At 62.1% G+C, this 83,340-nt stretch carries 80 protein-coding genes, 1 tRNA gene and 5 pseudogenes; 45 read left to right on the plus strand and 41 right to left on the minus strand.

Features of this window, described 5'->3' with window-relative positions:
- Positions 1-268 precede the first annotated feature (268 nt).
- On the plus strand, positions 269-1,336 hold the full coding sequence (locus NMG70_RS22470) for an alpha/beta hydrolase (protein ID WP_254026561.1): 1,068 nt from the start codon (positions 269-271) through the stop codon (positions 1,334-1,336).
- A gap of 152 nt (positions 1,337-1,488) precedes the next feature.
- A pseudogene (locus tag NMG70_RS22475) lies at positions 1,489-2,647 on the plus strand (alpha/beta hydrolase).
- A gap of 39 nt (positions 2,648-2,686) precedes the next feature.
- On the opposite strand, the gene NMG70_RS22480 reads toward NMG70_RS22475, so the two are convergent.
- The 3 genes from NMG70_RS22480 to NMG70_RS22490 all read right to left on the minus strand — a co-directional run bounded on the left by NMG70_RS22480 (position 2,687) and on the right by NMG70_RS22490 (position 7,918).
- Positions 2,687-3,778 carry an alpha/beta hydrolase gene (locus tag NMG70_RS22480; RefSeq protein ID WP_254026625.1) on the minus strand — a complete coding sequence of 364 codons (1,092 nt, stop codon included), beginning with the start codon at positions 3,776-3,778 and terminating at the stop codon, positions 2,687-2,689.
- Positions 3,779-3,920: 142 nt separating this feature from the next.
- On the minus strand, positions 3,921-6,971 hold the full coding sequence (locus NMG70_RS22485; RefSeq protein ID WP_301555175.1) for an efflux RND transporter permease subunit: 3,051 nt from the start codon (positions 6,969-6,971) through the stop codon (positions 3,921-3,923).
- Positions 6,968-7,918 (minus strand): efflux RND transporter periplasmic adaptor subunit, encoded by a 951-nt coding sequence (locus NMG70_RS22490; protein ID WP_254026627.1) that lies wholly within the window; start codon positions 7,916-7,918, stop codon positions 6,968-6,970. Before NMG70_RS22490 ends, NMG70_RS22485 begins: the two co-directional genes overlap by 4 nt.
- Between NMG70_RS22490 and NMG70_RS22495 the strand changes: the two genes are divergently transcribed.
- Entirely contained in the window at positions 7,814-8,074 is a 261-nt protein-coding gene (locus NMG70_RS22495) for a hypothetical protein (protein ID WP_254026631.1), read from the plus strand. The genes NMG70_RS22490 and NMG70_RS22495 overlap by 105 nt on opposite strands.
- A 25-nt stretch (positions 8,075-8,099) precedes the next feature.
- Here NMG70_RS22495 and NMG70_RS22500 read toward each other — a convergent pair whose 3' ends face one another.
- On the minus strand, positions 8,100-9,164 hold the full coding sequence (locus tag NMG70_RS22500) for an efflux RND transporter periplasmic adaptor subunit (RefSeq protein ID WP_254026562.1): 1,065 nt from the start codon (positions 9,162-9,164) through the stop codon (positions 8,100-8,102).
- An 89-nt stretch (positions 9,165-9,253) separates the two neighbouring features.
- Here NMG70_RS22500 and NMG70_RS22505 point away from each other — a divergent pair, with 89 nt between their 5' ends.
- Positions 9,254-9,886: a TetR/AcrR family transcriptional regulator gene (locus NMG70_RS22505; protein ID WP_254026628.1), complete on the plus strand. Its 633-nt coding sequence runs from the start codon at positions 9,254-9,256 to the stop codon at positions 9,884-9,886.
- Between the two features lie 31 nt (positions 9,887-9,917).
- On the opposite strand, the gene ade is transcribed toward NMG70_RS22505, so the two are convergent.
- The 3 genes from ade to NMG70_RS22520 form a co-directional block, all read right to left on the minus strand.
- Positions 9,918-11,729, minus strand: coding sequence for an adenine deaminase (gene ade / locus NMG70_RS22510; protein WP_254026563.1), 1,812 nt, complete (start codon positions 11,727-11,729; stop codon positions 9,918-9,920).
- Positions 11,730-12,268: 539 nt separating this feature from the next.
- Positions 12,269-12,448 (minus strand): hypothetical protein, encoded by a 180-nt coding sequence (locus NMG70_RS22515; protein ID WP_254026564.1) that lies wholly within the window; start codon positions 12,446-12,448, stop codon positions 12,269-12,271.
- Positions 12,449-12,498: 50 nt separating this feature from the next.
- A complete protein-coding gene (locus NMG70_RS22520) occupies positions 12,499-12,702 on the minus strand; it encodes a hypothetical protein (protein WP_254026565.1) in 204 nt (67 codons plus the stop codon).
- A 262-nt stretch (positions 12,703-12,964) separates the two neighbouring features.
- On the opposite strand from NMG70_RS22520, the gene NMG70_RS22525 reads away from it, so the two are divergent.
- A tRNA-Leu gene (locus NMG70_RS22525) sits at positions 12,965-13,050 on the plus strand.
- 194 nt (positions 13,051-13,244) lie between these two features.
- Here NMG70_RS22525 and NMG70_RS22530 read toward each other — a convergent pair.
- Both NMG70_RS22530 and NMG70_RS22535 read right to left on the minus strand, forming a co-directional pair.
- Complete coding sequence (locus NMG70_RS22530) at positions 13,245-13,487, minus strand: hypothetical protein (protein ID WP_254026566.1); 243 nt, start codon at positions 13,485-13,487, stop codon at positions 13,245-13,247.
- Positions 13,488-13,778: 291 nt separating this feature from the next.
- On the minus strand, positions 13,779-14,357 hold the full coding sequence (locus NMG70_RS22535) for an NUDIX domain-containing protein (protein ID WP_254026567.1): 579 nt from the start codon (positions 14,355-14,357) through the stop codon (positions 13,779-13,781).
- Between the two features lie 311 nt (positions 14,358-14,668).
- On the opposite strand from NMG70_RS22535, the gene NMG70_RS22540 reads away from it, so the two are divergent.
- From NMG70_RS22540 to NMG70_RS22610, 15 genes are all read left to right on the plus strand, one after another.
- Positions 14,669-15,772, plus strand: a complete 1,104-nt coding sequence (locus NMG70_RS22540; RefSeq protein WP_254026568.1) for an NADH:flavin oxidoreductase/NADH oxidase — start codon at positions 14,669-14,671, stop codon at positions 15,770-15,772.
- Between the two features lie 102 nt (positions 15,773-15,874).
- Positions 15,875-16,183 carry a DUF982 domain-containing protein gene (locus NMG70_RS22545; RefSeq protein ID WP_254026569.1) on the plus strand — a complete coding sequence of 103 codons (309 nt, stop codon included), beginning with the start codon at positions 15,875-15,877 and terminating at the stop codon, positions 16,181-16,183.
- Positions 16,184-16,214: 31 nt separating this feature from the next.
- Positions 16,215-16,454, plus strand: coding sequence for a DUF2188 domain-containing protein (locus NMG70_RS22550; RefSeq protein WP_077371423.1), 240 nt, complete (start codon positions 16,215-16,217; stop codon positions 16,452-16,454).
- 291 nt (positions 16,455-16,745) lie between these two features.
- Complete coding sequence (locus tag NMG70_RS22555; protein WP_254026570.1) at positions 16,746-17,834, plus strand: ABC transporter ATP-binding protein; 1,089 nt, start codon at positions 16,746-16,748, stop codon at positions 17,832-17,834.
- 38 nt (positions 17,835-17,872) lie between these two features.
- Complete coding sequence (locus tag NMG70_RS22560; protein ID WP_254026571.1) at positions 17,873-19,198, plus strand: ABC transporter substrate-binding protein; 1,326 nt, start codon at positions 17,873-17,875, stop codon at positions 19,196-19,198.
- A gap of 205 nt (positions 19,199-19,403) precedes the next feature.
- Entirely contained in the window at positions 19,404-20,255 is an 852-nt protein-coding gene (locus NMG70_RS22565; RefSeq protein WP_370463494.1) for a carbohydrate ABC transporter permease, read from the plus strand.
- A gap of 1 nt (position 20,256) precedes the next feature.
- Positions 20,257-21,165 carry a carbohydrate ABC transporter permease gene (locus NMG70_RS22570; RefSeq protein WP_254026572.1) on the plus strand — a complete coding sequence of 303 codons (909 nt, stop codon included), beginning with the start codon at positions 20,257-20,259 and terminating at the stop codon, positions 21,163-21,165.
- A 345-nt stretch (positions 21,166-21,510) separates the two neighbouring features.
- On the plus strand, positions 21,511-22,254 hold the full coding sequence (locus NMG70_RS22575) for a competence/damage-inducible protein A (RefSeq protein ID WP_254026573.1): 744 nt from the start codon (positions 21,511-21,513) through the stop codon (positions 22,252-22,254).
- Positions 22,255-22,455: 201 nt separating this feature from the next.
- The gene (locus NMG70_RS22580; RefSeq protein WP_254026574.1) at positions 22,456-23,289 is read left to right on the plus strand and encodes a universal stress protein; all 834 of its coding nucleotides are present in this window, start codon (positions 22,456-22,458) and stop codon (positions 23,287-23,289) included.
- A 144-nt stretch (positions 23,290-23,433) separates the two neighbouring features.
- On the plus strand, positions 23,434-23,934 hold the full coding sequence (gpt, locus tag NMG70_RS22585; RefSeq protein ID WP_254018014.1) for a xanthine phosphoribosyltransferase: 501 nt from the start codon (positions 23,434-23,436) through the stop codon (positions 23,932-23,934).
- 234 nt (positions 23,935-24,168) lie between these two features.
- Positions 24,169-24,657, plus strand: a complete 489-nt coding sequence (locus NMG70_RS22590; RefSeq protein ID WP_254026575.1) for an NUDIX hydrolase — start codon at positions 24,169-24,171, stop codon at positions 24,655-24,657.
- A gap of 816 nt (positions 24,658-25,473) precedes the next feature.
- The gene (locus tag NMG70_RS22595; protein WP_254026576.1) at positions 25,474-29,256 is read left to right on the plus strand and encodes a vitamin B12-dependent ribonucleotide reductase; all 3,783 of its coding nucleotides are present in this window, start codon (positions 25,474-25,476) and stop codon (positions 29,254-29,256) included.
- 184 nt (positions 29,257-29,440) lie between these two features.
- A complete protein-coding gene (locus NMG70_RS22600) occupies positions 29,441-30,082 on the plus strand; it encodes a Cap15 family cyclic dinucleotide receptor domain-containing protein (protein ID WP_254026577.1) in 642 nt (213 codons plus the stop codon).
- Complete coding sequence (locus NMG70_RS22605; RefSeq protein WP_254026578.1) at positions 30,066-30,413, plus strand: hypothetical protein; 348 nt, start codon at positions 30,066-30,068, stop codon at positions 30,411-30,413. The genes NMG70_RS22600 and NMG70_RS22605 overlap by 17 nt, the downstream gene beginning before the upstream one ends.
- Positions 30,365-31,207, plus strand: coding sequence for a nucleotidyltransferase-like protein (locus tag NMG70_RS22610; protein ID WP_436798443.1), 843 nt, complete (start codon positions 30,365-30,367; stop codon positions 31,205-31,207). Before NMG70_RS22605 ends, NMG70_RS22610 begins: the two co-directional genes overlap by 49 nt.
- A gap of 116 nt (positions 31,208-31,323) precedes the next feature.
- On the opposite strand, the gene NMG70_RS22615 is transcribed toward NMG70_RS22610, so the two are convergent.
- From NMG70_RS22615 to NMG70_RS22655, 9 genes and pseudogenes are all read right to left on the minus strand, one after another.
- Complete coding sequence (locus tag NMG70_RS22615; RefSeq protein ID WP_254026580.1) at positions 31,324-31,740, minus strand: DarT ssDNA thymidine ADP-ribosyltransferase family protein; 417 nt, start codon at positions 31,738-31,740, stop codon at positions 31,324-31,326.
- A complete protein-coding gene (locus NMG70_RS22620) occupies positions 31,667-32,017 on the minus strand; it encodes a hypothetical protein (protein ID WP_254026632.1) in 351 nt (116 codons plus the stop codon). Before NMG70_RS22620 ends, NMG70_RS22615 begins: the two co-directional genes overlap by 74 nt.
- A 434-nt stretch (positions 32,018-32,451) precedes the next feature.
- The gene (locus NMG70_RS22625; RefSeq protein ID WP_254026581.1) at positions 32,452-34,650 is read right to left on the minus strand and encodes an esterase-like activity of phytase family protein; all 2,199 of its coding nucleotides are present in this window, start codon (positions 34,648-34,650) and stop codon (positions 32,452-32,454) included.
- A 206-nt stretch (positions 34,651-34,856) separates the two neighbouring features.
- On the minus strand, positions 34,857-35,873 hold the full coding sequence (locus NMG70_RS22630; protein ID WP_254026582.1) for a glycoside hydrolase family 25 protein: 1,017 nt from the start codon (positions 35,871-35,873) through the stop codon (positions 34,857-34,859).
- Positions 35,874-36,099: 226 nt separating this feature from the next.
- A complete protein-coding gene (locus NMG70_RS22635; RefSeq protein WP_254026583.1) occupies positions 36,100-36,348 on the minus strand; it encodes a hypothetical protein in 249 nt (82 codons plus the stop codon).
- A gap of 168 nt (positions 36,349-36,516) precedes the next feature.
- A pseudogene (locus tag NMG70_RS22640) lies at positions 36,517-36,905 on the minus strand (GFA family protein).
- A 220-nt stretch (positions 36,906-37,125) separates the two neighbouring features.
- On the minus strand, positions 37,126-38,082 hold the full coding sequence (locus NMG70_RS22645; protein ID WP_254026585.1) for an alpha/beta fold hydrolase: 957 nt from the start codon (positions 38,080-38,082) through the stop codon (positions 37,126-37,128).
- 26 nt (positions 38,083-38,108) lie between these two features.
- Positions 38,109-38,594 carry an SRPBCC family protein gene (locus tag NMG70_RS22650; RefSeq protein WP_254026586.1) on the minus strand — a complete coding sequence of 162 codons (486 nt, stop codon included), beginning with the start codon at positions 38,592-38,594 and terminating at the stop codon, positions 38,109-38,111.
- Positions 38,595-39,507: 913 nt separating this feature from the next.
- Positions 39,508-39,756, minus strand: coding sequence for a ParB N-terminal domain-containing protein (locus tag NMG70_RS22655; protein WP_254026587.1), 249 nt, complete (start codon positions 39,754-39,756; stop codon positions 39,508-39,510).
- A 156-nt stretch (positions 39,757-39,912) separates the two neighbouring features.
- On the opposite strand from NMG70_RS22655, the gene NMG70_RS22660 reads away from it, so the two are divergent.
- The 5 genes and pseudogenes from NMG70_RS22660 (at position 39,913) to NMG70_RS22680 (ending at position 45,633) form a co-directional block, all read left to right on the plus strand.
- Positions 39,913-41,553, plus strand: a complete 1,641-nt coding sequence (locus NMG70_RS22660) for a N,N-dimethylformamidase beta subunit family domain-containing protein (protein ID WP_254026588.1) — start codon at positions 39,913-39,915, stop codon at positions 41,551-41,553.
- 1 nt (position 41,554) lies between these two features.
- Complete coding sequence (locus tag NMG70_RS22665) at positions 41,555-42,934, plus strand: aminotransferase family protein (RefSeq protein WP_254026589.1); 1,380 nt, start codon at positions 41,555-41,557, stop codon at positions 42,932-42,934.
- 4 nt (positions 42,935-42,938) lie between these two features.
- Positions 42,939-43,867: pseudogene (kce, locus tag NMG70_RS22670) on the plus strand (3,5-dioxohexanoate:acetyl-CoA acetone transferase).
- Between the two features lie 223 nt (positions 43,868-44,090).
- Positions 44,091-44,594, plus strand: coding sequence for a GNAT family N-acetyltransferase (locus tag NMG70_RS22675; protein WP_254026590.1), 504 nt, complete (start codon positions 44,091-44,093; stop codon positions 44,592-44,594).
- Between the two features lie 7 nt (positions 44,595-44,601).
- Positions 44,602-45,633: a histone deacetylase family protein gene (locus tag NMG70_RS22680; protein WP_254026591.1), complete on the plus strand. Its 1,032-nt coding sequence runs from the start codon at positions 44,602-44,604 to the stop codon at positions 45,631-45,633.
- An 18-nt stretch (positions 45,634-45,651) separates the two neighbouring features.
- Here the strand turns inward: NMG70_RS22680 and NMG70_RS22685 are convergent.
- A pseudogene (locus tag NMG70_RS22685) lies at positions 45,652-46,915 on the minus strand (cysteine desulfurase-like protein).
- A 61-nt stretch (positions 46,916-46,976) separates the two neighbouring features.
- Positions 46,977-48,044: an aldo/keto reductase gene (locus NMG70_RS22690; RefSeq protein ID WP_254026592.1), complete on the minus strand. Its 1,068-nt coding sequence runs from the start codon at positions 48,042-48,044 to the stop codon at positions 46,977-46,979.
- Positions 48,045-48,425: 381 nt separating this feature from the next.
- On the opposite strand from NMG70_RS22690, the gene NMG70_RS22695 reads away from it, so the two are divergent.
- The gene (locus NMG70_RS22695) at positions 48,426-48,590 is read left to right on the plus strand and encodes a hypothetical protein (protein WP_254026593.1); all 165 of its coding nucleotides are present in this window, start codon (positions 48,426-48,428) and stop codon (positions 48,588-48,590) included.
- Positions 48,591-48,641: 51 nt separating this feature from the next.
- Here NMG70_RS22695 and NMG70_RS22700 read toward each other — a convergent pair whose 3' ends face one another.
- Complete coding sequence (locus NMG70_RS22700) at positions 48,642-49,148, minus strand: DUF1993 domain-containing protein (protein WP_254026594.1); 507 nt, start codon at positions 49,146-49,148, stop codon at positions 48,642-48,644.
- A gap of 126 nt (positions 49,149-49,274) precedes the next feature.
- Here NMG70_RS22700 and NMG70_RS22705 point away from each other — a divergent pair, with 126 nt between their 5' ends.
- Positions 49,275-50,324 carry a DUF1176 domain-containing protein gene (locus tag NMG70_RS22705; RefSeq protein WP_254026595.1) on the plus strand — a complete coding sequence of 350 codons (1,050 nt, stop codon included), beginning with the start codon at positions 49,275-49,277 and terminating at the stop codon, positions 50,322-50,324.
- Here the strand turns inward: NMG70_RS22705 and NMG70_RS22710 are convergent.
- The 7 genes from NMG70_RS22710 to NMG70_RS22740 all read right to left on the minus strand — a co-directional run bounded on the left by NMG70_RS22710 (position 50,321) and on the right by NMG70_RS22740 (position 56,712).
- A complete protein-coding gene (locus NMG70_RS22710; RefSeq protein WP_254026596.1) occupies positions 50,321-51,205 on the minus strand; it encodes an alpha/beta hydrolase in 885 nt (294 codons plus the stop codon). The two genes, NMG70_RS22705 and NMG70_RS22710, sit on opposite strands and share 4 nt — an antisense overlap.
- Positions 51,206-51,237: 32 nt before the next feature.
- Positions 51,238-52,860: an NTP transferase domain-containing protein gene (locus NMG70_RS22715; protein ID WP_254026597.1), complete on the minus strand. Its 1,623-nt coding sequence runs from the start codon at positions 52,858-52,860 to the stop codon at positions 51,238-51,240.
- Complete coding sequence (locus tag NMG70_RS22720; protein WP_254026598.1) at positions 52,857-53,561, minus strand: XdhC family protein; 705 nt, start codon at positions 53,559-53,561, stop codon at positions 52,857-52,859. The genes NMG70_RS22715 and NMG70_RS22720 overlap by 4 nt, the downstream gene beginning before the upstream one ends.
- A gap of 68 nt (positions 53,562-53,629) precedes the next feature.
- Positions 53,630-53,968, minus strand: a complete 339-nt coding sequence (locus NMG70_RS22725) for an XdhC family protein (RefSeq protein ID WP_254026599.1) — start codon at positions 53,966-53,968, stop codon at positions 53,630-53,632.
- A 28-nt stretch (positions 53,969-53,996) separates the two neighbouring features.
- A complete protein-coding gene (locus tag NMG70_RS22730; protein ID WP_254026600.1) occupies positions 53,997-55,247 on the minus strand; it encodes a vWA domain-containing protein in 1,251 nt (416 codons plus the stop codon).
- 4 nt (positions 55,248-55,251) lie between these two features.
- A complete protein-coding gene (locus NMG70_RS22735) occupies positions 55,252-56,181 on the minus strand; it encodes an AAA family ATPase (RefSeq protein ID WP_254026601.1) in 930 nt (309 codons plus the stop codon).
- Positions 56,182-56,217: 36 nt separating this feature from the next.
- Positions 56,218-56,712, minus strand: coding sequence for a flavin reductase (locus NMG70_RS22740; protein WP_254026602.1), 495 nt, complete (start codon positions 56,710-56,712; stop codon positions 56,218-56,220).
- Positions 56,713-56,903: 191 nt separating this feature from the next.
- Here NMG70_RS22740 and NMG70_RS22745 point away from each other — a divergent pair, with 191 nt between their 5' ends.
- Together NMG70_RS22745 and NMG70_RS22750 are read left to right on the plus strand one after the other, a co-directional pair.
- Entirely contained in the window at positions 56,904-57,989 is a 1,086-nt protein-coding gene (locus tag NMG70_RS22745) for an ABC transporter substrate-binding protein (protein WP_254026603.1), read from the plus strand.
- Entirely contained in the window at positions 57,989-59,008 is a 1,020-nt protein-coding gene (locus tag NMG70_RS22750) for a P1 family peptidase (protein WP_254026629.1), read from the plus strand. The genes NMG70_RS22745 and NMG70_RS22750 overlap by 1 nt, the downstream gene beginning before the upstream one ends.
- 48 nt (positions 59,009-59,056) lie before the next feature.
- Here NMG70_RS22750 and NMG70_RS22755 read toward each other — a convergent pair whose 3' ends face one another.
- Complete coding sequence (locus tag NMG70_RS22755; RefSeq protein ID WP_254026604.1) at positions 59,057-59,311, minus strand: DUF2171 domain-containing protein; 255 nt, start codon at positions 59,309-59,311, stop codon at positions 59,057-59,059.
- A 142-nt stretch (positions 59,312-59,453) separates the two neighbouring features.
- On the opposite strand from NMG70_RS22755, the gene NMG70_RS22760 reads away from it, so the two are divergent.
- The 3 genes and pseudogenes from NMG70_RS22760 to purB all read left to right on the plus strand — a co-directional run bounded on the left by NMG70_RS22760 (position 59,454) and on the right by purB (position 62,060).
- The gene (locus NMG70_RS22760; protein WP_254026605.1) at positions 59,454-60,179 is read left to right on the plus strand and encodes a DUF2259 domain-containing protein; all 726 of its coding nucleotides are present in this window, start codon (positions 59,454-59,456) and stop codon (positions 60,177-60,179) included.
- Positions 60,176-60,693, plus strand: a pseudogene (locus tag NMG70_RS22765) (hypothetical protein). The gene NMG70_RS22760 and the pseudogene NMG70_RS22765 overlap by 4 nt, the downstream one beginning before the upstream one ends.
- Before the next feature lie 59 nt (positions 60,694-60,752).
- On the plus strand, positions 60,753-62,060 hold the full coding sequence (gene purB, locus NMG70_RS22770; RefSeq protein WP_254026606.1) for an adenylosuccinate lyase: 1,308 nt from the start codon (positions 60,753-60,755) through the stop codon (positions 62,058-62,060).
- A gap of 227 nt (positions 62,061-62,287) precedes the next feature.
- Here purB and NMG70_RS22775 read toward each other — a convergent pair whose 3' ends face one another.
- The gene (locus tag NMG70_RS22775) at positions 62,288-63,100 is read right to left on the minus strand and encodes a VOC family protein (protein ID WP_254026607.1); all 813 of its coding nucleotides are present in this window, start codon (positions 63,098-63,100) and stop codon (positions 62,288-62,290) included.
- Positions 63,101-63,404: 304 nt separating this feature from the next.
- On the opposite strand from NMG70_RS22775, the gene NMG70_RS22780 reads away from it, so the two are divergent.
- Complete coding sequence (locus NMG70_RS22780) at positions 63,405-63,953, plus strand: RBBP9/YdeN family alpha/beta hydrolase (protein WP_254026608.1); 549 nt, start codon at positions 63,405-63,407, stop codon at positions 63,951-63,953.
- Between the two features lie 85 nt (positions 63,954-64,038).
- On the opposite strand, the gene NMG70_RS22785 is transcribed toward NMG70_RS22780, so the two are convergent.
- On the minus strand, positions 64,039-64,812 hold the full coding sequence (locus tag NMG70_RS22785) for an HpcH/HpaI aldolase family protein (protein WP_254026609.1): 774 nt from the start codon (positions 64,810-64,812) through the stop codon (positions 64,039-64,041).
- 202 nt (positions 64,813-65,014) lie between these two features.
- Positions 65,015-65,335: a DUF1476 domain-containing protein gene (locus NMG70_RS22790; protein WP_091591813.1), complete on the minus strand. Its 321-nt coding sequence runs from the start codon at positions 65,333-65,335 to the stop codon at positions 65,015-65,017.
- A 277-nt stretch (positions 65,336-65,612) separates the two neighbouring features.
- Between NMG70_RS22790 and purC the strand changes: the two genes are divergently transcribed.
- The 5 genes from purC to NMG70_RS22815 are packed head-to-tail and all read left to right on the plus strand — an operon-like array spanning position 65,613 to position 68,090.
- Positions 65,613-66,407 carry a phosphoribosylaminoimidazolesuccinocarboxamide synthase gene (gene purC / locus NMG70_RS22795; RefSeq protein WP_023674725.1) on the plus strand — a complete coding sequence of 265 codons (795 nt, stop codon included), beginning with the start codon at positions 65,613-65,615 and terminating at the stop codon, positions 66,405-66,407.
- Between the two features lie 40 nt (positions 66,408-66,447).
- Positions 66,448-66,690, plus strand: coding sequence for a phosphoribosylformylglycinamidine synthase subunit PurS (gene purS, locus NMG70_RS22800; RefSeq protein ID WP_023798246.1), 243 nt, complete (start codon positions 66,448-66,450; stop codon positions 66,688-66,690).
- An 18-nt stretch (positions 66,691-66,708) separates the two neighbouring features.
- Positions 66,709-66,963 (plus strand): hypothetical protein, encoded by a 255-nt coding sequence (locus tag NMG70_RS22805; RefSeq protein ID WP_254026610.1) that lies wholly within the window; start codon positions 66,709-66,711, stop codon positions 66,961-66,963.
- Entirely contained in the window at positions 66,960-67,628 is a 669-nt protein-coding gene (purQ, locus tag NMG70_RS22810; RefSeq protein ID WP_254026611.1) for a phosphoribosylformylglycinamidine synthase subunit PurQ, read from the plus strand. The genes NMG70_RS22805 and purQ overlap by 4 nt, the downstream gene beginning before the upstream one ends.
- 45 nt (positions 67,629-67,673) lie before the next feature.
- Positions 67,674-68,090, plus strand: a complete 417-nt coding sequence (locus NMG70_RS22815; protein WP_254026612.1) for a hypothetical protein — start codon at positions 67,674-67,676, stop codon at positions 68,088-68,090.
- A gap of 120 nt (positions 68,091-68,210) precedes the next feature.
- Here NMG70_RS22815 and NMG70_RS22820 read toward each other — a convergent pair whose 3' ends face one another.
- Positions 68,211-68,456, minus strand: coding sequence for a DUF1127 domain-containing protein (locus tag NMG70_RS22820; protein WP_254026613.1), 246 nt, complete (start codon positions 68,454-68,456; stop codon positions 68,211-68,213).
- A 92-nt stretch (positions 68,457-68,548) separates the two neighbouring features.
- Here NMG70_RS22820 and NMG70_RS22825 point away from each other — a divergent pair, with 92 nt between their 5' ends.
- The 5 genes from NMG70_RS22825 (at position 68,549) to NMG70_RS22845 (ending at position 74,495) form a co-directional block, all read left to right on the plus strand.
- A complete protein-coding gene (locus tag NMG70_RS22825) occupies positions 68,549-69,961 on the plus strand; it encodes an aminotransferase-like domain-containing protein (protein ID WP_254026614.1) in 1,413 nt (470 codons plus the stop codon).
- Positions 69,962-70,104: 143 nt separating this feature from the next.
- Positions 70,105-72,345, plus strand: coding sequence for a phosphoribosylformylglycinamidine synthase subunit PurL (purL, locus tag NMG70_RS22830; RefSeq protein WP_254026615.1), 2,241 nt, complete (start codon positions 70,105-70,107; stop codon positions 72,343-72,345).
- An 86-nt stretch (positions 72,346-72,431) separates the two neighbouring features.
- Positions 72,432-72,665 carry a BolA/IbaG family iron-sulfur metabolism protein gene (locus NMG70_RS22835; RefSeq protein WP_023798252.1) on the plus strand — a complete coding sequence of 78 codons (234 nt, stop codon included), beginning with the start codon at positions 72,432-72,434 and terminating at the stop codon, positions 72,663-72,665.
- A 142-nt stretch (positions 72,666-72,807) separates the two neighbouring features.
- On the plus strand, positions 72,808-73,143 hold the full coding sequence (grxD, locus tag NMG70_RS22840; protein WP_254026616.1) for a Grx4 family monothiol glutaredoxin: 336 nt from the start codon (positions 72,808-72,810) through the stop codon (positions 73,141-73,143).
- Positions 73,144-73,334: 191 nt separating this feature from the next.
- Positions 73,335-74,495 (plus strand): multidrug effflux MFS transporter, encoded by a 1,161-nt coding sequence (locus tag NMG70_RS22845; RefSeq protein ID WP_254026630.1) that lies wholly within the window; start codon positions 73,335-73,337, stop codon positions 74,493-74,495.
- A 13-nt stretch (positions 74,496-74,508) separates the two neighbouring features.
- Here the strand turns inward: NMG70_RS22845 and NMG70_RS22850 are convergent, their stop codons facing one another.
- From NMG70_RS22850 to NMG70_RS22890, 8 genes are all read right to left on the minus strand, one after another.
- Positions 74,509-74,910 carry a TonB C-terminal domain-containing protein gene (locus NMG70_RS22850; protein ID WP_254026617.1) on the minus strand — a complete coding sequence of 134 codons (402 nt, stop codon included), beginning with the start codon at positions 74,908-74,910 and terminating at the stop codon, positions 74,509-74,511.
- 90 nt (positions 74,911-75,000) lie between these two features.
- Positions 75,001-76,179 (minus strand): pyridoxamine--pyruvate transaminase, encoded by a 1,179-nt coding sequence (gene ppaT, locus NMG70_RS22855; protein WP_254026618.1) that lies wholly within the window; start codon positions 76,177-76,179, stop codon positions 75,001-75,003.
- Between the two features lie 130 nt (positions 76,180-76,309).
- On the minus strand, positions 76,310-77,137 hold the full coding sequence (locus tag NMG70_RS22865; RefSeq protein WP_254026619.1) for an inositol monophosphatase family protein: 828 nt from the start codon (positions 77,135-77,137) through the stop codon (positions 76,310-76,312).
- Positions 77,127-78,014 (minus strand): tRNA 2-thiocytidine(32) synthetase TtcA, encoded by an 888-nt coding sequence (gene ttcA / locus NMG70_RS22870; protein WP_254026620.1) that lies wholly within the window; start codon positions 78,012-78,014, stop codon positions 77,127-77,129. The genes NMG70_RS22865 and ttcA overlap by 11 nt, the downstream gene beginning before the upstream one ends.
- Positions 78,015-78,149: 135 nt before the next feature.
- On the minus strand, positions 78,150-78,767 hold the full coding sequence (gene rpsD, locus NMG70_RS22875) for a 30S ribosomal protein S4 (RefSeq protein WP_127317332.1): 618 nt from the start codon (positions 78,765-78,767) through the stop codon (positions 78,150-78,152).
- A gap of 358 nt (positions 78,768-79,125) precedes the next feature.
- Positions 79,126-79,314 carry a DUF3008 family protein gene (locus NMG70_RS22880; protein ID WP_023717374.1) on the minus strand — a complete coding sequence of 63 codons (189 nt, stop codon included), beginning with the start codon at positions 79,312-79,314 and terminating at the stop codon, positions 79,126-79,128.
- Positions 79,315-79,376: 62 nt separating this feature from the next.
- Positions 79,377-80,189 (minus strand): glutamate racemase, encoded by an 813-nt coding sequence (gene murI, locus NMG70_RS22885; RefSeq protein ID WP_254026621.1) that lies wholly within the window; start codon positions 80,187-80,189, stop codon positions 79,377-79,379.
- Between the two features lie 125 nt (positions 80,190-80,314).
- On the minus strand, positions 80,315-81,166 hold the full coding sequence (locus tag NMG70_RS22890; RefSeq protein WP_254026622.1) for an RNA methyltransferase: 852 nt from the start codon (positions 81,164-81,166) through the stop codon (positions 80,315-80,317).
- 217 nt (positions 81,167-81,383) lie between these two features.
- Here NMG70_RS22890 and NMG70_RS22895 point away from each other — a divergent pair, with 217 nt between their 5' ends.
- Both NMG70_RS22895 and NMG70_RS22900 read left to right on the plus strand, forming a co-directional pair.
- Positions 81,384-82,595, plus strand: coding sequence for an NADP-dependent isocitrate dehydrogenase (locus NMG70_RS22895; protein WP_254026623.1), 1,212 nt, complete (start codon positions 81,384-81,386; stop codon positions 82,593-82,595).
- 13 nt (positions 82,596-82,608) lie between these two features.
- A complete protein-coding gene (locus tag NMG70_RS22900) occupies positions 82,609-83,277 on the plus strand; it encodes a glutathione S-transferase family protein (protein ID WP_254026624.1) in 669 nt (222 codons plus the stop codon).
- Positions 83,278-83,340: the final 63 nt, after the last annotated feature.

Genomic DNA, 83,340 nt, shown 5'->3' on the forward strand with positions numbered 1-83,340 from the left:
ATGATGTGTGAATCCGATAGGTCACTATACGGGGAGAAATGCCCGGCAGGGCAATGAGGGGCAGCGCAAACCTGAATTGGTTGCTTGCACGTTTCAAGGCGCTTCGTGGCGCCTGCCGCCATTTTGGCTTTCGCGCAACAGTGCGATGACTGTCGCGCGGTGCTGAGCGCATTTCGGCGGGAAACGACTTACTTCTGCCGCACTTCGGCTGTCCGGGAGGGTTCGCGGAGGTTGGATCAAGCCTTTCGGCCGGAGTGGAATTCTAGAGTTGAAGAAGATTTGCATCCTTGTCCTTGCCTTGCTCGTTGCCGGCTGTGGCGGCCGGCAGACCGAGGAACTGCTCGGCAGCGCCATGGTGTCCGCGCCGGTGACCGAAATCGCCGGCAACCACAGCATCTTCATCGCCACGACGCGCAAGCGCTCCGACGATCCCAGCAAGGTTTTCGACCGCGAGCGCTCGGCCACGCTGAACTATGCCCGCGTCAACGTCACCGTGCCGGGAACCCACGAAGCCGGTCGGATCGAGCGGCGCTCGCGCGGCAAGTCGAACGATCCGGCCAAATACTTCATGGCCTCCGACGTCGTTGGCTACGACACCGCGCCGAAATTCTCCAGCGCGCTCAGTGCCGACATCGCCGCGCGCGGCGGCCGCGTGATGGTCTTCGTCCATGGCTACAACACCGGCTTCGACGCCGCCGTCTACCGCGTCACCCAGATCGCCCATGATTCCGGCTACCCGGGCACGCCGGTGCTGTTTTCCTGGGCGTCGGGCGCCAAAACCAGGGACTATGTCTACGACAGGGAAAGCGCCAGTGCTGCCCGCGACCAGCTGGAAGTGACGCTGAGAATGCTCGCGCAGACCGGCGCGCGACGCATCGACATCGTCGCCCATTCGCTAGGAACCTGGGTTACCATGGAAGCGCTGCGCCAGCTCGCCATCAATGGCGACCGCGATCTCGGCGGCAAGCTCGGCGACGTCGTGCTGGCCTCGCCCGACATCGATGTCGATGTGTTCAAGAGCCAGATGCGCCGCTACGGCAAGCCGAACAAGCCCTTCATCCTGCTTTTGTCCGACGACGACCGGGCGCTGCGGCTCTCCGGCCTGATCGCCGGCTCGCGGCCGCGCGTCGGCGATTACAAGGACGCCGCCGACCTCGCCGACTATGGCGTGAGGGTCGTCGATCTCTCCAGCGTCAAGGGATCGGACCGCTTCAACCACACCAAATTCGCCGACAACCCCGAGCTGGTGAAGATGATCGGCCAGCGGCTGCGCGAGGATGACGGATTTGCCAGCGACCTCGAGGTGACGGACCGCATCAGCCTGCTCGGGCAGTGAGGTGCGTTCCACGCCCTGTTGCGCAGGCTTTCGTCGTGCGTGTTCATGGTTGCGGCACCTTCATATCACTTCAACTGGACCACGCTGGCCGCTGGCTTTATCGAAATGGCGAGCGACGTCACCAGCTTGACGTCCCTCCTGCGGGAGCCTGCGTGACCGTGCGTTCGAAGATTTTCTCGTCGTAGCGCTTGCGCTCGCCGTCACCGGCTGCGCCGGCCGCAAGACACACGACCTTCTCAACATGACGACCGTGACGGTGCCTGCCTCCGACATCGCCGCCACGCATGCGATCTTCGTCGCCACCACCCGGAAAAGAGCACGAAAGATCCGCGGCAGGTGTTCGACGGTGACCGTTCACCGACCACCAGTTTTGCCAGTGTCGAGGTCACCGTTCCATCAGGTCGGCGCCATCGAACGGGTCAGGGGCTCCGCCAACAGCAATCCGGCCAAGGATTTCACGGCAACCGAGGTCGAATTCTACGAAGGCGCCCCGCAATTCGCCAAGGCGGTCGGCGCCGACATCGCCACGCGCGGCGACCGCGCGCTGGTTTTCGTGCACGGCTTCAACAACGGTTTCGACGACGGCATCTACCGGCTGACGCAGATCGCGCACGACACAAAATACTCCGGCACGCCGGTGCTGTTCTCATGGGCGTCGAGCGGCAAGACCACCGGCTATATCTACGACAAGGAAAGCGCCAACGCGGCGCGCGACGATCTCGAAGAGACGTTGCGGATGCTGGCCAAGACGAAGGCCAAGAGCATCGACATCGTCGCCCATTCGATTGGCACCTGGGTGACGATGGAGGCGCTGCGCCAGCTTGCCATCACCGGCGACCGTGATCTCAGCGACAAGCTCGGCTATGTCATCCTGGCCTCGCCCGACATCGATGTCGATGTGTTCAAGAAGCAGATGATCCGTTACGGCAAGCCCGACAAGCCCTTCGCCATCCTGCTTTCGGGCGACGATCGCGCCCTGAGACTCTCCTCCCTGATCTCCGGCGACAAGCCGCGCGTCGGCGACTATGGCGACGCGGCTGACCTCGCCAGCTATGGCGCGTTTCGGTGGTCGACCTGAGCAAGACCAAAGGCGGCGACCGCCTGAACCACGCCAAATTCGCCGACAATCCGTTCCTGGTGCAGTTGCTCGGCGACCGGCTGCGTGCGCCTGCCGGCCTGGCATCGGAGGAAGCCGATCCGGCGCAGCCGATCGACAATCTCGGCCAGGGCATCGGCAAGGCGGTCGGCTCCGTCGCCGAGATCGTCATCACCACGCCATTCAAGGTGCTGACCATCGCCACCGGCGGATGAAGAGCGGACAACAGGACCAAGCTGTGCCGCCTTGCCGGCTCAGTAGGATATCTCGCCATCGACAATCTCTGCTTCACGGTAAGGGTCCGGTTTGAAAACCCGTTCGCCGCCAACTACAGACATTGGAGCCACAACTGCCGCTCGCGCTGCGGAACCGGCGAGACTGGCCGTCCTGGTCGCCGCCATCCTCACTCGACCTGCGAAGGTGGCCTGCCCCCCTTCCAAAGACTGGCCGGCCAAGCCCCGCCCGAGAAAGCGAATCATTTCGGGGCTGTCCGCGAACGCATTGTGACCGAGCGGATCATGTTGATCGACGGCGCTGGCGTCGATCACGGTTATCCCGAGCCGCTTGATATCAGCGGAGTAAGGAGCGAGACCGACGTCGCCGACAGCTCCGACGCGATTGACGCCGCCCGATATCATTCTCGAAACCTCCAGCGCCTTGTCCTCAGTCGAGGTGAAGATCGTGAAATGCGGCAGCTTTGGCCCCATCTCAATAACTTGGCGACGAAATACGTCCACATCGATGTCCGGTGAGGCCAGGATGACATTGTTGATTTTGGCTGGAATTGTCCCATTGCGCATGCCGACGCCACGCAGCGCCTCCGCTGTAAGCCAGGCTCCCATGGAATGGGCGAGTATCGTGACTTCGCCTATGTCGGGGCTTCCGGCGGCTTGAAGGATCATGTCTTCCAAAGCCCGACGCGAATAGTTGGTGCTTTCCTTGTCGTAGAGATAGCCGGACACGCTGGCGCGCGAAGGCCAGGTGAAGAGTATCGGCGCTGCATCCGTTCCGGAATCATGAACGATCTGGGCAAAGCGGAAGACCGCATCAGAATAGCTGCTGTTGAAACCGTGGACGAAGATGACGGCCTGCCGTTTGGCGTTCCGGTTCTTGCGAAACCACCGCAGGACATTCTGTTCCGATGCGACTTTGCCGACCTTCAGGACCGCAAAGTCCTTCTCGGGATTGGCCGGCACGTGCGAGGGCCACTGGACCTCGCCTATTTTGCGATTTCGATCTGGGGGAATGGAGACAACGATGCTGTTGAATGAGATCGCCGTTCCTCTGTCGCCAGAATAGAGCCGCCCGGGATCCTCGATCGGCTTGCGGGTCGTCGCGATAAGCATGTCCACCTGAGCGGCATCGCCGCCGGGGGCGAGCGCAAGCGGCTTGAGCACGCTCTCCGGCCGCGTCGCGCAGGCAGCCAGGACGCACAGGATAATCGGCGGCAAAAGGAATGCACGGCACCAGGAGCGAAATGCCGTCACTTCATTGCTCCCCGGCTTCGGGGCGAATCCGGAACCATACGACGTAGAGCGAAGGCAGAAAGAGCAGGGTCAGCACTGTTCCGACGATGATGCCGCCCATCATTGAATAAGCCATCGGACCCCAGAAGATCTGCCGCGATATCGGGATCAGGGCAAGCGTGGCGGCTGCGGCCGTCAGCATGATCGGCCTCATACGGTGTTCCGTTGCCTCCACGACTGCTTGCCATGGAGACATTCCAGACCCACGCAATTCCTCGATTTGCACGACAAGAATAACCGAATTGCGGATGAGAATGCCGATCAGGGCCAGCACACCCAGCAGCGCGACGAAGCCGAGCGGCGCGTTGCTGAGCAGCAACGCTGCGACAACGCCGATCAAGGCAAGCGGCGCGACGGAAAAGACGAGGAACAGCCGATGGAAGCTCTGGAGTTGGATCATCAGGAGCGTTGCCATGGCAAACAGCATGACCGGCGCCACTGCCAGGATTGGACCTTGGGACTTGGCGCTTTCCTCCACAGACCCGCCGACCTCGACGGCGTATCCGACGGGCAATGTCGTCTTGAAGGCCTCGACCTTTTCGGCAAGCGCCGCCACAATGGTTGCTGCCTGCGTCGCATCCTTGATGCCGGCCTTGATCGTGATGGTCGGGATCCGGTCGCGCCGCCAGATCGTCGGCTGTTCGAGTTCGTAGCGGAACGTCGCCACGGATGACAGCGGGATGACCTTGCCACTGCTGCTCGATAGTTGAAGATCGAGCAACGTGTCGACGGATCCGCGCTCCTCTGCTTCGGCACGGCCGGTCACGTTCACGAGATAGATGTCATCCCTGACCTGCGTCGCGGTTGCTCCCTCGACGATGCTGTTCAGCGCCGTGGCGATATCCTCCGAGGAAACGCCCAACTGTCGCGCCTTGTCCTGCAAGACAGCGATCTTCACCACGCGCGCCGGTTCGTTCCAGTCGAAGGCAAGATTGGTCAGCGATGATTGGGTATCGACGATGGAGCCCAGCTTGCCCGCGAGATCGCGAACCGTCTGGATATCAGGGCCCGATACCCGATATTGAACCGGCTTGCCGACTGGAGGACCGATATCGAGCAGTTTCACGTAGGCGTCGGTGCCCGGAAACGTCTGATGCAGGTAATCCTGCAGGTCCTTTCTAAGCTTGTCGCGGACGTCCAGTCCCTTGGTCACAATGATGGTCTGCCCGAAGGTGATGTCGTTCGGCTGCGGATCGAAGGAGAGGATGAAGCGCGGTGCGCCCCTTCCGACATAGGTCGACCAATGATCGATATCGGGATTGCGGGCGAGCTTCTCCTGTTCGAACCGTGCCATCTGCCGGCTGGTTTCGCTGATCGAGCTGTTGTGCGGAAGGTTCCAGTCGACAATCAGTTCCGGCCGATCGGAACTGGGGAAGAACTGCTGCTGGACCAGCGACATGCCTGCAACGGACAAGGCGAAGACAGCGACCGTCACGGCGATCGTCACCCATCGCCAGCGCAGGCAAAGATGAAGAATGCGGGCAAAGGCGGCTGCAAACCAGCCCTTGTGATCCGCATGTTTTTTCATGGTTTTCGGCAGAATCGTCACTCCGAGCAACGGCGTGAACAGAACCGCGACCACCCAGGAAACGATGAGCGACACGGCAATAACGACAAAAAGCGAGAAGACAAACTCGCCCGCGCTGCTGCTGTTGAAGCCGACCGGGATGAAGCTCGCGACAGTGACAAGCGTACCGGTCAGCATCGGGAAGGCGGTCGAGGTGTAGACGTGGGTAGCGGCTTTTTCGAGACTGTCGCCGACCTCGAGCCGGGCTACCATCATCTCCACGGCGATCATGGCGTCGTCGACGAGAAGACCAAGGGCGATGATCAGCGCCCCAAGCGAGATTCGCTGCAGCGAGATGCCTGTGTATTGCATCACCAGGAACGTAATGGCGAGAACCAGCGGAATTGAAATCGCCACCACCAGTCCAGCCCTCATCCCGAGGCTGACGAAGCTTATGGCAAGCACGATGGCAATCGCTTCGAACAAGGCATGCGTGAAGCTCGATACCGCTTCATCGACGACTGCCGGCTGATCGGACACGCGCTCTACCGCGGCGCCGACCGGAAGATCCTGGGTAATTTCGGCGATCATCTTTTCCAGCGCCTTGCCGAAGTCGACGAGATTGCCGCCGGCCTTCATCCCGACAGTCAGAGCGATCGCCGGCTTGCCGTTGAAACGAAACAGGGAGGTCGGCGGATCGACATAGCCGCGGGTGATGGTTGCGACGTCGGTCAGCGGAAAGAACCTGTCATTGACCCGCAGATTGATCGCTCGCAGGCTCTCCTCGGAGATGAAGCGGCCGCCGACACGCAGGGCGATACGTTCCGGTCCCGCCTCTATGAATCCTGATTGGGCGACGGCGTTCTGCGCCTGAAGAGTGGAAATGATCGAGGATCGGTCGATGCCGAGGGCAGCCATTTTGCGGGTCGAGAATTCGAGAAAGATCGCTTCATTCTGCGCCCCTACGATCTCGACCTTGCCGACATCTGGAACCGTCAGAATCTTCGTGCGGGCGCCCTCGACGAGATCGCGCAATTGCCTCTGGCTCAGCCCATCACCGGTGAAGGCGAAGATGTTGCCGTAGACGTCGCCGAAGCGGTCGTTGAAGAAAGGTCCGACGACACCCGAAGGAAAATCAGCCTGGATATCGGCGATCATGTTGCGGACGCGCAGCCAGGTTGGCGCGACATCCTTTGCCTTCGTCGATGGCAGGAGATCGACGAAGACAATCGTCTGGCCGGCGGTGGTCAGGCTGCGGGTATGCTCGACAGATTCGAGTTCTTGCAGCTTCTTTTCGATACGGTCGCTAACCTGCTGCGTTACTTCCTGGGCCGATGCACCCGGCCATTGCGCCTGGATCACCATGGTCTTGATGGTGAAGGATGGATCTTCCTCGCGGCCGAGCCCGACATAGGCAAGGATGCCCGCCAACGCAAAGGCAATCATAAAATACCAGACAAGGGAGCGATGCTCGAGCGCCCAGTCAGAAAGGTTGAACTTGTTCACTGGGGTAGCTCCTGTGCGGGTCTTATCCTTTGGCCGTCCGCGAGTTCATTGGCGCCGGCGACGGCAACTTCTTCTCCGTTTTGCAGTCCCGACAGGACCCGGACACGAGCGGCCCCGGCGGGCCGGGCTTCGAGCCGGACCGGTCTCACGGAGATTGTGAGTTTGGCCCGGTCGATCACCCAGACATGGTCGGCGCCATCCCGCTCAAGGATCGCGGAGGCCGGTAGCGCGATCGCGCTGGTCGACGCTTGGCTTGCCGCCGTAGCCGTGACGACGGTACCGAGACGGAAAACCTCGGGTGCCTCGTTCAAGGCGATCTTCAACCTGTGGGTGCGGGTATTGGCGTCGGCTTCCGGGCCGATCTCTCGCAGAACGCCCGCCGTCCGAAGCGTGTCGTCAAGCTGAAGAGCGATGTCGAAGCGCATCCCAAGGCGTAATGAACCGACCTGGGCTTCGGGCACATCGATCACTACATCACGACGATCGAGGCCGGCGAGTCTCAGAACCGTCTGACCGGCCGTGACCGTTTGTCCGACCTGGACCGAAGTGGCGGTCACCACGCCATCGAATTCGGCTTTCAACCGCGTGTATCCAAGCTGCTCGCGTGCCTTGTCGAGACGAGCCTGCGCCTGTCCCACATCGGCCTCGGCCGACTTGAGGCCCTGCTCCGCGACTTCGGAATCGGCAACGCTGCCGGTATTTGCAGACGCGAGGTTGCGCTTGCGCTTTTCAGTGGCTGTGGCGTTCTCGTGCTGCGCCTGGGCATTGCGCAGATCAGCCTCGGCGCTCGTCACAGCAAGCTGCAGCGCCAGAGGATCGAGCTCGGCCACAACATCGCCCCTGTGCACCAGATCGCCGACATCGACGCTGCGCGATATGACGCGGCCCAATGCCCGGAATGCCAGATCTGTTTCAACCCGCGCCTGGACGACGCCGGCGAAACTCAAAACAGGGGGCTGCTCCGGTTTTGCCGTGATGACGTTGACCGGCCGTGGTGGAGCCGCTTTCGCGGCTGGGCTTTGGTCGCAGCCCGAAACAAGCAACAGCACCAGAACGGCCTGAAGCAAGATAAGAATCGTTATCACCTGAACGAACCGACTTGAGATGCGTGAACGGAAGTTGGTCATGTCACTTCTCCTGCCAGGCCACAGGCTGGCCTTGCTTGAGGAATTTTCCGCCGTCGGTGACGATCAGCTCCTGTGGCGCGATCCCACCGGTCACGATGAAATCGGCCGTTCGATAGCGGGCGACCGCGACCTTCCGCAGCGAGACAGATTTGCTTGCCGCGTCGATGACCCATACGGCCGGCTCACCCCCGGCGGAGGCCATGGCGCTCCACGGCAGGATCACACCTTCACGAGACGGCGAATGGAATTCACCCACCACCGACGTTCCGAGCGACCATTGCGCCTCTTGCGGAAGCGCCACCTTGACGCTGATGGTCCCGGTGCTCGTATCGATGACTGGAGAGACTTCCCGGATGTTCCCCCGTGCCGTGCGCGCCCGATCACCCACCGGAGCAACCTCGACCTCACTCGTCGGTGAGCCTGGGAGGAAGAAGGCTTCGAACACGTCGAATGAGGCGTCCCGCGGGCCATCGCGAGCAAGCGTCAGCGCCGGCTGCGCCGCAGAGACCACTTGGCCTGCTTCGACGCTGCGCGAGGTGATGACGCCATCTGCGTCGGCTTTCAGCTCGGTATGGGAAAGAGTATCCAGCGCCGTTTCTAAACTCGCCTGGGCGACTTCCAGAAAGCCCTGTGCTGTCGTCAATGCCTCTCGCGCCCCATCATAGGTCGACTGAGCGATTGCCCGCGATTTCAGCAATGTCTTGTAGCGTTCGAAGGCAAGCGCCTTCTGCTTGACGGTGGCTTGTGCCGACCTCAGGCCCGCCCGGGCGGAATCGACATCGGCGCGTTGCTCCGTGTCGTCGATGCGCATCAGGACGTCGCCCGCATGGACCCGTGATCCGACATCCACGCGCCGTTCTCTCACCCTGCCGCCGGTTCGGAAAGACAACTCGGATTGAACCCGGGCCTTCACTTCCCCCGTGACCTCGGCGCCTGGTTGGTATTGAGCCAGCGAGGCGGGAATTGCTCGCACCGGCTGCGGTGCCGTATGGCTCGAGGTATGATCTTCGCAGCCGACCAGGGCGGCACAGGCGAAACCCAGAATGATCAGGCGAAATGTGTTCATTGCTCCAGGCACCGTTGCATCAGAGGAAACGGTGGGCTAGATATTGCTGACTGACGAGTTAGTCAATGGATTTTTTAGTTCAACGAAGGATGTCAGCTATGGAAAAGAAACTTTCTCGAGCAGAACAGAAAGCGAGGCGCCCGCACGAGATCCTCGATGCGGCCTTCGAGGAGTTTGTCGAAAAGGGATACGCAGCCACGCGCGTGGAAGACGTCGCCGCACGGCTTGGCGTCACAAAGGGCACCGTCTACCTGTATTTTCCGACGAAGGAGGCTTTGTTCGAGGCAACGATCGGACATGTCTCGGCGCCGTTCGAAGACGTTCGAGCTTCTATCGATGCTCTGCTAGGCCCTGATTCCGACCGGTTGCGCCAATTGCTTCTCCTGGGATACGACAAGCTCGCCGGCGACAGGAAGACGAGAGAATTGTTGCGCCTCCAATTGGCTGAAGGTTCGCGCTTCCCCAACATCATCGACCGGCATTACGGCGAGTTTATCGTACCCCTGCTCGACGCAGTTCGCGCGCTTGTCGAGCAAGGCGTGGCTTCGGGGGAGTTTCACCAGGGCGCCGCTGCAAGTATCCCGGAAGTGGTGATCAGCTCGGCCATTCACCTCACAATCTGGAAACTGATCTTCGCAGACAGAAACCCTATCGATGAGGCGGCCTTCATCGAGGCACATATCGATCTCGTCCTCAACGGCTTGCTGGCACGCCCCCGGTGAGGCGAGCTAGCGGCGCTGGCCCGCTCTTGGACTAAACGAACAGGTCGACTTTCTGGAACGTCGTCACGTCGATCAGGCCGACATCGGAAATCCTCAGTTCCGGGATGACGACCAGCGCCAGCAGCGAGTGCTGCATGTAGGCGTTGTTCAGCGAACAGCCCATCTGGCGCATCGCCTCGGTCATCTTGTCGGCCTTGGCCGCGACGATTTCGGCGCGCTCGTCGGACATCAGGCCGGCAATCGGCATTTCGACCAGCGCCAGTTCCTTGCCCTTTGAGAACAGCACGACACCACCGCCGACCTCGCCCAGCCGGTTGACCGCCAATGCCATGTCCGGCTTGCTGGTGCCGACGACGATGATGTGGTGCGCATCATGCGCCACGCTGGAGGCCATGGCGCAGTCGCTCATATAGCCAAAGCCGGAGACGAAGGCGTTGGTGACGCCGCCCGTGCCGCGGTGGCGCTCGACCAGCGCGATCTGGCAGACGTCATTGCGACGGTCCATGGCGACCAGCCCGTCCTCCACCGGAAGGTCGGCCTCGAGCGCCCGCGTCGGCGCTTGGTTCTCGATCACGCCGATGACCCGCACCCGAATTTCGTTGGCGCCGGTAGGCGCCACGATGTCGAAATCCCCCGGTTTGAGCTTCTTGCCGAGCTTGACGGTGTTCTTTGCCGTCTTCGGATAGTCATAGGGCGGAATGTCGATGTCGAGCTTGCCGCCCTTGGCCAGCCTGACGCCGCGGCCATAGACCTCGTCGATGGTCATTGCGGCCAGATCGGAAACGATCAGCAGATCGGCGAGCCGCCCCGGCGCGATCGACCCTAGCTCGCGCTCCAGCCTGAAATGCTGGGCGGTGTTGAGCGTCGCCATCTGGATCGCGGTTACCGGCTTCAACCCCTGGCTGATGGCGTGGCGGACCACCCGGTCCATATGGCCTTCATGGACGAGCGTCCCGGAATGGCTGTCGTCGGTGCACAGGATGAAGTTGCGCGGATCGAGCCCGCTCTCCGTCACCGCCTTGATCTGCGAGGCTACGTCGTACCAGGCCGAGCCCAGCCTCAGCATTGCCTTCATGCCCTGGCGGACGCGCGCGATGGCGTCCTCGGCGCGCGTGCCCTCGTGGTCGTCCTCGGGACCGCCGGCGACGTAGCCGTGGAACGGCAGGCCGAGATCGCGCGAGGCATAATGGCCGCCGACGGTCTTGCCCGCCCTCACCGTCGCGGCGATCTCGCCGGCCATCACCTGATCGTTGGCAGCCACACCGGGAAAGTTCATCACCTCGCCAAGTCCGATGATGTTTTCCCACGCCATCGCCTCGGCCACATCGGCGACCGTCAGCTCGGCGCCGGCATGCTCCAGCCCCGGCGCCGAAGGCACGCAGGACGGCATCTGCACAAGCACGTTGATCGGCATGGCGACGGCCTCGTCATGCATCAACCGCACACCCGGCAGGCCGAGCACATTGGCGATCTCGTGCGGGTCGATGAACATCGAGGTGGTGCCATGCGGGATGACTGCGCGGCAAAACTCCGTCACCGTCACCATGCCGCTCTCGACATGCATGTGCGCGTCGCAAAGGCCCGGCACCAGATAGCGCCCGCCGGCGTCGACCACCTTGGTGCCCTGGCCGATGGCGTGACCGGCATTCGGCCCGCAATAGGCAAAACGGCCGCCGGCAATGGCAATGTCGGTGCCGGCGATGATCTCGCCGGAATGAACGTTGACCCAGCGCCCGTTGCGGATGACGAGATCGGCGGGCCTCCTGCCCATGGCAACGTCGACCAGATACGTCGCCGCCTCGGCCCAGGGTTTTGGTTTCGTCGCACGCGCGGTCTTCGCCATGAGGAGGACTCCTGTTTTCCCGACTGTGCCAAGCCGATGGCGTTTTGACCAGCGAGGAACTGTGGGTCGTGTGCGGCTACGTCGTGTGCTGCTCTCGGTCTTCACCTCTCGTTGCCGGAGTCTCCGAAGTAGGCGCCGTCGGCGAAGCTGCCGATCTCCCCCCTTGCGGGGGAGATGCCTGGCAAGGCAGAGGGGGGTGCTGTCCCTCCGACTTCTCAAGACCTGAGCTTCCTCGCCCACCACTTTCGTGGGGATAGGAACCCAAGCTGGAATGAGCCTGCGATCCTTCCCACCCCCCTCTGTCCTGCCCCTCTTGCCAAAACTTGGCATCTCCCCCCGCAAGGGGGGAGATCGGATGTCGCGTCGGCTTTCGCCAACCGCCAGCGCTGGAACGCAGACGATGAGGGGCGGCCCAAACGACCCGCCGCCGAGGCGGGTTTCTGATTCAGGTGCCATCCACGACAAAATGCCTGAACCGGAAGGCGAGTCCGTTTGCGGCAAATCAGCTTGTTCGGGAGTTTCGATCAGGGAAGCGGCCGTCAAGTATCCTGCCGCTGTTCCCTGTCGCGGCAGTTGAGAAGGTCGACCAGATCGTCGGCCTCTTCGATGGGCATGTCGATCAACGGGACTCCGACCTCGACAACCGGCTGCCCCGTGAACACATCGATGATGTCCCACGTGCCTTCAGGTGTCTTCTCAATGTCGTAGCGTTGCGTCATGGGGTGTAGGAGAAGATGCGGGTGCAGGAGAAGATTAGCGCGTTTCCCGGTTATCGCTCGTTTGGGCTCCGCGGAAACGGTTCCCGCCCGGCCTGATCAAGCGCCTCAACCAACGACGCAAGGGGGCTGGGCAGGCGCAGGTCGACGGCAAGATCCAGCGCGTCGTGTAAATACCGGCGATTGTCTTCGGAACGGATCAGTTGCCGTATGGCGTTGGCAACAGCCTTCCCTTGTCCTGTGTCAAACTCTGCCATGTTCGGGATTCCAGTAGCTTCCGTCCGAAACTCAGCCGTTGCGAAATGGTTCCGGCGATCTTGATCAAGTTTGAATCAGTGGATTGCCCCTCGCTGGCGAGGGTTGCCGCTGGTTCGACGACGGCAGCCACGCCGTCGATTTGGGCACTGTGCCGATTTTGCGCCCGACGACCCGCCGCCAAGGCGGGTTTTGGGTCCAGGTTTAGCGCCATCAAGAAGATGGCTTGACGGCCTTTGGTTGGCGTCTGAAAAGGACTGGCCTGCGGACGTGGCGGAATTGGTAGACGCAAGGGACTTAAAATCCCTCGATCTCTGATCGTACGGGTTCGATTCCCGTCGTCCGCACCATATTGAAATTAAACATCAAATTGGCTTTCTTGCCGGGAATCGGAGCTCTGCTGCAATGGGGTGGCAAACAATTCAATGACCATATGTGTTAGCGTCAAAACAAACGAGTGCATGGTCTTTGCTGCCGACAGCGCATCCTGGCGGCGGCGCCTTGGGGCTAAGGTTGCGAAAGATTGCGTCTAGCGCCGTTCCGCCTACCAGCTCAAAGCGATTATCTGGGATAGCTCGGCGACGTCGCCATAGATCATCGAACCTTTGACGAGAAAACACTTGTCACCGAGGACTTCGAACAGTGAGCTTGACCCGGTGCAAACCGGCAGGTTCTTCGAATTGGCGTAGGTCCCGAGGGTCGCGGTTTCGACCTTACGGTCCTTGGCTTCCGCATAGCCGACGGTGATCGCGAGGATGGCGATAGCAATGAGAGTCGTCTTGCTCATATCTAGCCCCTAGAGCCAACGGGCTTCTTGGGCAGCAAACCGGGTTGCCGCCCTTGGCGTTGCCATAGATGACGCAGGGGTAAGTCGCGCCATGCATCAAAGTAGCAGCGGCCCATGATGAGCTTCATCCATCGATTGGATGAAGCGGGCATATAAATTAGCTAGCGCTTGACTAAGGCGCCTGTTGTTCCAACCGTATTAAGCAGGCCGTGGCAAGAATGCAGGATTGGGCTTTGCCAAGCAGCGGCAGCCATCGCCCTGGTTCTGCTTCGAGCACCGCGCCGGCTCAAATCAGGCCCGAATCGGGTTCAGCTTCAGGTGCTGGATCAGGATGATCGTCTTGGCGTCGATGATGCTGCCGTCGTAGATGCCGGCCAGCGCCTCGTCGAGCGGCATTTCCAGAACCTCGATGTCTTCGCCTTCGCCCGGTGCGCCGCCGCCATCGGAGATGCGGTCGGTCGGTGAATAGCGCGCGACGAAGAACCAGAGCCGCTCGGTCACGCTGCCGGGACTCATAAAGGGCGAAAACAGCCGTTCGACGTCCTTCAGCCTATAGCCGAGTTCCTCTTCCGCCTCCTTGCGGATGCAGGTTTCGGGATCATGTTCATCGAGCAGGCCGGCGCAGGCCTCGATCAGCGGCTCGCGGTGGCCGGTGACGTAGGCCGCGTAGCGGAACTGCCGCACGAGCAAAACCGTCGAGCGCTCCGGGTCGTAAGGCAGGATCACCGCGCCGTCGCCGCGATCGTAGGTCTGGCGGATCTGCGTCTCCCACTGCCCGTCGCGCCGGCGATAGTCGAGGACGGTCTTTTTCAGGACGGCCCAGTCGTCGGAAAGGACTTCTTCCGAACGGATGCGAATGCGGTCTTCCATGGCGAACTCCGTGCTGCCGCGCGAGGGGTAGTCGCGAATCGGACTTCGCGCAATCCCGACAGCAATTGGTCAGACCCTATGGGGGCAATCACTTCAGGTCTGAATTCGCTCCTTGCCCGCTGGTGACTAGCGAAAGCCGAAGCAGCATCCAATCTCCCCCACGAGGGGGAGATCGGCAGCTTCGCCGACGGCGCCTGCTGCGCAATGTTTGAGGTACCCGGCAGGTAGATGGGCAGCGCTTCACCGCCTCGTGTATGGCGCAGGGGCAATCCATTGCCTAAATAGCGACAGCCCCTCCCCGGAGTTTCCTGATGACCCCTTCCCTCTTCCAGCCGATCACGCTTGATGGCCTGACCTTTCCCAACCGCATCGCGGTGGCGCCGATGTGCCAGTATTCCGCCGAAGACGGCTCGGCCAGCGACTGGCACCTGTATCACTGGATGAACCTGGCGATGTCGGGCGCCGGCATGGTCACCGTCGAGATGACCGACGTCGAGCGGCGCGGCCGCATCTCGCATGGCTGCCTCGGCCTTTATTCCGACGACAACGAGGCGGCCGCCCGGCGGGCGCTCGATGCCGCCAAGCGCGTTGCCGCCCCCGGCACTAGATTCGGCACGCAGCTTGCCCACGCCGGCCGCAAGGCCTCCAACCAAAAACCTTGGGAAGGCGGCGGGCCGCTGAACGCCGATCAGGACCCTTGGCCGATCGTGTCGGCCTCGGCAATCGCCTACGACACGGGCTGGCAGGTGCCGCGGGCGCTGGAGGATGAGGAGATCCTGCAGATCATCGAACGCTTCGCCGAGGCGGCAAGGCGGGCCGAGCGGGCCGGCTTCGACTTCATCGAATTGCACGCGGCGCACGGCTATCTGATCTTCCAGTTCCTGTCGCCGCTTTCCAACCAGCGCACCGACCGCTGGGGCGGCTCGCTGGAAAACCGCATGCGTTTTGTCGTCGAGATCGCCAAGGCGGTGAGAAAGGCAGTGCCCAGGCTGATGCTCGGGGCGCGTCTGTCGGTGAAGGAATGGGTCGATGGCGGCTTCGACATCGACGACGCAGTCGAAGTGGCCAAGGCGCTGAAATCAGCGGGCGTCGCCTATCTCTGCTGCTCGAGCGGCGGCAATTCGCCCCTGCAGAAACTGCCGACAGGTCGCGGCTACCAAGTGCATCTGGCGGAAGCCGTTCGCAACGGCGCCGACATCCCGACGCGGGCCGTCGGCCTGATCGACGATCCGAAGCAGGCCGAGGCGATCGTCGCCGACGGCCGTGCCGACATGGTGGCGCTGGCCCGCGCCTTCCTCGCCGATCCGCGCTGGGCGTGGCGCGCCGCGGCCACCTTCGGCGAAAAAATCCAGCCGGCGCCGCAGCTTGCCCGCTCGGTGACGACGATGCAGCACTGGATGAAGGCGGCCGGCTGACCGGCCCGATTGCATGGCTGCCGCCCCAACGGCCGCTACCCCCGAGACATTTACCCACGCCGGGGGGCGTGCAACCAAATTGGCCGCTCCGCGTTGCCGGCGATGATGGACAGCAAGCCTTTTGAAAAGCCGGTCGTGGTCGAACTTGGCCATGTCGGCAAATACCGCGAGATCCGCAGCACCCAGGAAGCTGCGGAGTGCCTGATGACCGACTGGCCACTCAATCGTGGCCCTCGGCATCGCGATGCTCTCGACACTTGCCTAAAAGTGCTGGAAGGTTATCGTTCGACAGCGGATGCGCGCCGGGCATTGGTCGAGGCCGCCAAGGAATCGGACGTTCTGGTTCCCGACGAGAGATTGCCCCAAGGCAAACTGCCCGAAGGCAAATTGCCCCAAGGCAAACCGCATTGAGCAAACCGAGCTTTTTCCACTGGAGGATTTCATGGCCAAGCTGACCTACAAGATCGTCGAGCATGACGGGGGCTGGGCCTATAAGGTCGGCGAGACATTTTCGGAGACGTTCCCTACTCACGAGGACGCGCTGCGCGCCGCCGAGATCGCTTCGGCCGAACAGCAGGTCGCCGGCACCACCGACGGTATCCAGTACGAGGACGCCGACGGCAAATGGCACGACGAGCTTGCCGACGGCCGGGACCGGCCGCAAACCGAAGTTTCCGATTAGGCTGGTGTCGTTACTGACGGCTTCTCGCACCTCCGGTTTTTAGAGCCGGGCCTAGGCAAATCACTCTCCTGCTACGACCCCGGACATGGCGAACTCCAATCCCATTTGGGACAAACACGATCAGGCGCGACGAAGAAGAGTGCTTGCCACGCAGCCGCTTTACAGGGCAGTCTGGTAGCGCTACCGTTTCATCATCGCGCGTGACCAGGGAGGAGCTTTGGGAACTGCCGCGGCCAGTCAGGAAAGCGGTTTCCTTCGAAGACGTCGCAGGAAGCATTCGGGAGGAAATCGATGGCGTCTGTCGCGATTGGCGATGTTTACAAATCATTCGGAACCGTCGAGATTCTTCACGGTGTCAGCGTCGACATAGAGGACGGCGAGTTCGTCACGCTGGTCGGGCCGTCGGGCTGCGGAAAATCGACCCTTCTCAGGATGATCGCCGGCCTGGAAAAGATTTCGCGCGGCCAGATCGCGATTGGCGAGCGCGTCGTCAACAACGTTGCGCCAAAAGAACGCGACGTCGCCATGGTCTTCCAGAACTACGCGCTCTACCCGCACATGACCGTCGCGGAGAACATGGCGTTCTCGCTGATGCTCAAGGGTGTTGCGAAAGCCGAAAGCGCTGCCAGCGTCAAGCGCGCCGCCGAAATCCTCGGGCTGGTGCCATTGCTGGAGCGCTATCCCAGGCAGCTTTCCGGCGGCCAGCGCCAGCGCGTCGCAATGGGCCGGGCGATCGTGCGCGATCCGGCAGTCTTCCTGTTCGACGAGCCGCTGTCCAATCTCGACGCCAAGCTCAGGGTGCAGATGCGCGCCGAGATCAAGGAACTGCACCAGCGCCTGAAGACGACCACGGTCTATGTCACCCACGACCAGATCGAGGCGATGACCATGGCCGACAAGATCGTGGTCATGCATGACGGCATCGTCGAGCAGATCGGGCCGCCATTGGAACTCTACGACCGGCCGAACAACCTTTTTGTCGCCAGCTTTATCGGCTCGCCCGCCATGAACATGCTGAGGGGCGAAATCGCGACGGATGGCGGCTCACCGTCTTTTCGCGGCTCCGGCGGGATTTCCCTGCCGCTGGCCGCAGTACCTTCGACCGGCAGCGGCGAGCAGGTGGTGCTGGGGATACGCCCCGAGCATCTGCGGCTATCCCAGGAAGAAGGCATTCCAGTCACCGTCGTGGTGGTCGAACCGACCGGGTCGGAAGTGCAGCTCATCGGCCGGACGGCCGGCGGTGACGAGATTGTCGCAAATTTCCGCGAGCGCCATTCCTTCACCCCGGGCGAGCCCGTACGGCTCACGGCCGAGCCGGGCCTCATCCATCTCTTTCATGGCGAAACCGGACAGCGCTTCGAAATGCGCGCCCGACAGTAAGAACCTAAGGCAAGGACAATAAACAGGAGGAAACGAGCATGAAATTCACCAGACGTGACGTGATCCGCACGACCGCCGGCGTGGCGGCGGGAGCCTTGGCAAGCCGCTTCGTCGGCTCTTCCGCCTTTGCCCAGGAGGGGTTGACTTACAAGCCCGAAGACGGCGCAAAGCTGCGCATGCTGCGCTGGTCGCCGTTCGTTCAGGGTGATGAAGACCAATGGCTGGCCAACACCAAGCGGTTCACCGAGGCGACAGGCGTCGAGGTCCGTGTCGACAAGGAAAGCTGGGAGGACATTCGCCCCAAGGCGGCGGTTGCCGCCAATGTCGGCTCCGGTCCAGATCTCATGTTGGTCTGGTTCGACGATCCGCACCAGTACCCCGACAAGCTGCACGACGTGACGGAACTGGGTGAGTATCTCGGCACGAAATATGGCGGCTGGCACGACGGACCAAAGCAATATGCGACGCGCGAGGGAAAATTCCTCGGCCTGCCCCTGGCCACCATCGGCAATGCCATCGTCTATCGGGAAAGCTGGGTGAAGGAGGCTGGCTTCTCCGAGTTTCCGAAGGACACCGCGGGCTTCCTCGAGCTTTGCAAGGCCTTGCAGGCGAAGGGCCATCCGGCCGGTTTCACACACGGCCATGGCGTCGGCGACGGCAACAACTATGCTCACTGGCTGCTTTGGAGCCATGGCGGCCAGATGGTCGACGAGAGCGGAAAGGTGATGATCAACAGCCCCGAGACGCTCAAGGCGATCGAATACGCGCAGGAACTCTACAAAACCTTCATCCCCGGCACCGAAAGCTGGCTCGACGTGAACAACAACCGCGCCTTCCTGGCCGGCGAACTGGGCGTCATCGCCAACGGCATTTCCGTGTATAACACGGCCAAGACCAACAAGGACAATGATCCGAAACTGGCTGAAATCGCCAAGGACATGCGCACGACCAGCCTGCCGATCGGTCCCGTCGGAAAATCGGTCGAGCTGTTCCAGGTGACCACGGCCGTGATCTTCGACTACACGCCCTACCCCAACGCGGCCAAGGCCTATCTGCAGTTCATGTTCGAGGAACAGCAAATGGCGGAGTGGATCACCTCCTCGGCCGGCTATTGCTGCCAGACACTCAAAGCCTTCGAGAACAATCCGGTGTGGACGGCCGACCCGAACAATGCCGCTTACGCCAAGGCCTCGGCGACGCTGCGTCCCAATGGCTATGCCGGGCCGCTCGGCTATGCCTCGGCGGCGACCATGGCCGACTACGTCCTGGTCGACATGTTCGCCAAGGCGGTGACGGGCCAGGCGACGCCGCAGGAGGCGATGGAAGAGGCGGAGAAACGCGCCAACCGCTACTATCGCGTTTGATCGCAGCGCAGCCCGGCAGCCGCGACCGCGCTGCCCGGTCTGTTCCCAGAATCGCGTGGCGGCCTCCCAGGCCACCATGCCACCAGACCTTATGAGGAGCCGTCCCATGGCCGTGTCGTCCGCTGCCGTTCAGCCGCGTCCGTCGATCCTGTCGCGGAGCCTGTCGCTCCTGGCCGACAGCCGCAACGCGCTTGGCTTCGGCTTCATGCTGCCGGCGGCAGCGCTGCTGCTGGTCTTCCTCACCTATCCGTTGGGGCTCGGCATCTGGCTCGGCTTCACGGATGCCCGCATCGGCCGCCCCGGTATCTTCATAGGCATCGAAAACTACCAATATCTGTCGGATGACGCCGTCTTCTGGCTCTCCGTCTTCAACACCTTGCTCTACACGATAAGCGCGTCGATCCTGAAATTCGCGCTCGGCCTCTGGCTGGCGCTTATCCTCAATCAGAACCTTCCCTTCAAATCGTTCTTCCGCGCGATCGTCCTGCTGCCGTGGGTGGTGCCGACGGTGCTGTCGGCCATCGCCTTCTGGTGGATCTACGATTCGCAGTTCTCCATCCTGTCCTGGGCGCTTATGGAAATGGGGCTGATCGACCATCGCATCAATTTCCTCGGCGATCCGGAGAACGCGCGCGCTTCGGTGATCGCGGCCAATGTGTGGCGCGGCATTCCGTTCGTCGCCATCACTCTGCTAGCCGGCTTGCAAACTATACCGCAGTCGCTTTACGAGGCCGCCACGCTCGACGGCGCCAGTCGCTGGCAATTGTTTCGTTTTGTGACGCTGCCGCTGCTGACGCCGATCATCGCCATCACCATGACGTTTTCGGTGTTGTTCACCTTCACCGATTTCCAGCTGATCTATGTGCTGACCCGCGGCGGACCGGTCAATGCCACCCATCTGATGGCGACATTGTCGTTTCAGCGCGGCATTTCGGGAGGCCAGCTTGGCGAGGGCGCCGCCATCGCGGTCGCCATGATCCCGTTCCTGCTTGCGGCGATCTTGTTCAGCTATTTCGGCCTGCAACGCCGCAAATGGCAGCAGGGCGGAGGAGACTGACATGGCCGAGATCAAGAGCGCCGCTATCAAAAAAACCAAACGGCCGGAACTCGACGAAGGCGGCATGGGCTATCTTCAGAGCCTGCCGCGGCGCGTGGTGACGGTCTATCTGCCGTTGCTGGTGTTCGTCATCGTGCTGTTGTTCCCGTTCTACTGGATGACGATCACGGCGATTAAGCCCAATCACGAGATGACGGACTACGCCAATTTCAATCCGTTCTGGGTCGTGCATCCGACCTTCGAGCACATCCGCTATCTCTTGTTCGACACGTCCTATCCGGGCTGGCTGCTCAACACGATCATCATCTCCACCGCCGCCACGTTCCTGTCGCTGCTGGCTGCGGTGTTCGCGGCCTATGCGATCGAACGGCTGCGGTTTTCCGGGGCGCGGCAGGTCGGGCTGGCGATCTTCCTCGCCTATCTCGTGCCGCCTTCGATCCTGTTCATCCCGCTGTCGGTGATGGTGTTCAACCTTGGGCTTTACGACACCCCCTTCGCGCTCATCCTCACCTACCCGACCTTCCTGGTGCCGTTCTGCACCTGGCTGCTGATGGGTTACTTCCGTTCCATCCCGTTCGAACTGGAAGAATGCGCGCTCATCGACGGGGCGAGCCGCTGGCAGATCCTCGTGAAGATCGTGCTGCCGCTGTCGGTGCCTGGCCTGATTTCGGCCGGCATATTCGCATTCACCCTGTCCTGGAACGAATTCATCTATGCGCTGACGTTCATCCAGTCGTCCGAAAACAAGACGGTGCCGGTCGGGGTGCTCACGGAGCTTGTCCGCTCCGACGTCTATGAGTGGGGAGCGCTGATGGCTGGAGCCCTGATCGGCTCGCTGCCGGTGGTGGTGCTCTATTCGTTCTTCGTCGAGCACTACGTTTCCTCGATGACCGGAGCGGTGAAGGAATAACGCCCTGCCGCAGTCGGCGCTCGACCCGCCGTTTGTCGAAGTCGGCGCCGCCCCTCATCCGCCTGCCGGCACCTTCTCCCCGTATAGTGACGGGGAGAAGCGGCTGGCTGCGGCCTCGGCACCCATTCTGCAACGCTGGAGATTGGCGAAATCCTTTGCGAAGGCATCTTTCTCCCCGTCACTATACGGGGAGAAATGCCCGGCAGGGCAATGAGGGGCGGCGCCGACCCGGTGCGATTGCTATGCTGCAGCAGCGTTATCAATACGGGCATTGCCGCCAACCATCCGCCGCGTTATCTCAGGCGACCTTGTCTGCCTCAACTGACCTTCTGCCGGAGCCTCCCAATGCCTGAAATCGTCACCGCCGCCATGCTCGTCATCGGCGATGAGATTCTGTCCGGCCGCACCAAGGACAAGAATATCGGCCACCTCGCCGACATCATGACGGCGATCGGCATCGACCTGAAGGAGGTGCGCATCGTTGCCGACGAGGAAGACGAGATCGTCGCCGCGGTGAATGCCCTGCGTGCTCGCTACACCTATGTTTTCACGACCGGCGGCATCGGTCCGACGCATGACGACATCACCGCGGATGCCATTGCCAGGGCCTTCGGCGTGCCCTGCGACTACGACGCCAAAGCCTATGCCATGCTCGAAGCGAGCTACGCCGCGCGTGGCATCGAATATACCGAGGCTCGCAAGCGCATGGCGCGGATGCCGCGCGGTGCCGACCATATCGACAATCCTGTGTCGATCGCGCCGGGCTTTCGCATCGGCAACGTCCATGTCATGGCCGGCGTGCCGGCGATTTTCCAGGCGATGCTCGACAATGTGGTGCCGACGCTCAAAGCCGGCACCAGAATGCTGTCGGCCACGGTGCACTGTCCGTTCGGCGAAGGCCTGGTCGGCGGACCGCTGGGCGACATCCAGAGGGCGCATCCGGACACGATCATCGGCTCCTACCCGAAATTTGGCGACGGCAAGTTCTGGACCGAGCTGGTCGTCCGTGCCCGCAGCCAGGAAGCGCTGGACGCCGCCCGCGCCGATGTCGAGGCGATGGTCGCGGGGCTCACCAGCGCAGCCAGTTGATCTAAAGCGCGTCGCGTCTAATAGGATTTCATGCGACACGCTTTAGGTTCTTGTCTTTATGCATGTCGTTATCCCAAAACCGCTGCGCACCCTCGTGCTCGCGGGCATGCTTTGGGGCGACATGCATTAGCCGGAACCAAGCATGGTGCTGTAACGTTTCGTGCGGGCGAGTTTCGCTCGCCCGTAAATTGAGGGGTTATCATGCGATTCAAGACCATCGTCGCCATACTGCAGAACGAACAGGACGCGGAGCGCGTGCTCGAATGCGCTGTCCCGCTTGCCGACAGGTTTGAGAGCCATCTCATCGGCATCCATGCCGAAGCGCTTCCCGTCCCCTACACCTCGGCCACCGGCTTTCCCGACACCGAGTTCCTGCAGGTTTCGACCGACATGAACAAGGAGCGCGCTGAAAAATTGCGGGCGGTTTTCCTCAGGCATGTCGAGGATTCCGGCCTGTCCTTCGAGTGGCGCAGCCTCGAGAGCTTTTCCGGAGACAGCGCGCTGACCGGCATCCCGACCGTTCGCACCGCGGACCTGATCATCGCCGCGCAGCGCGAGTCGGGCGCCGATCCGAGCGCCGACGTGGATACGCTGGTCTACGATGCCGGTCGGCCGGTGCTGGTCGTGCCGCATTCAGGCCCGCTCATCACCAGCTTCAAGCATGTGCTGCTCGCCTGGAACGGCAGCAAGGAAGCCGCGCGCGCCGCCTTTGACGCCCTGCCCTTCATCATCGAGGCCGAAAAAACCGATATCGTCGTCGTCGACCCGCCGGATTCGCTCGACGAGGCCCCGGAGGCAGCCGGCACCGAAATCGCCGCCGCCCTGTCCAGGCATGGCGCCACGGTCAGCGTCTCGGTGCTGCAATCGGCCGGCCTCTCGGTCGACGACGTGCTCCAGACCAGGGTTGCCGAAACCGGCGCCGACCTGCTCGTGCTCGGCGCCTACAGCCATTCCTGGCTGCGCCAGCTTCTGTTCGGCGGCGTCACCCGCACGGTGCTGCGCACCCTGCCGGTGGCAGCTTTCCTGTCACGGTAAGTCCACAAGGACTAAGTCCACAGGGATCGCCTGCCGCCGCCCTGTCTTGCATCGCCCTTGCCAAGGCCAAGGCTTTCCAGTTAATTCCGCGCGTTCCTTCAAGTGTCTGCGCGCGTTTTTGGCGCGCTGCGGAGTGCGCAAAAAATGTCCCTTCCCGAAAAGGCCTTTCCTGTTTCCTGGGATCAGTTCCACCGCGACGCGCGTGCGCTCGCCTGGCGGCTTGCCGGCGCCAACAAAGGCCAATGGAAGGCGATCGTCTGCATCACGCGCGGCGGCCTGGTTCCGGCCGCCATCATCTCGCGTGAACTCGGCATCCGGGTCATCGAGACGGTTTGCGTCGCCTCCTATCACGACTATGCCAGCCAGGGGCAGTTGCAGGTGCTGAAGGAGGTCACGCCGGCACTGCTCGCCGATGACGGCGCCGGCGTATTGATCATCGACGACCTGACAGACACCGGCAAGACCGCGGGCATCGTGCGCGCCATGATGCCCAAGGCGCATTTCGCCACCGTCTACGCCAAGCCGAAAGGCAGGCCGATGGTCGACACCTTCGTCACCGAGGTCAGCCAGGACACCTGGATCTATTTTCCGTGGGATATGGGCTTCACCTACCAGAAGCCGATCGCCGACGACCACGCCGGCTGATTTGCCGCAACTGCTTTTTCTTCCGGAACATGCCGGCGAACACTGCTTGCCGGCGAGCACTGCTTGCCGGCGATCACGTCTTGAAAGAGTGCCGTAGCGCACGATATTTCCTGAATCGGAACCTGGTGGTGTGGTTAACCCGTTCGTATGAGGTTTTTTACTTTTATTGCTTATGATTAGCCGTAAGATTCACGAGACGGCAAGTGATTCTGGAGGCTGGGGCAAGCTTCTCCGATGTTGACGAGGCCAGCAACGCACAACCATTTGGCCGAAAGGGTTCAGCGGCTCTTCGGCCCAGCACCGTGCCGCCTGCAGGTTGCAGCATTGCCCTGGCGCGACACCGGGCATGGCGTCGAGATCATGCTGATCACCAGCCGCGATACCGGCCGCTGGGTGCTTCCCAAGGGCTGGCCCGAGGCCAAGGAACTGCTTTGCGAAGCGGCGGCGCGCGAGGCCGGCGAGGAAGCCGGACTGCGCGGTACGATCTCCCACCACGAAGCCGGCCGCTACTTCTATGCCAAAGCATTGGCTTCCGGCGAGGAAGTGCCTTGCGAGGTTTTGGTGTTTCCGCTGCAGGTCGAAAAGGTCGCCGGCCGGTGGAAGGAAAAGCGGTCGCGCATCCGCAAATGGGTCAGCCCCGCCGAGGCCGTGCGCATGGTCAACGAGCCGGACCTCGGCCAGATCATCGCCTATTTCTGTGCCGACCCGTACCAATTCTCCTGAGCACGGCCTAAACCGCGACGCGCTTTAGGTTGTTGTTTATGCATGTCGTTATCGCAAAACCGCTGCACTCCCTCGGGTCAGGCCCGAGGGCATGCTTTTGCGCAACATGCATTAGACTCACCGGCCAAAGCCGCGCACCTGCCGCGCATCACCGGCGATGTTCTTTGGCGAAGGGAATCGATTTGGCCACTCCAGCTTGGCATGCGTTGTCCGGCTGATATGGCCTGCACGTGGGTGAAAATCGAAATCCTGCGGGCCTTTCTATCCCCGTTATCCACATATGTGACACACAAGATGTTGGGGTCACAAAAGCTGCGTAAACGAATCCTTGACGGCGCAAAACGAGTCGCCTTTTATAGGCCATGCGCTCCTGTTGAGAGCGCGACCGGAAAGTTCTGAGCCCGGTCTTTTTTCCCGGATTACGTGCGTTTGGCCGCATTTCCGCCTGGCTACGAGGCCGGCGGAAGCGTTGGGATTGTGGGGTTTTTGGGGGACGAAAGGGAAAAATGTCGGACTGGAATAAATTGTCTGTTAATACTATATTTAGTGTTTGCAGGTAGGTTCGACGCTAGATAGTGTGAAGTTCCCTCGATTGAGGGAGTCGCAAAAAAGTTTCAATTTTGAGGGACCCGCAGGGTCCGTCGGCGCGTTGGACGGCTACTTCGCAAGGAGTTCGACCAGCAGGGCGGGCGGAGCCTCGTGAAAAGGAGCCGGCCGTTTTCGAACGCCGGCAGACGGCGGACATGCGCGTTTCGCAATGGGGGCAGAAATCCCGTGGGAAAGGCGCTATATGTAGACAAGCAAGGGATAGGACCAATGCGCATCGAGCGTCGTTTCACCAAGCAGGGGCTAGCAGGTCAAGAAGGGGCGGCTTATGCGGAGATCGAATTCCGCAAGGCACTTTCGGAGATCAAGAATCCGGATGGCTCGGTGGTGTTCCGCTTGGACAATATCGATGTGCCGGCGCAGTTCAGCCAGGTGGCCGCCGACATCCTGGCGCAGAAATATTACCGCAAGGCCGGCGTGCCGGCACGGCTGAAGAAGGTCGAGGAGAACGACGTCCCCTCCTTCCTGTGGCGCTCCGTCGCCGACGAGGCCGAACTGGCAAAACTGCCCGAGGCTGAGCGCTACGGCTCCGAGATCGACGCCCGCCAGGTCTTCGACCGCCTCGCCGGCACCTGGACCTATTGGGGCTGGAAGGGCGGCTACTTCAAATCGGAGGAAGACGCGCGCGCCTTCCGCGACGAACTCGCCTATATGCTGGCCACCCAGCGTGTCGCGCCGAACTCGCCGCAATGGTTCAACACCGGCCTGCACTGGGCCTATGGCATCGACGGCCCGAGCCAGGGCCATTTCTATGTCGACCCGTTCACCGGCAAGCTGACCAAGTCGAAATCTTCCTACGAGCATCCGCAGCCGCATGCCTGCTTCATCCAGGGTGTGCAGGACGATCTCGTCAACGAAGGCGGCATCATGGATTTGTGGGTGCGTGAAGCGCGGCTGTTCAAATACGGCTCCGGCACCGGCTCCAACTTCTCGTTCCTGCGCGGCGAAGGCGAAAAACTGTCCGGCGGCGGCCGCTCGTCCGGCCTGATGAGCTTCCTCAAGATCGGTGACCGCGCGGCGGGCGCCATCAAGTCGGGCGGCACGACGCGCCGCGCCGCAAAGATGGTCATCGTCGACGCCGACCATCCCGATATCGAGGAATTCATCGACTGGAAGGTCAACGAGGAGCAGAAGGTCGCCTCGCTGGTTACCGGCTCCAAGATCGTCAAGAAGCACCTCGAAGCGATCATGAAGGCCTGCATCAACTGCGAAGGCCAGGACGATGATTGCTTCGACCCGGCGATCAACACCGCGCTGAAGCGCGAGATCAAGCTGGCCAAGAAGGACGGGGTGCCGGAGAACTACATCTACCGCGTCATCCAGTTCGCCAGGCAGGGCTACACCTCGATGTCGTTCAAGACCTACGACACCGACTGGGATTCGGACGCCTACCTCACCGTTTCGGGCCAGAACTCCAACAATTCGGTCTCGCTGAAAGACGATTTCCTGCGCGCCGTCGAAGAGGATGCCGACTGGCACCTCACCGCCCGCAAGGACGGCAAGGTGCTGAAGACGCTGAAGGCCAGGGATCTGTGGGAAAAGATCGGCTATGCCGCCTGGGCGTCGGCCGATCCGGGCCTGCACTTCAACACGACGATGAACGACTGGCACACCTGCGCCGCGGCCGGTGCGATCCGGGCGTCCAACCCGTGCTCGGAATACATGTTCCTCGACGACACCGCCTGCAACCTGGCCTCGATCAACCTGCTGCCCTACCGCAACGCGGACGGCACCATCGATATATCAGCCTACGAGCACACGGTTCGGCTGTGGACCATGGTGCTGGAAATTTCCGTCATGATGGCGCAGTTCCCGTCGAAGGAGATCGCCAAGCTCTCCTACGAATACCGCACGCTCGGCCTCGGCTACGCCAATATTGGCGGCCTGCTGATGACCTCGGGCATTCCCTATGATTCCGACGAGGGCCGCGCCATCTGCGCAGCACTCACCGCAATCATGACCGGCACGGCCTATGCCACCTCGGCCGAAATGGCCGCCGAGCTCGGCGCCTTCCCCGATTACGACCGCAATGCGCAGAACATGCTGCGCGTCATGCGCAACCATCGCCGCGCTGCCTATGGCGACAAGGACGGCTACGAGAAACTCGCCGTCAACCCGGTGCCGCTGGTCGCCTCCGACCTGAAGCAGCCGGAGCTTGCCGTCCATGCCAAGGCCGCCTGGGACCGCGCCATCGAGCTCGGCGAGGAGCATGGCTACCGCAATGCGCAGGCGACCGTGATCGCGCCGACCGGCACGATCGGCCTGGTCATGGATTGTGACACCACCGGCATCGAGCCTGACTTCGCGCTGGTCAAGTTCAAGAAGCTGGCCGGCGGCGGCTATTTCAAGATCATCAACCGCGCTGTGCCTGAAGCGCTGCGCACGCTCGGCTATTCGGAAAGCCAGATCGCCGAGATCGAGGCCTATGCGGTCGGCCACGGCAACCTCAACCAGGCGCCCGCCGTCAACCCCGGCTCGCTTAGGGCAAAGGGTTTTACCGACGACAAGATCGCGGCGCTTAACGCCGCGTTGAAATCAGCCTTCGACATCAAGTTCGTCTTCAACCAGTGGACGCTGGGTGCCGACTGGGTGAAGGAGACGTTTGGCTTCACCGACGAGCAGCTCAACGATTTCTCGTTCGAGATGCTGCCGGCGCTCGGCTTCTCGAAGAAGGACCTCGAGGCCGCCAACATCCATGTCTGCGGGGCGATGACGCTGGAAGGCGCGCCGTTCCTGAAAGCCGAACATCTGCCGGTGTTCGACTGCGCCAGCCCGTGCGGCAAGATCGGCAAGCGTTCGCTGTCGATCAACAGCCACATCCAGATGATGGCGGCGGCGCAGCCCTTTATCTCCGGCGCCATTTCCAAGACCATCAACATGCCGAACGACGCGACGGTGGAAGATGCCAAGGGCGCCTACATGCTGTCATGGAAGCTGGCGCTGAAGGCCAACGCGCTCTATCGCGACGGCTCGAAACTCTCGCAGCCGCTCAACGCCTCGCTGCTTGCCGACGTTGAAGACGACGATGACGATGCCGTCGAGCAGTTGATCGCAGCACCTGCTTCGCAGCGCGCGGTGCAGGTGACCGAAAAGATCGTCGAACGCGTCGTCGAACGCCTCTATCGCGACCGCGAAAAGCTGCCGAACCGCCGCAAGGGCTATACCCAGAAAGCGGTCGTCGGCGGCCACAAGGTCTATCTGCGCACCGGCGAATTCGACGACGGTCGCCTTGGCGAGATCTTCATCGACATGCACAAGGAAGGTGCCGCCTTCCGGGCGATGATGAACAACTTCGCCATCGCCATCTCGCTCGGCCTGCAATATGGCGTGCCGCTCGAGGAATATGTCGAAGCCTTCACCTTCACCAAATTCGAGCCGGCCGGCATGGTGCAGGGCAACGACGCCATCAAGAACGCCACGTCGATCCTCGACTACGTGTTCCGCGAGCTTGCCGTGTCCTATCTTGCCCGCCACGACCTCGCCCATGTCGACCAGTCGGATTTCGACAAGACCGCACTCGGCCGCGGCATCAACGAAGGCAAGGCGACGCCGTTCTCGAAGGGGCTGACCCGCGGCGTCTCGCCGGTCAAGCTGGTATCGGGCATGGGTGCCGAACCCAAGGGGTTTGGCGGTTCAAATCCCTCTCCCGCTCCCACTCGTTCGGCGCCGACGGCGTTCTCAGGCTCCAATGTGCTGGCGCTGAAGCCGGCCAGCGACGAAGCGATCGCCTATAAGCGGGACTATGAGGAGCGGGCGAAGGAACTGGTCGAGGACATTGCCTATGAGGAAGCAACCGACCCGACCGGGCTGTTCACCGACGATGCCGCGAAAGAAGCGGCCGAGGCCAAGGCGCTTGCCGCGACAAGGCGTCAGCAATCCTTGATGCAGGGCTACACCGGCAACGAATGCTCGGAATGCCACAACTTCACCATGGTGCGGAACGGCACGTGTGAGAAGTGCGATACCTGTGGGGCTACGAGCGGGTGCAGCTGAGGACCGATGCCGCTGAGGTGGACCTTAAGGAATGTCCCTATGGGCGTATTCGTTTCCGCGAGGGGAGTTAAGGTTTGTCCTCGTAAATGTGCCGGACCCTGTCCTTACTGATGGTGATGGGGAACTCAAGGTCAGTACCTGGGCGCAGCGTACGGTGCCGCCCACAAGAAGCGGAGACATCGTATTGGAGCATGAATATACCGTGTTGGGTGGGGTGAACCGCGCCCGGATCGGGCACTACCTGGGCATCATATCCAGCGCTGTTTCGGCCGGCGTCGTGTTTGTCTTCCTATCAGCAATCGATCTTGCGAGTAAATTCGGCATTTCGGCAAACCTGCCCCCCTCGGTCCTGTCTTTAGCAGGTGCCGGCACCGTCTTCCTTGTTCTCTATTGGATTCTCGATCGGTTTGCTTGGAAGTGGATCGGCCTTTCAAGGCTGCTCAAGGTACCTGACCTGTCGGGGAATTGGGACTGTAAGGGCCAGACAATCAATCCTGATGGCACGACCGAGTACCAGTGGAAGGCAGTGATCACGATTGTTCAGAGTTGGGACCGCATACGGGTCCGGCTCAAGACGGATCAATCTGGTTCCAACAGCACCAGCGCCGCCTTAATTTGCGATGAAGCTGACGGGTACAGGCTTTTCTACAGCTACAAGAACGACCCGAGCATTGGCGAGACTGAATTGAGGAGCCACCGCGGGTCGGCAGAGATCACATTCGCCAAGGATCTGCAGTCCGGCAACGGCGAATATTTCAATGGACACGGCCGCTATACTTTCGGCCAGATGAGCCTAAACAGGTTGCAAGATGGCCACCGACATTGAGAAGCGTCTTAAACAGTTGAGTACTCGTCGCAGAGGGATCGATCGCCTCGGACGCCTTAGCACGGCCGCGCAGACCGACATCTTGCAGAAAAGTTTCCTCAACGAGAGTTGGCAGAAGCGGGCCCCGGCCCAGCCGAACACGCGGTATGCGTTGGGTGCAATGCAAGAAGTCGGCCCGGACTACACCCGTATCAGCATCGAGACGGCGGAGCGGGTCGGCAAACAACTCAAGGAAAAGCTTGAGGCCGCGGGTTGGTCCGTCGAATTCGGCTGCAAGGATCGGTGCCGCTCAACGTTCACATCAGAGGTGTCAGCGACGTTGACCTTTTGAACCTCGAAGCCAATTTCCTCACCTACCTGCCTTCAGGGCTTAAGGCCCGTCTTGGCCATTATACAAGTCCGACAAGCGAGAGTTCTGTGGACCGATTGATGCGGCTACGCAAAGAATGCGAAAATGCTCTGATCAACGCATACCCTGCCGCTGACGTCGACACATCAGGAGGCAAGGCAATTGCAATTTCGGGAGGTTCGCTGGCGAGGCCAGTCGACGTCGTGCCTTCGCACTGGAACGACACTGTTGAATACCAATCTTCGGACCTCGAGCGCGATCGCGGCGTCACCATCTTGAACAAAAAGGTGCCCGAAACGATCGATAACTTGCCTTTCCTGCATATCGGTCGAGTGCACGATCGCGATCACAATGAGGCGCGGGGCGGGCTGAAAAAGGCGATCCGACTGTGCAAGAACGTCAAGAACGACGCGATCGAGGATGGAAAGACCATAAACCTGCCCAGCTTCGATATTGCTGCTATCATGTACCACGCTAATCAAGCCGCGCTGCGCGCCGGCGTCTTTTACGAGCTGGCGATTCTTGCCGAAACGCAGCGTTTTCTGGATCAACTGTGGCACAATAAGGAGCATGCGCGGACCCTGAATGTGCCCGACGGCTCGCGCCGCATATTTGACAATGAAGGGAAGTTTGGCGGTCTCCTAACCCTGTCGTCGGAATTGGACGACCTAGCACGTGAAGTAGCACGCGAACAGAACCAAGCTCTTCGTTATCAGCAGTCAATCCCGCTGGAGGAAAGCCGAAAAGCTATCTCAAACATCTTGGTTCCTGACTGAGGATACGCGTCGTCGGCGGCTAGTCCATAGTCTGGCCTCCTGCTGCTTGCAAATGGCAGTTTGAGTGTTGTGTGCGGCGGTCGTTTGAAGCGTTCCGGAGAAAGTCGACATCGAGGTCACAAACTTAATCGCGGCACGATCCACTCCGAGTAGCCATTTGAATCAGGCGCAAATTCTTGTACGAGCACCTCTCGATTCGGACCTGGAAGTCGGTTGAGTACTTGCCGAACTTCGTTTTCCAAATCACGGCGGCGGGTCCACACGCCCATAATTGCTTCAGGAGCTATCCGGTCCCGCACCTGGACTTCCGCGTCAGGATCGGTGGTCAGGAAAAGTGGAATGCCTGTCTCTGCCCGGTAAGACGTCCCGCCGAAATTTGTGGGGGCCATTTCAATTTCGTCAGAAAACATCTGATTTAACGCCCACGGGCCGTCTAAACGGCCTTGATGGTTTTTCATTTTATTTGTCGCCGCATTGCGGAAGCGGAAAGCGCAATCCTGTGTCCATAGGATTCTTGGATCGAGAACGAGCACGACCCATTCGGCTCCGGGGCAACCTTTCCTCTTTTTGGTGAAAATGCCTTGCTGACCGCTGAAATGGATAGGGAAACCACTTTATTATTGTCATCCATGCGGTAACGGCACCGACATAGGCGTCAAAATCGGCAGTGGAAAGAATTTCCCGCGATAAAATGCCATGCTCAACGATGTTGGGCAAATTGTCGACAATTGTAAAATGAAGCAGAAAACGGATGCCCTGACTCGCTGCTACACCTTTGATCCTATCAGGTACTGAGTCACGTCTTGCCAATTCGGTATCCCATGCTGCCGTTGTGATTGTCGCCATGGATAGCAAAGATCACGATGGGCCGTATAGCACCGATGAAATTGCACTCTCCTGCATGAGGCTTCCGTCTTAGGTTCCCGACCTGTGACTCCATCCTTATCCGGCAGGAAGTAGCACTGCACCTCACCTTTGGGCCGGACGCACGACCGCCCCCGATGTGGGCAGCGCGGCATTGTGCCCATCAGATTGTTGGCCATCGACCCCGCCGCGTGCTCTCATAAGAGTATCTCGGCTGGGTTTCATATCTGACTGAGGTGCTCGAACGGCGACTTTGACAAGATCTGCAGGTGCTCGGGAGCACCGCGCTATTACCGCCACGGCTGCAAACTCTGGTCGCCGACATAAGCGATTTGGCTCCCCTTCTCCCCTTGTGACAAGGGGAGAGGAAAGAACCAGCTTCAATTCACGGCGCTGATGTTGCCCAAGCGTAAAAACAGCGTTTCGCCGGAAGAATCGTCGACGCCGTCATTGTCGGTGGCGACGAAGATGTCGCCGTTCTTGTCGATGGTGAAACCTTCGACCTTGTCGACGACATAGCCGTTGGTGGCTGATTTCAGGTCGCCGACGATGTCGCGCACCAGCGTCTTTTCGACCAACGGCAGGTCGCCGCCGAGCTTGGCAGGTTTGAAGGCGTCGAGGGCCACCGAATAGATCCGCTTCACCTTGGCCAGGTCGCCGATCTGGTTGTCGCGTTCGAGGATGTAGAGCTTGCCGTCATGCGCGGTGATCTCCGACAGGCCCATCCAGCCAGCTTCGGTCGCTTCGAGCGGATAGCGCACCGCCGACCATTCCTTGGCCTTGGGCTTGTAGGCCAAGAGCTTGACCTGATTCTTCGGATCGTCGGCCCATTCGCGTTGCATGGCCATCACCAGCGTCAGGTCGTCGCCCTCGCCGACCGCAGTGATACCTTCGAGACCGAAGCGGGTCTGATGGGCGAGCAGTTCCATCGGGAAGCCGATTTCCTGCTTGATCTCGCCCTTGTCGTTGACGCGCAGGATGGCGTGCGGGACGAGCTTTGCCGGATCGCCTTCATTGGCCAGCCAAAAGCCGCCTTCACCGTCGGCGACAAGACCCTCGATATCGAGCTTCTGTGCAGGATGGCCATCACGCGTGACGATGGTCTTGCCGGTGATCAGCGCCGGCGTCTGGGTGGCATCGATCTCGAAGATCGAGGGCGCGTTGGCGTAGAACGAGTCCGAGGCAGCGAACAGCTTGCCGGCAGCATCGCTGGCCGCGAGCGCCGAAAGCGCACCCCAGCCGAGCGGCGTGCCGTCCGCCGTGAGCTTTGCCGTGATCATCGGGTAAGTGGCGGGACCCTCGGAGCGCTCGTAGATCATGACGTGCGAACGGGCGAGCCCGTCCTCGACCAGGTCGGCCTCGTTGGCGGTGACCAGGAGATTGCGCGACGGGATCGCGACCAGGCCTTCCGGGCCGATGCCGGATGGCAGGATCTGGACGAACCGAGGCTCCGCACCCGTGTCCTTGTAGACGCCGACAACGGAACCACGCTCCGAAGCGACGAAAATCAGTCCGTCTTCGCCGAACGTGCCGGTCTCGAGAGCTTCCGGCTCGACGCCCTTCTTGTTGCGGTCGTCGGGATAATGGCCGGCATTGGCGACCTGGTACTCGAAGGACGGACCGGATTCGTAGAGGACCTCGCCCTTCTTGCTGAAGATTGTGAAGCCGCGCGAGCCGCCCTTGTAGTCGCCTTCGTTGGCGACGACGAGACGGTCATTGTCGAGCCATTTCACGGCGTCGGGCTCGCGCGCGACGTTTTCCATTTTGCCATCGAAGGACAAGGCGCCGTTCTTCTTGGTGTCGATCTTGTCCAGCGCGACTGAGCCTGCGGTGAAGTGAGTGACGATCGCGCCGGTTTCGGCGTTGACTATGGCAATGTGGTTGTTTTCCTGCAGCGTGACCGCGATCTCGCCGGCCTCGTTGAAGGCGACGAATTCCGGCTCCGGATCTTCCGCCACGACTTCGGCAATACCCGCCAGGTTGACGGTCTTCATCGTCGCGCAATCAGGCTGGCCTTCGGCAAGCGTAAAGATCTTGAGGTCGCCCGCCGGCATCTGCGGAATTTCTCCGTCGTTCAGCTCCTCGTCGCGCTCGTTCTCGATGGCAATGGCCAGGAACTTGCCGTCCTTGCTGAACGCCAGCGAGTCCGGCTGGCCGCCGAGGTCGCAGGTGCTTTCGATTGCCTTGGAGGCGAGGTCGATGACGGTGAGGTTGCCCGAAGGCTTGGCTTTGCTCTGGGACGTGTTGACGCCGGCCAGAACCTGGCCGCCGATGACCACGACCGAGGTTGGCTCGCCGTCGATCTTGACGATGCCGCCGGCCTTGGGCGCCTTGGGATCGGCGATGTCGATGAAGCCGACCGCACCGAGCGGGCTATCGGAATAAACCAGCGTCATGCCGTCTTCGCTCGCCGTGATGATCTCGGACGAAGTCGGCGTGGTCTTCTCGACATCCGCCGGGAGGTTTCCGGCGACCGCGAAGCTCGCGACCCGGTTGAACATCATGTCGGCATGGGCCGGCAGCGAAACGGAGGCAGCAAGCGCTGCCGTCAGGACGAAAAGCGCGGAATGGCGGGGCACGGGCGGCGTCTCCTGTTCGAATGGAAGCCACCTGATTTGCGGGAACCACATTTCAAAGCGATGACGGATCGATGACACTTCCGCGACAGGCGGTCAGGGTCCATCGATATTCACCTCATGCTGGCCTGCAAATGGCGGCTTTCTGCGGCCGCGATCAGCACCCCCGGGCGCGAGCAGCAAGAACTTCCAGCCCCGGACCGGATCCCCTACTCCGCCTCGGCCACCATCTGACGCCCACCAACCCAGTTCCGCCAGGCTCTCTCGTCGCCGTGGAACACGTTGAGGTCGATGCGCCCCCTCACCCCATGCGACAGGCCGGAGCCGGAATACTGCCAGAACACCCATTTGCGGCCGGGATAGACCTTTGAAGGGTGCTGTGCCACCGCGCGCAGCCAGAACGGATAGTCCAGAAATGCGCCTCTGAGATTATCGCGGTAGAAATCAGGCGCGGTGTAGATGATCGGCCGCTGGCCGTAGTGGCGCTCAAGCTTGTCCATGAACACCTGCATCTTCTCCAGCACCTTCTGCCGCGACGGCCGCCGCTTGCAGCTGGATTCGCCGTTCCACTCGACATCGATCACCGGCGGCAAGGCGCCCTCGACCCTCGGGACGTTGCGGATGAACCAGTCGGCCTGCTCGCCGGCGGTGCGGCACCAGTAGAAGAAATGGTAGGCGCCGCGCTTGAGGCCGGCGGCGTCGGCATTGCGCCAGTTCTTCCTGAACATAGGGTCGAGATGATCGCCGCCGTCGGTCGCCTTGATGTAGGCAAAGTTCGCTCCCTGCGCGCGCAGCTTGTCCCAGTTCACGTTGCCCTGCCAGCGCGAGACATCGACGCCGTGAACGGCGAGGTGTCTGGGCGAGGCCCTGCCGAAATTGATCGGCTTGGCGTCACGAAAACGATAGCGCTGGACCGGCTCGGCGAGGATCGGTGCCGCCCGTGCCAGCCGCTTCGGCGCCACCAGGGCAATCGGCTCGACGGGTGGTTCGATGCTTTCGGCAGGCTCCGGAGTGGCCATTGCCACAGTCTGCTCCGTCGCCTCCTCCTGCGCGAAGTCGGGTTCGGCATCGGCAGCGCCGACCGACGCCACCGGCGCGGGCGGCCGCACAACCGAGCTGGTCGTCTCGCTGGACGGCACTTGCAGCGCGTCAACGCCGGACGTGGATGTGCAGCCGGCAAGGCAAAGTGACGCGATCGAGAAGATGACGACGCCTGATAACCGCATCTGGACCTGTACGCAGAACACAACAGACCGAGGGCAAGACAACGCCGCCGGACAAACCAGTCCGGATTACTAACGAGAAATTGCCAACAAAGTTTGAATCAAATCGTTAGGGCAGATGGGCTGGGCAAACAGAATACATGGCGGGCTCGCTAATCACCGTAGCGGTGAGAGCCTGGAAACGCCGCAGGAAGGCGCGAAGGATCGCCGACGCCTGCAGGCCCGCTGCCTAGCCGCACAACCATAGCTTGTGGCAGCTCTCGGCTACCATATGAGCGGGAGGGATGGAGCGGTCGGTGCCGAGGCGATCGGAGTTGGGGCGATCGGTGGCGGGATTGACCGACGCATCATCATCCCGACGAACCTTTTCTTCAAGCAGCGAGCGAAGCTCGGCCGGCTGCACGCGGTCACGCTCCATCACGAGCCTAACCATCGGATCGCTCAAAAGCTCATCCAGGGTGTTGATTCTGTCATTCATCCGTCGCCTCCTTCGACTGCCGACCCGCAGGCAATAGATAGGCGGCAATGATGGCTCGCCAATGACGCTTTGCCGACTATCTCGTGTCCCGGACGAAAAAATCTGGGCACGCCCTGTGCTTGAGTTCGCCTGTACTTCGGTTCGCCTGTGCTTCAGTTCGCCTGTGCTTCAATTCGGGGGTGGCGCGCCTTCATATTGCGGCAGCCCGTCGTCGAGCTGTACCCAGGGCTGCTTCGAGGCGGTCCAGATATGCATCTGCGGCTTAAACATGGAAGGATCGTCGAGCGAGCCTGAGGTGACGCCGATGATGCCGGCGGAATCGTGCCGGGAAAACAGCGTCGTGCCGCAACATGAGCAAAAGCCGCGCTTGAGATCGGGCGAGGAATTCACCAGCGCCACCGGCCCGTCGATGGTCACATCGTCGATGCGGAACAGCACGCGGGCGTTGAAGGCCGCGCCCAGCGCCTTCTGGCAGAGCCGGCAATGGCATACGCGCTCGTTGATCGGCGCGGCATCGGTGCTGTAGCGCACAGGCAGCCACCCTGATATTTCGCCATTGCCTGCGCCCCTCTTTCTGAAGATTGGCGGCAAGGTAGCTGCCGTCATAGCAGCGTCAATTGAAAAGCCTTGATAGGGCCATCTATGGCTGTGATGCGGGAGATGTCATTGGGGCCCAGCGACGTGTGCCGGATACCAAAGGCTTATAGCCGGCTTCAGAGGGATAAGTCTGTCCGGCCATCTCGCGGGATATGGGCCGGACAGGCCGTTGTCAGGTGGTTATTCCGTTTCGCTGACAATCTCGTCCCAGGTCTTCACCTTGGTCTCGCCATTGAGGAAGGGCAGCGTGACTGCTGTCAGTTCCGGCGCGAAAAACACGTCGTAGTGGGTGCGGTTCGGCAGGATGGCCAGGCGGTTCTGCGCCAGGTTCTCGCGCATCCAGCCGGCGTCCTTCAACCCGCCGCCGAGCATCTGATAGAACTTGATCTCATGCTCGGGCCGATACATGTCGCTGTCGCCGAACACCAGCATGACAGGCATCTTCAGCTTCGGCACGTCGGCGGAGTAATCGTAATCCTTGCGCATGTGGGCGCCGAGCTGATCGAGCAATTTCGGAAAATCCTGCGGGCGCGGCGCGACCGCCACGTAGGATTTGTACATCGGCGTGTCCTTCATCATGTCGGCCATCGCCGCGCCGACCTGCGCCTGCTGAGTGCGCATGTCGGCATAGAAGCCGTCCGAGGCATAGCCGGTCGAGACCAGCACCAGCCGGCCCACTGTCTCGGGATGCTGGACGGCCATGCGGAAGGCGACGCCGCCGCCCAGCGAATAACCCATGACGTCGACTTTGTCGTAGCCGAGCGCCTTGACGATCGCCGCCATGTCGTCGCCCATTGCCTCCAGGCTCAACGCCCGGTCGCCGAGCGCGGTGCGGCCGTGACCATGCAGGTCGACGCCGATGACGGTGCGGTTCTCGGCAAGCTTCGGCAGGATCGGCGCGAACATGTCGGTGGTGCCGAGCCCACCATGCAGCAGAAGCAGCGGCTCGCCCCGGCCAAAGACGGCGTAATAATAATTCAGGCCGTTGATCGGCAGCAGGCCGGATTTCGCTGGCTTCGGCATTGCTTTCGTTTCGGAGGTCATGGGGGGCTTTGCCTCCTCGGCTTTGGTGGCTCCCGGCGCGGCGAAGAGCGCTGCGGCCGAGGCGAGAATGGCGAAAAACATCGATCTGGACATGTCGGTCTCCTTGCGTCCCGCCGATATCAAAGCCGCTTGGCGACTTCTTCGAGCTGGTCGGCGCACTGGCCCCAGCCCTCGTGAAAGCCCATCTTCTCGTGCTGTTCGCGGTCAGTGACCGACCAATGCGCAACCCGGGCGATGTAGCGGGTCTTGCCCTCGCCCTCATCCTCGAAGGTCAGCACGACCGTCATGAACGGCTTTTCGGACGGCTCCCAGGCCTTTGTGTAGGCGTCGGTGAGAACAATCTTTTTGCCGGGCACGACTTCGAGGAAAACGCCGGGATTCGGGAATTCGTTGCCGTCGGGTCCGGCCATGACAACCAGGCTGGAGCCGCCGGTGCGCACGTCCATTTCGGCGCGCGGCGTCGTCCAGGGCTTTGGCGCGAACCATTGCGTCACGAGTTTCGGCTCGGTCCAGCAACGATAGACGTTCTCGCGCGGCGCATCGATGATGCGGGCAAGGACCAGTTCACGGTCGGAGTTGGGGGCGATGTCGAGCTTGGTCGTCATGATGGTCTCCTCACTGTTGATTGGCTTCGTGCCAAGGACGAGCCACGAGAGCGCGGGCCGACACCGCCAACGAAATAATGTCGACAACATCCGTACTTTACGTCGATCTGCCAGTAGGCGCTGCAGGGATCTGACGGGTCGGAAGTATTCCTTCGTTCACTTCGGCGGGCCATCATAAACATTCTGGATTGGCCAAGCCTCCAACTTCGTCATCCCTGGGCGAAGCAGGAGCGAAGCTCCGTCGCGGAGACCCTGGGATCCATTCCGTGACCACGGCCGAAGAATGCAGCGGTGCACAATTCAGCACCGTAGCAGCGCTCCGAAGTCGCGGCATGATGGGGTGGACGGCGCCCGACGGCATCGGATGTGCCAGAGTGGCGAGTCATACCGTTGCGGCCTGGCGGGCAGGGTGGCGCCTTCGTCGCCGCCGTCAAGGCCGCTTCGCGCCGCCTGCGGCGGTGACCTGCGGCCAGCCTTGACCGCCGGCTCAGCGCGGCGCCGACATGCCCGCATAGGCCGCAACGGAGAAACACCCAACACAAGCTCTTGCAACGGAAGGAAGATGGGCGTGATCGATCGATCTGTGGCGCGCGAAACTCCGAAGGATCCATTGGCCAACGGAAACCGCTGGCATGACTGGAACGGGCGTCGCGAACCCCACCTTGGCCAGCGGTCGCAAGGACCGCATTCAAAGGCCGGACATATGGACGCAAGCGATCGAAAATACCCCAGAACGACCGTTGCAGGCAGGGCGCCGTCCACATGGATCCTGGGGTCTGCGCCGCGTCGCTTCGCTCCTTGCTCCGCCCCAGGATGACGAAAAGACCGACGCTTCAGCTAATCGCCGAGGCACGCGTCACATCAGCACGCGACCAAAGCCTTCCGCGCCGAGGACCATATCGCTCCGTGACCGTCAGTGGCGCTTGGCTTGCACCAGATAGGCGTCGACCTCGGTCTCGCCGAGCCACTTTGCCGCTTCCAGCCGGTGCAGGCCTTCGACCAGGATATGGCGCTTGCCGTCGTGGCGCACCTGGATCGGCGTCTTCATGCCGTTTTCCAGAATGTCCTCGGCCAGATGCCGGACGGTCTCGGGATGCAGCGTCTTCCTGCGCGCGGTCGGCACGTAGATGTCGTCCACCTTGACCTTTTGTACTCTCAGCATGTCGGCTCCCGTGGCGGAAAAGGCCGCCCTTTGTGAAATAATCTGTTTGGCAGGCAAGGCCAAGGCCGGCTGTGAGCTATCGCTGGCCTGATCGTTTCCGATTGACGCTTGCCGAGCAGATGGCCGAAATGGCGATCTTCGATCATGCCGGTATCCATGACTGACTTGCCGACCGAATTCCCCGATTTCGGACTGACGCCTCACCAGCGCCGGCAAGCGGTGCGCGGCCACTACTGGGAATGGCCGGGCATGGATGGCGAATGCGGCGAGATCTGGTGCTACAGCGACCGTTTCTCATACCGTCGGGGCGAGACGGTGGTGCTGCATGTCAGCTCGACAGCCTCCAGCTTCAGCATGTCGATCGTCCGCGACGGCGGCGCCGAGACGCAGCTGTTCGAGAAGGCTGGGATCGCGGCACGCTGGCAGGATACACCCGACCAATGTTCGGTCGTGGGCTGCGGCTGGGACGCGTCGTTTGAATTCCGCGTCGGCGACGACTGGCCGTCCGGGGCCTACCGCGCCACGCTGACGGCGGATGGCCGCGACGGCAAGCCGATCCGCTGCCATCATCTTTTCATCGTTAGCCCGCAGCCCGGCAAGAAACGCGGTCGTGTACTGCAGGTTGCAGCCAGCGGCACCTGGCTTGCCTACAATACCTGGGGCGGCTCCAATCATTACGAAGGCATCACCGGCCCGAACCGCGACCAGTATGCCCCAAGGGTGTCGACGCAGCGGCCGTGGTGCCGCGGCTTTGTTGTTCTGCCGAAGGAGGCGCCGCGCGTGCCGCTCGAGGTCGCCGTGCCGCCGAAGACCGTGCCGCGCTATCCACATATGGAATGGGCCTTCGCCACCGGCCATTCGAAGAAATATGCCTCGTCCGGCTGGGCAAGCTACGACAGTCACTTCTTTCGTTTTGCCGAGCGCGCCGGCTATGGGGTCGATCTCGCCAGCCAGCACGAATTGCATTTCTCGCCCGAAATCCTCGACGGCTATGACTGCGTCGTCTTCGTTGGCCATGACGAATATTGGACGTGGGAGATGCGCGACGCGGTCGACGCCTATGTCGAGCGCGGCGGCCACGCGGCACGCTTCGCCGGCAATTTCATGTGGCAGACCAGGCTGGAGGACGAGGGCCGCCGGCAGGTCTGCTACAAATACCGCGCCCGTGCCGAGGACCCGGTCTATCGGGGCGGCGACGTGACCCGCGCCACCAACTCCTGGGAAGCACCGGAAATCGGCCGGCCGGGTGCGACGACCTTCGGGCTCAATGCGACCAGGGGCCTCTACGCCGGCTGGGGCGGTTGCGCGCCGCGCGGCGTGCGCGGCTTTCCGGTCTACCGGCCCGACCATTGGGCGTTCGCCGGCACAGGCATCTATTACGGCGACCTGCTCGGCGCCGACAGCCATGTCTATGGCTATGAGGTCGACGGGCTCGACCACGAGATCCGCCGCGGACTGCCCTACCCGACGCCCGACAGCGGCGCACCGGATGGGCTGCAAATTCTCGCCGTCGGCATGGCTGCCCAAGTCGAGGAGAGCGCCGATATCCCGTTCGAAGACCAGTTCCTCGGCGACGAGGACGGACGCTTCACCGCCGAAACGCTGTTCGGCGAGGCGAGCGAAGCCAATCTAGACAAGGTCAAGCGCGGCAACGGCATGATCGTCAATTTCCCGCGCGGCAAGGGCGAGGTGTTCCACGCCGGAAGCTGCGAATGGGTCGCCGGCCTGCTAAGGCAGGACGCGATGGTCGAGCGCGTCACCAAGAATGTACTCGACCGCTATCTCGGAAAGTCCTGACATGCTGAAGTCCCAGAACCCTGCCCCGGACACCGAGACGCGCCTGCCGTCGAATCTGTTCTATCTGTCCGGCCTGCGCCGGCCGCTGGTCGACCGCGCCGAAGGCATCTACATCTGGACGCAGGACGGCCGCCGCTTCATCGACGGATCGAGCGGACCGATGGTCGCCAATATCGGTCATTCCAACCGCAACGTGCTCGATGCGATGAAGCGGCAGATGGATCGCGCCACCTTCGCCTACCGGTTGCATTTCGAGAACGAGCCGGCCGAGGACCTGGCACGGGAATTGGCCGGAAAGCTGCCCGAAGGCCTGGACCGGATCTTCTTTGTCTCGGGCGGTTCGGAAGCGACGGAATCCTGCATCAAGCTTGCCCGGCAGTGGGCTCTCGCCACCGGACAGGCCAGCCGCTGGAAGGTGATCACACGCTTTCCCTCCTATCATGGCGGCACCCTCGGGGCGCTCGCCGTCACCGGCGACGATGCGCTGGCCGAGACCTTTGCGCCGATGATGCAGGTCATGCCGACGGTGCCGGCACCCGTCGCCTGGCGCGACCGCGATAATTTCTCGATGGAACAGCGCGGCATCCGCTACGCCGACATGGTGGAGGAGAAAATCCTCGCCGAGGGACCGGAAAGCGTGCTCGCCTTCATCATGGAGCCGGTCGGCGGCGCTGCCACCGCGGCGCTGGTGGCGCCGGACAGCTATTATCCGCGCATCCGCGAAATCTGCGACCGCTACGGCATCCTGCTCATCCACGACGAAGTGATGAGTGGTGCGGGCCGCACCGGCAAATTCCTCGGCGGCGACCATTTTGACTGCAAGCCCGACATTGTCGCGCTGTCGAAGGGACTGGGCTCGGGCTATGCGCCGCTCGGCGCGCTGGCTGCACCACTGCGGCTGGTGCAGCCGTTGCTCGCCTCCGGCGGCTTCCAGCATGGCCATACCTACGCCGGCAATCCGCTCGCCTGCGCCGCCGGGCTCGCCGTGCTCGGCGAGATGGATCGTCTCGACCTGATCGCCAACGCGGCTGAGATGGGCGATATTTTGATGGCCGAGTTGAAGGGGTTGGCCAAGCGGTTTCCGTTTATCGCCGACGTCCGTGGCAAGGGCCTGCTCCTAGGTGCCGAGATGGTCGCCGACCCCGACACGCTGAGGCCGATCGCACCGGCGAAGAAGGCCACCCAGCGCCTGCTCGACCTCGCCTATGAACGAGGGCTGATCATCTATGGGCGAAAGGTCAAAGGCGGCGTCGACGGCGACAATTTCATGGTGGCGCCGCCGATGATCGTCACCCGAGAACAGATTAGCGAGATCGTCGCCATCATCGGCGACTCGCTGCAGGTGCTGGCCGGCGAGCTCGACCTGCCGGTCGAAGGCTGAAAAAATGGCGCCGCGGAAAGTCATCATCACCTGCGCCGTCACCGGGTCGGTGCACACGCCGTCGATGTCGCCGCATCTGCCGGTAACGCCGGACCAGATCGCCGCAGACGCGATCGCTGCTGCCGAAGCCGGCGCCTCAATCCTGCATCTTCACGCCCGTGATCCCGGGGATGGGCGGCCGACCGCGATCCCGATGTGTTCATGCAGTTCCTGCCGCGCATAAAGCAGGCGACCGATGCGGTGATCAACATCACCACCGGCGGCTCCTCGCTGATGACGCTCGACCAGCGGCTGGCCGCACCGCTCAGGGCCGAGCCCGAAATGTGCTCGCTCAATATGGGCTCGATGAATTTCGCGCTGTTCCCGATGCTCGACCGGCCAAGGCAATGGCAGTCCGAGTGGGAGCCGAAACTGCTGGAAGCGACACGCGACACGATCTTCAAAAACACCTTTGCCGATATGGAGACCGTGCTCGAAAGACTTGGAAAGGGCTGCGGCACACGCTTCGAATTTGAATGCTACGATGTCGGCCACCTCTACTCACTGGCGCATTTTCGCGATCGAGGTCTGGTGTCGCGACCTCTGTTCATCCAGTTCGTGTTCGGCATTCTCGGCGGTATCGGTGCCGATCCCGACAATCTGGTCCATATGAAGCGCATCGCCGACAAACTGTTCGGCGACAGCTACCAGTTTTCGGTGCTGGCCGCCGGGCGCCACCAGATGCCGATGATCTCGATTGCGGCGGCCATGGGCGGCAATGTCCGCGTCGGGCTGGAAGACAGCCTTTACGACGGCCGCCAGCTGGCAAAGTCCAATGCCGACCAGGTGCGCCGCATCCGCAGCGTGCTCGACGGGCTGTCGCTGGACGTCGCCACGCCGAGTGAGGCGCGTGAGATGCTGGCGCTCAAGGGCGGCGATCGGGTAGCGTTCTGAGATGATGATTTGAGATGCTTGCGTTCCGTCCCACCCCCCTCTGTCCTGCCCTCTTTGCCACCACTTGGCATCTCCCCCTCAAGGGGGGAGATCGGATGTCACGAATGGTTTCGCCAATTGCCAACGTCAGAGAGGTGGGCACAGCGGCGAAGCTGCCAATCTCCCCCCTTGAGGGGGAGATGTCCGGCAGGACAGAGGGGGGTGCCTGGGCGCCCCATTTATCGTGACCGATCCAGCAAACGACATTCTCATCCGCCCCGGCACCGTCGAGGACGTCGAAACCATCCATGCCGCGATCCTGCGGCTTGGCGCGCATACAGGCGCACACCAGGAGATCACCTCCACAGCCAACGATCTGCGCACCTATGGCTTTGGCGAAAACCCTGCCTTCTCGACCCTGATTGCGGAAGTCGGCGGCGAGTTCGCCGGCCTGTGCCTGCATTTCCCGATCTTCTCGACCTGGATGGGGCGGCCCGGCGTCTATGTGCAGGACCTCTATGTCGAAGAGCGGTTTCGCGGCCGCAGGATCGGCGAACGCCTGCTGCGGCGTGTTGCCCGAGAATGCCGAAAGGACGGCGGCGTCTATCTCAGACTGTCCGTCGACACCGACAATGAAACCGCCAAGGCCTTCTACGAAAGGCTGGGCATTGGCTGGTCGAGCTACGAGCAGGTTCAGAAGATCGTCGGCGACGCGTTCTTTGCCTTCGCCGATGCGCCAGAGGAATGAGGGAATTATGAAGGCCTTTTATGCCGACGAACAGAAGCGCCACGATCCCAAGGCGTTCCTCTCCAGCGGCGCCCAAAAGCCCAATCCGGAGAAACCGGAACGGGTCGAACGGCTGCTCGCCGGCGCAAAGGCCGCCGGCTGCACGATCGAACGGCCGAGAAATCACGGGCTTGGTCCGGTTGCCGCGGTGCATACGCCCGAATATCTCGATTTTCTCGAGCACATCTTTGGGCGCTGGGAGCGCATTGAAGGCGCTTCGGCTGAAGTGATCCCCAACATCCACCCGATCGCGCGGAACGGCTCATATCCGGCCTCGGCGGTCGGCCAGGCCGGCTACCACATGGCCGACACCGCTTGCCCGATCTCCGGCGAGACCTGGCAGAGCGCGCTGTGGAGCGCCTGGAGCGCGGTCGAGGCCGCCGACGCGGTGATGTCGGGCGCACCGGCTGCCTATGCGCTGTGCCGTCCGCCCGGCCATCACGCCTTTGCCGACGTCGCCGGCGGCTTCTGCTTCATCAACAATTCGGCGGTCGCGGCGCAGACGATGCGCAAGCAAGCTGCGCGGGTGGCGATCCTCGACGTCGACCTGCATCATGGCAACGGCACGCAAGGCATTTTCTATGCTCGGTCGGACGTGCTCACCGTCTCGCTGCATGCCGATCCGGTGCGCTTCTATCCGTTCTTCTGGGGTCATGCAGACGAGCGCGGCGAAGGGCCTGGTCTCGGCTACAATTTCAACCTGCCGCTGGTGCGTAAATCCGGCGATGCCGCGTTCCTCGAAGCACTCGACGTGGCTTTCCAGCGCATCCGCGCCTTTGCGCCGGAGGCGCTGGTGGTGGCGCTCGGCCTCGACGCCTTCGAGGGCGATCCGTTCGGTGGGCTAACGGTAACGACGCCAGGCTTCTCGCGCATCGGCGAGGCCATCGCCGGCCTCGGCCTGCCAACGGTGATCGTGCAGGAAGGCGGCTATCTCTGCGACGAGCTCGGCGACAATCTTACCGCGTTCCTCACCGGCTTCGGCGGTGGCAGGAAGCAGTGATTTCAGCCGGATGTCGCGTCAGGATCGCTCCTGCCGCAGCATGGCGATGACACGGTGCACGCTCTCCAGCGTCTCGTCGATTTCGGCCGCCGTATTGTAGTGGGCGATGCCGATGCGCACGACGCCCTGCTCGGCCGGAATGCCGAGCTGGTGGACGACCTCCCAGGCGTAGTTGTGGCCGGACCACAGGAAGATGTTTTCCGCATTCATCTGCCGTACGATCGTCTCCGGAACGTTGCCGTCGACAATGAACGAGACCGTCGGCACGCGCTCTCCGACACGCGCCGGATCGGTGATGCCGTGGATGGCCAGGCCTGAAATAGCCGACAGGCCGTCGATCAACCTTTGCGTCAACGGATTTTCGTAAGCGGTGGATATTTCGAACGCCTTGGCGATCTTGGCGGCGCGACGCGTTCTCGCCTGCCGTTCCGCCCAGCTCCGCAAAGTAATTGATCGCGGCCGTCAGTCCGGCCATCAGTTCGATCTGCGGCGTGCCGAGTTCGAACCGCTCCGGCAAAGCATTGGACGAACAGCGGCATTTGTACGGCTTCAGCGCGTCGATGACATCCAGCCTGCCCCACAATATGCCCATATGCGGCCCGAAGAATTTATAGGCCGAGCAGACCAGGAAATCGCAGCCAATGTCCTGCACGTCGATCAGGCCTTGCGGCGCGAACTGCACGGCGTCGACATAGACCAGCGCGCCGGCCTGCTTGGCGATGCGGGTCAGCGCCCTCACCCGGTTGATCGAGCCGGTCAGATTGCTGGCGTAGTTCAAGGCGATCAGCCGCGTCCTGTCGGTAAGCAGCGCAGCCAGCGCCGCCTCCTCGATCTGCCAGCTCTGCTCGTCAAAAGCGAGCCAGCGCACGACGAGGCCAAGATCTTCGGCGAGCTGCAGCCACGGCGAAACGTTGCCTTCGTGGTCCATGCGGGTGAGGACGATCTCGTCACCCGGTTTCATCGTGCGACCGAGGGTGCGCGACATGTGATAGGTCAGCGTCGTCATATTGGCGCCGATGACGATCTCCTGCGGGCTCGCAGCACCGAGGAAATCGGCCATCGCCGCATGGGCGTCGTCGACGATCTGTTGCGCCGCGATCGTGGTTTCGAAGAAGCCGCCGAGATTGGCATTGGTGGTCAGCAGGCAGCGTGACACCGCGTCGGCGACCGCTTGCGGCACCTGCGTGCCGGCAGGGTTGTCGAGATAGATGCGGCGACGGCCCTTGTCGGTCAGCGACAGTGCCGGAAATTTCTCGCGCACGACCTCAATCGGAAAATTCACTTTTTCTCCCTCTCTGTTGTAATCGTTCAGCAATCGGTACCTTGCAGCGCCGGGAAGCAGCTCACGGGCACGGGTTGCCGACACGCTGGTGGATTGCATCGACCGCCTTCTGCATGTCTTCGCTCCAGACGACATCGGCGGACGACAGCGCCATTTCGAGCTGCGGAAGGGTCGTCGCACCGATGATGCTCGAGGTGACGAACGGCCGGCTCGTGACATAGGCGTTGGCAAACAATGCCGGCTCCATGCCGAAAGAGCACGCCAGCTCGTTATACTCGAGCTGCGCCTCTGCGGCATTGGGCGTCTCGTAGCGCTGGCCGCGGTTGAAAAGCTGAGAACGCGAGCCTAGCGGCCGCGCGCCATGGTCGTATTTGCCGGTCAGGTAGCCTTGCGCCAGCGGCGAATAGGCGAGCAGGGAAACCTGTTCTCGCTCGCACACCTCGGCAAGGTTAACCTCGAAGCCGCGGTTGACGAAATTATAGGCGTTCTGCAGCGACGCCAGGCGCGGGCCGACGCCTTTGTCGGCTTCGGCGATGAACCGCATGACGCCCCACGAACTCTCGTTCGACAGGCCGAAATGGCGGATTTTTCCGGCCTTCACCAACTCGTGGAAGACCGCGAGCGTCTCGGTGATCGGCGTCTCGCCGCCCGGTGCATCGGCGGAATCGGCCCGCAGCGGCACGGCACCGACGCGGTTCGGGTTGGCGCCCCACGGCACAGCGCGCTCCGGCCAATGGATCTGGTAGAGATCGAGATAGTCGGTGTTGAGCCTGGTCAGCGATTTTTCGACGGCATCGAAGATGTCGGCGCGCACCAGCTTCGACGGGCGGTTCCCGCGAAACCATGTGTTGGCGGTGCGGCCAACCACTTTCGAGGCGAGGATCACCTGATCGCGGTTGCCCCTCGCTTTGATCCAGCTGCCGATGATCTTTTCGGTCCAGCCTTGCGTCTCCGCCTTGGGCGGGATCGGGTAAAGCTCGGCAGTGTCGATGAAGTTGACGCCGCACGAAAATGCCAGATCCATCTGGGCGTGGCCATCCGCTTCGGTGTTCTGCTGCCCCCAGGTCATCGATCCCAGGCAAATCTGGGAAACAAGAAGATCGGTCCGACCGAGGCGGCGTTTTTGCATGGAATTTTCTCCGGCGGGAACTCTTTTTGCGCGGCTGCGCAGGAAGGAAGCCGCAGCATACAGGAATGCGCGGGCCGTCTCCTAGCCCGCCGCCAATCGCCAGCGATTTTTCCGCGAAATCCCGCCAACGGCTCCGCGACTGCAATAAAAAGCCGGACTGCATTTTCATGCAGCCCGGAATTTCGCCAGGAATGGCGAGGAAAAACCGGCCCTGTGCCGGCGTTCAGATATACGGCCAACCCGCGCTAGAAGTTTCACCGGTCAAGTCGATTGTGATCAAAAAAGCCTGCGCCGCATGGCTCCCATGCAAATGCTGCACTGCACAATTGTCATGATTTGCCTATATTGCGACTCGGGGAGGACCAACCAGGGGCTTGAACCATGGGTTTTCTCACTGAAATGTTCGCTCGTCCGCGTCCGCAGGAACATCTGCGCTACCGCACGGCTCTGGCGCTGCTTCATTCGATGAGCAATGCCGACCGTGCCGACATCGGCATCAAACCAGCCGATTTTCCGCGCGTCGCCCGCGAAATGTCCTCCCGTTAGTCAGGGCGTACGGATATCCCGGCCCGACCGGGATATCTCCTCGCCAATTCTTCAACGTGAACCGATGAAAATCGCCTTGCCCAGCGGCACGCCATTGTGGCGCAGGATGTCGTAGGCAGTGGTCACGTGAAAATAGAAATTGGGCATGGCGAGATGCAGCAGATACTGCATGCCGGCCATCGAGAATTCGCGCTGGCCAAGCTTCAGCTCGATCATCCTGTCATCGGAGCCGTCCATATCGGCAGCCGAGAATGTCGCCAGAAGGTCGACGGTCTTGGCGATGCGCGCCCGGAGATCAGCAAAGCTCGCCTCGTTGTCTTCGTATTTCGGCACCTCGCGACCGGCAAGCCGCGACGGCGCGCCCTTGGCGTGGTCGGTGGCGATCTGCACCTGCCTGGTCAACGCATACATGTCCGGCGCCAGCCTCGACGCCAAAAACACCTGCGGATCGATCTTGCGGTCGAGCGCATTCTGCTCGGCGAGGTTCAGCACGTTGGATAGCGCCTTCAACCTGGCCGAAAACACCGGCACGGACGCTTCGTATATCGATATAGTCACGAGACTCTCCTATCCCGGCGGGAACGCCGACGGCGGTGACCTAGCGCCTCCGCCGGCGATTCTTCAAGCGTCACCGCGTCGCCGCAATCGCTATGATAGGGTTTTCCCATCCGGTGGAGATTCCCGATGAGAAGCGCCCTTCTTGCAGCGACCGCTTTTTTCTCCCTTGCCGTAATGGACCAGCCAGCGCTCGCCGCCGAAGCGCCTTATGTCGACGACAGGTCGGACGCCGAAGCGGTCATCCGCTCGTTCTACAGCGCCGTCAACCGGCAAGAATTCGCGCGCGCCTGGGACTATTTCGGCGAAACCAGGCCGGCCAAGGATTTCGACGCCTTCGTCAAGGGCTATGACGGCACCGAAAGGGTCGAGGTCAAAACCGGTGGCGTGTCCGAAGACGGTGCGGCCGGCAGCATCTATTACAATGTTCCGGTCGCCATCCGGGCGACAGCCAGGGACGGCAGCGAAAATGTCTTTGCCGGCTGCTACACGCTGCGCCAGGTCAACGCCTCGATCCAGGAACCGCCATTCCGCCCGATCTTCATCGACAAGGGCGCGCTGAAGCCGACCAAGGCTGAATTCGAGGACGCCGTGCCGGAAAGCTGCGGCGACGCACCGCCGCCGCCGAAGAAGGATGCGGCACTGGAGCAGGCCAAGAAGGCGTTTGCAGCCACCTATGGCGAACAATGCGACAAGGAAATGCCTGGCGGCGAGCCCTTGGCAGAGCCGGACGCCTACTCCCTCCGCTACAAGGATGCCGGCGCCGAGGCCGATCAGCCCGAACGCGAGACGCGGCTGTTTCGCTTCTTCTGTTCGATGGCTGCCTACAATGAGAGTGCCGTCTACTATGTCTACGACGATGTGTCAGGCGTCCGGCAGCTGCAGTTCGCCTCGCCGGCACTCGATATCCACTATGAGAACAACGATAGCGAAGGCAAGGTCGAGGCGATCAACGTCACCGGCTTCCAGACCGACGACCAGCTGGTCAATTCCGAGTATGACGACGCTACCAAGACGATCTCGTCGCTCAACAAGTGGCGCGGTGTCGGCGATGCCTCGTCAGCCGGCACCTATCTGTTTCGCAACGGCAATTTCTCGCTGGTGCAGTACGATGTCGACGCCTCCTACGACGGCGAGATCAACCCGCAAACGGTGGTGGACTACAACACCGCACCTTAAGGGGCCTCCGACAGCATCCAGTTGAGCGTTCCGCGCCAGTCGGTCATGCGGATCGGGGTGCCGTGCGTGCCGGTCTCGAAGCGGACAAAGCGGGTCGGATAGGTTTTCGTTTTGGCCAGGATCGAACGGAAGAAGGCTTCCTGTTTCTCGACTGGAAACACAGGGTCCTTGCTGCCTTGGCCAAAGAAGACCGGAACACGGCGCTTGAAGGCCGGGCTCGAGAAGAAACTTTCATCCCACAGCGAACCGAGCAGCAGCAGCCCGTCGATGCGGCCGCCAGTATCCTTGCGGGCGGCTAGCTTCCAGCACAATGCGCCGCCCATCGAGCCGCAGGCAACGAAGATCTTCGCGCCCGGCGACCGTTCGGCATAGTGGCTGATAAGCGCGGCGATCTGGGCCGCGCCGGTGTCGCCGAAATCAGAAAAGTCCGGCGACAGATAGAGGCCGCCATTGCCGGCCATCAGGTTCTTGATGCGGTTGAAATTGCCGCCGAAGGTGAAGTCGTCAACGCCCTGCTTGCGGCTGCCGCCCTGCCCGTGCAGATAGAGCACGATGATGCCGGCGGCTTGCATGCGGCCGACTGCGATGTGGCGGATATTGCCGGCGCCGCTCTTCGGCAGCAGATCCTGCTGCACCTTGCGCACACCGGTGTCGACGTACTGCGCCTGCGCGCGGCGCTCCGGCACCTTGTCGCGAGCGTTGATATCGCGCAGCTCACGGTAGTCGACGACCGTATAAGCGCCCTCGGACGAGAGGATGGTCGGATAGGCGAACAGGTCGTCCTTGAAGGGCTTTAGCGTGAGGACGTCGGCGTAAGCGGCGCAAGAAAACAAGAAAAATATTGAAGTCAGAAGGGCGCATAGGACGGTACGAACAGCCATCCCTCAGGCATGCGTTTTTCGGCCCCGGTTTGTCAATCCTGCAGCACGCCGCCGGCGCCTTCCAGCGCCTCACGGGTGTCGACATCGATGGACGCTGCCTTGCCGATCTCGACATCGAGGACATCGAGCCCCTCGGCCTCGACCAGATGGCGCGCGCCGGTATCGCCTTCGAGATGAGCGATCGCCGCAAACAGTGAGCGTGGCAACAGCACCGGGTTGCCTCGCTTTCCCTCATGCGAGGCGCGCACGACCAATCGGCCCTCGGATTTGCGGAATGCATCGATCAGCCTGTTGAGGTCGGCTGACGCGATGCCAGGCATGTCGCCAAGCACGATCATGGCGCCGGCAGCATCGCCAGCAAGCCGCGCGATGCCGGCCTTCAGCGATGAAGACAGGCCCTCGGCGAAAAGCGGATTGTCGGCGAAAGTCACATCCAGTCCAGACAACGCAGCCCGTACACGCTCGCGCTGATGCCCGGTGACGACGATGGTATCAGAAGCTTTAGAGCCGAGCGCGCGTTCGGCGCTGCGGCGCACCAGCGGTTTTCCGTCGAACAGCGCCAGCAGCTTGTTCGGGCCGCCCATGCGGCTGGAGCGGCCGGCGGCCAGCAGGATGACATCGACCTTCAACTCGGCACTCTCCGACTTCGGCGCCGGCAGTGGCTCGCGCGGCTGTGGCCGGGTCGGGATTTCCATCAACAGACCGCCGACACCCATGCCGGCAATATCCTTGGCTTTCACTTCGAGGCCGGCGATCAACCGGTCGAGGACCCAGTCGAAGCCGTTCTCCTTGGGGCTGCGGGCGCAGCCAGGTGCACCGATGACGTGCTTGCCAGCAAGCGTGCCGAGCACCAGCAGATTGCCAGGATCGACCGGCATACCGGCGCGGATGACGGTGCCGCCGGCCTTCTCGATCGCCGCCGGGACGACGTCGCCAAAATCGCTCATCGCCGATGCGCCGAAGATCACCACCATATCGTTGTCGCGCGCCAGCGAGCCCGCAGCCTCCGCAACGGCGCCAATTTCGTGCGGCGTGCGGCGCTCGGCCGTCAGCCGGCCACCTGAGCGCGCCAGACGGGCTTCGGTGACCCGCATGGTCTTGTCGAGCACACTCGGCTTGATGCCGGGTAGCACCGTCTGGATGAGGCCGACGCGCACCGGCTGATAGGCATTGACGGCAAAGATCTCGCCGCTGGCGCAGATCCTTGCCACCGCATCGACGAGGGCGGAAGCAACGGCGAAGGGAATGATCTTCACGGTTGCGACCATCTGGCCTTTTTCGACCGGTGCGTGCTGCGCCAGAGTGGCGATGGTGATCGTCGGTTCGACGGCGTTGATGGCGTTGATCATCGCGGCATCGACGGTGAAGATACCGGCGGCCTGGGCGTGTAGATTAACCCGGCCGGTCGCGGCGGCCTTCGCCTCGACGTTGCGGTGGATCATGCTTTCGGCGATCTTTTCGGCGGCAGCGTCCTCGCTCAAATCATCGGGAGCAAGAACAGCCGCGACAACCTCCGAAATCCCTGCTGATTTGAGCAAAGACACATCGTCGGCGCTCAGCCTGTGTGCCTTGCGCAAGCGCCGTTCTCCGGCCGTGGTGGCATGTGCCAGCACTGCGCCTTCGGCAGTATCAACGGGGATTGGCCCAAACTTCACGCCGCCGCTTCCTTGGATTCGAGGCCACGCGAACGAAAGGCCTGGATCGCCTGCGCTATAATAGCGACCGCGATCTCGGCCGGGCTCGCGGCGCCAATGTCCAAGCCGATCGGCGCGTGGATGCGGGCGATCTGGTCGGCGGTCGCGCCCATTGCCAGCAGGCGCTCGACCCGCTTGGCATGGGTCTTGCGGCTGCCGAGCGCCCCGACATAGAAGCAGTTGGCGTCGAGCGCCGCCTTCAGCGCGAAATCGTCGATCTTTGGATCATGGGTGACGGCTGCCAGCGCCGTATAGCTGTCCAGCGGCTGGCGCGAAAGCACGTCCTCCGGCCATTCGGCATGCAGCACGACATCGGGAAAGCGGTCTGCGGTGGCAAAGGCCGTGCGCGGATCGACGATTTCGACGGGATAGCCGGCGATCTTGGCCATCGGCGCCAGTGCCTGGCTGATATGGACTGCGCCGATCACCAAAAGGCGCGGCTGCGGCAGATAGACGTTGAGGAAGAAGGTTCCCCCTTCCGCCTCGACCGACCCGGAATTGCCTGATCGAAACGCCTTGGCGATCGCAGCGCCCAATTCGCCGGCGACCTGATCGCCCTCCCGCACGATACGATCGCGGCCATCGCCGAGATCGGTGACCAGGATTACCGCGCGGCGGGCGCGGCGTTCGGCGTTCAGCGTCTTCAGCGCATAAGGATCCATCGAAATATCTCTTGCTTAAGCATGATTCTTGTCCGCAAACCGCTTCCCACTTTGCGGGATCATGCTCTCTAACCCAACCGCTCGACGTAGACTTTGATGCGGCCACCGCAAGACAGGCCGACCTGCCAGGCGGTGTCGTCGGCGACGCCGAACTCCAGCATCTTAGCCTTGCCGCTGTCGATGACGTCGACCGCCTCGGTCACCACCGCGCCTTCGACGCAACCACCAGAGACCGAGCCGTGGAAATTGCCTTCCGCGTCGATGACAAGGTGGCTGCCGACCGGGCGCGGCGCCGAGCCCCAGGTCTCGACCACGGTGGCAATGGCGACATCCTTGCCGTCTTTCATCCAGCCTTCGGCGATGATCAGCGGATCGCGGGCCTCGTCGAGATAGATACTATTTTCCATCACCGTTTCTCCCGGAGAAAACATATGGCTACGCGGCGCTTCTCCCGCCACCCTCAATCCATCTGCGTGGGTCGACGGAGCGCGCCGAATTCTTGTCCAGCGACGCGCACAGATCGGCGAGCGCATCGAGATTGTGCACCGAGCGGAATTCGTCGACATGCGGCAGCATCGCCTTGACGCCGCGAGCCCGAGCCTCGAAGCCGTCGAAGCGCAGCAGCGGGTTCAGCCAGATCAGCCGCCGGCAGGATTTGTGCAGGCGCTCCATTTCCTCCGACAGGCCGGCGATGTCGTCGCGCTCCAGCCCGTCGGTGATCAGCAGCACTACCGCGCCCTGGCCCAGCACGCGCCGCGACCACAGCCGGTTGAATTCGGCCAACGTATCGCCGATGCGGGTTCCGCCCGACCAGTCCATCACCGCCGCCGAGCAATCGGCGAGTGCTGCGTCAGGATCGCGATGGCGCATCTGCCGCGTCAGATTTGTCAGCCTGGTGCCGAAGACAAAGGCATGCACGCGCCGGCGCTTTTCGGTCAGCGCATGCAGGAAATGCAGGAAGATGCGCGTGTACTGGCTCATCGAACCGGAAATATCGGCAAGCACGACCAGCGGCGGGTGAACCTCGCGCGGTGACCGGAATTTCGGCAGGATCAGTTCGGCGCCGGTGCGCGCGGCCGAGCGCATCATCGCGCGGGGATCGATACGTCGGCCATGCGCATTGGATTTGAAGCGCCGTGTCCTGACCATGTCGAAGGGCAGCCGCAACCCGGCGATCGCCTTCTTGGCGTCGGCCATCTCGGCGGCGTTCATTTGGGCAAAATCCTTGCCCCTCAGCACCTCGTGGCCGGAAAATGTGAAGCGGGCGTCGACCTCGATCTCGGGGATTTCCTGCGCCGGCTGGTTCTTCTGGTGGCCCTCGAACATCGCCTGGCTGACGCGGTTTTCCGCAGCGCGCGGCTTTTGCTTCTCTCTGAAATCAGGCGCCACCGGCGAAAACATCGCCAGCATCTTTTCGATCAGCTCGTGCGATTTCCAGAACAGCCGGAACGTCTCGTCGAAGGTGGGATGATCCTCGTGCCGCGACACCAGCACGGCATGCAGCGTCCAGTAGAAATCGTCGCGGGAACCGATGCCGGCGGCCAGCACCGCCTCGATCGCATCCTTGACCGAGGCCGGGCCGACCCGCATGCCGGCCTTGCGCAAGGTGCGGGCGAAATAAACAATGTTGTCGGCGATCCGCCCACCCGGCGTGGCCTCTTTCGGTTCGGGATGCAGCGTCGCCATCGCCCTACTCCGCCGCCGAAAGCTCGGCCTTCACCTCGTTGAGGATGCGCCGGCCTTCGCCCTGTTCGATACGGGCAATGTCGTCCTGGTATTTCAACAGCACGCCGATCGTGTCGGAAACGGTTTCCGGATCAAGCGCCACCTTATCGAGCTCGGTCAGCGCGCCGGCCCAGTCGATGGTCTCGGCAACACCCGGCACCTTGAACAGCTCGATCTGGCGCAGCTTCTGGATGAACGAAACCACCTCGGCCGACAGCCGGCTGTTGGCCTGCGGCACTTTCCGGCGCACGATTTCCAGCTCGCGCTCGGCATTCGGATAGTCGACCCAGTGATAGAGACAGCGCCGCTTCAGCGCGTCGTGGATCTCGCGGGTGCGGTTGGTGGTGATGATGACGATCGGCGGTTCCTGCGCCTTGATCGTGCCGAGCTCGGGCACCGTCACCTGGAAGTCGGAGAGGATTTCGAGCAGGAACGCCTCGAAGGCCTCATCGGTGCGGTCGAGCTCGTCGATCAGGAAGACCGGGGCGGCGCCCGCCTTGCCGGTCAGCGCGTCGAGCACCGGGCGGCGGATCAGGTATTTTTCGGAAAAGACGTTGCGCTCCATATCGGAGCGGTCGACCTTGCCGGCCGCCTCCTCCATGCGGATCTCGATCATCTGCGCGGCGTAATTCCACTCGTAGACGGCCGAAGAGACATCGAGGCCTTCATAGCATTGCAGGCGAATCAACCGGCGGCCGAGCGCTTGCGCCAGCACCTTGGCGATCTCGGTCTTGCCGACGCCGGCCTCGCCCTCGAGGAACAGCGGCCGTTTCATGCGCAGCGACAAGAACAGCACGGTCGCCAGCGACCGGTCCGCCACATAGTCCGCACCGGTCAGGAGATCGAGCGTCTCGTCGATCGTCCGCGGCGTTGGGCGCGGTTTCAACCCGGTCATTCTCTCTCCGTGGGTGCGGCCGCCCATCCAGAGCCTCTACAGAGCGTGATAGCCGCGGTCGTGATAGATCAGCGGCCGCAAATTATCGCCCATACGCAGGCCTGTCACCTTGCCAAAAAGCACACGGTGGGTGGCCAGATCCTTGGTATCGATCAGTTCGCAGTCGAACACAGCGAGCGCGCCCTTCAGCGTCGGCGCGCCGGTCGAGATCGTATCCCACGCGCCGAGCGCGAAGCGTTCCTCGACGGGCAGGCCGGTGAGGCCGGAAAAGCCGACCGACAGCGCCTCCTGGTCCGAAGCCAGCGTGTTCAAGGCGAACTTGCCGTTTTGCACGAACGGCTCGTTCTTGGGATTTTCGCGATTGAGACAAACCAGGATGGTCGGCGGCGTGTCCGACACCGAACAGGCTGCAATGACAGTCGCACCGCGCCTGCCAGCGGGACCGTCGGTGGTGACCACATGGACGTGGCCGGCAAAATGGGCCATCGCGTCGCGATAGGCCTGCGGCCCTATGTCGTTCTTCTTCAGCACCGGCGATTTCCATTGGTTTGAAGCGAGATGAACCCAACCGTTATATATGGCTGCATATTGCATGCCACAAGCGAAGTGGTTGACATGCATCCTGAATTTCGCGTGTTGCGTGAAAGCTGACCAGCCTTTAGGTCTTGGCAGGAAGTGGCGCCGGCAAACACGCGACCGGCGCGGAGGAATTCTTCGCTCGCATGCGACCCCGGACAACAGCCACGACAACGACAATAGCGGTGCTGGCCTGGCTGTCTCTCGCCGGTGATGCGAACGCTGAGACGCTGCTAGTCGGCGTCGCAGCACCACTATCCGGGCCGTCGGCGATCCTTGGCAAACAGATCGAGGCGGGCGCCGGCCTGGCGGCAGCGGCGAACGGTTCTCAACTCAAGGTTGTCAACGACGGCTGCACGGCCGATGGCGGGGCTGCCGCGGCGAGGGAATTCGTTGCGGCGAAAGTCGGCGTGGTCGTCGGCTTCCTCTGCACCGAGGCGATCGAGGCGGCACTGCCGATCCTGAAGGATGCCAACATGCCGGTCATCACCGTCGGCGTGCGCACGGAAAGCCTGACCGACCGGCGCGCCAAGACCGGCTGGCCGGTCTTTCGACTTGGGCCGCGCGGCGATGACGAGCGCAACGCCGTCGCCTCCAACCTCACCCGCCAATGGCAGAACGAGCTGTTCGCCATCGTCGACGACGGCACGATTTACGGCCGCGAAATCGCCGAGACGCTTCGGGCGGCAGCCGAGCAGTCGGCGCTGAAACCGGTGTTCGTCGACACATTCCGGCCGCAGCTCGACAACCAGATCGGGCTGATCGGGCGGCTGAGGAAAGCCGGTGCAACGCATGTCTTCGCCGGCGGCGACGGCGAAGACATCGCCATCATGGGCCGCGACGCCGGCCAGCTCGACGCCGGCATCACCTTTGCCGGCGGCGAAGCGTTGCGCACAGCGCCCGGCGACGTGCCTTATGCCACAGGCACGCTGATGATTGCGCCGCCCGAATGGGCCGATGTGGCCGACTCTAATGTGCTCGAAAGCTTTGCCGCACAAAAGATCGTGCCGGAGGGCTACACGCTGCCGGCCTATGCGGCGGTCGAGATCGCCAAGGCGGCGACGGCCCTGGCGGAAACCTCCGGCAAGCCACTGGCCGATGCGCTCACCGCGCAAGACTTTAGCACCGCGATCGGACCGATCCGCTTTGACGGCAAGGGCGACTTGACCGAAAACCTTTATCGGGTCTTCCGTTTCAACGGCGCAAATTTCGTGCCGGCGGAGGCCAAATGATGTTTCGCACAGGGCCGCGCAACCTCATCACCGATGTCGCCGGCCTGCGTGTCGGCAACGCTTCCGATGTGAGACTGAAATCCGGGGTGACCACCATCGTCTGCGACGAGCCGGCGGTGGCCGGTGTGCAGATCCTGGGCGGCGCGCCGGGCACCCGCGAGACCGACCTGCTCGAGCCGCACAATTCGATCGAGGCGATCCATGCCGTGGTGCTTTCGGGCGGCTCGGCCTTCGGTCTCGATGCTGCCTCCGGCGTGCAGGCGGCACTGCGCGAGAGGGGCATCGGCGTGGAGGTCGGCGGCGTTCGCGTGCCGATCGTGCCGGCGGCGATCCTGTTCGACCTGCGCAATGGCGGCGACAAGGACTGGGGCCGCTATCCGCCCTACCGCGATCTTGGCTATGCGGCGGCACAGGCTGTCAGCAGCGATTTTGCGCTGGGTACGGTCGGCGCGGGCACCGGTGCCCTGAGTTCCGGCCTCAAGGGCGGCCTCGGATCGGCCTCGGCGGAGCTCGACAGCGGCGTCACCATCGGCGCACTCGCCGCCGTCAATCCGACCGGCTCGGTGACGATCGCCCAAACCCGCCACTTCTGGGCAGCGCCCTTTGAGATCGGCGACGAGTTCGGCGGGCTTGGCTATCCCTCGCCGATGCCGGAGGACGCGAAAACGATCCTGCTGAAGTTTCGCGACAAGCATATCGGGAAACGGGCGAAGGTTGGCGGCAACACGACCATCGCGATCATCGCCACGGACGCCGTCCTCACCAAGGCTGCCGCCAAACGCCTGGCGATATCAGCGCATGACGGCTTCGTGCGCGCCATTTGGCCGACACACACGCCGGCCGACGGGGATCTGGTTTTCGCGCTGGCGACCGGCAGAAGCGGTATCGAGCTCGCGCCCAACGACGCCATCGACCTCTACGCAGCGGCAGGCGCCACCATGGCACGCGCCATCAGCCGCGGCGTCTTTGCCGCGACGCCTGCCAAAGGCGACCTGTTTCCGGTTTGGTCATCGCGCTGAATGCGCGCTGCCGCTATCAAATAGGCCCGTAATCAAAATGGCCCGTGATCAGGTGGGATCGGATTGTTCTTCCTCGAACGTGACCGCAACGTCCGAGTTCGCCGACAGCCGCACTTTCCGGCCCTCGACTTCGGCTACGAGGCTGAGCGGAATATAGTGATGATGCCCCCTGTGAGCGCCCTCGCCGCTGTCGCGCTTGGTCAGCTTGATTCGTTGTCCCTCAACTTTGTCGACGGTGCCGACATGGACGCCGTCGGCGCCGATCACTTCCATATGTTCGCGAATGCTGGCTGCATCGGTCATCGTGGGTTCTCCATATCAAGCTGCCAACATAAACAAATGGCGGCACGATTGGATGCATCGGGTTTGCGTTTCAGAGGGCACGACGTTTTGACGATGTCGTGATAGTGATCGAAACAACGCCGGCTGCTCAAACGGAAATCCGATGCGAATTCTTGTCCTGTTTGCCGTTTCCCTCCTTGCCCAGTTTGCAACTTCGCTCGACGCGCATGCCGGCGACGTCGCCGAGCTTGAAATCCTCGGCTTCACCGGGGATGGCGGCATCTTCGCCTTCGAGGAATATGGCGTCCAGGACGGATCGGGATTCCCCTATGCCAATCGCTATTACATCAACACCGCGGACGACAGTTTTCTCAAGAGCACACCGATCAGGGTGCGGCTTGACGACGAAAACGCAACGCTCGACGCGGCGCGCCTTGCAGCCCAGCAGAAAGGTGAAGCTATCATCAAACAAGCGGAATTGACCGCGAACCGAGGCATCACCGCCGGCTTCAACCCGGTGACCGAACTTTCGGCCGATCCGTTCCGCATGGTGGTCAACCCGCGGCCGATCTTTTCGCCGGTCGACGATCCGCTCGAGTTCCGGGTCGACGAGATCGGTATGAACGACACGGAAGCCTGCCAGAGCCTTGGCGAGATCAACGGCTTTCGCTTGCTGCGCATCGAGGCGAAAGACGGCGGCAAGACTGAGCTCCTGCACGAGGACAAGTCGATCCCCAAAAGCAGAGGCTGCCCGAACGGCTATCGGATCGGCGCGGTGCAGACATTTTCGTTGCAAGGCCTCAGCGCCTATGCCGTGCTGATCGCGGTGCGCCAGTACGGCTTCGAAGGGCCGGATTTTCGCTGGATCGCGGTGACCGGCCGGCTGTGACGCCGCTTCCCGGCATACGCAACCGAGTCCTGGATCGCATCCGCAACGCCTTGCCGTCGCCGTGCGCCGCGGTTTGCGGCGCCCTGCTATGGGCCGCAGCGATGGGCGCCAGCGCGCTTGTCAATCTGCTGCTGGACGACTGGGGGACCCCGGCAAATATCCGCTTCGTCTCGTTGCTCCATGCGGCGGCGGTGCCCTGGCCTTTCCGGTTGGCCTGTTCCTTGCGCGGCTCATCTCGCTCGGAAGGCATTGGCAAGTTGCCTTGGCGGCCGCGTTTGTCTGCCTTCTTGCCACCACGATCGGCCTCACCGGAGGGCTCTTTGCGCTGCAATACCGTTCCTACTAGGCCCAGTGGCATGAACCTGCACTGACCATTGCCTGGTCCATCCAGTTCGTGCACACAGTGGCAACAGCGTTCTATCAATTCATCGTGCTGGGCATCCGGCTTTATTTTCCGCTCGGTTTCATCGCGCTTGCTCTCGCCAGCATCTGGTTTGCGCGGCAGCAGCGTTGAGCATTTTGTCTGCCTCTGTTACGACGCGGGCGAACGCTCTCGCAAGTCAGGACTGACCGATGATCCCTCGCTACTCCCGGCCGGAAATGGTGGCCATCTGGTCGCCCGAAACCCGGTTCCGCATCTGGTTCGAGATCGAGGCCTACGCTTGCGACGCGCTGGCCGAGCTCGGCGTGATCCCGAAGGAGGCCGCCAAAACCATCTGGGAAAAAGGCGGGGCGGCGAAGTTCGACGTCGAGGCGATCGACGAGATCGAGCGCGTCACCAAGCACGACGTCATCGCCTTCCTCACCCACCTCAGCGAATTCGTCGGGCCGGACGCCCGCTTCATTCATCAGGGCATGACGTCCTCGGACGTTCTCGACACCTGCTTTGCCGTGCAGCTCACCCGCGCCAGCGACATCCTTCTGGCCGACATCGACGGCCTGCTTGCGGCGCTCAAGCGCCGCGCCTTTGAACACAAGGACACCGTCACCGTCGGCCGCAGCCACGGCATCCATGCCGAGCCGACCACCTTCGGCGTCAAGCTGGCGCAGGCCTATGCCGAGTTCTCGCGCTGCCGCGAGCGGCTGGTGCACGCGCGGGAGGATATTGCGACATGCGCCATATCAGGTGCTGTCGGCACCTTCGCCAACATCGATCCCTATGTCGAAGAACATGTGGCGAAGAAACTTGGATTGAAGCCGGAGCCGGTGTCGACGCAGGTGATCCCGCGCGACCGCCATGCGATGTTCTTTACGACGCTCGGTGTCATCGCCTCGTCGATCGAACGGCTGGCGACAGAAATCCGCCATCTGCAGCGCACAGAGGTACTGGAGGCTGAAGAGTATTTTTCGCCCGGGCAAAAGGGCTCGTCAGCGATGCCGCACAAGCGTAACCCGGTGCTGACCGAAAACCTTACCGGGCTTGCGCGCATGGTGCGTTCGTTCGCGCTGCCGGCGATGGAGAACGTGGCGCTCTGGCACGAGCGCGACATTTCGCATTCGTCGGTCGAGCGCATGATCGGCCCGGATGCGACGGTGACGCTCGATTTCGCGCTGTCGCGGCTGACCAGTGTCATCGACAGATTGCTCGTCTATCCCGACAACATGCTGAAGAACATGAACAAGTTCCGCGGCCTTGTGCATTCGCAGCGTGTGCTGCTGGCGCTGACCCAGGCCGGCGTCAGCCGTGAGGACGCCTACCGGCTGGTGCAGCGAAACGCCATGAAAGTATGGGAGCAAGGGGCTGATTTCCTTGAGGAACTTTTGGCCGACAGGGAGGTCACCTCAGCCTTGCCCGAGGCCGATATTCGTGAAAAATTCGACCTTGGCTATCATACCAAGCATGTCGACACGATCTTCAAGCGGGTGTTCGGAGAAGCGTGAGGCCACGCTGACCTTGTTTTGCGAGGCCACCTTCTCCTACAACAAGGGGAGAAGGTAAGACGGCGTCGACCTCGCCGCCAACCATCGAACTGCGAGATTTGCCGAGGCGCAAACGGCAGGCTCGCCCTTCTCCCCTTGTGTTAGAGGTGGAACGGCCCGCAGCGCCGAGGGGTGTTCCAGCCAGCGCAGCCTTCACCTGCTCAGCGCGCACCGTCAGATTCGAAGAATCAAGCCTTGCCGGGAACGGTCCTGATCACCGTTCCCCATGGATCCTCGCTGGTCGCTGCATCAGTCACATTGTCGGATCGCATTTCGACCCAAGCCAGGCCGGACCGGGAAGGATCGCGCCGGCCGGCGCCGGAACTCTGCCACGCATTGGCGCCGATGTGGTGGTGGTAGCCGCCTGACGACAGGAACACCGCCGCGCCACCATATTTCGCCACCGTGTCGAAGCCGAATTCCTGGTGCCACCAGGCTTCGGCGTCTTCCGGCCGACCGACGCGCAGATGGACGTGGCCGATGATGCTGTTGTCCGGCATGCCCTGCCAGCCGGCATCGCCGGCCGGCACTTCGGCGACGACCGACGAAATATTCAGCCGTTCGGTCGCCATCGCTATCTTGTCGCCATTCCATTTCCAGTCTTCATGGCGGCGGTCGGCATAGATCTCGATGCCGTTACCTTCAGGATCGGTCAGGTAGAGCGCCTCGCTGACCAGATGGTCGGAAGCACCGTCGATGCCGATATTGTTGGCGATGGCGTGGTTGATCCAGCGCCCGAGGTCGGCCCGGCTGGGCAGCAGGAAGGCTGTGTGGAAGAGGCCGGCGCTGCGCGGATCGTCGGGCTTCGCCGTTGCATCGGCCTCGATGTCGAGCAAGGGACGATTGGCGGCGCCCAGCGTGATCGTGCCGCCGGCGCGGCTCAGTTCCCGCAGACCGACGACGTCGTGATAATAGGCAGCGAGATTTTCGGCATCTCGCGCCCGCAACCCGACACGGGCAACGCTGACCGGGGTCGTGGCGGCAAAAGGCAATTCGCTCATCAAAGTCTCCGTTTGGGCGGCCTTCGACGAGATCCCCAAAGCCAGGAGCCCGGCGCCACCTACCATTGTACGTCGTGTCAGTTCCAAATCCTGGGTCTCATGCACACGGCTGTTTCTTTTCCCGATGAGAGATCGTCGTTCTCGATCGTTCACACAAGACGCCAAGAAGCGAACATGGTGTTCACTATTGTGAGCAATCGCAAATGATCAGACCCAGTTGCGCATGATCTTATACAAAAACCGCTTCACACTTTTGGGATCATGCGCGGTTGCACGAAACCGTGTCCCTCGCTACATGCGCGCCATGAAAGTCAGGGATGCAGACATTCTCATCGTGCCGGGCTACACCAATTCCGGCCCCGACCATTGGCAGAGCCGCTGGCAATCGAAATTGTCGACGGCGCGGCGCGTCGAGCAGGCGGAATGGTCGAAGCCAGTGCGCGAGGATTGGACGGCGAGCGTGGCGAAGGCGGTGAATGAGGCCGAGCGGCCGGTCGTCATCGTCGCGCACTCACTCGGCGTCGCCGCCGTGATCCAGGCAATGCCCCAGTTCCAACGCCCGGTCGCCGGAGCCTTCTTCGTGGCGCCGCCCGACGTCGCCAACCCCAAGATAAAACCCAGGCACCTGATGACCTTCGGCCCTTATCCGCGCGAGCCGCTGGCATTTCCCTCGGTGATGATCGCCAGCCGCAACGACCCGTTCTGCACGTTCGAGGTGGCCGAGGACATTGCCGGCGCCTGGGGTTCACTGTTCATCGACGCTGGCGAGGCCGGACATCTCAACGCCGATTCCGGCTTCGGCCCATGGCCGGAAGGCTCGATGACGTTCGCCAAATTCCTGACGGACCTTTAGTGCATGTCGCCCAAAAGCATGCCCTCGGGCCTGACCCGAGGGTGCGCAGCGGTTTTGGGACAACGACATGCATAAAAACAAAACTCTAGGATCCGATCGAGTCCCTCACGCTCTTCAGCAGAGTCTTTGCCCCCAGACCGATCAGCGCGTGCTCGGAGCCCATCGCCAGCAGCCGGTAGCCCATCGACACCACACGGCCGGCGATGGCCGGCTCGATGACGTAGATCGCGGCATGCTTGCCGGCCTTGCGTGTCCGCTCGGCGATCGAGGCAACTGTTTCCATCATGCTTTCGAGCGTCGAGTTGACGGCCGCGCCGTTCGACCAGGCAATCGAAAAATCCGATGGGCCGAGGAAGATGCCATCGATACCCGGCGTGTCGAGGATGCCGTCGAGCGCATCGAGCGCGGCGCGGGTCTCGACCATGGCGAAGGCCATGGTGCGCTCGTTGCTGTCGCGCAGCCAGTCGGCATAGTCGCCCTTGCCATGACGCGGAAAGGCATAAGTCGGACCCCAGGAGCGCTCGCCGAGCGGCGGGTACTTCATGGCGGCGGCAAACAGCCTGGCGTCCGCCACCGAATTCACCATCGGCGCAATCACCGCTTCTGCTCCGAAATCGACCGCGCGGCTGGCCATGTCGAAGCGGCCGACCGGAATGCGCACCAGCGCCGGTTTGTTGGCGGCCAGCACCGGCCCAAGGCCGCGCAACACGCTGTCCTCGTGATGTCCACCATGCTGCATGTCGAGCGTGACGGCATCGAAACCTTGTCTGGCAAGAATCTCGACCGTCAGGGCATCAGGTACGCCGGACCATGCGGTGCACAAGGTTTCATCGGCCGCAAGGCGTGACTTCAGGGACATGGGCGCCTTCCTTATTCGACCTCGCATCGGCCCGGAATCAGCCCGATGCGAGGAGTCAAAATTGAGCGTACTTGGTGCGTCCGAATGGATGCATGTCGCTCTAATGCAGTTCAGCCGGAAACAGCTGCAAAGGCAAAGAAAAACCGCCCGGAGGGGCGAGGCGGTCGATTGGTCCAGCGTGTCGACTGGCTCAGAGCAAGGATCAGGTGTTCTTGATCTGCTCGATTGCCTGCGCCATCAAATCGTCCATGGTGCGGCGAATCTGGTGGTCCGACTGGACGACCCCGGCTTCGTCGAAATCCTTGCGGATCTTGCGGAAAACGTCGTGGTCGCCGGCTTCCTCGATATCGGCGAGAACGACCTGGCTGGCATAGGCTTCGGCGTCGGCCCCGGCCTTGCCGAGCTTTTCGGCGGCCCACAGGCCGAGCGCCTTGTTGCGGCGGGCCGCGGCTTTGAACCGGAGTTCCTCGTCGATTACGAATTTTCGCTCGAAGCCCTCCTCGCGATCTTTCATGCTGCTCATGGCATCCCTCCGGTGAAATCCGATTTGGTTGGCGGTCGAAATGTGTGTATCGCCCTGCACAAACCAAAAGGCCGCGGGCCGGTCAATATGCTACGTCACTTGCTGCGCTGCGGCATTTCATTCCGGAAAGCGGTGATTGAAAGGATTTGCCGATTGAGCAAACAGTGCGATTGGGATAGACACCGGCATTGAACCCCTACCGTTGCCGCACTAATTTAGGCGGACGGACAGGAACTGGTCGCTTGCCGCCTGCCCGGAAATCCAGAGAAAAAATCAGATGAAAAATCGCCGCCGCATTTATGAAGGCAAGGCCAAGATCCTCTATGAGGGCCCTGAGCCGGGAACACTGATCCAATTCTTCAAGGACGACGCGACCGCTTTCAACAAGAAAAAGCACGAAATCGTCGATGGCAAGGGTGTGCTCAACAACCGCATTTCCGAGCACATCTTCAACCATCTCAACCGGATGGGCATTCCAACCCATTTCATCCGCCGGCTCAACATGCGCGAGCAGCTGATCAAGGAAGTCGAGATCATCCCGCTCGAGGTGGTCGTGCGCAACGTCGCCGCCGGCTCACTGGCCAAGCGTCTTGGCATCGAGGAAGGCACCGTGCTGCCGCGCTCGATCATCGAATTCTATTACAAGGCCGATGCGCTCGACGACCCGATGGTGTCTGAAGAGCACATCACCGCTTTCGGCTGGGCAAGCCCGCAGGAGATCGACGACGTCATGGCGCTGGCCATCCGCGTCAACGACTTCCTCTCCGGCCTATTCATGGGCGTTGGCATTCAGCTTGTCGACTTCAAGATCGAATGCGGCCGGCTGTTCGAAGGCGACATGATGCGCATCGTCGTTGCCGACGAGATCTCGCCGGACTCGTGCCGTCTATGGGACGTGGCGACCCAGGACAAGCTCGACAAGGATCGTTTCCGCCGCGACATGGGCGGCTTGGTCGAAGCCTATCAGGAAGTCGCCCGCCGCCTCGGCATCATGAACGAGAACGAGCCGCCGCGTCCCGCCGGACCAGTGCTCGTCGCCTCGACCGATGGCGTCAAAGGCAAGCCCCACTGAGATTTTTGCCGCTCAATACTGCGAACAGGAGATGTCCAGCGTGATCAAGGCCCGCATTACCGTCACCCTCAAGAACGGCGTGCTCGACCCGCAAGGCAAGGCGATCGAACACGCATTGTCCGGGATGGGCTTTGACGGCGTCGGCCAGGTGCGGCAGGGCAAGGTTTTCGATGTCGAGCTTGCTGAGAGCGACAAGGCCAAGGCCGAAGCCGATCTCAAAGCTATGTGTGACAAGCTTCTGGCGAATACGGTGATTGAGAACTATAGTGTGGCCATTACCTGAGGTTGTGCCGGAGGGTATATGACTGAAGCCACGAACGAGTTGATGTACGAGCTGCTGAAGCGTGTGCACCACGAAGTTGCTGAACTTCGACAAGATGTTTCCGAAGTGAAGCGGGAGTTGAACGTCGTTCGGAGTCCCATGGTCGCAACCCAAAGCGACATCCATAACATTTACGGCATTCTTGGCCGTCAAGACGATCGTCTCGAACGCATAGAACGCCGTCTCGAATTGCGCGAACTTGCCGAAGCCCAGAGGCCTTTCGAACCGAAATGAAATCAGCCGTCGTTCTTCTCCCGGGCCTCAACCGTGACCGCGACATGATCGCGGCGCTGACCAAGATTTCGGGAACACCACCGGTCACCGTCTGGCAGACCGACACCGAAATCCCCGATGTCGACCTGATCACCATTCCCGGCGGCTTCTCCTTCGGCGATTATCTGCGCTGCGGCGCCATTGCCGCGCGCATGCCGGTGATGCGGGCGGTCGCCGAAAAGGCGGCCAAAGGGGTCATGGTCATCGGCGTCTGCAACGGCTTCCAGATCCTGGTCGAGGCCGGCCTCTTGCCGGGCGCGTTGATGCGCAACACGTCGCTGAAATTCGTCTGCCGGCAAGTCAAGCTGCAGATCACCAACGCTAACACGATGTTCACCCGCCGCTATCAGCCAGGGCAGATCATTCGCTCGCCGGTGGCGCATCATGACGGCAATTACTTTGCCGACGCCGAGACGCTGGGCAGGCTCGAAGGCGAAGGCCAGGTCGTGTTTCGCTATGCCGAAGGCACCAATCCCAACGGCTCGATCAACGACATTGCCGGCATCATCAATGGCCAGGGCAATGTGCTCGGCTTGATGCCGCATCCCGAGAACCTGATCGAAGCGGCGCATGGCGGCAGCGACGGCCGGGCACTGTTCGAAAGTGCCCTCGGCATCGCCGCTTGATATCTTCAGCCTTCATCTTTTTTCCGAATTCGATATAGGCGCCGCATGAGCCCGAGACAGACGATCGCCCGCCTCGCACTCGTCGCCACCGCCGGCCTTGTGCTCGCCTCCTGCCAGTCGAAGCCGAAAAGCGCACCGGCGCCTTCTGGCAAGAGTGCGGCGCTGCTTGCCATGGAACAGGTGGCGATCGCCGCCCACAAATGCTGGATCGCCAGCAAGGATCCCGCTTTCAAGCCCTATCAGATGGCCAACGAGCTGAACTCGTTCACCGGCACGCCGCGCTTCCTGCTGGTCCCGGCCAAGCATTATGGCGCAAAGCCGTTGCTGGTCGTGCAGGCGCAAGGCAATTCACGCCGGGTGGACGTGTACGGTCCGCTGATGAACGAGCCGCTCGGCGCACGCGTCGGCTCGGACATTGCCCGCTGGCAGGCCGGCAACCCGGCCTGCGGTGCGGCTGCATAGCGTCATGGCTTGCTGCAGATCGCCGGCCTGGTCATAGGGCTGACCGGGCTTGTCCTGCAAATCTGCATCACCATTGCGGCTTCGATGGCGGCTTGAGACGGGGGCACGCGAGGCGTATTTTCAATCCCAGAACCGCCTCAGACCCTCACGGTGGGCGTCGGCACGCGAGATGCCGATATCCTTGAGCTGATCGTCGGTCATTTCCAGCAAGACCAGCCGGCTGCGCCGGCGATCCAGCAGGCTGTTGATCCGGTTTGCGAGTGAGCTGACCATTCGCACCACGCGACGGACGTAGCCTTGCCGGCCTGACGGGCGGGCTCCGGGCAATTCAGCTCTTTTGTAACGGATTGTATCGATTGCAGCCATTTTCATGCCACCGTAATTCGAGATTGTACCCTTTTGTCGCGCAGTTCATATGTATTGACTCTTAATTCGGTGCAATATAGAAAATTGTCACCATGACAAATTGGCTTCCCGATCTTACGTCTAGCTCCGGGCCCCTGTATCAGCGGCTTGCAAATTCCATCGAAACGGACATCGACCGTGGGGCGATCGCCGCGGGGGCGAAACTGCCGCCGCAGCGCGATCTGGCATACGACATCGGCACGACCGTCGGCACGGTCGGTCGGGCCTACCAATTGTTGCGCGAGCGGGGGCTGGTAAGCGGCGAAGTCGGACGCGGAACCTATGTCCTGGGCCGGCATGACACCAAAACCGATCTGCTGGCGCCCGACCCGCACGTGGAAGGCACGCGCTCTATCGATGCGCCTCGCGGCAAGCTGCGCTTCGACAGCACGGCCGCGCCTGATACTGGCCAGGGCGCCATTGTCGCCGATGTGCTGTCGCGCACGGCGCAGGACCATCCGTATGAGATTTCAAGCTATACGCGGGATTTTCCCGACCGCTGGTTCGAGGCCGGCTGCAGCTGGCTGTCGCGAAATTCGTTTCGCCCGAGCCGCGATGGCATCGTTCCGACGCTCGGCACCCATGCCGCGGTTATGGCGACGATTGCCGCGCTGACCACGCCCGGCGACTATATCGTCTTCGAGCACCTCACTTATTCGCAAATTTCACGCAGCGCCGGCCTGATCGGCCGCCGCACGGCGCTGGTGACGTCGGACGCGGAAGGGCTCGATCCAGAGGATTTCGAGCGCGTCTGCGCGCAAAAACACCCGAAAATGATGTTCCTGATGCCGACGGCCCAGAACCCTACACTTGTAACGCTGTCGGCAACGCGCCGCGAGGCCATCGCGCGCGTCGCACGCGAATACAATGTCATCCTGATCGAGGACGATCTCTATGGCGATCTGACCGACGACCCGACGCCGCTCCTGGCCGAATATGCCCCCGAACGGACCATCGTTGCCGGCGGCCTGTCGAAATCCGTTGCGGCGGGCGTTCGCGGCGGCTGGCTCGCCTGTCCGCCGGCCTATCGCCACCGGATCCGGGTCGCTCACAAGATGCTGACGGGCGGCCTCCCCTTCCTGCTGGCGGAAGTGTGTAGCCGGCTGGTTCTGTCCGGCCAAGCCAGCGAGATGCGCAAGCGCAGCATCGTCGAGATCAACGCGCGCATGGCGATCGTGCGCAAGACGTTGGCGGGATTCGACTTCAACGCACTAGACAATGTGCCCTTCGTCTGGCTCACCCTGCCCGATCCATGGCTTTCCGGCACGTTCAAGAATGCCTGTCTCGAACATGGCGTGCTCATCGACGATGAGGACGAGTTCAAGGCGGGCCGTTCCGCGCAGGTTTTTCACGGCGTGCGGTTTGGCGTTTCACAGCCGGAGCGACGAGAGGACATCGCGGGCGGCGTCGGCGTGATCCGGCGGCTGCTGGACGAGGGCCGCGCCGGTTACGACAGCTTCTCGTGAAGCGGCTTGAAACCGGCGGGCCGAGTGGCGATCTTTCGCTACTTGCTGCACCCTTTCCATCGTTTTTCGTCGCTTGATGGGTGTATCGGCTGCAAAGCTTGCGATAAGACGGGTTTCGATCCCAAGGATATAAATTGCCGCCCATGACCATTTCCAATTCCGTGCCGATCACTCCGGAACTCATTGCCGCGCACGGGCTGAAGCCCGACGAATATCAGCGCATCCTCGACCTGGTCGGGCGCGAGCCGAGCTTTACCGAGCTCGGCATCTTTTCGGCGATGTGGAACGAGCACTGCTCGTACAAATCCTCAAGAAAATGGCTGCGCACGCTGCCGACCACCGGGCCGCAGGTCATCCAGGGGCCGGGCGAGAATGCCGGTGTGGTCGATATCGGCGATGGCGACTGCCTCGTCTTCAAGATGGAGAGCCATAACCACCCCTCCTTCATCGAGCCTTATCAGGGTGCGGCGACCGGCGTCGGCGGCATCCTGCGCGATGTCTTCACCATGGGCGCCCGGCCGATCGCGGCAATGAACGCGCTGCGCTTCGGTGCGCCGGACCATCCCAAGACCAAGCATCTGGTTGCCGGCGTCGTTGCCGGCGTCGGCGGCTACGGCAATTCGTTCGGCGTGCCGACGGTCGGCGGCGAGGTCAATTTCGACGCGCGCTACAATGGCAATATCCTGGTCAACGCCTTCGCGGCGGGGCTCGCCAAGACCGACGCGATCTTCCTGTCGGAAGCCAAGGGCGTCGGCTTGCCGGTCGTCTATCTCGGCGCCAAGACCGGCCGCGACGGTGTCGGCGGCGCCACCATGGCCTCGGCCGAATTCGACGACAGGATCGACGAGAAACGGCCCACCGTTCAGGTCGGCGACCCGTTCACCGAAAAATGCCTGCTCGAAGCCTGCCTCGAACTGATGGCGTCCGGCGCCGTCATCGCCATCCAGGACATGGGTGCTGCCGGCCTCACCTGCTCGGCGGTCGAGATGGGCGCCAAGGGCGACCTCGGCATCGAGCTCGACCTCGACAAGGTGCCGGTGCGCGAGGAGCGCATGAGCGCCTATGAGATGATGCTGTCGGAGAGCCAGGAGCGCATGCTGATGGTGCTGCGCCCCGAAAAGGAAAAGCAGGCCGAGGCGATCTTCCACAAATGGGGCCTGGACTTCGCCATCGTTGGCAAAACAACCGACGATCTCCGCTTTCGCGTGCTGCACCAGGGCGACGAGGTCGCCAATCTGCCGATCAAGGACCTTGGCGACCAGGCGCCGGAATATGACCGTCCCTGGACCGAGCCGAAGAGGCCGGCGCCCCTGGTGGCCGGCGATGCACCGCAAGCCGATGTCGCCGAGGCGCTGCTGAAACTGCTTGGCGGACCCGACCTGTCCTCGCGCCGCTGGGTATGGGAACAATACGACACATTGATCCAAGGGAATTCGCTGCAGCTTCCGGGCGGCGATGCCGGCGTGGTGCGCGTCGAGGGTCATCCGACCAAGGCGCTTGCCTTCTCCTCCGACGTGACGCCGCGCTATTGCGAGGCCGACCCTTACGAGGGCGGCAAGCAGGCGGTGGCGGAATGCTGGCGCAATCTGACCGCCACCGGCGCCCTGCCGCTCGCGGCCACCGACAATCTCAATTTCGGCAATCCGGAACGACCCGAGATCATGGGCCAGTTGGTCGGCGCCGTGAAAGGCATCGGCGACGCCTGCCGCGCGCTCGGCTTTCCGATCGTCTCCGGCAATGTCTCGCTCTACAACGAAACCAACGGACGAGGCATCTTGCCGACGCCGACCATCGGCGGCGTCGGACTGATCGCCGACTGGTCCAGGATGGCGCGGATCGGCTTTGCCGCCGAGGGCCAGATGATCCTGCTGGTCGGCGCCCCGTCCATGTGGGGAACGCATCTCGCCCAGTCGGCCTATATGCGCGACATCCATGGCCGCACCGATGGCCCGCCGCCGCCGGTCGACCTCGACCATGAAAAGCGCGTCGGCGACCATGTACGCGCCTTGATCGCCTCCGGCGTCGTCACATCAGCACACGACGTTTCCGACGGCGGCATTGCCGTCGCGCTGGCCGAGATGGCGATGGCGTCCGGCATCGGCGCGACCGTCCCCGGCCTGGTCGGGACCGATCCGATCCCGGTCTGGTTCGGTGAGGATCAGAGCCGCTATCTCTTGACTCTGTCGATCGATCCGCAGAGCGACGAATGGGATGCAATTCGCGAACAGCAAAGCAAGCTCGGCATTTTCGCGCCGTGGATCGGCTCGACGGGCGGCCGTGAGTTGAAACTCGGCGAGGCGCGGGCGATCCCTGTCGGCGAATTGACCGCTGCCCACGAATCCTGGTTTCCTCGCTTCATGGCAAATGAGGTCGTGGACCCCTGATTTGATTGAGTGGGCCCGTTTCGGTGTGGTTCATCCGCCGTTTCGATCATATCTATGAGATCACGACCTGAACAAGGAATCCTCGCATGGCAATGGACGCGCACGACATCGAACGGTTGATCAAGGAAGGCATTCCGGACGCCAAGGTGACGATTCGCGACCTGGCCGGCGACGGCGATCATTATGCGGCCGAAGTGGTGGCCGAAAGCTTTCGCGGCAAAAGCCGCGTCCAGCAGCATCAGATGGTCTATGACGCGCTGAAGGGCAATATGGGCGGCGTGCTGCACGCGCTCGCTTTGCAGACCAGCGTGCCGGAGTAAGCTTTGAGGCTGAAGTGGCCTGGGTCGTGGATTTTGCGCCATTTGCGTGACGAGGCGGCAAACGTCTTGTTTCAGGCAACCTATGGGTTTATTTGAAAGGGATGTTTCGAGCCCGACTCTCGCGGGCATGAAAGGATTCTCTATGAGCGGTATCAACGACTACATCGACAGCGAAGTGAGGGGCAACGACGTCGTTCTCTTTATGAAGGGCACGCCGGGTTTCCCGCAATGCGGATTTTCCGGTCAGGTCGTGCAGATCCTCGACTATATCGGGGCCGACTACAAGGGCGTCGACGTGCTGACCTCGGCCGAGCTGCGGCAAGGTATCAAGGAATACTCCAACTGGCCGACGATCCCTCAGCTCTACGTCAAGGGTGAGTTCGTCGGCGGTTGCGACATCGTCCGCGAAATGTTCCAGGCTGGCGAACTGCAGACGTTCCTCGTCGAAAAGGGCGTCAGCGTCAAAGGCGCCGCCTGACGAACATTTAGGGCATTTCGCCAAGCTGATTATTTTCCCACTATCGGGGCACAAGACGAATGAATGCGCCGGTGCGCCGGCGCTTTTTCGTTTGAAGATCGGACTTTGCCGTGGACCAGCATGCACAAGCGCCGGAGGCAAGCACCTTGCCTATTCCGCGCTGGGAATTCATCGCGCTGTGCGCGGCGTTGATGGCGCTCAACTCGCTGGCCATCGACATCATGCTGCCGGCGCTGCAGCAGATCGGCGCCTCGCTGGGCGTGGAAAATGAAAACTACCGCCAATATGTGATTGCCGCCTATATTCTGGGCTTCGGCGGCGGACAGCTTTTCTTCGGGCCGATCTCGGACCGCTTCGGGCGCCGCGCGCCGCTGGTCGTCGGGCTGGTCATCTATGTCGCAGCGGCGGCTGCTGCGGCTATCGCCCCATCATTCGCCATTCTTCTTCTGTGCAGGCTGGTGCAAGGCATTGGCGCGGCGGCCACCCGCGTCATCGCCGTCTCGATCGTGCGCGACACGTTCGAAGGCCGGCGCATGGCCGAAGTCATGTCGCTGATCTTCATGGTGTTCATGGCCATTCCGGTGGTGGCGCCAGGTATTGGCCAGTTCATCATGCTGTTTGCCTCCTGGCACTGGATCTTCATCACCATGGCGGCCGGCGCGCTGATCGTCTCGGCCTGGTCGCTGCTGCGGCTGCCGGAAACGCTGCATCCCGAATATCGCCGGCCGCTGACGGCATCATCCGTCCTTGGCGGTTTCCGCATCGTGCTGACCAATCGCATGGCGCTCTGCTACGCCTTTGCCAGCACCTTTATCTTCGCGGCCATGTTCGGCTTCATCGCCTCGGCACAGCAGATCTACGTCGATGTGTTCAAAGTCGGCGAGATGTTCCCCGTCATTTTCGCAGGGATAGCCGGCGTTCTCTCCTTTTCGAGCTATCTGAATTCGCGCCTCGTCGGCCGTATTGGCATGCGCCGCCTGTCGCAAAGCGCGCTGCTCTTGTTTCTGGCCATCAGTCTCGCCTGGCTGGTCGTTTCCATCCAAGTGATGATGCCGCTCTGGCTTTTCATCACCTTCTTTGCCTGTGCGATGGTCCCGTTCGGCGCGCTCGGCGCGAATTTCAACGCGCTCGCCATGGAGCCGCTCGGCCAACTGGCCGGGACGGCGTCGTCCATTCTGGGTTTCATGCAGACCTTCCTCGGCGGCGTGCTCGGCACGCTGATCGGCCAGGCCTTCAACGGCACGGTGACGCCCTTGGCCGCCGGATTCTGCAGCGTGTCGCTTGGCGCATTGGTGATGGTGCTGATCGCCGAGCGCGGCAAATTGTTCCAGCCGCAGAACCCGCCGGTTTAATGCCGGACGCGCCTTAGGATTCACCCCCGCTTGCTGCGGTGAAGCGAGGGAACAGCAAACGCCCTGCGATCGCTCCACCCATGCTGTCCGAAACGGGCAGTGGCAGAGCCTTGTCGAGAGCCTCGAGGACGGAGGCGACGAAGGCCCGGTTGAGGCTGCCATCGTTCCCTAGACGGGAGAAGGTGGCGCGAGGCTTGCCGATAAGCGTGCCGTTTCGGCGAATTGAGAACTGCAGCGTCAGGGTCATGCCCGCGGTTCCGGGCGGCGGCTCCCAGCAGGCGACGATCGCGGAGAACATCTCGTTTATGGTGTCGACGGGATCGGGACTGCGACAGCCGCGTTCCTGCGATGTTGCCGCGTTAGGACCGGCAACCAGGGCAAGGGCAAGGCCGACAATTGCGGACCGAGGTTTCATCTCGGGTCTCCGGTTTCGCGCGGACAAACGTAATGTAGCGAATTTTTCGATGAAAACCTCCATCGATATCAGCGCGGCGGATGGATCCTTTCAGACGTCGGCGTCGATAACGGCCAGCGCCGCGTCGATGCCTTTGCCGACCGCGAATTTCTGGCCCAACGAATTCATCGCGCCGCCAAGTGCCGCCAGCGCCGCGATCGCATAGATCGGCTGGGCGGTCGGGCCCATATGGCCGATGCGCGTCAGCTTACCCAATGTTTCGCCGCGGCCAGACGAGAACACCACGCCGTAGCGGGCGCGCGCGGCCTGGCGAAGCGCCTTCTCGTCGATGCCTTCGGGCGTCCGGACGGCAGTCGTGGTTGGCGAAGCGAAGGTGTCGCTGGCGGCCCAGATCGACAGACCCATGGCGACGACGCCGGCGCGCATGGCCCTAGCGGTGAGCGCGTGGCGCGCCCATACCGCCGCCGGGCCCTCGTTGAGGTAGAGGTCGAGCGCGACGTCGAGCCCGTTCATCTCCGCGACTGACGGCGTGAATGGAAACGGCTTGTCCTTCGACCAAGCATGCTCCCAGTCGACGATGCTGAGCATCGATGCGCGCGGGGCCAGTGGATTTGCCTTCATCTTGGCCCAAGCGCGCTCGCTGACGCCCATCATCGTGAGGCCGGGAGGCGCGCCGAGGCATTTGTTCGGGCCGGTGACATAGATGTCGGCCTTGCAGTCCTCCGGATGCGTTTTCATGCCGCCGAAGGACGAAATGGCATCGACGATCAGATAGGGCCCATGCGCCGAAACCAGCGCGCCGATGGCGTCGATCGGATTGATGGTGCCCGACGGCGTGTCGTGGTGGCAGACGGAAACGATGCTAATTTCCGGATGCGCTTCCAGCATTGCCGCAACCGCCTGCGGATCGATCGCCTCGTTGTACGGCACCTCGATTTCGAGCAGATGCGGCGAATAGCGCTTCGCCCAATCGCCAAACCCCTTGCCGTACACACCGGAGGCAAGGTTGAGCACGACGTCGTCGGGCGTGATCAGGGAGGCTGCCGCCGCCTCCAGCCCAAGCACCGGCTCGCCATGCAGAATGACCGGCTTGTTCGACAGCCGCATCGCCTTCTGCGCCTTGTCGACCACACGCTCGTAAAAGAGCTGGAACGCCGGATCGTGATCGTAGAGCACGGTCCGGCCGACGCCGCGCAGCACATCGGGATAGGCGTTCACCGGCCCGGCAGTAAGCGTGATGACCGGTTCGGCGTGTTCGGGATAGCGCATGGTCTTTCTCCGCATCGGCGGCGATCAGCCGTAGAACTGCGTGTAAGTCTTGAAGTTCTCCATGTCGTGCGAATACATCAGCTCGGCGCCATAATCCTCGGCTAGCTTATCCGGGCCGATGCCAAACGGCCTATTCCGCCCAGAGTTCCCGGCGCAGTTCTCGCCAGCTTGCTTCGTCCGGTGCGACAAGAAGGCCGCCGCCGAGATGCGAAGGCCGATAGGCGCTGCCGTCGAAACGCGCCGCGTAACCACCGGCCTCGGCATGGATCAGCACACCGGCCAGATGATCCCACGGCATCAGCTTGTTGTAGACGACGAAGTGGGCGTGGCCGCTCGCCAGCAGGCGATATTCGTGAGCCGCGCAGCGATAGCCGAATTGCGAAAGACATTTCGTCTGGTTGCGCGCCAGCCGTGACCGTTCCGGCTCGGGCATGTACTGCCAGGAAACCGCGCCGGTCATTTGGGAGATCGGCGCAGGCTCGGCGACACGCACCTTCTCCAAAGTGCCATGCGCATGCCGTATGTGGCTGCCAGCACCCCTGGCGCCGATCAGCCAGTCCTTGCCGACGGGATCGTGAATGATGCCGGCGACGGTCTCGCCCTTCACCACGACGCCGAGCATGACGCCGAACAGCGGCACGCCTGAGGCGAAATTGAAAGTGCCGTCGACGGGATCGATGACGAAGGCGAGATCGGCTTCGCCGAGGCCCTGGAGCAACTCCGGGTCGTCGGAGCAGGCTTCCTCGCCGACGATCATCGCCTGGGGGTAGCGTTCACGCAGCCTGACGGTGATGAGCCGCTCGGCACTCACATCGGCCTCAGTCACCAGATCGGCCGCCGAGGTCTTCTGGCGGATGTCGCCCTCATCCAGCCGGCGAAAGCGCGGCATGATCTCGGCAATGGCAGCGTCGGACAGAAGCTGGGCCAGCCAGTCGATCGCGGTATCGTCAAATGTCATCGGGAACGTCTTGCCTTGCGGTCAGGGTTTCGTTGAGGGCGGCGAAATCGAACAGCTTTCTGTCGAGCAGATGCGAAGGCCGCACATTGGTCATGGCGTGGATCATCGTGTCCTTGCGGCCGGGCATGCGCTTTTCCAGGTCGTCGAGCATCGCCTTCATCGCATTGCGCTGCAAGCCGTCCTGGCTGCCGCACAGATCGCATGGGATGATCGGGAACTTCATGGCGCCGGCGAATTTTTCGAGATCGGCCTCGGCGCAATAGGCGAGCGGCCGCAATACCATGACGTCGCCGTCGTCGTTGAGCAGTTTTGGCGGCATGGCGGCGAGGCGCCCGCCATGCAACAGGTTCATGAAAAAGGTTTCGAGAATGTCTTCGCGGTGGTGGCCGAGCACCAAAGCCGAGCAGCCCTCCTCGCGCGCGATGCGGTAGAGATGGCCGCGCCTGAGCCGCGAGCACAGCGAACAATAGGTGCTGCCCTGGGGAAGCTTTTCGGTCACCACCGAATAGGTGTCCTGATATTCGATGCGGTGCGCAATGGCGTATGTGTTGAGATAATCGGGCAGAATGTGTTTCGGAAAGTTCGGCTGGCCCTGGTCGAGGTTGCAGGCCAACAGGTCAACCGGCAGCAGCCCGCGCCATTTGAGGTCGAGCAGCAACGCCAGCAGGCCGTAGGAATCCTTGCCGCCAGACAAGGCGATCAGCCAGCGATCGCCGGGCCTGATCATCGAAAAATCGTCGATCGCCTGGCGGGCGAGACGCAGCAGCCGCTTGCGCAGCTTGTTGAATTCGACGGAGGACGGCACATCGGCAAACAGCGGATGAAAGCCGCCTGGGGCGTCAGTGATCGGTTCGATTGTTTCTGGCAGCATGTTCATGGCGCGGCGGCCCCAAAGATCCTTGTTGCTGCCCGGAGTAGCGCATCGGCCCGAAAACCGAAATCGATTTTCAGAAGCCCAAAGAAAAGGCCGCCTCGAGAGCGGCCTTCGATGATGTCGAGATGAAGAAATCGATCAGCGTGAATAGAATTCGACGACCAGGTTCGGTTCCATCTGCACGGCGAAGGGAACATCCGACAGGCCGGGGATGCGCCCGAAGGTCGCGGTCATCTTGTTGTGGTCGACCTCGATGTAATCAGGCACGTCGCGCTCGGCCAGGCCTACCGATTCCAGGACGATCACCAGCTGCTTCGACTTTTCGCGCACTTCGATGACATCGCCCGGCTTGCAGCGGTATGAGCCGATGTTGACACGCTTGCCGTTGACGTTGATGTGGCCGTGATTGACGAACTGGCGAGCAGCAAAAATGGTCGGCACGAACTTGGCGCGGTAAACGACCGCGTCGAGACGCGACTCGAGCAGGCCGATCAGGTTCTCCGAGGTGTCGCCCTTGCGGCGGTTCGCCTCTTCATAGACCTTGCGGAACTGCTTTTCCGACACGTCGCCGTAGTGACCCTTCAGCTTCTGCTTGGCACGCAGCTGCAGGCCGAAATCGGAAAGCTTGCCCTTGCGGCGCTGGCCGTGCTGGCCGGGACCGTATTCGCGTTTGTTGACCGGGGACTTCGGGCGGCCCCAGATGTTTTCGCCGAGACGGCGGTCGATCTTGTATTTCGCGGATTCGCGCTTGCTCATCGCATTCCCTTTCAAAAAGACACACCCGGAACCTCATGGTCCGGGTGAAGGAAACGCGCCCTCCTCTGGCCCCCGTTTTCGAGACCTGACAGGGTTCTCCCACGCAACGCGGCGGAAAACCCACGGGACACGTCATTCTAGACAAAACTCCGGGAAGAATAGAGCGGCTTCCCAAATGTCTTGCGCACATAAAGAAACCACCGGACATTGCGGCCCGGTGTTGGTGGGCTGATTAGACGGAGATTTGACTGGTGTCAAGCTCGCGGCTGGCGTCGGTGATGGCAAGACCGCGGGCTGTGTGCTGGACCGCGGCTATCCAACCATGGGACCGGTGCCGACCTCGGGTGCGGACAAGCCGCTAGTGTTTCGATTTCTTCTCCGGCAGGCCCTTGCGCTTGGTCTCGGCGAACTCCTCAAGCTGCTTTTCGCTCATCGACTTGTACATTCCCTTCGAAGCGCCCTTGAGCTCGCTCTTCTTGGTTTCGCCTCGCTTGGCGGACAATGCCGCGCCGGCGGCTTTCTGCTGGGCTTTTGAAGTGGCTGGCATGATCGTTTCTCCCGTCTTGCGATAAGGGAAAAACGCACCGGTCGTGGTGATGTTCCCGGACATCAGGAAATCGCCAGCCCAAACCCCTGCATCAGGCGGCGAGTCGGAAAATCAACCCGCTTCGAGGTGAAGACAGCAAGGTCGGCGCCTTCCGGCAACGCCTCGCCGCGGTGGCTGGCCTCGGTGCCCGCGAGCAGCGAGAGGGCGCGTCGCGCGATCGCCTCGGCGGGATCGAGCCAATCGACCGGCCAAGGTGCCGTCTTGCGCATGCGATTGGCCAGAAAGGGATAATGGGTGCAGGCAAGCACGACGATGTCGGTCCGCAGTTCATCATGTTCGACGAAGCACGGCGCGATCTCGGCACGCACCGCCTCTTCATCGACAAAGCCATCGCGCATATAGACTTCGGCCAGTCCCGCCAGACTGTCGCTGCCAACCAGGCGGACATGGCATTTCTGCGCCCATTTGCCGATCAGGTCGCGGGTATACTGGCGCTTGACGGTGCCGGGCGTCGCCAGCACCGAAACCAGCCCCGAGCGCGTGCGTTCCGCCGCCGGCTTGATCGCCGGCACCGTGCCGACGAAAGGATGACGGGCAAATCTTTCGCGCAACGCGTCGATGACCAGCGTCGAGGCGGTGTTGCAGGCGATGACCGAAACGGCCGGCGAAAAACGGTCGAGCAGCTTGCCGAACAGCTCCAGTACATGTGACTTCAGTGCCGCTTCCTCCCAAGCCCCGTAAGGGAAAGCCGCATCGTCGGCGACATAGACGAAGCGGCGGTCAGGCATCAGCACCCGCGCTTCGCGCAGCACCGTCAGGCCGCCGATGCCGGAATCGAACATCAGGACAGGGCGGGCGCTTGAAGGATCGGTCATTGTCATCGTCTACAGGAGAAGGCCGCGGGCCCGCGGCGGGAAGATGGTCACAAATCCCTGATCCATCATTTTCGGGATGATGGACTACCACCAAATAACATTCGGTTACGGCGAGGGACTGTCTCTTAGGCCTGGTCCTTGTCTGTCGCCTTGGCGGCGCGCGCCGCCGCTGCCGGAAGCCGCCTTGGATCATCGCCCGGCGATCCGTCGCCGCGCGGCATGGCCGGCGAAAACCTGTCCAGCGATGATATTATGCCGCGCAGCACCTTGAGCTCCGGCTCGGCGAAGCCGGCGCGCGTCAGCACCGCGCGCAGATTGTCGACCATTTTCGGCTTCTTCGCCGCTGGGCGGAAATAGCCGCGCGCTTCGAGCGCGCCTTCCAGATAGGCGAACAGGCCGTGCAATTGTTCCTTGGTAGCCGGCATCATGTCGGGGCTGGAAAAATTGGTTTTCGTCTCATCCTCCAGGCCGGACTTCATCCATTCATAGGACATCAGCAGGGCGGCCTGGGCGATGTTGAGCGAGGAGAAGGCGGGATCGACCGGGAAGGTGACGATCTCGTCGGCGAGGCCGACCTCGTCATTGTAGAGCCCGAACCGCTCGCGGCCAAACAGGATGCCGGTGCGCTGTCCGGATCGCTGGCGCGCTCTCAGCGCCCTGCCCGCCTCGACCGGTCCGCGCACCGGCTTGAAATTATCGCGCGCGCGCGCCGTGGTGGCGAAGACGAAGTTCAGGTCGGCGACCGCCGAGGCAAGAACGTCATATACTCTAGCGGCATCGATGACGTGATCGGCGCGGCTCGCGGCAGCGCGCGCCTTTTCGCTCGGCCAGCTGTCGCGCGGATTGACGAGGCGCAGTTCGGACAAACCGAAATTCGCCATGGCACGCGCGACCATGCCGATATTCTCGCCGAGCTGCGGCTCGACCAGGATGATCGCCGGGCCTGTGGCAGGAAGGATGTCGTTGCTGGCTTGCATTCTCTCAATGAACTGCTGTTTGCGGTATTTCAGCGTTCCCTGCCATATCCGGCCGCGAAAATGAAGCTTTCGCAAGGAACGCCCGATGCCAGGGGCGAGCCCGCTGGCGCGGATCGCCGTTTGCGCGGCCAAAAATGCTTTGATATACGGGCCGCATCCCCGGCCAAAGCCATGCGGGCAAGGCCGTCCCGATCCCCAACAATGAGGCATTCTTTCCATGGCGAAGATCAAGGTGGCGAACCCGGTCGTCGAACTCGACGGCGACGAGATGACCCGCATCATCTGGCAGTTCATCAAGGACAAACTGATCCACCCCTATCTCGACCTCAAGCTTGAATATTACGACCTCAGCGTCGAGCACCGCGACGCCACCAACGACCAGGTGACCATTGATTCGGCCAATGCCATCAAGAAGCATGGCGTCGGCGTGAAATGCGCGACGATCACGCCCGACGAGCAGCGCGTCGAGGAATTCGGGCTGAAGAAGATGTGGAAGTCGCCGAACGGCACCATCCGCAACATCCTCGGCGGCACCATCTTTCGCGAGCCGATCATCATGAAGAACGTGCCGCGGCTGGTGCCCGGCTGGACCAAGCCGATCATCGTCGGCCGTCATGCCTTCGGCGACCAGTACCGCGCCACCGATTTCCGCTTCCCCGGCAAGGGCAAGCTGACGATCAAGTTTGTCGGCGAGGACGGCAAGGTGATCGAGCATGACGTGTTCGATGCGCCGGCCGCCGGCGTCGCCATGGCCATGTACAATCTCGACGACTCGATCCGCGAATTCGCCCGCGCCTCGCTCAATTACGGCCTGCTGCGCAACTACCCGGTCTACCTCTCGACCAAGAACACCATCCTCAAGGCCTATGACGGCCGCTTCAAGGACATTTTCCAGGAAGTCTACGAGGCGGAGTTCGAAGCCGAGTTCAAATCCAAGAAGCTCTGGTACGAGCACCGGCTGATCGACGACATGGTTGCCTCCAGCCTGAAATGGTCGGGCGGCTATATCTGGGCCTGCAAGAACTATGATGGCGACGTGCAGTCGGACACGGTGGCGCAAGGTTTTGGGTCGCTCGGCCTGATGACGTCGGTGCTGATGACGCCGGACGGCAAGACGGTGGAAGCGGAGGCCGCGCACGGCACCGTCACCCGTCATTATCGGCAGCACCAGAAGGGCGAGGAAACCTCGACCAATTCGATCGCCTCGATCTTCGCCTGGACGCGTGGCCTGGCGCACCGCGCCAAGCTCGACGACAATGCCGAGCTGATGCGTTTTGCCGAGACGCTGGAAAAAGTATGCATCCAGACTGTCGAGGCCGGCTTCATGACCAAGGATCTGTCGCTGCTGATCGGTCCCGACCAGCCATGGCTTTCGACCACCGGCTTCCTCGACAAGATCGACGAGAACCTGCAGAAGGCGATGGCCTGACCAGTCCAGCGTTGTGAGCAGGCCCGTCGTCTACGGGGCGGACTACAGCGTCTATGTGCGCATCGTCCGCCTCGCACTCGAGGAAAAAGGCATCGACTACGAACTTGTGCCGGTCGACATCTTTGCGGCCGACGGCATTCCGGGCTGGTATTTCGACCATCAGCCGTTCGGCCGCATCCCGGCCTTCGAGCATGACGGGTTCCGCCTCCACGAGACCAGCGCGATCACCCGCTATGTCGACGAAGCGTTCGACGGCCCGGCGTTGCAACCGATCGAAGCCCGGCCTCGCGCGCGTATGAACCAGATCATCGCCATGCTGGATGCCTATGCCTATCGGGCCATGGTCTGGGATGTCGCCGTCGAGCGGCTGGAAAAGACGACGCCTGACGAGGCTTTGATCGCCAATGGGCTTCGGCAGGCGAGAACGACACTACAGGCGCTCTCATCGCTGAAAGCCGAGGGGCCATGGCTGTTGGGAGCGGAACTGACGCTGGCCGACCTGCATGCAGCACCCATCATCCGCTATTTCGTCAAGGTCACTGAGGGGCGGAAGCTGCTGGCCGAGTTCGCCGATATCCAGGCCTGGTGGGCTCGCATCGCCGAGCGCCCGAGTTTTGCGAAGACCGAAAAGGCCGGGCGACAAAGTCCGAAAGGCCGAGGGACAGCGCCCCATAGGCGCTAACTTAGGGCACGAGCGTTATCCTTGCTGCGGCGGATTGGCTTTTTTCGTCGCCTCGGTGGATCG

The organism is Mesorhizobium ventifaucium, from assembly GCF_935822925.1.
GTDB lineage: Bacteria > Pseudomonadota > Alphaproteobacteria > Rhizobiales > Rhizobiaceae > Mesorhizobium > Mesorhizobium ventifaucium.

Excerpts from the sequence above, each read along its gene's own strand:
- NMG70_RS22520 (WP_254026565.1), bottom strand. The coding sequence starts at position 12,702 with ATGGCAGAGTTTGACACAGGACAAGGGAAGGCTGTTGCCAACGCCATA.
- NMG70_RS22835 (WP_023798252.1), top strand. The coding sequence starts at position 72,432 with ATGGCAATGGACGCGCACGACATCGAACGGTTGATCAAGGAAGGCATT.
- NMG70_RS22735 (WP_254026601.1), bottom strand. The coding sequence starts at position 56,181 with ATGACCGGGTTGAAACCGCGCCCAACGCCGCGGACGATCGACGAGACG.
- NMG70_RS22710 (WP_254026596.1), bottom strand. The coding sequence starts at position 51,205 with ATGGCTGTTCGTACCGTCCTATGCGCCCTTCTGACTTCAATATTTTTC.
- NMG70_RS22590 (WP_254026575.1), top strand. The coding sequence starts at position 24,169 with ATGTTGACGAGGCCAGCAACGCACAACCATTTGGCCGAAAGGGTTCAG.
- NMG70_RS22540 (WP_254026568.1), top strand. The coding sequence starts at position 14,669 with ATGACCCCTTCCCTCTTCCAGCCGATCACGCTTGATGGCCTGACCTTT.
- ppaT (WP_254026618.1), bottom strand. The coding sequence starts at position 76,179 with ATGCGCTATCCCGAACACGCCGAACCGGTCATCACGCTTACTGCCGGG.
- NMG70_RS22665 (WP_254026589.1), top strand. The coding sequence starts at position 41,555 with ATGCTGAAGTCCCAGAACCCTGCCCCGGACACCGAGACGCGCCTGCCG.
- purL (WP_254026615.1), top strand. The coding sequence starts at position 70,105 with ATGACCATTTCCAATTCCGTGCCGATCACTCCGGAACTCATTGCCGCG.
- NMG70_RS22635 (WP_254026583.1), bottom strand. The coding sequence starts at position 36,348 with ATGAATGACAGAATCAACACCCTGGATGAGCTTTTGAGCGATCCGATG.
- NMG70_RS22550 (WP_077371423.1), top strand. The coding sequence starts at position 16,215 with ATGGCCAAGCTGACCTACAAGATCGTCGAGCATGACGGGGGCTGGGCC.
- NMG70_RS22630 (WP_254026582.1), bottom strand. The coding sequence starts at position 35,873 with ATGCGGTTATCAGGCGTCGTCATCTTCTCGATCGCGTCACTTTGCCTT.
- murI (WP_254026621.1), bottom strand. The coding sequence starts at position 80,189 with ATGACCGATCCTTCAAGCGCCCGCCCTGTCCTGATGTTCGATTCCGGC.
- purC (WP_023674725.1), top strand. The coding sequence starts at position 65,613 with ATGAAAAATCGCCGCCGCATTTATGAAGGCAAGGCCAAGATCCTCTAT.
- NMG70_RS22515 (WP_254026564.1), bottom strand. The coding sequence starts at position 12,448 with ATGACGCAACGCTACGACATTGAGAAGACACCTGAAGGCACGTGGGAC.
- rpsD (WP_127317332.1), bottom strand. The coding sequence starts at position 78,767 with ATGAGCAAGCGCGAATCCGCGAAATACAAGATCGACCGCCGTCTCGGC.
- NMG70_RS22530 (WP_254026566.1), bottom strand. The coding sequence starts at position 13,487 with ATGAGCAAGACGACTCTCATTGCTATCGCCATCCTCGCGATCACCGTC.
- NMG70_RS22895 (WP_254026623.1), top strand. The coding sequence starts at position 81,384 with ATGGCGAAGATCAAGGTGGCGAACCCGGTCGTCGAACTCGACGGCGAC.
- NMG70_RS22785 (WP_254026609.1), bottom strand. The coding sequence starts at position 64,812 with ATGTCCCTGAAGTCACGCCTTGCGGCCGATGAAACCTTGTGCACCGCA.
- NMG70_RS22760 (WP_254026605.1), top strand. The coding sequence starts at position 59,454 with ATGCGAATTCTTGTCCTGTTTGCCGTTTCCCTCCTTGCCCAGTTTGCA.
- NMG70_RS22555 (WP_254026570.1), top strand. The coding sequence starts at position 16,746 with ATGGCGTCTGTCGCGATTGGCGATGTTTACAAATCATTCGGAACCGTC.
- NMG70_RS22890 (WP_254026622.1), bottom strand. The coding sequence starts at position 81,166 with ATGCAAGCCAGCAACGACATCCTTCCTGCCACAGGCCCGGCGATCATC.
- NMG70_RS22725 (WP_254026599.1), bottom strand. The coding sequence starts at position 53,968 with ATGGAAAATAGTATCTATCTCGACGAGGCCCGCGATCCGCTGATCATC.
- NMG70_RS22645 (WP_254026585.1), bottom strand. The coding sequence starts at position 38,082 with ATGTCCAGATCGATGTTTTTCGCCATTCTCGCCTCGGCCGCAGCGCTC.
- NMG70_RS22595 (WP_254026576.1), top strand. The coding sequence starts at position 25,474 with ATGCGCATCGAGCGTCGTTTCACCAAGCAGGGGCTAGCAGGTCAAGAA.
- NMG70_RS22535 (WP_254026567.1), bottom strand. The coding sequence starts at position 14,357 with ATGGAAGACCGCATTCGCATCCGTTCGGAAGAAGTCCTTTCCGACGAC.
- NMG70_RS22680 (WP_254026591.1), top strand. The coding sequence starts at position 44,602 with ATGAAGGCCTTTTATGCCGACGAACAGAAGCGCCACGATCCCAAGGCG.
- NMG70_RS22730 (WP_254026600.1), bottom strand. The coding sequence starts at position 55,247 with ATGGCGACGCTGCATCCCGAACCGAAAGAGGCCACGCCGGGTGGGCGG.
- NMG70_RS22850 (WP_254026617.1), bottom strand. The coding sequence starts at position 74,910 with ATGAAACCTCGGTCCGCAATTGTCGGCCTTGCCCTTGCCCTGGTTGCC.
- NMG70_RS22605 (WP_254026578.1), top strand. The coding sequence starts at position 30,066 with ATGGCCACCGACATTGAGAAGCGTCTTAAACAGTTGAGTACTCGTCGC.
- NMG70_RS22560 (WP_254026571.1), top strand. The coding sequence starts at position 17,873 with ATGAAATTCACCAGACGTGACGTGATCCGCACGACCGCCGGCGTGGCG.
- NMG70_RS22775 (WP_254026607.1), bottom strand. The coding sequence starts at position 63,100 with ATGAGCGAATTGCCTTTTGCCGCCACGACCCCGGTCAGCGTTGCCCGT.
- NMG70_RS22480 (WP_254026625.1), bottom strand. The coding sequence starts at position 3,778 with ATGCTTATCGCGACGACCCGCAAGCCGATCGAGGATCCCGGGCGGCTC.
- NMG70_RS22845 (WP_254026630.1), top strand. The coding sequence starts at position 73,335 with ATGGCGCTCAACTCGCTGGCCATCGACATCATGCTGCCGGCGCTGCAG.
- ttcA (WP_254026620.1), bottom strand. The coding sequence starts at position 78,014 with ATGAACATGCTGCCAGAAACAATCGAACCGATCACTGACGCCCCAGGC.
- NMG70_RS22575 (WP_254026573.1), top strand. The coding sequence starts at position 21,511 with ATGCCTGAAATCGTCACCGCCGCCATGCTCGTCATCGGCGATGAGATT.
- NMG70_RS22650 (WP_254026586.1), bottom strand. The coding sequence starts at position 38,594 with ATGACGACCAAGCTCGACATCGCCCCCAACTCCGACCGTGAACTGGTC.
- NMG70_RS22660 (WP_254026588.1), top strand. The coding sequence starts at position 39,913 with ATGACTGACTTGCCGACCGAATTCCCCGATTTCGGACTGACGCCTCAC.
- NMG70_RS22695 (WP_254026593.1), top strand. The coding sequence starts at position 48,426 with ATGGGTTTTCTCACTGAAATGTTCGCTCGTCCGCGTCCGCAGGAACAT.
- ade (WP_254026563.1), bottom strand. The coding sequence starts at position 11,729 with ATGGCGAAGACCGCGCGTGCGACGAAACCAAAACCCTGGGCCGAGGCG.
- NMG70_RS22705 (WP_254026595.1), top strand. The coding sequence starts at position 49,275 with ATGAGAAGCGCCCTTCTTGCAGCGACCGCTTTTTTCTCCCTTGCCGTA.
- NMG70_RS22815 (WP_254026612.1), top strand. The coding sequence starts at position 67,674 with ATGAGCCCGAGACAGACGATCGCCCGCCTCGCACTCGTCGCCACCGCC.
- NMG70_RS22780 (WP_254026608.1), top strand. The coding sequence starts at position 63,405 with ATGAAAGTCAGGGATGCAGACATTCTCATCGTGCCGGGCTACACCAAT.
- NMG70_RS22570 (WP_254026572.1), top strand. The coding sequence starts at position 20,257 with ATGGCCGAGATCAAGAGCGCCGCTATCAAAAAAACCAAACGGCCGGAA.
- NMG70_RS22805 (WP_254026610.1), top strand. The coding sequence starts at position 66,709 with ATGACTGAAGCCACGAACGAGTTGATGTACGAGCTGCTGAAGCGTGTG.
- NMG70_RS22500 (WP_254026562.1), bottom strand. The coding sequence starts at position 9,164 with ATGAACACATTTCGCCTGATCATTCTGGGTTTCGCCTGTGCCGCCCTG.
- NMG70_RS22720 (WP_254026598.1), bottom strand. The coding sequence starts at position 53,561 with ATGGATCCTTATGCGCTGAAGACGCTGAACGCCGAACGCCGCGCCCGC.
- NMG70_RS22865 (WP_254026619.1), bottom strand. The coding sequence starts at position 77,137 with ATGACATTTGACGATACCGCGATCGACTGGCTGGCCCAGCTTCTGTCC.
- NMG70_RS22655 (WP_254026587.1), bottom strand. The coding sequence starts at position 39,756 with ATGCTGAGAGTACAAAAGGTCAAGGTGGACGACATCTACGTGCCGACC.
- grxD (WP_254026616.1), top strand. The coding sequence starts at position 72,808 with ATGAGCGGTATCAACGACTACATCGACAGCGAAGTGAGGGGCAACGAC.
- NMG70_RS22750 (WP_254026629.1), top strand. The coding sequence starts at position 57,989 with ATGTTTCGCACAGGGCCGCGCAACCTCATCACCGATGTCGCCGGCCTG.
- purQ (WP_254026611.1), top strand. The coding sequence starts at position 66,960 with ATGAAATCAGCCGTCGTTCTTCTCCCGGGCCTCAACCGTGACCGCGAC.
- purB (WP_254026606.1), top strand. The coding sequence starts at position 60,753 with ATGATCCCTCGCTACTCCCGGCCGGAAATGGTGGCCATCTGGTCGCCC.
- NMG70_RS22545 (WP_254026569.1), top strand. The coding sequence starts at position 15,875 with ATGATGGACAGCAAGCCTTTTGAAAAGCCGGTCGTGGTCGAACTTGGC.
- NMG70_RS22690 (WP_254026592.1), bottom strand. The coding sequence starts at position 48,044 with ATGCAAAAACGCCGCCTCGGTCGGACCGATCTTCTTGTTTCCCAGATT.
- NMG70_RS22880 (WP_023717374.1), bottom strand. The coding sequence starts at position 79,314 with ATGCCAGCCACTTCAAAAGCCCAGCAGAAAGCCGCCGGCGCGGCATTG.
- NMG70_RS22565 (WP_370463494.1), top strand. The coding sequence starts at position 19,404 with ATGCTGCCGGCGGCAGCGCTGCTGCTGGTCTTCCTCACCTATCCGTTG.
- NMG70_RS22755 (WP_254026604.1), bottom strand. The coding sequence starts at position 59,311 with ATGACCGATGCAGCCAGCATTCGCGAACATATGGAAGTGATCGGCGCC.
- NMG70_RS22505 (WP_254026628.1), top strand. The coding sequence starts at position 9,254 with ATGTCAGCTATGGAAAAGAAACTTTCTCGAGCAGAACAGAAAGCGAGG.
- NMG70_RS22580 (WP_254026574.1), top strand. The coding sequence starts at position 22,456 with ATGCGATTCAAGACCATCGTCGCCATACTGCAGAACGAACAGGACGCG.
- NMG70_RS22790 (WP_091591813.1), bottom strand. The coding sequence starts at position 65,335 with ATGAGCAGCATGAAAGATCGCGAGGAGGGCTTCGAGCGAAAATTCGTA.
- NMG70_RS22820 (WP_254026613.1), bottom strand. The coding sequence starts at position 68,456 with ATGGCTGCAATCGATACAATCCGTTACAAAAGAGCTGAATTGCCCGGA.
- NMG70_RS22825 (WP_254026614.1), top strand. The coding sequence starts at position 68,549 with ATGACAAATTGGCTTCCCGATCTTACGTCTAGCTCCGGGCCCCTGTAT.
- NMG70_RS22745 (WP_254026603.1), top strand. The coding sequence starts at position 56,904 with ATGCGACCCCGGACAACAGCCACGACAACGACAATAGCGGTGCTGGCC.
- gpt (WP_254018014.1), top strand. The coding sequence starts at position 23,434 with ATGTCCCTTCCCGAAAAGGCCTTTCCTGTTTCCTGGGATCAGTTCCAC.